The organism is Clostridium sp. AM49-4BH, assembly GCF_003478335.1.
Lineage (GTDB): Bacteria > Bacillota > Clostridia > Lachnospirales > Lachnospiraceae > Butyribacter.
Map to the genome: position 1 here is coordinate 1 of NZ_QUFB01000008.1, position 81,867 is coordinate 81,867.

Sequence of the window (81,867 nt, forward strand, 5' to 3'; positions counted from 1 at the left end):
TCCTGTTCTGCCTTAAGTCTGGCTGCTTCTTCTGCCGCCTTTCTTTCCTGTTCTGCCTTAAGTCTGGCTGCTTCTTCTGCCGCCTTTCTTTCCTGCTCTGCCTTAAGTCGAACAGCTTCTTCGTTTTCCTTTTTGGCTGCCTCAGCTCGCGCAAGCGCCTTCTGTCTCGCCTGTTCACGCTGCTTTTCCTGTATACGTTTGGCCTCTTCTTCTTTCTCCAGCAAACCGCCCATCGCTTTGGCCGACGTCTCTGGTTCCGGCGGGGCAATAAATGGTTTTACAGCATCAAAATCAACACTCACCGGATCCTGTTCTTGCAAAATATGATCCCATGAGTGTGACTGTGTTTCCATTTCCTCCGCCATAACAGATAACGACTTGTCCTGCGATTCATTTGCAGTGCCCTTATCTGTAGCAGATATATCCTCGTATTCTTTTATTTGACGACAAAACTCAAGACTATCCTCGATTTCGTTCTTATCGTACATACTGTTCCCCATTTCTGCTCGTTATTAAAGCCTAAGTGTTCTACTTTCCTAACATAGAAGAATTACTGAGGCATTTCCAAACTGATCGCCCCTAACTTTCCTGCTCGGAAATCGTCAATCAGGCATTTGGCAGCCTTATCCAGATCAAATTCTCCACCAGCCTTCAAACATCCTCTTTTCTCTGCTATCTGCTTCAATGTCTCTTCACTGGTCTTTTCCTCTGCTATTCCATAAAAGTTACTGACAGCATTCGGATAATTCTCCCGCAAATACTGAAGCAGTAAAACGCTTAATTCGTAAATATTATATAACTCATCCTTAATGGATCCAATATAGGCCAGGCGTAATCCAACTTCCTGATCTTCGAACTTAGGCCAAAGGATACCCGGCGTATCTAACAGCTCCTCCATCTTATTCAAACGAATCCACTGCTTTCCTTTTGTAACACCCGGTTTATTACCTGTTTTGGTACAAGCTTTACCGGCAAAGCTGTTAATAAAAGTTGATTTTCCAACGTTTGGTATTCCCACGATCATCGCGCGGATCGGACGATTCAAAATACCGCGTCTCCGATCTCTTTCTATTTTTTCTTTACACGCTGCCTGAATAACATTATGAACAGCTTTCACACCTTTTCCATTCTTGGAATTCACTTTCGCTACAAAATAACCCTTTTGCTCATAATACTGCACCCACTGGTCTGTCCGCACCGGATCTGCCAGATCATATTTATTCATCAACAGTATACGTGATTTTCCATTTGCCAACTGATCAATGTCTGGATTCTTGCTGCTATATGGCACTCTCGAATCTACCAACTCAATAATAACATCGATCAGTTTTATGTCTTCCTGCATTGCACGTTTCGCCTTAGTCATATGACCCGGATACCATTGAAACTGCATATTTATCCTCCATTTCAAACTACGTACTAATTTGCCGCAGCACTCGCTGTCGGACTTGCCGACGGATCTGCGTGTTTCTGTTCAAATCCATTGATCCTGTTTACCAACGTAAAATGATTGGTACGGATCCATGCCTTACCAACAATATTTTCCGACATAACATTACCGACATTTGCATTGCGGCTGTCTTCACACTCATTACGATTGTCACAAAGCATAAAGTACTCTCCTTCTGAAAGGGTAAACTCTTCCAGTGCAAGTCCACCATTTTCCATGGTCGGAAATCTATACTTCTCCTTTAACTTATCGCCATCAATATACACTTCCCCATCTTTGATCTGAACCTTTTCTCCAGGCAAACCGATCACACGCTCCACAGTATAATAATTATGCTGCGCTCCATTGTGTTTAACAACCACAACGTCATTTCGTCTAACCTTGTGCAGACGATAACACATCTTATTGATCAGGATCTCATCCCCATCTTTCAAGGTAGGACTCATATATTTCCCGGATACCGTCATTTTTTCCAGGCCAAAATGGGTAATTGCATATGCCACAAATAATACTACGCCTATTTCTAAAGCACACAGTAAAACACGAAGAAATATTTCTTTTCTCTTTTTGCTGTGATCTTCTAAATCAAAGTCATATTTCATATCCGTTCTCCATTTATAAACAGTATGCCTGCAGTGCTCTGATCGCATGCTTGCTGATCAAACATTTATAATGCTCTTTGCAATACTGCTCCATATAAGGACGTGGTGAGCAAATTGTTCCATAATCCGACAATCTGCGACATAAATACTGATACTCGTCCATCTTTAATTTTCCCTTTTTGATCAGCAGATAATATATTCCACTGTTCTGATCTCGAAACAACTTGCTATTAATATTCTTTTTGGTATAAAAATCTGCAGCAAACTGCTCCAATCCATCCAAATTGTCAAAGGAATACACCTTTGCCGAACTTATCAAGCTTTTCTCCTTATCCCGCCTTATCTTAGCAAGATCCTTCATATGCTTTTGATAATTCTCTTTATCGGCATCTACCGTGTTTTTCTTTTGAAATAAATCCATATTTTCGCTGGTATGTATCGCTGCCTGATCGTCCACATCAGGTATCTCGCCATTCTTGAGTCCTTCTACAATAGCTTCTGCGGTCTCATCATCAATAGATCCGGCAAGATGTCGGATTTGATTCAGCATATTATTCATTCCCTCCGGACTTTGATCAGAAAATGTAATGATCAGGGAATTATCAGGCATACGCATCAATTGCATGGAAACAACGCCGCCTTCAACTTCATAGCCGACTTCTTCCTCTGCTCGTTCTACCAACTGCTCCAAAAACTCACGTGCTTTGTCCTGATCCGTGAAGAAATCCTCGATCTTAAATCCATATTCCTCCATTTCCTCTTCGGACATACGACACTGCACTGTATTCTTATCAATTCTACGAAAATTCAAAACTATCCCTCATTTCTTTGCAAAAATACTATCAGTATAGTCCTCATTATCTTAATCCTAAATGAGCAATCTGTCAAATATGAGGTGTGTTTCTATTGTTTGGATTATGCACCAATGCCAAAATAAACCAAAACAAGAATTCCTAATACGATACGATACCACCCAAACGGCTTAAAATCATGCTTTCGAATATAATCCATTAAGAAACGAATAACGAGCACGGATACCAAAAATGCGGTAAACATTCCCAATAACAGCATCCCTAATTCATAACCGGAAAAATGTAGTCCAAAATGCATCACTTTCATCAAACTAGCACCAAACATGACCGGAATCGCCAAGAAGAATGTAAACTCCGCCGCTACGGTACGGGAAAGTCCGATCACTAAACCACCGATGATCGTTGCACCGGATCTGGATGTTCCCGGGAATAATGCCGCAATCAACTGAAACATACCGATCATAAATGCGGCGCGATACGTAATCTGTGCGATGGTTGTCACTTTGGCATCACGTTCCTTGTTCCAGCGTTCTACGATCAAAAACACGATACCAACCAATATCAACATTAATGCAACCACTTGATAATGATAAAAGGCTGCTTCTAATTGATCTCCCCACACCAGCTCAACTACTGCTGCCGGCACACAGGCAACAATAATCTTAAACCACATCGAAAATGTATCCTTTTTAATATAACCTTTTTCCTTGCTGCAAAATGGCCATAGCTGATTCCAAAACATTAATACAACAGCTAAGATCGCTCCCAACTGTATGACAACCAGATACATCTCCCAAAAATCGGAAGATACCTTCATCGGCATGATTTTCTCTAATAAGATCATATGTCCGGTACTACTGATTGGAAGCCATTCCGTAATGCCCTCCACAATACCATAAATAATTGTCTTGATCCACTCCATCTTTCATCCTCTTTTCTTTTTACATTTCACGTTTTGTGATTCCACTCAAACTTCTGAGCAGTCATTGGCGGTTGTTCTCAATTTCTATTTGAATATTCGAAGACTGTAATTTACCGTAAATCTCCTTGCTATTCACAACAGTATTTTCCTTTTAAACAAAAAATGAGACAGAACCTGATCCAAGTTCTGTCTCATTATATCCTATTTTATCATTAAATAGAACCGCTATTCCAAATAATTTAATAATTATTTAGGAATTATTTTACAACCTTTTTTAACTCTTCTGTGAGCTTAGGAACGATCTTATTCAAGTCGCCTACAATACCGTAATCAGCTACGTCAAAGATTGGAGCTGTCTCATCTTTGTTGATTGCAACAATAATGTCAGACTCTTCCATACCTGCTGTATGCTGAATTGCACCGGAAATACCGATTGCAAAATATACGTTAGGACGAACTGTCTTACCAGTCTGTCCAACCTGAAGCTCTTTTGGAAGCCATCCATTATCTACTACGGCACGGGAGCAGCTTACTGTACCACCGATCACATCAGCAAGATCCTGAAGGATCTTGAAGTTCTCAGCACTACCTACACCACGACCACCGGATACGAGGATCTTAGCATCCATAATATCTACGGTATCAGACAATTCTTTAACAACATCCAAGATCTCAACATATTTGTTGTTTGGTGTGAAACCAGGATTGTACTCAATAACCTCAGCCTTAGCACCGGCAATTGGATCAATCTTCTGCATAACACCAGGACGAACAGTTGCCATCTGAGGACGGTTGTCCGGGCAAGCGATTGTTGCGATTGTGTTACCACCAAATGCAGGACGTGTCATAAGAAGCTGGTTATGCTTCTGCTCCTGATTTGGAACTGGATTGATTGGAAAATCACCAATCTCAAGTACAGTACAGTCAGCAGTAAGACCTGTTGCAACACGTGCAGAAACACGAGGACCAAGATCACGACCAATTGCTGTTGCACCAACCAAAACGATTTCCGGCTTATACTCATTGATGACAGAAGCTAATGCATGCGCATATGGCTCTGTTCTATACTCTTTCAGCTCAGGATCATCTACAACGATAACCTTATCTGCGCCGTACTCTGCCAACTGATCTACAAGACCTTTTACACCAGAACCGATCAGAACTGCTGTAACATCTGTGCTCAAATCAGCTGCTAACTCTTTTGCTTTACCAAGCAATTCAAAAGCGATACCGCTTAATTCGTTGTCTACCTGCTGTGCAAAGACATAGACACCCTTATATTCTTCTAAACCCATTTTAGTCACCACTTTTCCTTATTATTGTTAGATTACATGCTTCTCTTTTAACTTGCTCATGATGTAAGATACTGCCTCATCCGGAGAATCTGGAGTAACTTTCTCACCAGCACCCTTTTTAACCTTATCGGATGCTTTCGCAATCTTAGTTGGTGAACCCTTCAAACCTAAGTTAGAGTCATCAACATCTTTCAAATCAGCTCTGCCCCAAACAGTGATCTCCTTATCAAATGCATCGAAGATTCCGCCAGGAGTCATGTAACGTGGCTCGTTCAACTCAGAAAGAGCTGTTACGAGACAAGGCATTTTAGCCTTTAATACATGATATCTATCATCGTACTGACGCTCAACAATAACGCTGTCACCTTCTACCTTAATATCCTTTGCATAGGAAATTACTGGAATATCCAAATGCTCAGAAATCTGTGGTCCTACCTGAGCGGTATCACCATCAATAGCCTGACGACCTGTGATGATCAAATCATAATCAATGTTTCTAAGAGCACCTGCGATCGTTGTAGAAGTAGCCCAAGTATCAGCACCACCAAGTACACGATCTGTTACCAAAATACCGTTATCTGCGCCCATAGCCATTGCTTCACGAAGAACTTCCTCAGCCTTTGGAAGACCCATGGTCAATACAGTAACCTCTGCTCCTGTTTCATCTTTAATTCTAAGTGCTGCTTCCAAACCTGCTTTATCATCAGGGTTCATGATGGCAAGCATTGCACCTCTGTCCAGTGTACCATCTGGATTAAACTTTACTCCGCCTTTGGTATCTGGAACCTGCTTTATACATACTACAATTTTCACGGCAATGTCACTCCTTGTCTTATATAATTTGCAATTATCAGTTCTTACTTCAAAAGAGCACCAGAGATTACCATACGCTGAACTTCAGAAGTTCCCTCGTAAATCTCTGTGATCTTAGCATCACGCATCATACGCTCTACATCGTACTCTCTGATATAACCATATCCACCGAACAACTGTACACACTTTGTAGTAACTTCCATTGCTACCTCTGCTGCGAACAATTTTGCCATAGCAGCCTCTACAGAGTAAGAAACTCTAGCGCCATCAGCAAACTGCTGTTTCTTAAGTGCAGCCTTGTATACAAGATTCTTAGCAGCCTCTACCTTTGTTGCCATATTAGCAAGCTGGAACTGTGTATTCTGCTGCTGAGCGATTGTACGGCCAAACTGTTTTCTTTCCTTTGTGTACTCGATTGTTCTCTCCAGTGCACCCTCTGCAAGACCAAGTGCCTGGGAAGCGATACCAATACGACCACCATCCAAAGTATGCATTGCAATTGGGAATCCTTTTCCTCTTACACCGAGCATAGAATCTGCAGGGATTCTGCAATCCTCGAAGATCAACTCATATGTGGATGAACCACGGATACCCATTTTCTTCTCTTTTGTACCGAAGGAGAATCCAGGTGTTCCCTTCTCTACGATAAATGCAGAGAATTTCTTAACTTTTCTGCCTCTCTTGTCTTCGATAACATCTGTATAAGCAATGATGATATAAACATCAGCAACTTTACCGTTTGTAATGAAGCACTTAGAACCATTTAAGATCCACTCACCAGTTGCTTCATCCTGAACAGCCTTTGTCTGAACACCCTGAGCATCTGTACCTGCGCCCGGCTCAGTAAGACCGAAAGCACCAAGTTTTTTGCCACTGCAGAGATCCGGAAGGAATTTCTGCTTCTGATCTTCTGTTCCATAAGTAAGGATCGGATCAACGCAAAGAGAAGTATGCGCGGATACAACAACACCTGTTGTACCACAAACCTTAGACAACTCCTCTACACACATAATGTATGTTAAAATGTCAGCGCCCTGTCCGCCGTACTCCTTAGGAACCGGAATTCCTAAGAATCCGCTCTTACCCATCTTATCAACCGTTAACTGTGGGAATGCTTCTGTCTCATCTGTTTCCTGAGCCAGAGGCTTAACTTCATTTTCAGCGAAATCTTTGAATAACTGTCTCGCCATCTCATGCTGTTTACTTAATGTAAAATCCATGATTTCTTTTACCACCTTTCATGTCATATTTATTGTGTGCTGTTTCAGACACATATTTTATTTTTAATGTTCTGCCAAAACAACTTGTTCTGACAGAACACTAAAAAATGTGAACTCATTTCAGAATTGATTACAGCGCATCAACCGGTGTCTTTGTACGGTCAGCATTGTATACATAGAATCCTTTACCACTCTTAACACCAAGGTTACCGCCACGTACCATCTTACGAAGAAGTGGGCATGCACGATACTTGCTGTCACCAGTCTCATTGTAAAGTACATCCATGATAGCTAAGCAGATATCAAGACCTACGAAATCACCTAACTCCAATGGTCCCATTGGATGATTTGCACCAAGCTTCATAGCTGCATCGATACCAGCGATGTCAGATACACCTTCCATCTTAATGAAAGCTGCTTCGTTGATCATTGGGATAAGGATACGGTTTACTACGAAACCAGCAGCCTCATTAACCTGTACAGGAGTCTTTCCAATGTTCTCAGAAATCTTCTTGATTGTCTCAACTGTCTCAGCTGGTGTATTAACACCTGCAATAACCTCGATCAGCTTCATGCGGTCTGCCGGGTTAAAGAAATGCATACCTACCATCGGACGAGTTAAACCATTACCAATCTCTGTAATAGAAAGACTGGATGTATTAGAAGCAAATACACACTCAGGCTTAGCAATCTTGTCAAGCTCAGCGAATGTTGTCTTCTTAACCTGCATATCTTCAAATGCAGCTTCTACGATAAGATCGCAGTCAGCACAAAGGTTTTCTTTCAAGCCCGGTGTGATTCTGCCAAGGATAGCATCTACAGCGTCCTGTGTCATCTTACCCTTCTGTACCAATCTGTCATAGCCTTTAGCGATCTTCTCTTTACCGCCATCAGCCCACTCCTGCTTAATGTCGCAGAGAGCTACCTCATATCCTTCATTCTGAGCAAATGCCTTAGCAATGCCCTGTCCCATAGTACCAGCACCAATAACGCCTACTTTCATGATATTACCTCCATATTTTAATTAATTTTTTGGGGAAACGGATGAAAATCCGCTTTGACTATAGTAAAGTGCCAAGGGATGATCACTCATCCCATGACACCCACCAATTCGATTTTAACAGTTTTTGAAAGGAACAACTTTAACTTTCTGATCCTTTGGAGCTAAGAAATTGCCCATTCCAGCTTTCTGATCTTCTGTCTCAAAGCAGTCACCAAATAACTTTTCTTCAATCTCAACAGCTTTGTCGATAGATACCTGAAGACCTTCGTTGATTGCTTTCTTGCAATTACGAACAGCGATCGGAGCCTGTTTTGCAATACCTGCAGCCATCTTCTGTGCTGCCGGGAGAAGCTCCTCTAATGGATATACCGCATTTACAAGACCAATGCGATATGCCTCGTCAGCCTTAATATTTCTTGCTGTATAGATCAACTGCTTAGCCATTCCAGGACTTACCAAACGAGCCAGTCTCTGTGTTCCACCAAATCCAGGTGTAATACCAAGACCAGCTTCAGGCTGTCCAAATACAGCATTCTCAGAGCAGATACGAATATCGCAGCTCATAGAGATCTCGCATCCGCCACCAAGTGCGAATCCGTTTACTGCAGCGATCACAGGGATTGGGAAATGCTCTAACTTAAGGAATACATCATTTCCCTTCTTACCAAACGCCTCACCCTCGGCCTTTGTGAGTGTACTCATCTCTCCGATGTCAGCACCTGCAACAAATGATTTCTCACCTGCTCCGGTAAGGATCAAGCAGCGAACTGTATCCAGATCAACTGCATCTAATGTAGCATTCAGCTCGTCCAACACCTGGCTGTTCAAAGCATTCAATGCCTTTGGACGATTGATTGTAATGGTTCCTACTGCACCATCTACTTCATATAAAATAAAATCCATGATTATGTCTCCTTTATGTGATTACTTTATCAACCGCGATCTGTGAATTACTCTTTCTCAACGATTGTTGAGCAACCCATTCCACCACCGATACAAAGTGTTGCAAGACCCTTCTGACCTTTCTCCATCTGATGCAGAAGTGTAACAAGGATACGGCAGCCTGATGCTCCAACCGGATGACCAAGTGCAATTGCTCCACCTTTCTTATTAACTTTAGACATATCGAACTTAAGATCCTTAGCAACTGCTACAGACTGTGCTGCAAATGCCTCATTTGCCTCGATAATATCCATATCATCAATTGTAAGACCTGTTTTCTTCAAAAGCTTGTTCGTAGATGCAACCGGTCCAACACCCATGATAGATGGATCAACACCGCCCAATGCACCGCCAATAAATGTTGCCATTGGAGTAACACCAAGTTCTTTTGCTTTCTCTTCGCTCATTACAACGATTGCTGCAGCACCATCATTGATACCGGAAGCGTTACCAGCTGTAACGACACCGCCCTCTTTACCGGAGCAGCATTTCAGCTTGCTAAGGCTCTCTGCTGTTGTTCCAGCACGAGGTCCCTCATCCTTAGAGAAGATGATTGGCTCTTTTGTCTTTCTATCTACACCTGTCTGAACAGGTACGATCTCTGCATCAAATCCGCCTGCAGCAATTGCAGCTTCACATTTCTGCTGACTGCTTGCAGCAAACTCATCTAACTCTTCACGAGTAAGATTCCACTGATCAGCAACATTCTCAGCTGTGATCATCATATGATACTGATTGAATGCATCCCAAAGTGCATCATTTACCATGGTATCTACTAACTTACCGTTGTTCATACGGTATCCGAAACGGCCCTGCATCATAGCATATGGTGCCATCGACATATTCTCCATACCACCAGCAACAACGATGTCAGCATCTCCTGCTTCGATCATCTGAGCTGCCATATTTACACAGTTCAAACCAGAACCACATACGACATTTACTGTAACTGCCGGTGTCTCAATAGGAAGACCTGCCTTAATAGATGCCTGGCGTGCTACGTTCTGTCCAAGACCTGCCTGGATTACACAACCCATATATACATGATCAACTTCTTCCTTTGGAACTCCTGCTCTCTTAAGAGCTTCTTCGATAACGATAGAACCTAACACTGGTGCCGGAGTCTTGCTCAATCCTCCACCCATTTTACCGATTGCAGTACGACATGCGCCTGCCAAAACAACTTTCTTTGCCATAACTAAATCCTCCTTATTTGATATGTGCAGAACAATCCATACAATATATAGCGTTCCATATGCACTCTTTGCCTCTATGATATATCAAATTGAAATAATTAGCAAGCATTTTTCTTTCATTGTTTGTGGAATTCCGACAAAATTTGTCAGCAAAGATTTCTCTGCGATTTGTTGCGAATAAAATGATTTCGTGCTATTTTATTAGATAAGAGTTTTACATAGGATCTGAAATTTTTTCTACACTTTCGGATCCCCAATTCAAAACAGATATGGAGGAGAAAGAATATGAACTTTCAAACAATGTACAACGAAAAGCTAACTTCCGCAGAAGATGCGGTCAAAGTCGTCAATTCCGGCGACTGGGTTGATTACGGATGGTGCACGGGTACGCCGGTAGCCTTGGATGCTGCTATGGCAAAACGTCTTCCGGAATTGACTGATGTAAACTTCAGAGGCGGTATTTTAATGCACGTTCCGGAGATTTTCAAAATTGACTCTCCTGCACAGCATATGACTTGGAATTCTTGGCATATGGGCGGCATCGAACGTAAAGCAATCGCACAAAATTTCTCATTTTATAATCCGATCCGTTACTCCGAGCTGCCGCGTTATTACCGCGACTCCGCTACCCCTTCCCGTGTAGCAATGTTTCAGGTAGCTCCAATGGACAAACACGGCTATTTCAATTTTGGACCAAACGCCTCTCATATGGCTGCTGTCTGTGAGCGCGCAGAGATTATTATCGTGGAAGTTAATGAAAATATGCCTCGCTGCTTAGGTGGATTTGAAGAGGGAATCCATATCAGTCAAGTGGCCATGATCGTAGAAGGCTCCAATCCGGCTATTGATGCAATGGGCGCTGCTGCTCCTGCTACAGAAGTAGATGAAGCTGTTGCAAAATATATCGTAGATGAAATTCCAGACGGTGCCTGCCTGCAGCTCGGTATCGGCGGCATGCCAAATGCAGTCGGTTCTCTCATTGCTAAGTCCGACCTTAAGGATCTTGGTGTACACACAGAAATGTATGTAGATGCCTTTGTGGATATTGCGAAAGCCGGCAAGATCACCGGCATGAACAAGAGCATTGATAAAGGCCGTCAGGTATATGCTTTCGGTGCCGGAACGCAAAAATTATATGACTACTTAGACGAAAACCCTCAGTGCATGAGTGCCCCGGTCAATTATACCAATGACATCCGTTCCATTTCCGCATTGGATAATTTCATTTCCATTAATAATGCAGTGGATATTGACTTGTACGGACAGATCAACGCTGAGAGCGCAGGAACCAAACAGATCAGCGGTGCAGGCGGACAGTTAGACTTTGTATTAGGCGCTTACCTTTCCAACGGTGGTAAATCCTTCATTTGCATGTCTTCTACTTTCACTGCTAAGGATGGCACCGTAAATTCCAGAATCCGTCCTACTTTGGCGAATGGTTCTATTGTAACAGATACACGTGCCAATGTTCATTACTTCGTAACCGAATATGGTATTGTTAATCTCAAAGGACTTTCCTCCTGGCAGAAAGCAGAAGCCATTATTTCCGTGGCTCATCCTGATTTCCGCGACCAGTTGATCGCAGAGGCAGAACAGATGAAGATTTGGAAACAGAGCAATAAACGCTAAGCGGAGCATTTATAAAAAAACAGCCGAAGATGGATAACGTCCCTACAAAAAACGGACGTTATCCATCTTATTTTTAAAAGTGAAATCAAAATACCTGAACAAAAAGGACCGCAAAATACTCTCCTAACAAAAAAACGCTTAAACCGTAATGTTTAAGCGTTTTTTATGGCTAAATCCTTAAGCTTCTTTTTTTGCTGTCAGAATTATTAAGCTTCTTTTTTGCTGTCAGTTTTTGCCTGAAATTTTTCATTAACGATCACAAAGCGCTCATGTACGCCTTCGCCGATCAGCCCTTTTGTATCATAAGCCTTTACTGTAAATACCAGTCTTCTTCCATCTACCTCTGTCAGTTCTGTCTCGCATGTGATCTCCATACCAACCGGTGAAGCGGAAACGTGTTTCACATTCATTAATGTTCCTACCGTTCCCATGCCATCCTCTAATTCTGCTGTAACACTTTTGTAAGCAGTCTCTTCCATCAATGCGATCATCGCAGGCGTTGCATAAACAGCAAGCTCACCGCTTCCCATCTCTTTTGCCGTAAGTTTCTCCGTCACTACCTGACGTCCGGTTCCCTTAATTCCTTTTTCTAACATTGTATCCTCTCTTTCTGTTTAATGTACTCTATCCTCACTATATTGTCGACTGCCCTGTGCCAAAATTTCATTTGTCAATGCATTACCATTTATCTTACACCGGACATTCCGACAGCACAGCAAAAACGCGTTTTGATGCTAGTTTTCAAATTCCACGACTACATAATAACCGCGGTCATTGTGGGTTACGTCCTTTACAATACCATCTCTGCTCTGTATCCTCTCATTTACCTTAAAACAGCCGGACATAGCAACAGCAGGCTCTATGATATAGGAATAATTCAGTGCTGTCTTTTTTTCACTGACATGCACTGCATCCCCTGCTTTCACCAGACCGGGACGTTCCATCTTAAACGTCATCTCCCGCATACCACTTCCTCCTTTTAACTCTTACGTATAAATTCTGTCCGACATTGCGGACACGTGATCGCAATCTTTCCTTTTCCTCTCGGCACACGAATCCGCTGCTTACAGGATGGGCATTTGTAAATACGATTCTCGCGCCGATCCTTGATGCGAGAACAAAACTTCTGCCAACGCTTACGGAATATACCCGCAAACATCAAATATTGTTCATTTTCGCGGTACCGCTTTGTGCAATTTCGTGACATTATACGGTAATCGACGTAGAACACTAAAAATAATGCAACACCCATCAACAGCGCACTAACTACCCGAATTGATATTATATTTCCGATAATATACATCGGAATAGCTACAATAAACAGAAACTCTGAATATTGATCCACTATCCCATAACGCCCTTGCATAAATCTTCTGATGCGTTCTTTTAATCTCATCTTGTATCCTCCATCTTCTATATCCAATAAATCCTGTCCTGCATACACAGCGCAGAAATTCATAGAATATTTGACGATAAGCCGTCCTGCGATTCTTAATTGCGAATCTTAAAACCACTTATAAGTCTAAAGGATCGTATAAATAATTCAATAGCTCTAATTATAAAATATTCTTAAAATTCTATAAAACTCCGTCACTTCGTTTCGAAGGAAAACTCCTGCAACAAATGAATTTCATTATCCATCGGCTGATACTTCACGTGCAGTACATCTCCGGCACTAATACGTATCAACGATTCATCTTCTTTGAACGCCTGTTTATATACCTGATGATTCGTATCTTTGATATATACCATAGTTCCATCATCCGAATCAATATACTCCACACTCTGCACAGTGATCGTATCCTCTTTCAGATCATTTTCCTCGGTTTCCAGCTTTCCATCGGAAGCTAGGAGCGTCTTATACTCTTCAAACACTTTTGTCTGAGATGTCGCTGTTGCAACAATATTGTACTGCTCCACATTAACCATCGCATACAATTTAACCAATCCACCGGCGTCCTTAAGAACCATAATATACGTTGGAGTACCCGACACATTGATCAGGCTTGGAAAAGATGCCTTATAGCCTTTTTCCTGCACCTCTCCCTCTGCAGCAGACATAGCAGAATGTTCTTCCGCACCGGACACCTGATAATATCTCGCCTCCGAGGTACGCTGATTCATCATCACAAATCCAATATTAGACTGATCCCCATTTGCCGATGTAACACCGGTATATACCCACACATCATCGCCAATGATCTTATATCCAAAATCATCCGTTGCCTGCTTACAGCCTTTCTGCCCGATAATACTGTTAATATATCCACCAGACAGCATACCATGCCAATTATACTTTTTCGTAAGCAGATGTCCATCATATACACTATCCACCCAAGATGGACAATCTCCAATCGCATAATATTGGCACTCACCATCGATTGGATCACAAATGATCACACCATTCACATCTATGCCGCCAAACAATCCAACTCTTGCTGTCATTGTCGGACAAATATAATATGGATTTCCAGCATCATCCACCTCAAATTTATATCCGCTAATGATCTTGGTTGGATAAGTAAGCTGCACATGACGCTGCAGATTATAATTAAAATATGCCGAGGGAACATATTTCATCGGCTTTGTCAATTTCACATACTTAGCCTCTGAATTCACCGGATTAACCTGTACATATCCCGGCACACCACTGTTTCGATTATTCCACCATTTGAAGAAACTCGCGTACTTCAATCCCGAAACTTTCATCGGCTGTCCTTTAATGCTGATCTGCGTATAATCCGCTTCGATCTCGTACTGGCTGACCACATCCGACAAAGAACCAATCTTACGATTGCCAAATATCCTTGCACTCTCCGTATCCATCAATGCAATGTCTGTAACTTGATCAGACTGCTCTATATCCTCCGTAAATTCCCGTTTATCTACCGGAAGCAGGTTTGCATAGGCACGTGAACGAAATAGCGTAGCGCCTAACGCCGAACCAACGATCAGCACACCAACACATACGATAACCAATACACTGCAAAGCTTCGCAAACCACGAAAATTCCTTGATCGACGGTTTCTTAGACAATCTTCCAACCATCTGAGAAATGGATGATTTTGCTCCCAGAATGATCGCCAACGACAAAAAAACAACGATCAATGTTGTCCAAAAAATCTCCAAATGTATATTGATCGCCGGGAAATAGGCATAATAAAACCCACCGATCACTGCTGCAAAAATAACAAACAAGGCAATTCTCACCTTTAATTTCATAATCATCCTCACTTTCTACAACTTATCAGCCTTCAAATCTGGCAGAAGACAATAATTCATTCTTCATTTTAAAATAAGATGGTGTCATATCAACATAATGTTTATGCGGGTTTTCAAAGCGCTGCTCTTCCTCCCAAATTTCTTCCGAAAGCTGACGTTCCACATATTTTGCGATCTCTTTTACACTTGGGGTCGTTCCTACAAAACGCCCGTCAATAAATACCGGCTGCTGCAACGGAACAAATGTACATCCGGTAAATACTCTGTGTTTCCAAGGCTTGTTCGGATCGACATACTCTACTTCCCCAGAAGTTTCAATCTCTTCGTCTCTTCCGGCTAACAGATCGGCAATCGCCTTATGATTTTCATCATACACACGATATATCTGTTTCCAACCCGGATTGGTAATTTTTTCCACATTCTCCGAAATCTTAATGCGAGGATCAAAGATACCATCCTCTTCTACTGCCGCAATTTTATAAACTGCGCCAAAAACCGGTTCCGATTTCGATGTAATAAGACGCTCTCCAACACCAAAACTGTCAATGCAGGCTCCTTGTCTGACAAGGGACTGAATAGTAAACTCATCCAAACTGTTAGATGCAACGATCCGGCAATCTTTCAATCCTGCATCATCTAACATTTTACGCGCCCTTTTGGATAAATATGCAAGATCACCACTATCCAAACGAATTCCCTTTAATCGTTTTCCCATAGCTCTAATACTTCTTTCGCCACACGGATCGCATTCGGTACGCCACTGTGAAGGACATCATACGTATCTACCAACAGAACCGTTGCATCCGGATATAATCTGGCATACTTTTCAAACGCCGTAAATTCATCCTTATAAAACATGACCCAACTATGTGCCATCGTTCCGCTGACCGGAATATCAAACATCTGACCTGCCAATACTGTAGCGGTCGACGTTGCTCCACCGATCACTGCCGCTCTGGCACCATAGACAGCTGCATCCATATTGTGGGCTCTTCTCGCACCAAAATCTGACACTGCTCTGCCTGCTGCCGCATTGCATATACGTCTCGTCTTCGTTGCGATCAATGATTGATGATTGACCTCCAGCAAAACAGCCGTTTCGATCAACTGAGCATCGATCAATGGAGCTACTACCGTAACGATCGGTTCTCCAGGGTACATCACGGTACCTTCCGGAAGTGCATACACATCACCTCGGAACGTAAAACGTGCAAGATAATCTAAAAAATCTTCTGCAAAAATCCCCTGCTCTCGCAAATACGAAATATCCTCTGCCGTAAACTGTAGATTACGAATATAATCTACAATCTGTTCTAATCCGGCAAAAATCGAATATCCGCCACCATCCGGATTAGCGCGGTAAAACACATCAAATACTACTCTTGTATCCAAATCCTGTCCGACAAAATAGCCATTGCTCATCGTCAATTCATAAAAATCCATTACCATGGACAGGTTTCTCGCATCTTGCTGCCTCATAACCATCACTCCCTTTATTTCTGCACGACCATCAACAGCCGCCAAAAAAATATTTAAATATAACAAAAAAGCACGAGACGGGATTCGAACCCGCGACCCTCGCCTTGGCAAGGCGATACTCCACCACTGAGCCACTCGTGCGTTCTTCTATTTAGAAGAATTACTCACTGTGCTTTTCGCAAGCACAATGAGTATTCTACATGATGTTGCATTAATTGTCAACACATTTTTTTAATTTTTTTAATTTTATTTGAAGTACTTCACACCAGACTCGAAAATATGCTGGTTCTGGTTACCATAAATGTTGATCGCAACACCTTCACCAATACGCTCAGAATGTGCCATCTTACCGAGTACACGTCCATCCGGGCTGGTGATTCCTTCGATTGCTGCATAAGAACCATTTGGATTGAAGTCTTCATCCATTGTTGGCTTGCCAGACAGATCAACATATCTGGTAGCAACCTGACCATTTGCAAACAATTCATCGATAACATGCTGCGGTGCCACGAAACGACCCTCGCCATGAGATGCCGGGATCGCATATACTCCACCTAACTCTGCCTCCATAAGCCATGGAGACTGGTTTGTAACAACTTTCGTATATACTGACTTAGAAATATGACGTCCAATGCTGTTCGTCGTCAAAGTTGGTGCATCTGCTGTCTGCGGCTTGATCTCACCATATGGTACAAGACCAAGTTTGATCAGTGCCTGGAATCCATTACAGATACCAAGCGCAAGTCCATCTCGCTTCTGCAGCAGTTCATGTACTGCATCCATGATCTTTGGATTACGGAAGATCGATGCGATAAACTTCGCAGAACCATCCGGCTCATCACCGGCACTAAATCCACCGGAGAACATTAAGATCTGGGATTCCTTAATGGCCTGCTCGAACGCATTTACCGACTCTACGATCTGGCTTTCTGTCATATTCTTAAAGACTACAGTCTTTACCTGTGCTCCAGCCTGCTCGAATGCCTTTGTTGTATCATACTCGCAGTTAGTTCCCGGGAATACCGGAATAAACACCTTCGGCTTAGCGATCTTATTCGCAGCCGTGTATACTTTACCGGCATCAAATACTTTATCTTCCAGTTCTTTTTGTTCCACATCAGAACGTGTTGCAAAAACACTCTCCAAAGTACCTGTCCAAGCCTCTAACGCTTCCTTCATCGCAATCTTCTCGCTGCCGATCACAAAGTTTGGCTGCTCCGTTACAAGCGCGATCTTCGTATATTCTGTCGTAATGTCTCCTAAACGGTCTGCAGGTACTTCTGCAATGATAGAACCATACTCTTTTGCAAAGAGATCATCAATCGTCAAACCGTCATCCATAACAGCACCCAGACCATTACCGAATGCCATCTTGCTGACAGCCTCACATATTCCACCAAATCCGATCGCATAAGCAGATTGGATCAGACCACTGTGGATCATCTCAGTGATCTTGTCATACATTGCCATTACCTGACCGTAATCCGGAAGATCGTATTCATCTTTCTTCATCGTGAACTTCACAAGTACGTTGCCCGCCTGTTTCAGTTCCGGTGAAACAACATTTGGAAGATGATCTACATCAACCGCGAAAGAACATAGCGTAGGTGGTACATCAATATCATTAAAGGTACCGGACATACTGTCCTTACCACCAATGGATGGAAGTCCAAGCTTCATCTGAACATCATAAGCACCTAACAGCGCTGCCATTGGTTCACCCCAACGTTTCGGATCTGTTCCCAGACGACGGAAATACTCCTGGAACGTAAGACGGATCTTGTGGAAATCACCACCCGCAGCCACGATCTTAGCAACAGAAGATACTACTGCATAAACCGAACCGTGATATGGGCTCCACGAAGATAAATATGGATCCATGCCATAACTCATCATCGTCACTGTATCGCACTTACCAGACAATACCGGAAGCTTTGCTACCATTGTCTGTGTTGGTGTCAGCTGATTCTTACCGCCATATGGCATATATACACTTGCTGCTCCAATTGAGCTGTCGAACATCTCAACCAGACCCTTTTGAGAACATACATTTAAATCTTTTAAGGTTTCCAGCCAAGAACGGCGAATGTCTTTCTTTGGCTCTGCCTTTGTAAAATAATTCTCCTCTTTCTTTGGCATCGTAACAACCGCATCTGCTTCCTGATGTGCTCCATTCGTATCTAAGAAAGCACGGGAAATATCTACGATAACTTTGCCTCTCCATGACAATACTAATCTAGGCTCCTTTGTTACCTCAGCAACAACTACAGCCTCTAGGTTTTCCTCTTCTGCAAAGCCAAGCATTTTATCAACGTCTTCCGGTGCTACGACAACTGCCATACGCTCCTGTGACTCTGAAATAGCAAGCTCTGTTCCATCTAAGCCGGCATATTTTTTCGGTACTTTATCCAGATCAACCTGCAGACCATCTGCAAGTTCACCGATTGCAACGGATACACCACCTGCACCAAAGTCATTACATTTCTTAATGATCTTGCTGACTTCCTCACGGCGGAATAATCTCTGAATCTTTCGTTCTGTTGGTGCATTACCTTTCTGCACCTCTGCTCCGCACACATCAATAGATTTCGTTGTATGTGCTTTGGAAGAACCTGTTGCGCCACCGATACCATCACGGCCGGTACGTCCACCAAGTAAAATAATGCGGTCACCCGGATCACTGTTCTCACGGATTACATTACGACGTGGAGCCGCACCCATAACAGCACCGATCTCCATTCGCTTAGCAACATAATTTGGATGATAGATCTCATTTACAAGACCCGTTGCAAGACCGATCTGGTTACCATAAGAGCTATATCCTTTGGCAGCTCCGGTCACGATCTTACGCTGTGGTAATTTACCGGGAAGCGTATCTTTCATAGATACGGTAGGGTCTGCTGCACCCGTCACGCGCATTGCCTGATAAACATAACCACGTCCGGACAGTGGATCGCGGATTGCTCCACCAAGACAAGTTGCAGCACCACCAAACGGCTCGATCTCTGTCGGATGGTTGTGTGTCTCATTCTTAAAGAATACAAGCCACTCTTCCTCTTTTCCGTCGATCTCAACCGGTACAACGATAGAGCAGGCATTGATCTCATCAGACTCTTCCATATCATCTAACTTGCCATCTGCTTTCAGCTTACGCATAGCCATCAAAGCAATGTCCATCAAAGAGACATACTTATCCGGACGATCTGCAAAGATCTCCTTGCGCACTTCCTGATATTCCTCATAACTTTTCTCAATCGGCTCACGATAATAACCATCTTCAAAAGTAACATTTTTCAACTCTGTTAAAAATGTCGTATGACGGCAATGATCCGACCAATAAGTGTCTAGTACACGAATTTCTGTTACCGAAGGATCACGCTTTTCCTCTCCGGCAAAATAATTCTGAATATGTTTGAAATCCTGGAATGTCATAGCCAGATTTAAGGATTCATACAATGTACGAAGATCCTCCTCAGACATACTTTGGAAACCGTCAAAGATTGCAACATCTGCCGGATCTTCAAACTGCTGTACCAAAGTCTCCGGCTTCTCTTCGTTCGTCTCGCGGGAATCCACCGGATTGATACAATATTCTTTTAATTTGGCAACTTCTTCGTCTGTAAATTTTCCCTCAAATACATATGTTGTAGCAGAACGGATCACCGGATCTTCTTTCTCGTTCAAAAGTTTCACACACTGCTCTGCCGAATCTGCTCTCTGATCAAACTGTCCCGGTAAATATTCTACAGAAAACACAAGTGCATCAGTATCAACCGCAAATGTCTCTTCGAAATATTCGTCAACCGGCGGCTCTGAAAATACAGTACCTAATGCCTGACGGTAAGTAGCATCACTCAGATTCTCCACATCATAACGGATCAATACACGTACATCCTGCAATGCCGTAATACCAAGATAGCGGACCACCTCTTCTTTTAACTCTTTGGCACGTACCGCATAAGCTGATTTTTTCTCAACATATACTCTCTTCACATTTCCCATTGTATGCCTCCATTTCTTTTGTAACAGGATGGGTTCCTGCTAATCATATGCCTCACTCTTATTTGGATTCGCTAGAGGAAGAATCCGCCTCTGCCATCTTGCTCAAATCATCTGCAGTTACAATACTTGTCGTAACCGTTCCAATCTTCACATCATTCCAAACACTATCATACTTCTTGATCTGGTGTTTCTTCTCAAGTTTAGCAAGCCATGCATTATAAGCAGTCTGCTTTGCTGATGTGATCGCTTCATCACATGCAGAATCATAGCTTTTGTTTGAATTGTTATTTACCATCTTGATCAACATGGTATATCCGGTAGAACTATCTGTGATCACACCAGAAATCTCACCATTTTTCATCTTTTTGATCTTCTTTAAGTTGGCATCGGACAGATAAGTGCTCCAGCCCTCTTTCTCTGTGAAATTACCACTATTATAAGTAACTCCACTCTCTTTCTCGCTGCCAAGAAGCTTAGTAAAATCTTTTGCGGTCTTTGCCTTTGCAGCAAGTTCATTCAATTTCTTAGTATACTCTTTGATCTGCTTATCTGTTAATTTTGTTTCTGTTCCTGTACTGGAATCCGTAGACTTCTTAGCAAAGGAATAATACTGTACATCATACTGACGCAGATCCTTCTTAGATACATTCTTGATCGCATCTTTCTCGTTTACGGTAGCATCTGTCGTTTTCTTCTGATCTGCCTTATAGCGATCTGCCAAAATACGTTTTTCAAAACGTTTTGACAACTTCTTCTCAGAAATATTAAGCTGTAATTTCTGTACGAAAGAAAGGCCCTTGACTGCTTTCTTAGCCTGTGATCTTGCATCTTTTTCTTCATCCTTTGTCAGCTTATATTTTGCCTTAACAGCCTCATTATACAATACAGCATATTCTGTTTCTGCATTGATGATCTCCTGCTTAAGTCCCTCTGCATTTGTAACATTGCTGTCAACTGTGCTGTCAGTTCCCATATATCCGGCATCCCAGATAGAAGTTCCTAAATAGCTTTCATAAATCTCGTTGGATGGCAGATATTTGCTCTCTCTCTCATAGATTGGGTACATCATATCATCCATCGTGATCTTCTCACCATCGATCTTTAACACTGTGCTTGGCTTAAACTGTTGAATTCCAACGCCAATACATAATATAAGGATAAGAGCGACACAAAATCCCCCTAAAACATAAGTTTTCATGCCGGGACCATCGCTGGCGCCGCCAAGCTTAACCTTTGAATTCGTCTTCGGTGCAGAAGACGTCGATATAGTTTCCTCCTTCTTCCCCTGATTCATAATTTTCTTTGATGCATTCATGGTAAATCCTCCAAATTGTAATTTCTCTTTTTCTGCCTTTTGTCCAAAACGCAGAAACGCTATCTTCTATTTTATCAAAAAACAACTATAAGTCAATTATTATATTGCAGTTCACAACCATTTCACACCTTGTTTTCTTTATGAATACTCATCTTCAAAAAATAAATGAACGAAAGTAAAAAAACAAATTGACAAATAGCGTATAACATGTTAGTATATTAGTCGTGCTTGCGGAAGTGCTGGAATTGGCAGACAGGCTAGATTCAGGTTCTAGTGTTGCTTAGCGACGTGAGGGTTCAAGTCCCTTCTTCCGCATACTAAAAGGTAAGTCATTATTGACTTACCTTTTTTCTTTAATTAATACAAAACTGCTGTTGCGTAGCGCGACTTCACCATGTCAAAAGGGGCATCATGCTGTTTGCATGATGCCCCTTCTATGACACATTCATAAAAAGTTCTTAGTACTTGCGCTTACGAGCTGCCTCAGACTTCTTCTTACGACGAACGCTTGGCTTCTCATAATGCTCTCTTTTACGAATTTCCTGCTGGATTCCTGCTTTCGCACAATTTCTTTTGAAACGACGTAAAGCGTTATCCAATGTCTCATTCTCTTTTACGATTACATTTGACATAGTCTCACACCTAACCTCCCCTCAGTTGTAGATTATGCTTCAATACACAACTGTATAGGGTAATATATTTTACCATGGAAATCGCATTTCCATACGCACGAAATATATTATAGCATAATTTGCCAAATAGTCAACAACTTTTTTCATTGTTTACCATCGTTTATAAGCTTTAGTATCTAGGAATTCTGTAGCTATATACACCTGAAGTCTTTAATGCTACCGTCTTCTTCCCGGATTTAACGTTTGGCACAATACGAATCCAATAGATCTTACCCTTTTTGAGTTTCTTCTTGCCATACTTCTTAATAACTACCTTTCTTTTAGAAGCCTTCACGGTCTTTACTTTCTTAAATCCCTTAGACTGCTTGGTTGAAATAGACACGGTATAGGATTTTGCACCGGTAACCTTAGACCACTTTACAGTAAGTTTCTTTGACTTTCTGTTATAGGATCCTGTAACCTTTGTTGCATATCCAATTGACTTAAATCCGGACCACTCACCGTAAATCTTCTTGGCACCACAGTCAATGTATGGACGTACACGGTACTGAATTGCCTTACCATTAATAAAATTAGCGATACGTAAAGAACTAGATGACTCCGTAACCGTCTTCTTTAATTTGCCATTTACAAAGAACTGCCACTGAAAACCATCAACGTTATAGTTATTGGAAACCGCCATATAGTATACATTAATATTGCTAAGTGCAGATGTAATTCCAAATGTACTTGTACTTACCTTCGGACGCATCGTCTTCATATAGTCATAGCTGTAGGAGCCTCTTGCAATATATCCAGAGCTGGAACGTCTGCATGGATATGCATATGTCCAATAACTTGTACCAGGTGTCAACTTTCTGGAAGTCTTAACTGTCGTTGATGTACTTGCTCCAAGCAGTACATCATTATAATAGATCTGATAATAGTTTGCACCAAACGATCCACTGAACGTACCGGTAAAGGATGTCTGGGTAGCACCTGTCTGTACGAACTTGCTTGCACCTGTCTCCGGAGCTGTAACTACATCAATAGATGCCGATACATTTGCCTTACCAACTGCCACAAGTCCTGCAGAGTAATTATAATCTGTACATGTACCTACGCGGGCATAGTATGTCGTTCCTGAAGTAAGAGAGCTTGCAGATAATGAAGATGGATTCGAAGATACATCCATAACAACCCAATTCCTGTTATCTGTACTAAGCTCTAAATAATAGTAGCCTGCGTCAAGAATTGCATTACACTGCAGCTTGACGCTGTTCTTGCTGTCATCAATCTGCTTTACACCGGTCACTGCAGCCTGCGTCTGCACTTTTGCTGTCGCGCCAATGATCAAACCCAAGGCAGCAACAACTAATAATCTTTTGATTTTTTTCATAATCATCCTCCTTCTTAATGATTAAATAAAATATAAAATAGCGAAGTGGAAATTTTCCACTCCGCTATTAGTATATAGGAATTTGTGTCTTTATCAAGGCAAATATTCATTTTTGTACTGATTTATACAAAATCCACTGTATAATTTTGGCAATTATCCATAAATACGCTTCCACTACGCAAGCTGACTTTCGACAACAGAAACGACTTTGGCCAATGCATCCGGGATTCCAGCAGGGTTCTTACCGCCCGCCTGAGCCATGTTTGGTCGACCGCCACCGCCGCCACCAACTAAGGATGCAATCTCCTTGATCAGATTACCGGCATGTGCTCCTTTTTGGATAGCTGCATCTGTTGCCATCGCAAGCAGAGTTACTTTACCGCCATTAGCAGATGCAAGCACAACCACGCCGTCTCCAATCTTTTCTTTCATCTGGTCACCCAAATTGCGAAGACCATTCATATCTACATCCGGAACATCCATCGCAAGTACCTTCATACCTTTAACTTCTTGGATCTTGCTGTCAACATCTCCCACTGCATCATTGGCTAACTTCGCCTTCAGTTTCTCGTTTTCACTCTGCAGAGCTTTCAGTTCTTCTTGCAACGATGTCACTTTCTGCAACAGCTTTGCCGGCTCTGCCTTAGCTGCCTTAGCAACTTCTTTCAGAAGCTCTTCTTGCATTGCGTAATGCTTCATCAAGCCATCACCGGTGAGTGCTTCAATACGGCGCACACCTGCCGCAACACCGCTTTCCGAAATGATCTTAAAATATGAGATCACACCGGTATTTGCTACATGCGTACCACCACAAAGCTCCACACTGAAAGCTTCCTCTCCGTCTGCCTTCATCTGTACTACACGAACTTTGTCTCCATATTTTTCACCAAACAACGCCATAGCACCTGTCTTCTTAGCATCCTCGACAGACATCTCTTCTGTGACAACCTGCAGATTTTTGGCAATCTGTTCATTAACGATTGCCTCTACTTTTGCAATCTCTTCGTCTGTCATCGCAGAGAAATGTGTAAAGTCAAAGCGAAGACGCTCTGCATCCACATAAGAACCTGCCTGCTCAACATGGCTTCCAAGCACTATACGAAGTGCTTTTTGCAGCAAATGTGTTGCACTGTGATTCTTACCGGTATTCTGTCGATTTGCAGCATCCACAGTCAAGGTAACAGTATCGCCAACCTTAAACATACCCTTGGTAACAACGCCAACATGTCCAATACGTCCACCCTGCAGATGGATCGTATCTTTCACTGCAAACTCATTATCACCTTCTGTAATCGTTCCCTTATCAGCAGTCTGACCACCCATTGTTGCATAAAATGGCGTCTCATCTACAATGATCGTTCCTGTCTGACCATCCGTAAGCGCAGATACTACCTCCTCTTCTGTTGTCAGAACAGAAATCTTGGAATCGTGTGTTAAACGGTCATATCCGACAAATTTACTGGTGATCGTTGGGTCGATATGCTGATAAACTGTCTCTTCTGCGCCCATATAATTGGTTGTCTTGCGAGCTCCTCTTGCCTTTTCTTTCTGTTCCTGCATGGCAGCCGCAAATCCTTTTTCATCGACCGTATATCCCTTTTCCTGCATGATCTCCAAAGTAAGATCCAACGGGAATCCATACGTATCATACAATTTAAATGCATCAGCACCTTTCAGTTCTTTGGCTCCGGACGCTTCCAGCTCTTCCTGCATCTGTGTCAGAATGGTGAGTCCCTGATCGATCGTTTTGTCAAACTTTCCTTCCTCCTGAGACAATACCTGCAAAATAAACTCTTTTTTATCCTCTAACTCCGGATAACCATCCTTAGACTCTGCAATAACTGTTTGGGCAAGTTCTGCCATAAACTGCTTGTCAATTCCAAGTTTACGTCCATGACGTACTGCACGGCGGATCAAACGACGAAGAACGTAGCCGCGTCCTTCATTACTAGGCATGATACCATCAGAGATCATAAATGTAGAGGAGCGAATATGATCTGTGATCAAACGAATGGAAACGTCTTTTGCTTCATCACTCTGATATGTTGTACCGGCCAACTCACAGATCTTATCACGGATTGCTTTCATCGTATCAATGTCGTATACGGAATCGACATCCTGTACAACAACTGCCAAACGCTCAAGTCCCATACCGGTATCAATATTCTTATTCTCTAATTCGGTATAGCCACCTTTGCCATCCCCATCAAACTGGGTAAATACATTATTCCAGATCTCCATAAAGCGGTCACACTCGCAGCCGACTTTACAATCCGGCTTTCCACAGCCGTATTTTTCACCGCGATCATAATAGATCTCAGAACATGGACCACAAGGACCTGCACCATGCTCCCAGAAGTTATCACACTCACCGTTCTCATCACGATAAAAGCGTGTGATCTTTTCACCCGGAACGCCAATCTCTTTTGTCCAGATATCGTAAGCTTCCTCATCCTCTCCATAGATTGATGGATATAATCTATCCGGATCCATTTTCAACACTTCCGTCAAAAACTCCCAAGACCAGGCAAGTGCTTCGTGCTTGAAATAATCTCCAAAGGAGAAGTTACCGAGCATCTCAAAGAACGTGAGATGTCTCGCTGTCTTTCCGACATTTTCAATATCGCCGGTACGTACACATTTCTGACATGTAGTCACGCGTCTTCTCGGCGGAATCTCCTGTCCGGTGAAATATGGCTTCAGAGGAGCCATACCGGCATTGATCAGCAGCAAGCTGTTGTCATTATGTGGCACCAAAGAGAAACTCTTCATTGCCAAATGACCTTTGCTTTCAAAAAAATTCAAATACTTTTTACGAAGTTCGTTTACACCATATTTTTCCATGGTTTTCGCCCCTTTTCTATATTGATTTCATACTTCTTCTAAAACGACCCGCTTAGCACAAACGTCTTATTTCGCACCTTCTGAAATTGTAGCAATATCGACGATAGATAACTTATCTTCCTCGTTTTCCAAACTGGTAAGCAGTGCATCTGCCGTATCCAAAGATGTTAAACAATTTACACCGGTCTCAATTGCTGTACGGCGGATCAGGAAGCCATCCTTTAACTTATCGCCGTGCGTTGGTGTATCGATAACCAGATCGATCTGATGCTCTAACAGCAGATCCATCAGTGTCGGTGACTCTTCATTGATACGGTTTACAGCCACAACCTGTACGCCATGCTCATTTAATACTCTGGCAGTATTTCTCGTTGCAAAGATCTCATATCCAAGAGCCTTGAAACGACGTGCAATATCGACAGCCTCTAACTTATCCGCATCCTTTACGCTGAGTATCATCTTTTTATGCTTTGGAAGATCAACGCCTGCGCCTAAGAACGCTTTATACAACGCCTCATTAAACGTCTTGGCAATACCCAGACACTCACCGGTAGATTTCATTTCCGGTCCCAAGCTGATCTCTGCGCCGCGAAGCTTTTCGAAGGAGAATACCGGCATCTTAATTGCCAAATATGCTGCCTTTGGTGCAAGCCCCGGCTCATAACCAAGATCTCTGATCTTCGCACCAAGGATCACACGAGAGGCCAGATCAACGATCGGGATACCCGTCACTTTACTGATATATGGAACGGTTCGGCTGGAACGAGGATTTACTTCGATCACATACACCTCATCCTGATATACGATAAACTGAATGTTGATCAATCCAATAACATGCAGTGAACGCGCTAATTTTCTTGTATAGTCAACAAGCACATTCTGAATCTTTTCAGAAATTGTCTGTGCCGGATAAACAGAGATACTATCTCCGGAATGAATACCTGCACGCTCAATGTGCTCCATGATTCCAGGGATCAAAATATCCTCGCCATCACATACCGCATCCACTTCGATCTCCTTGCCCATCAGATATTTATCAATGAGGATCGGATGCTCCTGATGATAACGGTTGATCACTGCCATAAATTCTACAATATCCTTATCATTCACGGCAATCTGCATGCCCTGTCCCCCCAATACATAGGAAGGACGGATAAGCACCGGATATCCAAGTTCATTAGCTACCTTAAGCGCTTCTTCTGTTGTAAAGACAGTGTCACCCTTTGCACGAGGAATGCAGCACTCCTCCAAAATATCATCAAAAAGTTCTCTATCCTCCGCAGCATCAACGTTCTTTGCGCTGGTTCCTAATATTTTAACGCCCATTTTCATCAAGGATTCTGTCAGGTTGATCGCTGTCTGTCCACCGAACTGCACAACTGCTCCATCCGGTTTTTCCAAACGAACGATATTCTCAACATCCTCTGGTGTCAACGGCTCAAAATACAATTTATCAGCGATATCAAAGTCTGTACTTACCGTCTCAGGGTTGTTATTTACAATGATCGTCTCATAACCTTCCTGCGACAACGCCCACACACTGTGTACAGAGCAATAGTCAAACTCAATTCCCTGTCCGATTCGGATCGGGCCGGAACCGAGTACCATGATCTTTTTGCGTTCGTGGTTATCTTCCACTTCGTTTTCGCCATCAAAACAGCTGTAATAATACGGCGTTTCAGAAGCAAATTCTGCTGCGCAGGTATCTACCATCTTAAACGCTGCGGTGATACCATACTCATAGCGAAGGTTCTTTATCTCCTCTTCTGTTTTTCCTGTCCAACGTGCGATCACGTTATCCGGGAATTCCATACGCTTTGCCTCTTTGAGAAGTTCTTTATCTAACTTGCCTCCACAAGCTTTGATCTTCTTTTCCATTTCCACTAAGATCGCGATCTTATCAATGAACCATTCATCGATCATTGTGACCTCGTGGATACGATCATAACTTGCAATACCACGGCGAAGAATCTCTGCGATCAAGTAAATGCGGCGGTCATCAATTACATGAAGCTGTTCTAATACTTCCTCATCAGACATATTATCATAATCACCGGTTTCTAAGCAGTCCACATGCTGTGCCAGAGAACGAAGTGCTTTCATCAAGCCACCCTCAAAGCTGGTACAGATACTCATAACCTCACCGGTTGCTTTCATCTGTGTTGTCAATGTACGTTTTGCCGTAATAAATTTATCAAAAGGAAGTCTTGGAATCTTGACAACCACATAATCAAGTGCCGGCTCAAAACTAGCATACGTCTTACCTGTTACCGCATTCGGGATCTCATCTAATGTGTATCCCAGCGCGATCTTCGCAGATACTTTGGCGATCGGATATCCGGTTGCCTTTGATGCTAATGCAGAAGAACGGCTCACACGAGGGTTTACCTCGATAACAATATATTCAAAAGAGGTCGGATGTAAGGCGAACTGTACGTTACATCCACCGGTAATACCAAGTTCATCAATAATACGGAGTGCAGAAGTACGAAGCATCTGATACTCTTTATCCGACAACGTCTGTGATGGCGCAACAACGATACTATCACCGGTATGTACACCAACCGGATCTAAGTTCTCCATATTACATACCGTAATACAGGTTCCGTTGCTGTCACGCATAACTTCATACTCTATCTCTTTCCAACCGGCGATGCAGCGCTCAACAAGCACCTGTCCTACACGAGAAAGACGAAGTCCATTTGATAAGATCTCCTCCAATTCTTCGCGGTTATGTGCAATACCACCGCCGGAACCACCCAAGGTGTACGCCGGACGAAGAACCACCGGATAACCGATCTTTTCAGCAAACGCAACACCGTCTTCAATATTTTCCACCAATTCAGATGGTGCACAAGGCTCACCGATGCGCTCCATCATATCCTTAAATTCCTGGCGTCCCTCTGCATTACGGATCGTCTCCGCTGTTGTTCCGAGAAGTTTCACGCCATGAGACTCTAAAAATCCGGACTCTGCTAATTCCATTCCTAAGTTCAGTCCGGCCTGCCCACCCATATTCGGCAAAAGACTGTCCGGCTTCTCAACCTCAATGATGTGTTCGAGCACTTCAACCGTAAGAGGCTCGATATATACTTTATCTGCAATATCTTTATCCGTCATGATCGTCGCCGGATTGGAGTTTACTAAAATAACCTCCATGCCCTCTTCTTTCAAAGAGCGGCACGCCTGCGTTCCGGCATAATCAAACTCAGCAGCCTGTCCGATAATGATCGGACCGGAACCTATTACTAATACTCGCTTAATTCCTTCTAACTTTGGCATACGAAAACCTCATTTCTTTTTGTATTTTATTGACTGTGTCTATTATTTACTCATCATTTTCATAAACTCATCAAAGAGCAGTTCGGAATCCTTTGGGCCCGCATTCGCCTCCGGATGAAACTGTACCGTTTTGATCGGTTCATTTAAGTATAAAAGACCCTCTACGGTTTTATCATTGACATTGATAAACCACGCTCTGCCACCGACTTGTCAATGGAGTCTGCATCAACCACATATCCATGGTTCTGTGATGAAATATATACCTTTCCTGTTTCCAGATTCTTTACCGGATGATTCGCACCACGGTGTCCATATTTCATTTTATAGGTTTTAGCATCATGTGCAAGTGCCATCAACTGATGTCCCAAACAAATCGCAAAGATCGGAATACCGGATCCTGCCAAAACACGGATCTGCTCGATCACTGCCGTACACTCGGAAGGATCTCCCGGTCCATTAGTGATCATAATGCCGTCCGGCTGCTCTGCGATAACATCCTGTGCCGCAAAATTCTGTGGATAAACAGTAACTTCGCATCCACGATTTAACAGACAGCGTATAATATTCTTCTTCGTTCCAACATCGATCACAACCACTTTTCGCTCTACCGGCACTTCCTCAGAGCCGATATCTCCCGGTTTGTATGTTTCTTTCTCTTTGCAGGATACTTTTTCTACTACACCAACCACTTTATAATCTTTGAGCTTTGGTAAAATTTCCTCAAGATCATAATTCTCATTTGTGGTGATCATTCCATTCATCGTTCCCTTTTCACGCAAGATCTTCGTTAAAGCACGGGTATCAATTCCGTAAATTCCCGGAATATCATTTTCTTCCAAGAAATGCTGTATCGAATCTTCCGAACGGAAATTGCTTGGCATACGGGATAACTCTCTTACGATAAAACCATCCGGCCAGCCTTTTTTCGACTCCATATCTGCATAACATACGCCATAATTACCAATCAAAGGATAAGTCATCGTTACTGCCTGCCCTGCATAACTAGGATCAGTCAGTACCTCCAAATAACCAGTCATCGATGTATTAAATACAATTTCACTGATCACTTCTTTCTGTGCTCCCATACTTTTACCTTCAAAGACAGTTCCGTCTTCTAAGATCAAAAACGCTTTTGTCATCATAGATCCCATTCCTTTCCGTTCAGTTCTAGTATCATTTCAGCAGTCTCAACCATGTTGGTACCACTGTCCATACTTATTTTTTGTATATAGTGATGTGCTTCCTCTTCTGTTATGTGGTTTCGATCCATTAACAGCTCTTTTGCCGTAACGATCTTTTTCTGATCCTGCTCAGAGCGTGCCTTTGGCTTTTTCTTTTGCTTCTTACGCCATCGATAATACTGTGATAGCATTATTTCCAAGGTGCTCATCAGATCCTGTACCTTAAAGGGCATCGGTAGTGCCATCAGACCGCGCACATCGCAGTCTGCCAGTTTTACCGGTGATGCCAGCAATAGCATCTGAAACCCCTTAGGGAGATATTCGTAAATCTCTGAATAGTGCATATCCGAGAAGCGATAACCACAAATAACAATTCCGCCATCAAGCGAATTTGCAGCACTTACAATCTGTGCACCACTGTCACACACAAGGGTGACATCATGACCATTTTTATTCAAAATCCGCCGAAGATTTTTAGCATCTTCAATCTTTGGAAAAGCGATAATAATATCTGCCATGCTGTCAGCAAACCTCCTATCGCGCTTTAAGAATGTTTATATCGTTCCCAGATATTTCTCTCTTTCCCAAAGTGTTACCTGCTTGCAGTACTCATTCCACTCTGCCTCTTTGGTGTGGATCATGTGATTCTTAATGTGGCTTTCTAACACACTACTTAACAGCTCATCCTGTTCAAACTGTTTAACAGCTTCATGCAGGGTTCGCGGAAGATTGCCCTGTGGATTGTTCTCTCCTTCACTTTCCTCCATTGACCGCGGTGGAACCAAGCCCTCTCGGATCCCTTGCAATCCTGCTGCCAGGCAGGCTGCAATCACGAGATATGGATTAGAAGCCCCATCCGGACTGCGCAACACGATACGCGCCCCGTCTCCACCAATCGACGTTAAACGAATCAGTGGACTATCATTGGTAAACGACCAGCCAACCGCAACCGGTGCTAAATATCCCGGTATCAAGCGCTTATAGGAGTTCACGATTGGATTTGTGATCAAACTCATCCCCTTCATATGACGAAGCATTCCCGCCATAAACTGATACCCATCCGCGCTAATGCCATGTTCATCACTGTCGCTGCAAAAGATGTTCTTGCCATTTTTGCTCAATGAAAACGTAAAATGTGCACCAGAACCTTTGACATGCTTACGAGGCTTCGGCATGAACGTTGCATGTACACCGTGTCGTTTTGCGACAGTTCGTACTACCAGACGAGTCGTCATGATATTATCCGCTACTGTCAGTGCATTATCGTGTGCCATCTCCAAAGCATGTTGCGCCGCCTCATCCGAATGATAGGAGCTTTCCACTTCAATGCCCATGTCTGCCAAATACAATACCATGTCACGTCTTGTATTCTCACCGCCATCAGAAGGCCCAATATCAAAATAGCCGCCCCGTTCGGATGACTGATTGGTCGGCTCTCCATTTTCATCCAGATCGAACAGGAAGAATTCATGCTTGATACCTACATCAAGTGTATATCCCATCTGCTCTGCCTCTGCGATGACCTTTTTTAGAATATAACGGCTGCTTCCCTTAAACGGAGTACCATCCGGCTTAACAATGTCACAAATAAAACGTGCCACTTTGCCGTTCTGTGGTCTCCACGGAAAAGTTACAAACGTATCCAAATCCGGAACCAAAAACAGTTCTTCATAGCCAACACCACGGAATCCGTCTACCGCTGCACAGTTAAATCGACACCGACCGCCTAGGATCTTGTCGATCTGATCAACTGTTGTTGCCATATTTTTCAGATTACCGGCAATATCGGTAAACTGAAGTCGTATAAACTTAACATCTTCTTCTTCAATCAAATCCAGTATATCCTGTCTGGTATACTTTGCCATCATGTCCTCCATTCTGCGCCTGTGTAAGGGGCTCATCATGCTAACTATGTCTTTCCATACGTTTCTTCTGTTATAGAACTGATATAAAACCGTATATTTTTTGACCCTATTATACCAATTTACACATTCATCCTATTATACCTATAAATGAGAAGAGCGTCAACACTTTTTGAAAGTGCGACGCCCTTCTTGTTGGATTTTGTTATAAAAGATCAAGGGACTAAAGTCCACATAATCTTATTAAAGCAAGGAAATGCTTTGCAGACTTCTTTCGAACTATTCCAGATTGGTATAGCCCATGAGCGCCTTATCTACCTCTTTGGCGACATGACGTCCCTCGTTAATACCCCATACGACTAATGACTGTCCACGGTGCATATCACCGGCCGTATATACTTTATCTACATTTGTCTTGTAGCTGCCCGGTTCCGTCTCTACATTAGTGCGGGCATTTAGTTTTACGCCAAACGCTTTTGCGATATAATCCTGTGTTCCCAAGAAACCGGCTGCGATCAACACGTAGTCTGCCGGGATCTCAAACTCACTGCCGGCGATCTCTGTCATATTCATTCGTCCGGTCTTAGGATCCTTTTTCGGCTCCAGTTTGACAAGCTTAACTTTCTTAAGCTTGCCGTTTTTATCGGCTATAAATTCCTTGACAGTTGCCTGATAAATACGTGGATCCTGTCCATATACAGCGATTGCCTCTTCCTGACCATAATCTGTCTTGCAGACTCTTGGCCACTCCGGCCATGGGTTATTCTGTGCTCTCTGATCCGGAAGTTTTGGCATCATCTCAATCTGTACGACACTCTTTGCACCCTGACGTACCGCCGTACCAACACAATCATTACCGGTATCTCCACCACCGATCACTACGACATTTTTTCCTTTAGTGTTGACCCAGTTTTTCTTTTCACCGGTTAATACGTTTTTGGTAGAACGCGTCAAAAAGTCAACTGCAAAATAAATGCCATCTGCCTCACGCCCCGGAGCCTTAATATCTCTCGGATTGGATGCACCGCAGCATAAGATCACACTGTCATACTGCTGCAACAGATCGGACGCTTTAATATCTTTGCCGACATTCGCATTGACAACAAATCTGATACCTTCCTTCTCCATGACTTTCTGCTTACGGTCGATCACCCATTTTTCCAATTTCATATTTGGAATGCCGTACATCAGTAAGCCTCCGATATGATCGTTTCTCTCATAAACCGTAACACTGTGACCACGTTTGTTTAACTGATCTGCTGCCGCAAGTCCGGAAGGGCCTGATCCAACGATCGCAATCTTCTTTCCGGTACGTACCTTTGGTGGATTTGCTTCCATCAAGCCATGTCGATATCCATACTCCACAATATAATTTTCGTTCGCCTTGCAAGTGACCGGTGTATCATGCAAACCGCAGGTACAAGCTGCTTCACATAAGGCAGGACACACTCTTGATGTAAATTCCGGAAAGTTATTCGTCTGACGCAGCATTTGAAGAGCTTTCTCATAGTTGCCACGGTAGATCAGATCATTCCACTCCGGAACCAGATTATTCAGAGGGCATCCGGAGGCCATTCCACCGATCATCATGCCCGACTGGCAAAACGGCACTCCACAGTTCATACAACGTGCTGCCTGCTCTTTACGGTCTTTTTCACGCATTGGTGCATGAAATTCATTAAAGTTTTTGATGCGCTCTAGCGGTTCTATTGCCGCATTGTCTTTTCGTTCATATTCCATAAATCCCGTAGGTTTTCCCATCGCTTTTTCCTCCATCTTTTAACTTATGCCTGTTTACCGGTTCTTGTGTGCGTAGAATGCTTCGATCTGTGCCTGCTCATAGCTTAAACCTCTCTCTTCCATCTGAGCGATCAATTGCAACATTCTACTATAGTCATAAGAGATAATCTTCTTAAATTTCGGAAGATACTCGCTAAAGTGATCTAACACCATCTGTCCCTTTTCGGAACCTGTTGCAGCAACATGTTCTTCGATCATTGCTTTCAGATCTAAGACATCATATTTATCCGTTACCGGTTCGCTGGATACCAGTTCCTTGTTTAACTTCAGATAAAGGTCACTGTTTTCATCCAAAACATAAGCAACACCGCCGCTCATTCCGGCTGCAAAGTTCTTGCCCGTCGGTCCCAGTACGACGACACGTCCACCGGTCATGTACTCACATCCGTGATCACCGACACCCTCTACAACAGCCGTTGCACCAGAATTTCTGACACAAAAACGTTCTCCGGCGATACCATTAATAAATGCTTTACCGCTGGTTGCCCCATACAGTGCAACGTTACCGATAATGATATTATCCTCTGCCTTAAAATTAGATCCTTTCTCAGGATAGACAACGATTGTTCCACCGGATAATCCTTTTCCCATATAATCGTTGGAATCACCAATCAACTCCAATTTAAGTCCTTTTGGAATAAATGCTCCAAAACTCTGTCCACCGCTGCCATGGCATTCTACAGTGATCGTATCTGCTTCCAATCCTTCATGGAACCTCTTGGTGATCTCAGAGCCGAGAATCGTTCCCAGGGAGCGGTTTAAGTTCGTAACATTCACGGAAATCTTAGCTTTTTCACCAGTCTCCAATGCTGTTTTCAACTTAGGAAGGAACACCTTTTCGTCCATTGTCTTCTCAAGTTCGAAATCAAATTTATTTTTTGGATTAAATTTATTTTCTTTGCGCTCACCCGCAAAACTTGCATCCAGTATCGCACTAAGATCAATGTGTTTTGCCTTCTCTTCTTCACCATCCTTGATCTTCAGCAGATCAGTACGTCCGATCAGATCATTGACCTTGCGAATTCCAAGTGCTGCCATATATCGCGAAGTTCCTGCGCAATAAAACGCATAAAGTCTCAACGTATTCCGGTTTGCCCATAAAACGCTTACGAAGTTCCGGATTCTGTGTTGCAACACCTACAGGACAAGTATCAAGATTGCAGACACGCATCATGACACAACCCATAGTAACTAACGGAGCTGTTGCAAAACCATACTCCTCTGCGCCGAGCAATGCTGCCACGAGAACATCACGACCGGTCATTAATTTACCATCTGTCTCGATCATAACACGGGATCGAAGGCCATTCATGATCAATGTCTGGTGAGTCTCTGCAAGTCCCAGTTCCCAAGGAAGTCCGGCATTGTAAATCGAACTTCTCGGTGCTGCTCCGGTACCTCCATCATATCCTGAGATCAAGATAACTGCAGCTCCGGCTTTGGCAACACCGGCTGCGACAGTCCCGACACCTGCTTCAGAAACCAGTTTAACAGAAATTCTGGCATCTTTATTACTGTTTTTCAGATCGTAGATCAACTGTGCCAGATCTTCGATCGAATAAATATCATGATGCGGTGGTGGGGAGATCAAGCTGACACCAGGTGTTGAATGTCTTGTCTTGGCGATCCATGGATACACTTTACCACCCGGCAAATGACCACCTTCACCCGGCTTAGCGCCCTGTGCCATCTTAATCTGAATCTCCTTAGCACTTACCAAATAACGGGAAGTGACACCAAATCGTCCTGATGCCACCTGCTTGATCGCAGAGCATCTGCTGTCCGGGGCACCGGCTGTCTCAAGACGTTCCAGACTCTCACCGCCCTCGCCACTATTGGACTTACCATGCAAACGATTCATAGCGATTGCCAACGTCTCGTGTGCTTCTTGAGAAATAGATCCATAAGACATTGCTCCGGTCTTAAAACGCTTCACAATCTCGTCCACACTCTCAACTTCATCGATTGGAATGCCTTTCTTCGGGAACTTGAAGTCAAGCATACTGCGCAGGGTCATCTTGTTTTCTTTTTCATCAACAGTCTTGGTATACTGCTTAAACAGATCATAACTTCCTGTCCACGTTGATTGCTGCAGCAAATGGATTGTTTCCGGATTATAAAGATGGGCTTCTTTACCGCCTCTTGCCTTATGCTGTCCTCTGCTCTCCAAATTCAAGTCTACGCGAAGTCCTAACGGATCAAATGCGGAAGAATGAAGTTCATCTACCTGATTTTGGATATCTTCCAAAGTAATTCCACCCACACAGCTAACTGTATTCGTAAAATATTTTTCAATGACATCCTGATCAATACCAATCGCCTCAAAGATCTTTGATCCCTGATAAGATTGAATTGTTGAAATACCCATTTTAGAGGCAATTTTTACAATGCCATGTAAGACAGCTGCATCGTAATCATCTACTGCTGCATAATAATCTTTGTCCAGCATTCCATTGTCGATCAATTCCTTGATCGTGCTATGTGCAAGATACGGATTAATAGCACTTGCACCATAACCCAATAAAGTTGCAAAATGATGCACTTCTCTTGGTTCTGCTGTCTCAAGTATCATATCAACGCTTGTTCTTTTCTTGGTTGTTACCAAGTGATGCTGCATCGTTGCCGTAGCCAGCAGAGACGGGATCGCAACGTGATTTTCATCTACACCACGATCTGTCAGGATCAAAATATTTGCGCCCTCTTTATACGCACGGTCTGCCTCTAAGCAAAGACGATCCAACGCTTTTTTTAACGATGTATTTTTATAATACGTGATCGGAATCTCTTCCACCTTAAATCCATCTTTATTCAGTGTCTTGATCTTAAGAAGATCCGTATCTGTAAGGATTGGATTTTTGATCTTGAGCATTTTGCAGTTTTCTGCCTTTTCCTCTAACAGATTACCATCCTGTCCAATATAAACACTCGTAGAAGTTACAATCTCCTCACGGATCGCATCGATCGGCGGATTTGTTACCTGTGCAAATAACTGCTTAAAATAGTTAAATAATGGCTGCGGTTTATCAGAAAGCATCGGCAACGGCGTATCTGTACCCATCGCTCCGATCGGCTCTGCTCCATTTTGTGCCATCGGCAGGATAGATGTCTTATATTCCTCAAAAGTATATCCGAATGCTTTTTGCAGACGAACTCTTTCCTCGTCACTCATCTGCTCTACTTTTTGATTTGGGATATGGATTTCCTGAAGAGTGATCAAATTGTTATATAACCATTCGCCATATGGCTGACGAGACGCATACTGCTCTTTTAATACATCATCGTCAATCAATTCACCCTTGACTGTATCAACCAAAAGCATACGTCCCGGACGAAGGCGGTCTTTCTTCACGATTTTTTCTGGTGGAATTTCAAATACACCAACTTCAGAAGATAAGATCAACTGATCATCTGTCGTAATGTAATATCTAGATGGGCGGAGTCCGTTTCTGTCGAGTACGGCACCCATATAATCACCATCGGAAAACAAGATAGAAGCCGGTCCATCCCATGGCTCCATCATCGTTGCATAGTACTGATAAAAGTCTCTCTTTTTCTGACTTACACTCATATCATTTTCCCATGGTTCCGGTATTGTGATCATGACAGCAAGTGGAAGTTCCATACCACTCATTACCAAAAACTCCAATGTGTTATCAAGTCTGGCGGAATCAGATCCGTTCGGATTAACGACCGGAAGCACCTTGCTAAACTCATTAGCGAGATAATGACTTTCCATTGTCTCTTCACGCGCTAACATTTTATCAGCATTACCGACAATCGTGTTAATCTCACCATTATGAACGATAAAACGATTCGGATGTGCTCTCATCCAACTTGGGTTTGTGTTCGTACTAAAACGGGAATGAACAATTGCAATCGCAGATTGATATTCCGGGCTTTGCAGATCTTCAAAAAACAAACGAAGCTGTCCCACCAAAAACATTCCTTTATATACGATCGTTCTACTGGAAAACGATACGACATAGGTATCATCGTTACTCTGTTCGAATACACGTCTCGCTACATATAACATTCTATCAAAGTCTAAGCCTCGTTCCACATCTTCCGGACGCTTTACAAATGCCTGCATGATGCATGGCATGCACTCTAACGCCTTATGTCCTAACACCTTTGGCGATACCGGAACTTCACGCCATCCTAAAAATTCCAGTCCCTCTTTTTCGACGATGACCTCAAACATCTTCTTTGCCTGATTTTTCTTCAATTCATCCTGTGGGAAGAAAAACATACCAATACCATAATCCCGCTCTTCTCCAAGCTCAATTCCTAATGGAGCAACCGCTTTCTTAAAGAAATTGTGGGAGATCTGTAATAAAATACCAACACCATCACCGGTTTTTCCTTCTGCATCTTTGCCGGCACGATGTTCCAGTTTCTCTACAATGTCCAATGCTCCCGAAACGGTATCATGCGTCTTATTACCTTTAATATTGACGATTGCACCGATACCACAGTTATCATGTTCAAAACGAGGATCATAAAGTCCTCTTTTTTCATGATCGACCACCTGCATTGCCTTTGCAATTTCAGATTGCGCATTGTTTCTCGCTTTTTCCTTAGCCATGTTATTCCTCCTATCCAACAAAAAAGGAGTCCAGCAACAGAGACCACACGCAAGCTCTTTCCACTTCAGGAAAAGCCCATGAATTCTCTCATTGCTGAACCCCTTTGTTCATCAACTTGTTGATATTATACGGTTTTTTTCTCAAAAAAGCAATATTATTTTGTGAATTTATATGTTTTATTTGTTTTCTAAAGCAAATAATCGTTTTACTTATTTTTCTTTTGTGTCCATTCATAAAGTTCCTCCATTTCAATTGATCAATTTATTTCAATAAGAAAACAAAGCATTGTTTTATGATGATCAAGGACCTTTGACGCCTTAATCCCATAATGCAAAAGATCGATGTTACACTCTTAAAGCGTAACACCGATCTATAAAATTTCATAACATGAAACGGAGAGTGAGGGATTCGAACCCTCGGTCAGTTCTCACCGACACATCATTTCGAGTGATGCACCTTCGACCTCTCGGACAACTCTCCATATATATAGCCCTTAAAGCTCAGTAAGACTCATTATCCTGAATCATTGTACACGATTCACTGCATATAATGAAGTTTCAAAGAAGCTCGTAAAATGAGCACACTTCTAGTATTATATCATAAGTATTTTCATCTGTCAAAATTACTGCTTCGTAAATTGTACTAACAATAATTCTACACCTATTTGATCCTCAATCCGTCCACGCTTAAACAGATATTCAGTCTCTACACACTGTTCCAGCATTTCCTTAAGCTTCGCTGTCGAAAAATGACGACTCTGACTTTGGTATCTCCCCACAGAAAAGGGCGGAATTCCAACTTTTCGTGCAATTTCTCCCTTTGGGACTCCACTCCCTAAATCATTTATCTGCAGTAATATATTAAAGTGTCTCGATAACAAGTACAAAATGGACATTGCACTCTCTCGAAGTTCCAAGAGATCCCGATACAATTTCATCGCCCGCTTCTGATCACCGGAAGCGACTGCATCCATCATCTGAAAAATCTGTCCATTCACTTGTACACACGCAATTTCATCGACATCCTCTTTCGTGATCTCCTCGCGATCGCCGACAAAACCGATCAATTTATCCAGTTCATTTTTCACATGATACATATCATTATCGATCAATCCCAAAAAATACTCTGCTGTATTCTCCCTCATCTGCTTTCCTGCCTGCTTGAGGATCCCTACAGTCCACAGCTTGATCTCCCGATCGTTCATCGGCTTCATTTCAACCGCATATCCGCATTTGTTGACATACTTATACAGGCGGTTACGTTTATCAATCTCACTCTCCACAAAAAGTAAGATTGTAGAGTCCGGCATATTTGGCAGATAATCTGCAAGATCATTTGCCGACTTAAACAGACCGGAATTTTCCACAATGATCAATCGATAATCACTAAAAAAGGGCAGTGTATCAGCAAGATCTTTGATCTGCACCACATCTGTTTCTTTACCTTGGAACCGCGTGCAGTTCATATCATCTCCGCCATTTAAAACAGCAGCCTTTAAGCTGTCTCTATAAAGACGTTTGAGATAATCTTCCTCTCCATAAAACAGATAGCAGTTCTTAAACTGTCTATTCTTAATATCCGCCTTTAGTTTTTGCAACTTACTGTCCGCCTTTCTCTCCTACTTATTTATAGAGTATAGAGCTCCGGTAAAGAAATTTCTTGGTGTCATATCTGCTGCTAACGATATGTTCTATATAATCCGGCAAGCTTACCTAAAATCTCAACCCGATCGACAATGATCGGATCCATTGTATCGTTTTCAGGCTGCAAACGATAATGCCCATCCTCTTTATAAAAAGTCTTGATCGTAGCAGAGTCATCCACTAAAGCAACCACAATCTCACCATTTCTCGCAGTGTTCTGCTTCTTTACCAATATCTTGTCACCATCATAGATTCCGACATTGATCATACTCTCTCCACGCACTTTCAACATGAATGATTCTCCTGTCGGTACATCCTCTGGAAGTAACGGAAAATATCCCTCGATATTCTGCTCTGCAAAAATAGGTTCTCCTGCTGCAATCTCTCCAATCACCGGAACATTTACGATCTCACGTCGTGCCAGATTAAATTCATCATCAATGATCTCAATCGCACGAGGTTTCGTTGGATCACGACGAATATAACCATTCTTCTCCAGCGTCTCAAGATGAGAGTGTACGGAAGAAGTTGATTTCAAATGTACCGCATCACAGATTTCACGTACAGCCGGCGGATATCCGCGCTGTAATGTCTGTGCTTTAATATACTCTAATATTTCTTCCTGCTTTGCAGATATTTTACCTTTAGCCATAAATATGCCTCCAATTCCTGTATTCGTTCTATCAAATAATCTACTGCGCATGTCCTGCATAATACAATGCATCTGCTCATCTAACAAACAATGTGTGTTATATATACTGCTGCACACGATATGGGCAGTCTCATCATTAACAGAGTAACACATATGTTCTATAGTGTCAAACAAATGTTCCGAACAAATTTTCTATTTGAAGGCTGTTAAACTATAGCGAGTCTGCCTGCAGCACCTTACCGTCTGCCCAAATACGCTCCAGATCATAAAACAGGCGATCCTCTTTATCAAAAATGTGCACGATCACATCGCCAAAGTCCATCAATACCCAAGTACTGTTTTTATTACCTTCGACACGTTTTACGGCATATCCGTTTTTGTGCATATGCTCCTCAACATTATTGATCATCGCTTGGATCTGCGTGGTACTGTCCCCACTTGCGATTACAAAATAATCTGCGATCATTGTAATCTCAGAAATGTCGATCAATTTAATATCATAACCTTTCTTTTCGTCTAATGCCTCATATACGATCTTTGCCATTTTTTTCTGTTCTGTCATAATTATTATATCCTTTCTACGATTGTTTATTGATATTGTTTATAATACTCATATGCCTGTTTGGTATTCGGATCAAAACATTTCATCCCGCGGCTGCTTCCTTTTAGATACGAAACTGTATTTTCTAACGTCATGCACACTGCCTTATCAATATCACAAAATGCTATCTGACGTATCTGTGTAAGTCCCGGTATCAATTTGCGGTTGGGCTCAATATAGTCTGCCAAAAATACTATTTTCTCCAACAAGGTCATCTCCGGTCTTCCTGTCGTATGCCAGCGAATTGCTGCCAATATCTGCTCATCATCAATTTCGTAACGATGTTTCGCATAATAGACTCCAAGTTTTGCATGAAGCAGCGACGGATTCTTCTGTTCCACCTCTGAAATCTCAATATTGTATTTACGGCACTTTTGAAGCATCTGCTCGCCACTGCAATATTTTGCACAATCGTGCAATACCGCTGCATACGCCGCCTTATCTAAATCTTCTCCGTAGCGCATTGCCAGCGCTTCTGCCGTATAAAGCACTCCTATCGTATGCGTAAATCGTTTTTCCGATAATTTCTTACTCAACTTACTTTGAATTTCTTGTATCTGTTGCTGCATCTCTAGTTTCCTTTCCTGCCCTGCACCGGATCCAGGTACAATCGCTGCTCGTGAATGTAAGCTGCAACCGCCTGCGGAAGCATCTCATCCACAGAATGCCCCCGCGCGATCATTTCGCGAATCTCATGAGAACTGATCTCGATCTGCTGCATATCGATCAATTGTATACGCGCATGATACTTTTGACATAAATATTCCTTGTGCTTACGCATCTGCTCTGCCGGAACATCATCCCGTCCCGCAGCCAGTATAATAGCATTGGCAAATATTCTTTCCGGGTGATACCACTGTTCTAATTGAAAAAAAGAATCTGCTCCCAAAATGAAGTACCACTCACACTCGGGATGCTCTCTTGTGAGTATCTGCAGAGTATCTGCAGTATATGTCGTCCCTGTGCGTCGTAACTCCAAATCCGAAAACATAAAATCATTATTTCCTGCCACAGCCAGTCGAACCATCTGAGACCGAACAGACTCCGATGTTATTTTAGTACTTTCTTTATGTGGAGGTATCTTGGTAGGCATAAATAGCACACATTCCAAAGAGGCCTGAAGTGCTGCCTGCCTCGCCATCGTCATATGCCCATTATGGATCGGATCAAACGTCCCACCCATAATGCCAACTTTTCTTTTGGCTGTGACTCCACTATCCTTCACTAACATTTACTTATCGCCCCAAAGATATTTTGCAGTGCCTTGATCTGTCTTAGACTTCTTCCCCTTAGCTACAGATCTCTTGTCCGGCTTAGAAAAACTTTTCTGTACTTTATCTGATTTTTTCATGTTTTTTGCACCATGACGGTTCTGCTTTTCACGTTTCAAAGCACGTTTACGCTTCTCCTCCAATTCAAAGTTTTTCTTATACAAAACAATCTTCTTGCCGATCACCTGCACGACCTCTGAACCGGTTCTCTCTGCCAATACCTGTGCAATCTCATGCGGATCATCCAAACAGTTTTTGAGTACAGATACTTTAACCAATTCTCTTGCATGCAAGGCATCCTTTACTGCATTAACCATCGCAGGCGTTAAACTAGCCTTTCCAATCTGAAATATGCTGTCTAATTTCATTGCCTGTGTTTTCAATTCTGCTCTTTCTTTACTTGTCATATTTATCCTCACTTTTATCATTTTTTCAGTCTGCTTCGCAGCCGCTTGTTTTTCTCTGCGGCCACTGTTCATACATCAAATTGCCTTTTTTCAAACTCGCAAATCCGCTCTTTCAGAGCTTATTCGCTTGTTTCACAAGCTTATTTGCTCGTTAATGAGCCCAGAAAAACAAATGTCTGCTTCGCAGCCGCTTGTTTTTCTCTGCGGCTCATTATATCACAAAATACCGGCAGAAAAAAGCAATATCTTTTTTTCTAATTTTCAATTTGATAAAATACACATATTCTCTCTTTTTGTCGCATATGTTGCTATAATTATATTTCATATCGTACTGATATTACTGCACTAACCTATTTGGTACAGAAAGGATTCTCACAATGCAATTATTTCGTTCCATCCTGTCAAGACGAATGCTTGCTCTTATATTATGTGCCGTACTTATTTATGTCAACGCCTTCACATCTGTCAAGGTTTTTGCGAAAGTATGCACAAATCAGCCAGCTTTTCGGTGCACAGCAAATAAACAAGCTGAGGCAGACCAAGCACATAATAATGATCTAGCAATCACTGCGAAAGCTGCCGTTCTGATCGACAATGCTTCCGGACGCATCTTATATGCCAAAAACAAAGATAAAAAATTAATACCGGCAAGTATCACCAAGATCATGACCCTCCTTCTGATCTTTGAATCTATCGAACAAGGGAAATGCAAACTTGAAGATAAGGTAACAGTAAGTGAATATGCCGCATCTATGGGCGGTTCACAGGTGTTTTTGGAACCGGGAGAGACGCAGGACGTCAATACAATGATCAAATGCATCAGCATAGCCAGCGCAAACGATGCCGCTGTGGCCATGGCAGAACATCTTGCCGGATCAGAGCAATCCTTTGTAAAACGTATGAACAAAAAAGCAAAAGCTCTCGGTATGAAACATACTCATTTCAAAAACTGTAACGGTCTGGATGACTCCATAGAGAGTGGACATTACAGCAGTGCATACGATGTAGCCTTAATGTCACAATCGCTTGTGTCCAAGTATCCGGACATTTCCAAGTATTCTACTGTATGGATGGATGCTATTACACATATCACCAAAAAGGGGAAGAAAAAATTTGGGCTAACGAATACCAATAAACTAATCCGTACTTATCAGGGGATTACCGGGCTAAAAACCGGATCCACATCGAAAGCAAAATATTGTCTCAGTGCTACTGCACAACGAGATGGAATCAGCCTTACCGCCGTCATTATGGCTGCTCCAGACCCAAAAATCCGGTTTGTGCAGGCGGCAGCCTGTTGGATTATGGTTTTGCAAACTGTACCGCCTTTCAGGAAAATCCGGACGATATCACTCTCCCCCCGCAAAAGATCTCCGGTGGTATCACGCCGGAAATAATCCCGCGCGTCGAAAAACCATTCCAATACGTACTTTGTGGAGATGAACAATCCTATAAGCCTAAGCGCAAGATTTTCTATCGCAAACATTTACAGGCTCCGATCAAAGAGGGGACAATCATCGGTTCTGTTCAATATACATTAAACGATCAGGAGATCGGTTCCCTTCCCATTGTAGCAGCGCAAAGTATCAAAAAAGCCTGCTATAGCGATATTTTTCTAAAACTACTGCAGGCCATTATTGGTAAATAACTCAGACAATTCTTCGGGCATGTATTCATCAGTGCCCTAGCAAAATAAGAAATCCACTCAAGAAAAACAGGAACAAAGCCGCAAACCCTGCTTTGTTCCTGTTACCGTTCTTATTTATAACCGATCATTCCATGAAAATTAGGAATCGCTACGGGAATACTTAAACTCCTCTTTGCCATCATAATCAAATACAAATTGATTCAACGCCTCCGCATTAGCACTGGTATCCCAGGCAGTTCCACCAGAAGTCATAACAATACATGACCCGCAAGAATACTCACCATTATATCCACTGCGAAAATATCCCTGTACCGGAATCTGCATCTGATTAATCGTGGTCGTTCCTAAGGAAACTGCATCTTTAAGATATTCGGTTATCTGCTCATTTGTCAGGTCTGTTGTTACTTTTTTGAGCACTACATTGGCAATGTCCAGCCAATCCGTCATCGGAAGCTTCTTAATCTTGTTAAAGACTGCGTTGATCGTCGTGCGCTGTCTCCAAGTACGTCCATAATCATCGCGAAGTCCATTGATCGTTGTAACACCACCCTTACGGATTCGACAGTAACCTAATGCCTGTGCACCATTCAAGGTCTGCTTTCCAACCTTTACATTACGGCTCTTTTTATTTCGAATATAGTTCGTTGAATTCAAATAACTTGCTTCTGACTCAGTAAGTTCCAACTCTATACCCCCCACTTTATCAATAATCTTGGTAAATGCGGCAAATCCAACCTCCACATATCCATCCAATTCAATATTGAAGTTCGTAGCAATCGTCTTATATAACAATTCTATGCCACCAAAAGAATTGGCAGAATTCAACTTATTCTTGCCATGTCCCGGTATTTCAACAACAAGGTCACGCATCAATGACGCTGTTTTGAGTGTCCCATGCTTCATATCCATCGTTGCAATGATCATTGTATCTGTAAGACCACTAGCTCCATATCCTCTTTCCTCTCGGTAATCGTTACCGATCACGAGAATATTCACAATCTGATCATCTGAATTCACATGAATTCCGCTTAGATCAACGTTAGCAAGTGCCGTATCATAATCTCGATTGATCTGATTCAAGCTGTTGTTATACAGCACCTGCGCCTTTGCCACAAAAAAACCTGCCGTAGCACTAAGAACTAATAAAATTCCCATTAATACTTTTTTCCACATTTGGTATTCCTCCATGTCGTATGCAACGTATCCAGGCTTTGCGGGGCTGCATATCATTATTCATCGTAATCTTTGCCGGTACTGCTCACCGTGCTTGTATCTTTTGGTTTATATTTAAATTCATCTTTACCATCATATTTAAAGATAAACTGACGTAACGCTTCCGAATTGGCTGTCCTGTCATAATCCGTTGTAATACCATTAGTCGGAACCAGACTCCATCCCTGTGCATCCGGAAATTCATTATTTTTGTCATTTCTATAATATCCGTTGACCGGAATCTGCATTTGATGAATCTGTGTTGTTCCCATCATCACAGCATCTTTCATATATTTTAGGATCGTATCATTATCCAGATCTGTTCTGACATTTTCTAACACTTTGTCTGCTACTTCCATCCATTTAGAAAGCGGCTGTGACTTCATCTTGTCAAAAAGAGCTGTGATCACTGTACGCTGTCTCCAAGTACGTCCATAATCATCTGCCAGACCGGTTACCGTTTTCACCGGTTTTCCAATAACGTCCATTCCTTTACGGATTCGACACCACCCTAGTGCCTGTGCACCATTTAAATGTTGTTTACCAACCTTAAACTTGCGATTTTTCTTTTTCCAGACATAATTGGTTCTATTCAGGTATTCAACCTCCGTATCCGAAAGCTCTACTTCAACACCGCCAACGGCATTTACAGCCTGCTCAAATCCCTTAAAGCCAACTTCTGCATACCCATCTACTTTAACATTAAAATTCTCTGCCAATGTCTTGTAAAGATTCTTCAAACCGCCAAACTCTTTCTTGCCGGCAGCATTAACTTTCATTTTCTTATTCTGACCGTATACATCAACGAGCGTATCGCGCATGATGGATGTCAATTTCAATGTATTATGCTTCATGTCCAGTGTACCGATCATGATGACATCATTCAATCCCGGAGATGTACTGCCGTCGTAAGTTCTATAATCATCTCCTAATAACAGGATGTTGATCACTTTACTATCCGTCTCCACATGAATATTACTCAGATCTACTGAACTCAAATCCGTGTCATAATCACGGTTCACCTTATTGAGACGCCCCTCGATCGTTACCTGCGCTTTCGCTGCGAAAAATCCTGTTGCAACACTAATGACAAGCAAAATGCTTAATACCACCTTTTTCCACATGTTAGTATTCCCCCTAAAACTCTTCTGTGTTTACGTACTAATCTGTACAATTATAGCAAAAATAATACGGTATGACAATGCTATTACCAAAAAAATGACAAATTCTTCATAGAAATGACAGATTTCGGCCTTGTAAAACTGCACTTGACGAACAAGTGTACTATCCTCTATAATTTATTTCTAAGTATATGTTATAAGAATGGAGGGTTACACATGGCACGTGGTGCTGGAAAAAATAATTGGGCACTTTTTCTCTTAGTATTGGCAGGTATCGTGATCGGAAGTTTTATCGCACAGGCTACTGCAGGTATCTCTGCTCTTTCCTGGTTAAACTACGGCAAAAACTTTGGGTTTACAACTCCTTTTGTCCTAGATCTGGGAATTTTGGTATTAACGTTCGGACTCAAGATCAAAATTACCATCGGAAGTATTCTTGGTATTTTGATCGCAACGATCATTTATCATTTTATCTAAACGTCATAATAACGATGCAAAATTCATAAATGACAAAATCATTGCTAACGAAAAGAATATCAAAAAAAGCTGCAGGCATTACAAGGTACACCGTAATGCTTGCAGCTTTTTCAATTAAAAATCATACTACTATATATTATTTGTGTGCTCTGTAGTAATTAATGAGGCAGCCCTTTGTAATGATATCACGCTCATCATCTGTCAGTGCTCCTAAGCTCAAAGTAAATTCTTTCATATCTTTACCGACTACATAAGCCTTGATCTCATCCTGCTTCTCTTCTACCGCTTTCTTAATATCTTTGACGAAGATATAATCACCATTCTCAAATGGGATCTCATCCGGATACAAGAATGGAAGCATACCCCAGTTGATCAGATTAGAACGATATCTCTTAGTTGCATACTCCTTTGCAATATTTGCAAGACCGCCTAATACTTTCTGACAGGAAGCTGCCTGCTCACGTGCAGATCCATCACCCGGCTTCACCGCATATACCATGCTTCCGATCTGTGTCTTAGCAGGATCAACATCGAATTTCTCATTGATCTTATCAAAAACTTCTTTTGCTTCCGGCAATGCTGCGAAAATATCCTCGCCGGCAACACGTGCTTTCTCACCAAGCTGAACAGCCTTTGCCTTGCCTACATACTCCGGATCTTTACGGGAAAGTGTAAACTCTGCCAGTCCCAAAGGATTTGAACGGAAGGAAGATGTCTCACCGGATGGGATCAACTCATCAGTTGTCGTAACCGGATCGTGAATTTCAGATACAACCTTGATCAAGATGTCATCTGTCAATGCAGACATCTCCGGCCAATCCTTAATGTTTGGTCCAAACTTCACTTCTTCATTATAATCAGGTTTTCCTACACCATCGTAAACACGGTTTGCATAAATATTTTTATCAAAGAAATACTTTGGTGTATTGATCGTTGCATCAACGTCCGTGGCAGCTGTCAAATAGCCCTTATTTGCTGCTGTTGCTGCAATAGAACGTGCATCCATCAATGCTACCGAAGAGATCTGACCGTTCTGGATCTTAGATCCCTCACGGTTCGGGAAGTTACGCGTTGAATGGCGAATACTAAAGGCATTGTTTGCAGGGGTATCACCTGCACCAAAGCACGGACCACAAAATGCTGTTTTCACGATTGCTCCGGTCTCCATAAGATCTGCTAACTTACCATTCTTAGCAAGCTCCATATAAATTGGGGTAGAGGCCGGATACACACTCAATGTAAACTCATCTGCTCCAATGCTTGCGCCTTTCAAAATATCAGCTGCAGCACAGATATTTTCAAAACCACCACCTGCACATCCTGCAATAATACCTTGATCTACATAAAGTTTGCCATTACGCACTTTATTCTTAAGCTTAAAATCAACTTGACCATCCAAAGATACCAATGCTTTCTTCTCGCAGTCATCCAAAATATCCATCAGATTATCCTGTAACTCATGGATCGTATATACATTGCTTGGATGGAATGGCATTGCGATCATTGGCTGGATCTTAGAAAGATCTACATATACCATACCGTCATAATAAGTAACTGCTGCCGGATTCAACTCTTTATATGCGCCGGCACGTCCATGGATTTCATAGAACTCTTTGATCTTGTCATCTGTTCTCCAAATAGAAGACAGGCACGTAGTCTCCGTTGTCATTACATCAATACCAATACGATAATCTGCAGACAATTTAGAAACACCAGGACCTACAAATTCCATCACTTTATTCTTAACATAACCGTTATTGAATACTGCACCGATAATAGCAAGTGCTACGTCCTGAGGGCCGACGCCAGGCATTGGCTCGCCATCCAGATAAATACCGATCACACCAGGCATTGGAATATCGTACGTACGCTCTAACAACTGCTTTACTAACTCCGGGCCACCTTCACCCATTGCCATAGTACCAAGGGCACCATATCTTGTATGAGAATCAGAACCGAGGATCATTTTACCACCCTCTGCCAACATTTCTCTTGCAAACTGATGAATAACCGCCTGATGTGGTGGCACATACATTCCACCATATCTCTTAGCACAAGAAAGACCAAACATATGATCGTCCTCATTGATCGTTCCACCAACCGCACATAAACTATTGTGACAGTTTGTCAAAACATAAGGAACAGGGAATTTATCCAATCCTGATGCTCTTGCAGTCTGGATAATGCCAACAAATGTAATATCATGAGACGTTAACTTGTCAAATTTAATCTGAAGATTATCCATACCACCAGAAGTATTATGTGCTTTCAAAATAGAATATGCAATCGTTCCCTCGGAGGCCTGCTCCTTTGATGGCACCTCTCCACATTTTGCCTGAATCTGTGCTTCTGCCTGGCCGTTATCTTCTACGATATCTGTCCCATTCAGCAAATACACACCATTATCATACAACTTAATCATACTGTTACCATACCTTTCTCTTAAGCCAGTGGTTTTAAGCTTTCATATTATGCTCTTGGCTCAAGTAATCATATGCCATGTGGTAAACACAACATACTGTTCTATTCTAATAGAATTAAATGTACTTTTCAAGTGCTACAGCGCTCTCCTGCAATTCATCCATCAAAGAGCCAACTTTGGCAGCCTGTTCGCTTGTCTGATATCCCATCTCCGCCGCCTGAGATGTATTAGCGGAAACTTCCTCGCTGACCGCTGATATCTGTGAAATACTTTCCACAATGGAGTCATTCGCAGTCATGATCTGGCTGATCTCCTCGGAAACATTTACTACATCCTCATTCAAATGATCCATCTGAGAACGGATCTGGGTGAAATCTTTATCCGTTACCTGGATCAAATTTTTCTCCTGTTCAGATGCTTCCAACACACCATTGATTCTTTCCTGTGTCTCTTCTGCATTTTCCTGTAATTTGGCAGTGATCTGAGAAATTCCTTCCGTCAACTGTCTGGTCTGCTCTGCAAGTACTCGGATCTGCTCTGCAACAACCGCAAAGCCGCGACCTGCTTCGCCCGCTCTTGCACTCTCGATCGATGCATTCAAAGCAAGCATATTTGTCTGACTGGAAATATCAAAAATATTTTGCGTAATCTCAGCCACTTCCTTGGTATTCTCTGTCAAAGCCCCCCATTAAAGTATGTACCTTTGCATTCTCAGCTGCAATAGCATCTGCCTGCTCAAGTAATTTCTGCATAGAGTCACGGCCTTTATCGATCGACTCCATACTCATCTCGGCAACCTGCTTCATTCCCTGAGATCGATTGCTGGTCTTCGTGATCATTTCCTGAATCTGTGAAGTCATCACCGTCTGCTGCTCAATGCTCTCTGCATTGGAACTGTTACCGGTCGATATCTCGTCCAATGCATTTGCTGTACTAACTGTAGACTGCTGCAACTCTTCCATCAAAGATGCAGCTGTTGAAGAATTTTCTTTAACCTGCTTGGAAATATGAAGAATTTCCTCCAGCAAAGTTTCTGATTTTTGCTGATTAGTAAGTGCACGACTTACTTTCTCGCTGTTAAGCTGTGCAGCAAGCTTAGTAATTGCGCAGACAACAACCATTGTAAGAACGACCGTTGCAAGCTGAAGGATCAGCGTACTCGTTGTAATATCAATTCCTGAATTCATCTTGCCATTGACTACACAGCGTACTACGTATGCCACATTGATAACGATCAAACCAATGCTGCTTCGCAGGATGAAAGCAAAGTCGAAATACAAAATGAAAATGCTTGCCATTGGAAAGGCAGCAATAAATACAAGGTCACTATTGGCGCCATACATGATCACTGCATATAACACACCATATCCAACCATAACCGCATGACGCAGTGCCACACTTCCATGATTACGAATATATAAAACCGCATTGATCAATAACCCTACTGCAACAACTGCAACTACAACGATCGCATATGTCCAGCTAATGTTTCCTACCGATGCATCCTGCAGATATCCTACTACAAAAAATGCATCCATCAAGGTCGCAAAAATGAATACTAAGAGATTAATCCTCTCATTTTCGCTTTTTGTTCTCTTTGAAATTTCTCTCATACTATAAATTCTCCCTTCTGTTAATATCCCACCTCTACGTCAGTACCTATATAGTACCATAAACTGCCTTTCTTCTTCAATACTAACTTGTCATTTCTTTTTCTTAAGTTAGCATTGTATGTCCCGAAATGTTGTGGTAATATATTGTAAAAATACAACGGAGGTACTTTTCATGAAACATCTAATCAGTCCCCTTGATTTATCAGTGGATGAACTGGACCACATATTGGCCTTAGGTCAGTCGATCATGCATGATCCGCAAGCATATGCACATGTATGTGACGGCAAAAAATTAGCAACTTTATTTTATGAACCAAGCACTCGTACACGTCTCAGTTTTGAGGCAGCCATGTTAAATCTTGGCGGTAGCGTGCTTGGTTTTTCTTCCGCTGATTCCAGCTCAGCGTCCAAAGGAGAAAGCGTCGCTGACACGATCCGCGTAATCTCTTCTTATGCAGATATCTGTGCAATGCGCCACCCAAAAGAAGGAGCTCCTACCGTAGCTGCAATGCATTCACGGATACCGGTGATCAATGCCGGTGATGGCGGACATAATCACCCGACGCAGACATTAACGGATCTCTTAACGATCAAAACACTGACCGGGCGTCTGGATAATATGACCATCGGTATGTGCGGTGATCTGAAATTCGGCCGTACCGTACACTCTCTGATCAATGCCATGGTACGTTATCCGAATATACATTTTATATTGATCTCTCCGGATGAACTTCGTATTCCGGATTATCTTCGCCAAGAAGTCCTGGTGGACGGCAACATTGATTTCATCGAAACCAATGAATTGGAAAAATATATGCCAAAACTTGATATTTTATATATGACACGCGTGCAGAGAGAACGCTTTTTCAATGAGGAAGATTATATCCGCTTAAAAGACAGTTTCATCTTAGATGCAGCTAAGATGCGTTATGCCAAAGAAAATATGTATGTACTGCATCCGCTTCCGCGCGTCAACGAAATTGCAACTGAAGTCGATGATGATCCTCGTGCTGTATATTTTAAGCAGGCGCAATTCGGTGTTTATGTACGAATGGCTCTGATCATGACTTTGCTTGGACTTGCAAAATAAAGGAGGTAACTATGTCACAGAAAGAAATTCCGGAAACCGGCAGATTAAATATCGGTGGATTAAACGAGGGTGTTGTCATCGATCATATTCAGGCCGGAGGTGCCATGAAAATATATGAATATCTTAACTTAGAAAAATTAGACTGCTCTGTTGCCATTATCAAAAATGCACGCAGCAACAAAATGGGCAAAAAAGACATTATCAAAATCGAGGGACCTTTGGATATTGATCTGAATGTTCTCGGTGTATTAGATCCAAACTTAACGATCAATATCATAAAGGATAACAATATCGTTGCCAAACATAAACTGGAACTTCCGGAAACCGTTACCGGAATTATCCGCTGCAAAAATCCGCGTTGTATCACTTCGATCGAGCAGGAGTTACCACACTCTTTCAAATTGACAGACCGCAACAGACGGATTTATCGCTGCATTTATTGTGAATCTAAATTCAAAGGAAGCTTGGTCAACTAACAGATCACTTTTCTTCCGATCTGTAAAACAATGTGTTGTTGCTCTACTTAAGTGAACAAAGAGTCGCTTGCGACTCTTTCGCGCTCGAGCGGTGCTGTTTGCAGCTAACTTCTTCTCCGCGAGATGCGCATCCTCGCGGAGCGTTTTTTGCTTTATAGGAAACGAGAAGTTTCCTATAAAGAAACAAAAAATGCACAGGAAGCATTCTGCTTTAGCATCCTGTGCGTTTTTTTTAATTCTATTACGACATTCCGATATCATATCGTGTTATGCCGTCTATTCTAACGTTTATTATCGTTTTTTTTGCTCTTTGTATCATCTGTTTTAGAATTTTCATGATCATTTGTCTTGTCTTTTTCATTGCCTGTCAGATCATCAACTGCATCTTCTGTACCATCTACAGCGTCATCTACAGCATCTTCTACACCATCCGTGGCATCTTTCACAGCATTTCCCGCACCATCTACAGCATCATCCACGGCATTTCCCGCATCATCTGCAGCATTATTGGTACTCTCTGGAAGTTCTGTCTCATTTGGCATATCCGTTGCACCATTACCGGAAGAAGGTGATGTAGCAGAATTATTTTTGGATTTATTACCGCATCCAACCATCAATGCTGCCGCCAAGACTGTAACCACCGCAAAACCTAACATTTTCTTTTTCAAAGCATTCACCATACCTTTCTGAAATTTCGTATGACACGAAATAGAATCTATTGCATTCCTTAGTATGGAATATGCTTTGTATTTTTATTCGCTATATGCATCGACTTTTTCAAATTCTGCAACAATTTCAGCACTCGGTGCTTTTGTTGCAAGACTAACGATCACATTAACAAAAAGGCTCAAAATAAATCCAATTAACAGAGAATAAATACCAGTCGTCACTGCAAGCGTCTTGCCACCCATCAATGGGATATAGTCCCAGATAAGAACCGTCAATCCACCGGTAATAATTCCGACAACCGTTCCCGGCATATTAGCGCGTTTCCAAAATAATGCCAACACGATCGCCGGTCCAAAAGCCGATCCAAGACCAGCCCATGCATCGGATACCAGACCCATAATACTACTCTCCGGATCCCAAGCAATTACGATTGCGATCAATGCAACAACGATGACTGTGATTCGAGTCACTTTCATGATGCGTTTATCGTCTGCATCTTTACGGATAAAACTTTTGTAAATATCTTTTGATACCGAAGATGCACAAACCAACAGCTGTGAATCTGCCGTTGACATGATCGCCGCCAAAATGCCACATAAGAACAATCCACCAACAAATGGAATTCCTATATTTTTGGTGAATACGCGTTCAATCATTGTGATAAAGACACTCTCTGTCTGTCCGCCTGTCAGTACATTATCGACCAGATAAGCTCTTCCGACAATACCAATAAAGCAGGCAGCTACCAAAGATAAAAAGCACCATGAAATTGCGATCACGCTGGATTTTTTCAACTCTTTCTCATCTTTTACCGCCATGAAACGTATCAGGATATGAGGCATTCCGCAATATCCTAATCCCCATGCAAGCTGCGATAAGATTTCCACAAATTTATATGGTCTGCCACCGTTCATGAACAGATTCATATATGCATCATAACCACCAGCTACCTGTGTGTGGTCAATGTTAGCTGCAAACTTGCCACTGACTAATGCAAAAGCAATGATTGGCACGGTCAGCAATCCGACTAACATCAACATTCCCTGTACAAAATCTGTCGTACATACGGCCAAAAATCCACCCATAAACGTATAAGTTAAAATAACTGCTGCACCGATGATCAGCGCAATATGATAGTCAATACCAAAGATCGTATGGAATAATTTACCACCCGAGGCAAGGGCTGACGCTGTATATACTAAGAAGAAAATAATGATCACGACAGATGAGATGGAAAGCAGCACTTTCTTTTTGTCATGAAAACGATTCTCCAAAAATTCCGGCAGTGTCATGGAATTACCTGCTACGATCGTATAGCGACGAAGTCTTTTGGAAATCAGCAGCCAGTTACAAACGGTTCCTAAAAATAACCCTATGGCGATCCAAGCCTGGCCGGTACCTAACGCATAAATCGAACCCGGCAGACCCATTAGCAGCCATCCGCTCATGTCAGACGCCTGCGCTGAGAGTGCTGCGACCCATGCATTTAAGCCTCTGCCTCCGAGGAAATAATCCTCTGAACTATTGGTGCGGCGCATACAGATTGCACCGATCACGATCATGAATAACAAATAGGCAGCAAACGCCACTAATATTGCAGCAATGCTGGAACTTGATACTGTTGTCATACAATTACCATACCTTTCTTATCTTTTTCCTGTATCCCTATAGAGATTACTTCTCTGTTGTCCCACGGTCTTTGGCATCAACAAACGGTCTGTGATGTCCAACATATTTGTATGCCGGACGAATGATCTTACCTCGATTTACAAGTTCTTCCAGACGATGCGCACTCCATCCTGCAATACGAGAAATTGCAAAGATCGGTGTAAATAACTCCTCCGGAATACCAAGCATTGTATAAATAAAGCCTGAATAGAAGTCCACATTTGCACAGATCGGTTTGACCACATGATTTCTATGAGATAGCAACTGCGTTCCAATGCGTTCTACTCTATCATAAAGACTGTACTCTTTGAGCATTCCTTTACTTTCGGCTAATTTCTGTGCATAATCCTTCAGGATCACCTCTCGCGGATCGGACAACGTGTAAACTGCATGCCCCATACCATAGATCAGACCGGAATGATCAAAAGCATCTCCACGAAGTACTGCCTGCAAATATTCCTGAATCTGATCGTCATCTTCCAGATCCGTAACATGCTCATGAAGATCTGCAAACATCTGCTGCACTTTCAAATTAGCTCCACCATGACGCGGTCCTTTCAAAGATGCAATGGATGCTGCGACTGCCGAATAGGTATCTGTACCCGAAGACGTTACTACGTGATTGGTAAATGTCGAGTTATTACCACCACCATGCTCTGCATGAAGCACAAGAGCTGCATCGAGTACACGTGCTTCTAATGGAGTATACTTTCCATTTGGGCGTAACATCTGCAAAATGTTTTCTGCCGTCGAAAGCTCCGGTTTAGCAGGCTTGATCACCAAACTGTCAAAGAAGTGAAAATGTCTGTATGCATGGTAATTGTAAACCGCGATCAATGGCAGTTTCGCAATTAACTGCAATGACTGACGAAGTACGTTGGATACTGTAATATCATCCGGATTAGCATCGTAAGAGTACAAAGTCAAGACACTTTTCTGCAATCCATTCATCAGATTTGCACTTGGCGCCTTCATAATAACATCACGCACAAATTGTCCGGACAGCTCTTGCAAGCTCGCAATGATTCCATGGAAAACTTCCAATTGCTCTTTATTAGGCAGATAACCGAACAGCAGCAAATATGTTGTTTCCTCAAAGGCAAATCGTTTCTCAATGCCATCTCCAACTAAATTTTTGACATCATACCCCTGATAGTACAGCATACCATCAGCCGGCTCCTTGACCCCATCTACAACACGGTATCCTGTTACATCTGAAATTTCAGTCAATCCGGTCAATACACCTTTGCCATTGCTGTCACGCAATCCCCGCTTTACATCATATTCCTGATATAAGTTTAGGTCGATTGCTCCTGATTTCATACAACTTACAACAAGTTCATTAAATTTTGCATCTAATGCATCATCTATCGACATCATTGAATTTGTTTTCATTTTCTAGTACCTCCTTCTATAGTTCCCCTCCGAGCACTCAGCTATCCTATGTATATCCAACAAAACAGAGGGGCGTGTCATCGTACCCGTGCATACGTGTATACACAAAAAAGTAATAGAGTCATCTATTAACGACAACTCTATTACTATACCTTATTTTACGCTATTCCGTCAAGTTTGTACCTATTATACTGCCATTTCCTGCCGCATAACACGCTCAGCAGGATTTACAGATCGTGTGTCTATCACATTCAGATCGATCAACAAGCCTCACGCATACGATACTCTAAACGCAGTTTATCCGTCAAAAGTGCCATAAATTCTGAGTTGGTCGGTTTGCCGCGATTTGCAGAGATCGTATTTCCAAACACGTGCTCTAATGTCTCCATATTCCCTCTGCGCCATGCAACTTCTATCGCATGACGGATCGTCCGTTCTACACTACTGGAAGAAGTATGATATTTTTTTGCAATGGTTGGATACAAAAATTTTGTAATATAGTGCAACATATTTTGATCTGCAAAAGACATCATAATGCCTTCACGAATATATTGGTAACCCTTGATATGTGCCGGCATTCCGATCTCCAGCAATATATTCGTAATGTCAATCTCCAGATTGCCGGTGTATTTATCCGACGGATCTTTGATCAAATGTTCTGTAGGTTTCACAACCTGTCTTATCGTTTTCTTTGAATCTTCCTTCACAGTTTCTGTATACTCCGGCACGGATACAAGCTGCTTTTCTTCGCTGTTATGTACTGCAGCTTGTCCCTCTTCCCCTTCGCCTACACTGGCTGCGATCTGTCTGATCCGTTTGATCAACATCGTTGCTGATAACGGTTTCATCATATAATAGTTTGCTCCCTGTGCTAATGCCTGTTCGATCAATCCCTCGCGTCGAAGTGCCGTGGCAATGATAAACAAAGGCTTGTACTCTGTAAATTCTCTGCATTCTTCTAATATTTCCAAACCGTCTACTCCCGGTAAGATCATATCCATGACTACAACATCCGGCTTTAACTTTTTAATGTTTTCCAGCGCTTTTTTTCCGTCTCCTGTTTCGTACACTACTTGGATTCCCTGTTCATTTAATAATCGTTTTTTGCTTTCTCTGTCCTGTACGTTGTTGTCTGCCAGTATAACACGGATATCATCTTTCATTTTGTCCTCCTAGTCCCTATCAATTGTTTAGAATCGACATTCCATTGCTTTTTTTCAGTTTCCATGTCTAATTATAGAACCTGAATTAGCATTACTATGGATTTCAAATGGAATTGAAATGGAATTAGAGGGTTTTTTTGAAAAAAAATGTATATTTAACGCAAACTTCCCATACCGGAAGTTATTCCAAAACCACATATTGCTTATTATGTCGATGGTTTAATTATATTTTGCAGCTGATATATAGTGGGTCCTGCCATCAAAAAAACTATAGAAATCGGCTTAATGACGCCATTCGATCTTCTGCCCAGCTATATTCCAGCATATAATCTCCCGCAAATGCGTCCTGCGCATCCTTTTCACGCTGTAATAGACGGTACAGATCGCATTCCAGCAGATCCGTATTAAGACGTTTGATGCCTCTTCCTGACACGATAATATCCTCTACACCATACTTTTTTAATTCATTGATCAATGTTTTACCGATCTTGCTGCATAAGCTCTGCGTTGCTTCATCGTTCGGACGGTTCTCCCACAATGTTCCAATGATCTGATCTGTCGTCACAGTACCTCCTTCTCGATCCACCAAAAGAGCCAACAGCTCTTTTGCTTTCGCACTGCGAAACATAACCGGACTCCCATCAATATACAGATCAAAATGTCCAAACGTTCTTGCAAAGATTCTTTTATTTCTCTGTAAAGCAAGTTCATTCGCCTTCTTGACGACAAAGGTGAGTTCTGCCGCATTTAATGGCTTCATCAAATAAAAGTCCGCTTCTACATCAATTGCATTGTCAACGTACTGCGCATTACCTGTTGTATAGATCAACACGATCTGAGGATTGAGCTCCTTTAACTTTTTACCCAATTCAACACCATCCATACAACCATGTATACATATATCTAAGAATGCCGCCTCGACGGCACGCTCCCGAACACACTGCAGTGCCTCCCCTGCATCAAGACACTCTCCGACAATCTCTACACGCTTGTCACGCTCTAAATAGTTACGCACTAATTTGATCGCCATGATCTCATCATCGACAATGATCGTTTTCATACCATCCCTACATTCCTTCCATCAAATTTTAATCAAGATCCATCGATCCGAGATGTTTAGGTATTCTGACCTTCCGCCTCTATCGGTAATGCAAATGTAACAACCATTTCATCACCTTCGATCTCCCAGCTAATATCTCCTTCTACCGAAAAGCTCCACCATATTCTCAATTTTTGACGTATCAGCTCACCTTCGTCCGCTTCCTTTTTGGATAACTCCTCATACGAGTTGCGAATGGTAAGAATATACTTATTTTGACAAACCCCACCAAGAATTTTAATTTGACGTCTTCTGGTCGACATACACTCATTGACAGCACGCGACGCATATAATGCAATCCCCATCGGCGGCACTTTCAGATCGCAGTCACCAACATCCCACAATACCGTCATCCCTTGAAACCGATAGTTTTCCATAGACAAATACGTTCGCATGAACTTTCTTTCCTCACGAAAAGATACTGTTTTATTGACGCGAAAACATTGAAACTGATAACGCAGGCAGTCCGCAAAACCATCCAGCAGCTCCGGCAGCAATACCTTCTCTAATATCGCAGCCCCTTTGATCGCATTTAACGTATTAAATAGAAAATGCTCCTGCAGTACGACAATTTGCTGCTTCAGATCTTCCTCATCCACCTCTGCCATTCCTTTGACATCAATAATCACACGTAAGGGTCCAGTTTTTCTCACTTTTTATTTGTCCTCCAAATCCTCAATATTCCTTGATATCGTAAGCAATATATGATCCGACAGCATCTTTGGATGTGCGAAGTGTGAGTAAATTTATACGCCCAACACGCTATGGATCATCTCTAACAACGCTGCATAATTTACCGGTTTGTCAACATATCCATTCATCTCACATTCAGTTGCTTTCATTTTCGCTGAGGGAAGTAAATTAGCGGTAACAGCATATATTGGAATCTCTTTACTATCTTGCCTGTCTGCATTACGAATGAATTTTGCTATATCATAACCATCCATACCGTATAGATTCAGATCGATCAATATAAACTGATATGAAAACGGTTCACTATTCTGATAGCTTTCTAATGCTTTCTGTCCACTCACAAACGCATCTGTATGCAATCCAAAATCATTAAATATTGTCTGCATGACTTCCAGATTAATTTCATTGTCATCAATGATCATAACTCTTTCTCCATGGAACGAATCAATGTCAGCAAGACCATCCCAAGTCAATATATTCATGATCCTATTCCTCCTGATATCATCTATTTTACTCCTTCTCAAAAAATCCGTCAATCATGCCCTTTGTATGCTTTAAGCTGTTCTCCTCAAATCATCCACAATAGATACGATACTTAACGCGACTCTGAAATCATACAAAACAAGAACCATTTTCCTCTTTATGATACTGCAGATAATACCCTTTTCCATATTTGGACACAATAAAAAGCCTTGTTCCATATAAACGTTTGCGCACCCGCTGCACAACACCATCCAATCTTCTCCGGCTGTGCACAGATACTTCGCTCCATAAATTCTCCACCAATTCATCCCGATATACCACAGCTCCCTCTGCCTGCAGCAACCGCTTCAACAATATACATTCCTCTCTCGACATATGAATAGGATACCCGTCTATCTGAACTTGTCCACCCTCGCTATCCACTATAACACGTTCCCATTCCGTCATCGGGACATCTGATACGACATTTTTCGACACCGCCCGTACTATACGACAGGCTGCCAGATCGGTCGACTGCTCCGGGCAGACACATTCTGCCGCTCCGGCTCGCAAAAGCTGTTCTTCCAACCGATCATCTCTTTGCTGTAAAATCACGATAATTGGCACCTTCTGCCATTCCGCAAATTCTCGAAAAGCCTGCAGGCACATACTGTCACCTGCATCTTTCGTTCTCCATCGATACGCCTCCGTCAACTCTTCTTCCTGTATCATAATGGCCGAGCACGGAGCCTGCACCTCCCATAACGTCTCTGCATGATCGATCATCTGAGTCTGCCATTCTTCCTGGCTCAATTGCTCCAACAATCTTGCGATCCACTCTTCCTCTAATGCGCAAACAATCATCTTTCTCTTTCTCATATTTTTCTCTCACCCACGATCTGTTTCTTATATTTTCGATAATTGACATTAGATGTTTCCATCTTCGTTCTTCACACGCTGCTGTCTTCTACCTTACTTTTGGGAATTACATGATGGCCTTTTGGACGACTTCATAACCTTTTTCCCGTATCTGCTGTTCGAAAGACTTGATCGTCTCCTGCTGACGATGAATAGTGTGCTCATCATAAACGGCGTATGCACCACGCAATGCCTCGTCAACAATATCAACAACAACAGCGTTAGCCCCCGCCTGCAGTGCCTTCTTCCGTCCATCGTGCATCGCCTGTTCCAAACTCGGATCTGCAATAAGAATACTTCCCCGAAACATCAATCTTGCAATTGCCATCAAGTATAATACCATATCCGCATTACCACCGCGTTCCCGTTCAAATGGCGTATGTTTTGCTGCCAAAAATGGTGCGATCTGTATCATCTGTGGCATAAACTGCTTCATAAACAGCAGATCTTTAGATACATTCTCTATCGTCTGATAAGGTGTTCCGACCAAAAATCCTGTTCCTGTATGATATCCCATCTCCTGCAGTTCCCACATTCCCTGCTTGCGCCGCAATAATGACATATTAGCAGAGTGCAGCCTCTTGAATTGTAATTCATTCGAGGCATCATGGCTAAGCATAGCTGCTCCGGCACCTAAATGCATCCAATGTAAATATGCCGCTTTGGTATGATCCCCCACATTCAATATGATCGTACAGTCCGGGAAATGCTTATGTACCGCATCCACAATTTCTGCAAAATTTGCTTCCGAAAAATAAAAATCTGTCCCACTTTCCAGCAAAAAATTGCGAATCCCCTGCCTGTAACCCTCGTGACAATACTGTAATATTTCTTTCATATTCATACGATACCGCTTCACAAAACGATTACTGCGTCTTAACCCACAGTAGTTGCAATCATTTTTGCAGTAATTAGAAAAAGGAAGTCTACCCCACAGATAGACTTCCTTATCAAATTGCTGTTTTCGAACCTCTTCTGCCTTTTGAAACAGATACTCGGTTGTCTCCGCATTACGATATCGCAACAGTTCTGTAAATTCGTCTGCTGATAACGTTCCAAGCATCATCAGACGATCTACATGCTCCTGCATTATCTCGCCCATTATTTTCTCCATTTCCAGCGCCTCGCCAAATACAATACCACTTTATTCTAAGGAGCCACTACTCCTGTTCCGTATCCGCGATCTCAAATTGGCTGATAATGCCACAGATCGCCGTATTTAACTCCGGCTTTAACTCTTCCAGGGTGACCGGTTGCTTCTGTAGAATAACATTATAACAGGTTGCATTTACCAATTCAACAATCATAAAGATCATTAAATTCTGCTGTCGAAATTTGCGCCCGGACTGCTCTAGCAGCTCCTCGAAGATATCCATGCAGTTCCGATTGGACATACCGGCAATACGAATATTTGAAAAAACACCCCAGCTTAAGTTTTTAGAAATAAATCGTAATAATACAGGGCTCTCATTGAGCTGATCAACAATATGTGTTGCAAGTGCTACAATACACTCCTCTAAGCTGACCCAATTGGACTCATCATTCAATTTGAGTTCTTCATTAGCTCGGTCAAACAATGCACTCGCCTGTCTTGCGATCAACTGATCGCGAATGTCAAATTTATCTTTGAAATAAAGATAAAAAGTACCTTTCGCCATCTTTGCCCGTTTTACAATTTCAGAGATGGACGTATTTTGAATTCCTTTTTCTGTGAACAATTCAAATGCAGAGAGCAGAAGTGCTTCTTTCTTCTCTCGCTTTTTTTGATCGATCTTACTCATGCGTCCACCCCCCTTAATATATTACTCATCTTTCTTAACTTCCTGTGTTGACAATACAAACTTTACACTTCCGTTCATGTCGTTGTCAATTCCGGAGAAACTCTGGTAATCCTCAGAAGCTTTCTGAATACCTTTTATACGGTCAATTGTTCCGTCCAGTCCATCTGTTACATCCGTGATCGTTGTTGCCAACTTATCAATGGCATCTTTCTTGAAGGTATTCATTCCGTCATTCAATTTATCAGAACCTTTATACAGCTTGGAAATACCACTTGATACCGTTCCTGTAGCCTTGTCAAGCTGCTTTGTGCCTGCAAACAAGGATTTGGTTCCTGCTGCCAATTGTTTGACACCCTTGCGCAATACAGAACTGTTCTTCGTTAATTTCTTGCTGTTCGTCGTGATCGTTGATGAATTCTTTACGATCGCAGCTGCACCACTCTTTAACTTCTTGTTGTTCGCTGTAAGTGTCTTGCCACCCTTTGAAAGCTTTGTAATATTGGTGCTGATCTGAGTAATTGCGTCACGGACAGTTTTCTCACCATCCAAAAGCTGTGTTGCACTTCCTCTAAGCTGTGCAGCATATCCGGACATCGTCTGTGCTGTTGTATCTAATGCTGCTGCACCGTTGTATAGGTTCTGCTCCTTGGATTTTGTGTCTGTAGCAGCCTTGATACTTGCAAGACCGGCTGCAAGATCTGCTTTGCCATCTTTATCATATTCGCCATCTGCTTTACCATTTGTGACGATATCTACGCTGCTCAATGCTGTGAGTGCTTCTTTGACCGCTGCTTTCTGCTCTGCTGTCAGGCTGTCATTAGCAAGAAGTGCTTTCAGCTCATTTTGCTGCTGCAATGCATTCTCTACCAGTCCATTCACCTGTTTCATGCCCGCCTGTAACTGCCCTACACCATCATCCACAGATTTCACACCGGCTTTTAATGCTGCAGTTCCATCGGTAAGCTGCTTCATGTTTTCCTCGGTCATCAGCTTGCTTACTGCACCAACGAAGGTCTGTACGCCATCACCGAATGTCTTGTACTGTTTCGGAAATGTCTTGGTTGATTTGTCCAGTGTATTTAATCCATCGGCAATCTGTTTTGCACCGTCGGCATAGGAATTTACACCCTGACCAAGTGACTTGGCACCTTTCACATAAGAGTTGACCCCCTTTAACAACTGATCGGTTCCTTTTGTATATGCATTGGTTCCTTTCTTCAAAGATTTAGCACCTTTGTTCAATGCCTTTGCTCCCTTATTGGCAGACTTAATCCCCTTCGCATACGTTGCAAAGTTCTTATTCAATGTATTTAATCCGTCTTTCAAAGACTTAGTGCCATCTACCAGCTGCTCGCCGGCATCTTTCATGTCATCGATCTTGTCATCCAATTTATCAAGATCGTCCACACGGTCAATATCGATATCCTTAAATAAGTCTGCCGTTGCTACCGTATAAGTCTGGCTCATAGAGAAATCTTTGACATCGGCTGTGATCTTAACAGAGTCCGTAATCTTGTCGTTTAACTCATCGGTATCGACATCCACATCATCTCCAAGATCAACATTTTTCAAGTCCAAGCTCTCAGACAGACCCGGCATACCATATGCGATCACGATGTTGTTTTCTCCCTCAGATAATACCTTACCATTGTCAATATCAATATTGTCGAATTTATCGACCGGAAGGATCATACCGGTTGCCATCAAAAATGGTGTGTAAATATCTTTCTTCTCACCTGCTACCGTAACCTGTTTCTTAGAGGTGTTAGAATACTTGATCGTCATCTCTAACTTACCGCTCTTGCCAACGATATCTTTTGGAGATACTTCCTCACCATCCAGTTTGTACGTGATCTGCATACCAACCGGAAGCTCGCTTTTTTCTGCTGTTCCCTGATAATAAATGTCGCTTTTTGAAGTGTCCCATGTAAGGCTGTCACCACTCTGTGTAAACTTCTCATTACCCTTTGTATTTGTAATATCCTTCAATGTAGAACTATCTTTGACGCTATCTACCTGTCCGGAATTTTTGAGCCAGTCGGATACAATGACATCCGTCACACCACCGTTTGCATCCAAGGTTGCGTATACGGTTTCCTCTTTGCTAACGGTACTCTTTTTCTTCGATGAAGCAAAACTTGCTGTCTGCTCTACTACTTTATTGTTAGCAGCCATTGCCTGCACTTTGCTGTCGTATCGATACGTATGTGTCGCATATTCTATATTTCCGACAACCAGCCCGGCAACCAATAAACTACTGATTCCTGTCATTACTACACGTTTCTTTCCACTCATTTGTCGCATAATGCTCCTCCTTATTTGCTGTTTGCATTTTCCTGCATCTCGATATCATTCATTCCAAAATGTCTGATATCTGTTTCCATCATTTCTTCTCTGCATCTCTCTTTGCTACATTTGCCTTGATCATGTTCCAAGATGTGCGTTTGATCACACCATCAAAGATCCAAAGCATTGCCGGCAGAACACAGATAACAACGATCATACTGATGATTGCACCACGTGAAAGCAGTGTACAGATCGATCCGATCATATCTACCTGCGAATATACCGACACGCCAAAGGTTGCGGCAAAGAAGCACAATCCACTGGTAAGGATCGACTTGATCGATGTCTCATGCGCAATGCGGATTGCATCCTTCTTACTCTGTCCACGTTCTGTTCGCTCTTTATGATATCGACTTGTCATCAAAATCGCATAATCTACGGTCGCTCCAAGCTGAATCGTACCGATAACGATACTCGCCACAAACGGAAGCGACGTATTCGTATAAAACGGTACTGCCATATTACATGCAATCGCAAATTCGATGACCGAGATCAAGATCACCGGAATGGAAATCGACTTAAACGTGATCAAGATGATAACAAAGATCGCCAAGATGGAAATATTATTTACTGTCTTGAGATCGACATCCGTTACATCCTGCAAATCTTTCATCATTGGCGCCTCGCCGATCACCATACCATCATTTTGGTATTTTTTGACAATCTTGTCAATCTTTGCTAATTGAGAATTTACCTCATCAGTAGCAGAACTGTAATCAGAGCTTACAAATTCCAGTTCATAATTGTCTGTCTTGAGCATCTTCTTGATATCGTTCGGTATCATAGACTCCGGTACATTGGAACCTACTAACGAGTTCAAACCGATCACCCATTTCACACCGTCTACCTTTTCAATTTCCTTGCTCATCGCACTCTTTTCTTTAGCAGAAAGACCATCTTTCAGAAGGATCATATGCATGTTACTCATATTAAACTCCTTCTTTAATTTCTCATTCGCCTCATTACTTGGAATGTTCTTCGGCAAAGACTGATCAATATTATAGTAAATCTTGTAATTATTATTACCGTGTATTGCCGGTACTAACACGATCAGGAACAACAGCAATGCTACATAACGTCCCTTGACAATGCCATGTGATAGTTTATCCAAGGATGGGATCAGTGATCTGTGCGTCGTCTTCTCGATCGCTTTATCACAGGTAAGGATCATTGCCGGAAGTACCGTTACACAAGTAAGCACACCAATAACAACACCCTTAGACATTACAATACCGATATTAGTGCCAAGCTTAAACGTCATAAAACAAAGTGCTACGAATCCTGCAACCGTTGTGATCGAACTTGCCGTGATCGATGTAAACGTATTGCTGATCGCATGTGCCATGGCGCGTTTCTTGTCGCCTTCATATCGTTCCTTGTTCGCTTCGTAACTCTCTAACAGGAAGATGGAATAATCCATCGTCACCGCCAACTGAAGCACCGCAGCTAACGCCTGCGTGATATAGGATATTTCTCCTAAGAAAACATTACTTCCTAAGTTAAATACGATTGCCATTCCTATATTCAACAAGAAGATCAATGGTGTCACAAAGGAAGTCATTGTCAAGAACAAGACTACCAGTGACAGCAAACCTGCAATCACGACGTAGATCGGCATTTCCTGCAATGCCAGGTTCTTAATATCAGTAACTACACCGGACATTCCGCTTGCATAAACATTCTTGCCTACGACTTTACGTATCTGCGTGATCGCATCCATCGTATCATCTGCTGATGTCGTATCGTCAAACAACGCGATCATCATCGTCGCTTTTCCGTTAAAGAATGCTTTTCGCAGATCTTCCGGAATCATTTCGGTCGGCACCGAAATATCCACTGCATCGTCATACCATAAGACATCTTTGACATGATCGATACTTTCTAATTGTTTCTCTAACTTTGCTGCATCTTTCATCGGCATATCTTCCACGACTACCATGGAAAACGCTCCCATACCGAACTCATCCACCAGAATATCCTGTCCCTTGATCGTCTCCAAGCGCTCCGGCAGATAACTAAGTACATCATAATTCACACGTGTACTGACATATCCGATCCCAGCCGGAATCAGCAGGATAAACGCAATAACAAGAATGATATTCTTGTGTTTTGTGATCCACTTGCCAATGTTAATCATCCAATCCCTCCTAAATCTTAATGAACCAAGCTGTCAAAAGCATCTGGATACCATGACAATCCGGTCTTTATTGAGAATAAATATCAAAAATGACTGACAGTCATTTTTAACTCTTGCTGTATACTACTACAAAAATGACCAGTAGTCAATCTTTTTATTTTAAATTTATAAATATTTTAGATTTTAGAAGTAAGGTGGCAAAGCATCCTCGCGGAGCGTTTTTTACTTTATAGGAAACGAGAAGTTTCCTATAAAGTAAAAAAGGGACAACGCATACACGCCATCCCCATTGTTACTACATTCTTCTATTAGTTGCCGACCAACATCATGGTCCCTTTTATTTAGCAAGCAGCATCATGATCTCGTTGCTGCGTGCTACAAATTCTGTCATTTCATCTGCTGCAAGCGGCTTATGCGCTAACATCGCCAGATCATACAACTGTTTGCAGAACATATCCACATTCTCACCATCTTTGTGCTCCAAAATATACTGCACTAAAGCATTCGATGAATTGAGCACTAATGTCTCTCCTCCTCCGAGGCCACCCATGCCCATGTCCATGCCGCCCATACTGTACATTTTCATCATATCCTGCATACGACGCATTTCTTCTGACAATGTGATCATTGAGGAGATCTTTTCATTCTTGAGTTTTTGTACTTTTACTTCAAGCTGATCCTTACCCAATGCTCTTTTGAAGATTTCAGACAACGCATCCGTCTGCGCTTTTAATGTATCCTCGTCTTCCTCATCTTTCATCGTATCCGTCAGATCTGCATCAATACGCTGGAATTTCACCTTCAGATCTCCCTGTTCTAACTGTGAAATAAACGGCTGATCGATCGTATGTGTTAATACGACCGCATTCAATCCCTGCTCCTTGAACAGATTGACATACTGGCTCTGCTGCTGCAGATCTGTTGCGTAGTATACCGTTGTCGGTTCTTCTTCCTTGTCTGCATTATCAGCATCCGCACCATTCTCGGCATCTGCTGTTTCATCGCTCTTTGCTTCTGTACTCTCTGTCTCTTCTTTTGCAGGCTCGTTTTTCTTAGCCTCTTCGATATAATCCGGCAAGGTGATGTACTTACCGTCCAAATCCTTAAATATCAGATAATCCGTCATTTTTTCGCGGAATTTCTGATCTTTTAAGCAGCCATACTTGATAAATGAGCTGATATCATCCCAATATTTCTCATAATTCTCACGGTCTACTTTGAACATACCGGACAACTTATCGGCTACTTTCTTCGTAATATAATCCGAAATCTTCTTTACAAATCCGTCATTCTGCAATGCACTTCTGGATACATTAAGCGGCAGATCCGGACAATCGATCACACCTTTGAGAAGCATCAAAAACTCCGGGATCACTTCCTTAATATTATCTGCAATAAATACCTGATTGTTGTAAAGCTTGATAACACCCTCTAAATTATCATATTCTGTATTAACCTCGGGAAGTACAAAATACCTTTGAGGTTAAATGGATAATCCATATTTAAATGAATCCAGAACAACGGCTCCTTGTAATCGTTAAATACCTTGCGGTAAAAGTCCTTGTACTCGTCATCGGTGCACTCATTTGGGTGTTTCATCCAAAGTGGGTTCGTATCGCTAATAGAAACCGGACGTTTATTGATCTTTGCCTTTTCTTTACGAGGGCTGACCTCGACCATCTCTTTCTCGCCATTTTCATTTTCGCGTTCTTCCGTCTTCGCTTCCTCTACAATCGTCTCTACAACAACATCATCTTCACGAACATCGGCTGCATCGATCGTTTCATATTCCTGCTCTGCATTTGCTTTAGAAAGGAAGATCTCAACCGGCATAAAGGAACAATATTTGTCCAAAATCTCTCTGACACGATACTCATTCGCAAACTCTAAGCTGTCCTCGGAAAGGTACAGGGTGATCGTTGTACCAACAGTATCTTTTGTGCCGTCTGACATTTCAAAATTGATACCGCCTTCCGATTCCCAGCGAACCGGTGTAGCATCCTTCTGCCAAGACAACGTGTCGATCGTAACTTTGTCAGATACCATAAACGCAGAATAAAATCCCAGTCCAAAGTGACCTATGATCTGCTCTTCGTTCGTTTTGTCCTTGTATTTCTCTAAGAAATCCGTTGCACCGGAAAAAGCAACCTGATTGATGTACTCGTCCACTTCATCTGCCGTCATACCAAGACCGGTATCTGTCAGAGAAATTGTCTTAGCATCCGGATCAACAACGACCTGTATTTGTGCCTTGTAATCCTCCGGCATATCATATTCGCCCATAATTTCTAACTTCTTCAACTTAGTAATGGCGTCGCAGCCATTGGAGACTAACTCACGAAGAAAAATGTCATGGTCAGAATACAACCATTTCTTAATGATTGGAAACATATTTTCAGATTCAATTGATAAGCTACCTGTTCTGCTCTGCATAATAATCCTCGTTTCTGCACACTTTCCTATAAAAAACGAACCCTGTGTCAAGTGCGCCGAGACACTGATCCGCCGCATCACCGCCAGATGCGTCCGTCCTTGTTAGCACTCTACCCTTATGACTGCTAACAACATCTAAAAAATATATTAGTATCATTCTGCCAAAATGTCAAGAGCAAACATAACATTTTACGAATCTCACCCCCAAACTTCGCATACCCACTGTTATGTTCTAACCACATATTGCTTATTATGTCAAAAGCTGCTATACATTTTGCAGTTCCCAGAGACTGAATTCTGCCATAAGGGATCTATAGAAATTGCCTTGCCGCATTTACGTTTTTAGTGATTTCTAGATTTTGTTGTCTCTGATGTATGATTTACATGCCTTACGGACAACTCGAGGTCCCGGAAGCAAGGTATTCATCATTTTTGAAAGGGACTTTGCGCTCGTCGTTACTTATGTCTCGTACTTCAGAGACATTATGTAACGTGACGTAGCGCATCGTAGCGAAAGCGTCCCGTCCAAAAATGGATGATACCTTGCTAAACCGGGACTTCTCAGACAATCCTTCAGGCATGTATTCATCAGAGACTTAACAAAATAAGAAATCACATAAAAACTCTGCGTTCTGCGGCAATTTTCTTAGATCTCTTATGGCAGAACAATTAAGTTTATCGACTGCAAAACTGCTAATTTGCTGCTGACATAATAAGCAATATGTGGGTGAAAGACTGTTGAGGGTATGCGAAGTTTGCGTCATATACTAAAATTGGGGAGATCGCCCGGAACCGGTTTGGTCATCCATTCTTTTGCTGAGTATCCGCTACATAGCAGAAGCCACAGTTTCATATACATTGCTACCGGCGATGCCATCGGCAATACGATCATTCCGTATTTTTCATAGACGTATGTGCTTTCGTAAACCATGTCCGCATCCATGCCGCATAAAAAAATGGGGATTTTCCGGTTTGCCACCTCATAAAAGAATTTATCCGCTTCTGGTGTTTCACTGCAGATCGTGCCGGCATGATACGTATGATGCAAAATTGCCTGTATTCCGTCAAAGTTCATCGGATAACGCATCCCCGGATGTGGGTAGATCAACCCGATCGGTGCATCCCAGTGATCCGGTGCCTGCAGGGAAGGTCTATCGGTAAGCCTCTCTGTATTGTTCCATGCATAGTACACTTTTCCGGCGACAAAACACTTGGTGCCTTTTTCATAATGACCGTATTCCATACCACCAACACTATACACTTCATCACTGTAAGGCTGATGTCCAATGATCGCTGTTCCTAAGTGAATCCTTGGGATCCCATCCCCATTCTGATACGAAACATACACACCTTTTTGCTTGCAGTCAAATGCTAAGAACTGCACAGCATATTGAAAATTATAAGCACCATTTGCTCTTGGATCTGTCAATACATAGTTGCTGGACACAAAAACCATCGGAATGTCACAATCGCCAAACAGATATCCCATCGCAGCCGCTGAATATGCCAGCGTATCTGTGCCATGCATAATGATCACTCCATCCAGTCCCGTAAATACGGATGTTCCATCTTCTGCTTCCCCTTTGTTCCCTAGCGCCACCTTTGCACTGCCTGTATACTTCGCCTCACTAACCACTTCTCGGATGCTCTGAGCCAACTGTGCGATCGTTAATCCGGTACTATTTTCACTGAGAAGTGTATACGGATGATATACCTGATAGGTAATTTCTTCCACATGACCATCTCGTTCTACACAAGGCAACGTGTCTAACAGACCATCCGCTGCTCCGGTTTTCGTACCGATCACATCTCCGGCTAACGTACTCCCGATCGTCCCTCCGGTAAATAATACAGCGATATTCATAACGCTCCTCCTTCCAAACATGAAAAGCCCATTTCCAAGGCAAAACATTAACCACCGTTCCGCCAAGGAAATGGACTATTAACATCATAAAATACTATTTCGCAACGATCGTTTCATTGCTGCATGTTATTTTGCTACAATATTAACGATACGCCCCGGCACATAAATCTCTTTGATAATGTTACCACTCAATTTATCACCCAAAGCTTCTTTTGCCTTAGCAAGCACATCGTCTTTCGGATCTTCTTTGCCAATAGAAATTGTTGCTTTGGTCTTACCGTTGATCTGAACAGCGATCTCCACAGTAGACTCTACGGTCTTCTCTTCGACATACTCCGGCCAAGACTGCTGGTACAATCTGCCCTGTCCCCCAACGATTTCCCAAAGTTCTTCGGTAATATGCGGTGCAACCGGATTGAGCAATGTAATAAGTGTCTTATATTCTGCCTTATTGATCGAATTCTTCTTATAGAAGTCATTGATCAACGACATCATTGCCGCGATCGCTGTGTTAAACTTCAGATTCTCGAAATCACCGCTGACTTTCTTGATCGTCTGATGCATCTTGATCTCCATATCTGCGGAATACTCATCACCTTCTGTCAAGAGTGTCTGCAGCTTCCAAACTCTCTCTAAGAAACGGCGGCATCCTTTCACACCATCTTCAGACCAGGAAGCGCTCAAGTCAAACGCACCGATAAACATCTCATACGTACGCAGTGTATCTGCACCGTAATCACGTACAATATCATCCGGATTTACAACGTTTCCTCTGGACTTACTCATCTTCTCACCGTTTTCACCAAGGATCATGCCGTGAGACGTACGCTTCTGATATGGTTCCGGTGTCGGTACAACTTTCTGATCATACAGGAATTTGTGCCAGAAACGGGAATACAGCAAATGCAGGGTCGTATGCTCCATACCACCATTGTACCAGTCAACCGGCAGCCAATATTTCAATGCTTCCGGACTGGCAAGTGCTTCTGTATTGTGTGGATCCGTATAACGCAGGAAATACCAGGATGATCCTGCCCACTGCGGCATCGTGTCTGTTTCACGCTTTGCCGGTCCACCACAGCATGGGCATGTTGTATTTACCCAATCCGTCATTGCCGCAAGTGGCGACTCACCGTTGTCCGTTGGCATATAACTGTCTACCTCCGGAAGCAGCAGTGGAAGCTCACTCTCATCAAGTGGAACGTACCCACATTTCTCGCAGTGTACGATTGGAATAGGCTCTCCCCAATATCTCTGGCGGGAGAATACCCAGTCACGCAATTTATAGTTTACTTTACGGTTACCGATCTTATTCTCTGTCAGGAAATCTTTTACCTTTTCCTTCGCTTCTTCTACGCTTAATCCGGTCAGAAATCCTGAATTTACCATCTGTCCGGTTGCTACATCCGTAAATGCTGCTTCATTGATATCAACAGGACCTTCTTTGCCCTCTACTACCTGAATCATTGGAAGTCCGAACTTCTTCGCAAACTCCCAGTCACGGTCATCGTGTGCAGGCACTGCCATGATCGCACCGGTACCATAAGTCATCAATACATAATCAGAAATCCAGATTGGGATCTCTGTATTGTTGATCGGATTAATTGCCTTGAAACCACCTAACACAACACCGGTCTTATCCTTAGCAAGCTCTGTACGCTCAAAGTCAGACTTCTTGGCTGCCATCTCGCGATACGTGGCAATGTCATCCCAGTTTGTGATCTCATCCTTGTATTTATCAATGATCGGATGCTCTGGAGATACTACCATATAAGTAGCACCAAATAACGTATCCGGTCTGGTCGTATAAACACGGAGTTTATCTTCTTTGCCGGCAATACTAAAGTCAACCTCTGCACCTTCGGAACGTCCGATCCAGTTTCTCTGGGAAGTCTTAACGCGGTCAATGTAGTCCACGTGATTCAGTCCCTCTAATAACTTATCAGCGTAATTTGTGATCTTAAGCATCCACTCACTCTTTACTTTGCGGACAACTTCAGAACCACAGCGCTCACATACGCCATTTACTACCTCTTCGTTAGCAAGACCAACCTTACAGGATGTACACCAGTTGATCGGCATTTCCTTCTTATAAGCAAGACCCTCTTTGAATAACTTTAAGAAGATCCACTGTGTCCATTTATAATATTCCGGATCTGTCGTATTGATCTCACGATCCCAATCGAAAGAATATCCCAAAGAGTGTAACTGCTCCTTAAAACGAGCTACATTATTCTTCGTTACGATCTTAGGGTGAATCTTATTTTTGATCGCATAGTTCTCTGTTGGAAGACCAAAAGCATCCCATCCCATTGGGTAAAGTACATTGTAGCCCTGCATACGACGTTTTCTTGCGACGATATCCAATGCCGTATATGGTCTTGGATGTCCTACGTGGAGTCCCTGTCCGGATGGATATGGGAACTCTACCAACGCATAAAACTTTGGTTTCGTATAATCGTTTGGTGTATGGAACGCTTTCTCATCATCCCATACCTTCTGCCATTTCTTTTCCACTGTGTGATGGTTGTACATTTCTGCCATAACTTCCTCCGTTCCTGTGCGTACTTTCTGCAAAGACTGTTCACAAACTGATCACTGCCGGCTTATGCCTAAAGTCTCACTGACAACCAAATCACTGCTGTCCGTACGCCCGACATATCTAATAATTCATAAAGGTACTGTGCAAAATTGCCACAGTACCTTTCATTGTACTATATTGCGTAAATTTGTCAATAATTAACCCGGTGACTTCGGCAATTTATGAACCCGGCAACTCCGGCAATCCTGTAATCAACTCAGCGACTTTGGTAATTCTATTCGTATCTGTGTACCAACCTGCGGTTCACTCTTGAGAGACAAAGTACCATGAAGCTGCACAACAATATGTTTTACGATCGCCAAGCCTAAACCCGTACCGCCTGTTGACTTTGATCGGCTCTTATCCACTCGGTAAAAACGTTCAAACACGCGAGTCTGATGCTCTTTTGGAATACCTATACCGGTATCTTTCACTTCCAAATATGCGGTATACTCATCTGCCATTCCAACGTTCAGGCACACCGATCCATCCTTTTTGTTGTATCGGATCGCATTGTCCACCAAATTGTACATCAATTCATCGATCATCTGCAGGTTTGTTCGGATCACACAGCTTTCCGTCTGCGTCGTCAATTGCACCTGATGCTTCTGTGCACTCATCTGCAGCAGCTCCACACAACGCCCTGCTGCCGTCTGCAGATCAACGTCTTCTAACAGAAGTTCCGGTCCGGTCGAGTCAAGCTCCGACAAACGGATAATATCATTAATTAACGACAACAGCCGATTTGCATTTTTATGGATCTTAGCAGCAAAAGCGAGTACATCATCTCCCTGCACCATCCCATGACTGATCAACTCCGCATAACCGGAAATTGCAGTAAGTGGCGTTTTCAACTCATGCGAGACATTTGCCGTAAATTCCTGTCTGATCTCTGCTGTCTGCAATATCTCTTTGTGCTGCTTTTGTATTTTTCGCACAAACGGTCGAAGTTCCTTATACACACTCGTCACGTCCGAATCGTTAATATGCTGTGCAAGTTCATCGATCGGTGACACAATACTTTTCGTGAGAAAATGCGCCACGAAAATACATACAATGATAACGATACATATAAACGATAACATGATCGGCAGTGCTGACATTAAAATTCCTATAATACTACTGCTATTCTTAGCCAGACGAAGTATATTACCATTGTCCAAACGCACCGCATAATAAATCGTATTGTCTCCGATCGTCTCTGAATGACGTATCGTATTTCCCTCGCCATATTTGAGAGCTTCCTTGATCTCCTCGCGGTTTTTATGATTCCCCATCGATGCTTCATCTGCCTCAGAATCATACAATACCGCTCCGTCTGTATCTACCAGAGTAATACGAAGAGGCGTTGCGATCTTAACCTGACCGTTTTCCGCTTTTTGATCTGCGTACACCGTCTTTTTTAAGGTCTGTGCATAAATACGCAGATCATCGATCACTTCCTGTTTCAGTACTGTATAATTGACAATAGTGGCAAGCAAAGTCGTTACTATGATTGCCACTATCGTCAACAATACGAAAAGCCAATTAATTCGTTTTCGCATGGTTCATTATCTCCTATCACTCTTCCAATTGATATCCTACGTTACGCACCGTTCGGATCTTTTTACCTGCATCCCCCAGTTTGTGGCGCAGTGTTTTGATATGCATATCTAAGGTGCGGGATTCTCCCTCGTAATCCATGCCCCAAATACGCACCATAATGTCCTCTCTCTGCAGTACGATCCCTGTATTGCTCATTAACATTTTTAATAGTTCATATTCCTTATAAGTCAGCGTGATCGGCTCTCCCGACACTTTAACCTGACGTTTCTCATCGTTAAGTTCGATCTCGCCAACCTTCATCTGCTTGATCTCATGATTTTGCATGCTTCGACGTAATAATGCCTTTACGCGGGAGATCAACTCCATCACGCCAAACGGTTTTGTAAGATAATCATCTGCACCACGATCCAGCCCCTTGACACGATCTAATTCTGTTGTTTTGGCCGTCACCATAATGATGGGAACATAACGGGATTCTGCCCATTGACGCAGCTTTTTGACAATAGATAATCCGTCCTCATCCGGCAACATCACGTCTAACACGATCAGATCCGGTACCTTTTCATAAATGCGGCTCCAAAACTCCTTGGCAGAACCAAATTCCTCTACGGTATATCCGGAATTTTTGAGGGAAAACGCCTCGATCTCCCGAATATTCACATCATCTTCTACAATATAAATATGTGCCATTGTCTTTCACCAAACCTTTCCTTTGTGCACTATGATGGCAACCGATATTCTTTGCAGTACTCTTCAAACATCTGTCCAAAGAACGGATCTTCATCCTCTTTCAATTTATCCAAATACTCATGCATTTCATAACCGTCTGCCTGCGTCTGTATCAAACATACCGCAATGTTGGAGCAATGGTCTGCCACACGTTCAAAATTAGTCGTAAGATCCGATAATACAAAACCAAGTTCGATCGTGCATTTGCCTTTACGCAGACGTTTTATATGCTTTTTCTTGATCTCATCATTCAAGCGATCGATCACTTCTTCTAACGGTTCTACCCGACTCGCCTTGATAATATCTGACCGATCATACGCATCAAAAGTTATATCTACAATATCTTTTACTGCGGCTTCATAAACACGCAGCTCCTTTTTTGCCTTATCGGAAAACTTTTTCTTCATATTATGGAACTGCTCTGCCGATTCCATAATATTATAGGCATGATCGGAAATACGCTCGAAATCACCGATACAGTGCAATATAAGCGATACCGACTGTGAATCCTCATCCGACAGCTCCGCATTTCCGATCTTCATCAAATAGGTTCCGATCTCGTCCTCGTAATGATCCACGGTCGACTCAAGCTCTGCCACTTTTTTTGCCTGTTCTTCATCATACTGTTCAAACAGGTCGATCGCATATCTGATTGAATTTCTGGCATCCTCTGCCATCTGCAATGCCGCTGTTTTGGCCTGTGCAACTGCAAAAGACGGTTTTTCTAAGAAACGCTCATCCAACACATGTAACGTTGTCTCCATCTGCTTCTCTTCGGCACTTTCCGGGATCGTCCAAGTTGCCAGGCGCACCAGAATACTCCGAAATGGAAGCAGCAATGAAGTTGCTAATACGTTAAAGCACGTATGCACGATGGCAATACCCATGACACCTGCTGCCTGACCCATAAAGGAAAATCCGATGAACGCATTTAACAGATAAAACAACACCATAAACAAAATCGTACCAATTAAATTAAAGTAAAAATGTACTAACGCTGCTCGCTTTGCATTTCTGTTGGCTCCTACCGCAGAAAGCAATGCAGTAATACAAGTTCCAATGTTCTGACCCATGATGATCGGAATGGCCGAGGAATAGCTGACCGCTCCCGTCAGACACAATGCCTGTAAAATACCTACCGATGCGGAAGAACTTTGGATCACAGCCGTTAATATCGTTCCGGCGATCACTCCTAAGATCGGATTCTCAAATACCGTAAACAGTCTTGTAAACTCTGGCACATCTGCAAGTGGTTTCACTGCTTCACTCATCGTGTCCATACCAAACATCAATACCGAAAAACCGATCATGATCGTTCCAATATCTTTCGGTCTGCTCGACTTGGCAAATAAGATCATGCTAACACCAACAATTGCTAAAATCGGCGTAAACGAACTTGGTTTGAGCAATTCTACGAATAAATTGTCACCTTGAATACCGGTAAGACTAAGCAGCCATGATGTCACCGTGGTACCGATATTGGCTCCCATAATAATGCCAACCGCCTGATTGAGTTTCATGATCCCGGAGTTGACAAATCCAACCACCATAACGGTTGTTGCCGATGACGACTGGATCACCGCCGTCACACCGGCACCCAAAAGCACCGCTCTCATCGGTGAACTGGTAAATTTTTCCAAAATCTGTTCCAGTTTACCACCGGAAGTCTTGGCAAGCCCATCTCCCATCACATGCATTCCATACAAAAACAAAGCAAGCCCGCCTATCATTGTCAATACGCCAAATATATCCATGCTTATCCTCATTTCCACGCACACAAGTTATCTGGTTCTGGTGCGTTATTTTTACATACATTTTACATAGTAGTTGCAAAGTCCAAATAAATCTTATGTAAAATCTATGTAAAGTTTTTTTACATTCACAATTTTTGGCTGTATTGTATACCCTACTCAAACTTCGCACATCAAAAATGATGAATACCTTGCTTCCGGGACTTCGAGTTTCCGAAGGGCATGTAAATCAATCATCAGAGACAACAAAATCTAGAAATCACCTAAAACGTAATTGCGGCAAGGCAATTACTATAGTTCTCTGCTGGCAGAAATCGCTATGTTGTGGCTGCAAAATACTTAGTATTCTGACATAATAAGCAATCTGTGACCTGGCAGTAGCTTTGGATGTGCGAAGTTTGAGTACCTTACATGATCTGTAAGATCAGACAATCCCTAATGCCTGTTTTGCCAGCATATCTGCCATATCGTTATAGTGATCCCCTGAGTGCCCCTTTACTTTCTGAAAAGTCACATGTACCTGGGACTTGATACTATCATAAAATGCTTTATAAGCCTGTGTCCCTTCTTTGCCAGCTTTCCATTCGCCCAGACACCATTTTGCGATCCCCTCATAGTCGTGCACGATCGTGATCTCTGACAGCCCCTCGGCAACTGCGTATCGCATCGCACATTCTGCACCCTTGATCTCCCCTGCGACATTATGCATTGCAGCAAGCGACGGATCATTTAACTTCTCCTGAAAACAGAGTTCTTTCCCATCCCGTAAGATCACAACGCCATAAGAAAATTCCCCGGTCCCGCTGTGATAACTGCCATCTACATAGGCAACCACGCCGGATCTTTCGACCTGTTTCGTCTCTCCTGTCACAAAGGCAAGCGCCTCTGCCGCCGTCGGAAAGCTTTTATAAACGGCACCGGAATAGCCATCCACTTGTGCTTTACAATCAGCCCACGTTCCATAAACTCCTGGTGTTCGTCCTGTCTTTACCGCATAAAACTTTTTTGCCATGCAAAATCCCCTTTCTGACACATATATCTTTACACATTTTCATTTACTGTAGCATACTATCTAAACGGATGCAATTTTGATTCATCTTTTCAAATGAGCAATAATATCGTAAAATAGAAAGTGCACTTACTTTGTGCAACAAAAAGAAAGGTGATGTATAAATATATGACTACACAAAATAATCGATTGACACCCGTTTTATCGAATAATCTGGTACAATCCGATGGAGTCACGAAAACGCAAAAGCAAACCATCTTTGAAAATATGAGCGACGGCATCATTACCGTAACCGCAGACGGTTTGATCAATTATGTCAATTCTGCCGCAACACAGATCTTTGATCTGTCGGAAGAGTCACTGGTAGGGCAATCCTTTGCAGAAACACTGCTCTCTTCCCGCAAAAACAAGGCATTTAACCGACTGTTCAAAAAATGTTCCAAAAAGAACTGCCCTTCCTCCAAAGAAACGGTAACATACACAACCCCAGAAGGCCAAAAGCATCTGCGCATTACTATCAGTCTGGTCAAACAATCAACAGGTGCAGATTCTGAATATGGTATGCTTATACTTGTTGAAGATATTTCCGATGCCGAAAATCTTAAGCAGCACGAGCGCGACTGTGCACTACTGTTTGCCGGTATCGTGATATGCATTACACTGTATCTTTCCGCTTGGAGCCTCATCCGCTTCACCTTACATATTCCACTAAAAGCCTCCTTTTATACACTAATGATCGAGGCAATGACATTGATCTTGTTTTTGGAGATCATCTTTTTTACGAGTTTTTCTCTAAAAGATGTCGGTCTGATACCGCGAAGAAAAAATATTCTTTCCAATATAAAGCAAACGGCAACGATCTGTCTTTTTGCAATAGCCGTACTGCTTGTGGCTAAATTATTTTTACGTGTTCTTGGTGCTCCGGTCAAACAAAACTTTATGGGTGGCTCTGTGCATGGTGCCGTCACGTATTTATTCACTGCACTGCTACAGGAGTTTTTAGCACGTGGTGTCATTCAAACCAGTGTCAAAAACTTAATGCGTGTCAAACACCAGATCCCGGTCAGCATCTTTTTGACGTCGATGCTCTTTACGTTAATGCATCTTCCTTATGGTTTTATTTTCATGATGGGTGCTTTTTTGCTAAGCATTGCGCTCGGAATCCTCTTCGAACAGCAAAAAACAATCTGGGGCTGCTTCTTCCTACACTGGAGCATCGGTTACCTAGCCATGTGCCTATTCTTTTAAGATCAAGGCATTCAAGCTTCCCATACCCCACTATCTCACACGGCCACATATTGCTTATTATGTCAATAATATAATAGCTATTTTGCAGCCAACAAAGTAAATTATCCTGCCATCAAAAAAACTAAAGCAATTGCTGAAGAACGCAGAGTTTTCATGTGATTTCTTATTTTGTTAAGTCTCTGATGAATACATGCCTGAAGGATTGTCTGAGATGTCCCGGTTTAGCAAGGTATCATCCATTTTTGGACGGGACGCTTTCGCTACGATGCGCTACGT

General features: G+C 42.4%; 59 protein-coding genes, 3 tRNA genes and 5 pseudogenes. 7 read left to right on the forward strand and 60 right to left on the reverse strand.

All coding sequences use genetic code 11. From position 1 onward, the window contains the following. The 11 genes from DW981_RS03690 to DW981_RS03740 all read right to left on the reverse strand — a co-directional run. Nucleotides 1–488: hypothetical protein (locus tag DW981_RS03690; RefSeq protein WP_347474500.1), on the reverse strand; the 488-nt coding region annotated here is incomplete at its 3' end. Between the two features lie 62 nt (nt 489–550). Further along, on the reverse strand, nt 551–1,393 hold the full coding sequence (gene ylqF / locus DW981_RS03695; RefSeq protein WP_022025320.1) for a ribosome biogenesis GTPase YlqF: 843 nt from the start codon (nt 1,391–1,393) through the stop codon (nt 551–553). A gap of 26 nt (nt 1,394–1,419) precedes the next feature. Continuing rightward, the gene (gene lepB, locus DW981_RS03700; protein WP_182434119.1) at nt 1,420–2,052 is read right to left on the reverse strand and encodes a signal peptidase I; all 633 of its coding nucleotides are present in this window, start codon (nt 2,050–2,052) and stop codon (nt 1,420–1,422) included. Nucleotides 2,053–2,065: 13 nt separating this feature from the next. Then, nucleotides 2,066–2,863, reverse strand: a complete 798-nt coding sequence (locus tag DW981_RS03705) for an adaptor protein MecA (protein WP_118506823.1) — start codon at nt 2,861–2,863, stop codon at nt 2,066–2,068. 104 nt (nt 2,864–2,967) lie between these two features. After that, the gene (locus tag DW981_RS03710) at nt 2,968–3,786 is read right to left on the reverse strand and encodes an undecaprenyl-diphosphate phosphatase (RefSeq protein WP_118506824.1); all 819 of its coding nucleotides are present in this window, start codon (nt 3,784–3,786) and stop codon (nt 2,968–2,970) included. A 257-nt stretch (nt 3,787–4,043) separates the two neighbouring features. Further along, on the reverse strand, nt 4,044–5,081 hold the full coding sequence (locus DW981_RS03715) for an electron transfer flavoprotein subunit alpha/FixB family protein (protein ID WP_022025324.1): 1,038 nt from the start codon (nt 5,079–5,081) through the stop codon (nt 4,044–4,046). 27 nt (nt 5,082–5,108) lie between these two features. Then, nucleotides 5,109–5,894, reverse strand: a complete 786-nt coding sequence (locus tag DW981_RS03720; protein ID WP_022025325.1) for an electron transfer flavoprotein subunit beta/FixA family protein — start codon at nt 5,892–5,894, stop codon at nt 5,109–5,111. A gap of 44 nt (nt 5,895–5,938) precedes the next feature. Continuing rightward, the gene (locus DW981_RS03725; protein ID WP_118506825.1) at nt 5,939–7,114 is read right to left on the reverse strand and encodes an acyl-CoA dehydrogenase; all 1,176 of its coding nucleotides are present in this window, start codon (nt 7,112–7,114) and stop codon (nt 5,939–5,941) included. 130 nt (nt 7,115–7,244) lie between these two features. Next, complete coding sequence (locus DW981_RS03730; RefSeq protein ID WP_118506826.1) at nt 7,245–8,117, reverse strand: 3-hydroxyacyl-CoA dehydrogenase NAD-binding domain-containing protein; 873 nt, start codon at nt 8,115–8,117, stop codon at nt 7,245–7,247. Nucleotides 8,118–8,231: 114 nt separating this feature from the next. Further along, the gene (locus DW981_RS03735) at nt 8,232–9,020 is read right to left on the reverse strand and encodes an enoyl-CoA hydratase-related protein (protein ID WP_022025328.1); all 789 of its coding nucleotides are present in this window, start codon (nt 9,018–9,020) and stop codon (nt 8,232–8,234) included. A gap of 47 nt (nt 9,021–9,067) precedes the next feature. Beyond that, a complete protein-coding gene (locus tag DW981_RS03740; protein WP_118506827.1) occupies nt 9,068–10,255 on the reverse strand; it encodes an acetyl-CoA C-acetyltransferase in 1,188 nt (395 codons plus the stop codon). Nucleotides 10,256–10,540: 285 nt separating this feature from the next. Here DW981_RS03740 and DW981_RS03745 point away from each other — a divergent pair, with 285 nt between their 5' ends. Continuing rightward, on the forward strand, nt 10,541–11,884 hold the full coding sequence (locus DW981_RS03745; protein ID WP_118506828.1) for a butyryl-CoA:acetate CoA-transferase: 1,344 nt from the start codon (nt 10,541–10,543) through the stop codon (nt 11,882–11,884). A gap of 206 nt (nt 11,885–12,090) precedes the next feature. On the opposite strand, the gene DW981_RS03750 is transcribed toward DW981_RS03745, so the two are convergent. From DW981_RS03750 to DW981_RS03785, 8 genes and pseudogenes are all read right to left on the reverse strand, one after another. Beyond that, complete coding sequence (locus tag DW981_RS03750; protein ID WP_118506829.1) at nt 12,091–12,480, reverse strand: thioesterase family protein; 390 nt, start codon at nt 12,478–12,480, stop codon at nt 12,091–12,093. Between the two features lie 138 nt (nt 12,481–12,618). Further along, entirely contained in the window at nt 12,619–12,849 is a 231-nt protein-coding gene (locus tag DW981_RS03755) for a hypothetical protein (RefSeq protein WP_022025333.1), read from the reverse strand. A gap of 14 nt (nt 12,850–12,863) precedes the next feature. Then, nucleotides 12,864–13,280: a hypothetical protein gene (locus DW981_RS03760; RefSeq protein WP_022025334.1), complete on the reverse strand. Its 417-nt coding sequence runs from the start codon at nt 13,278–13,280 to the stop codon at nt 12,864–12,866. A 194-nt stretch (nt 13,281–13,474) separates the two neighbouring features. Continuing rightward, nucleotides 13,475–15,106 carry a hypothetical protein gene (locus DW981_RS03765; protein WP_118506830.1) on the reverse strand — a complete coding sequence of 544 codons (1,632 nt, stop codon included), beginning with the start codon at nt 15,104–15,106 and terminating at the stop codon, nt 13,475–13,477. Between the two features lie 25 nt (nt 15,107–15,131). Beyond that, nucleotides 15,132–16,591, reverse strand: a pseudogene (locus DW981_RS03770) (nicotinate phosphoribosyltransferase). Between the two features lie 63 nt (nt 16,592–16,654). Then, nucleotides 16,655–16,726: transfer RNA gene (locus tag DW981_RS03775), tRNA-Gly, on the reverse strand. 105 nt (nt 16,727–16,831) lie between these two features. Beyond that, entirely contained in the window at nt 16,832–20,587 is a 3,756-nt protein-coding gene (locus tag DW981_RS03780; RefSeq protein WP_118506831.1) for a phosphoribosylformylglycinamidine synthase, read from the reverse strand. 58 nt (nt 20,588–20,645) lie between these two features. After that, nucleotides 20,646–21,902, reverse strand: coding sequence for a peptidyl-prolyl cis-trans isomerase (locus tag DW981_RS03785; RefSeq protein WP_118506832.1), 1,257 nt, complete (start codon nt 21,900–21,902; stop codon nt 20,646–20,648). A 230-nt stretch (nt 21,903–22,132) separates the two neighbouring features. Between DW981_RS03785 and DW981_RS03790 the strand changes: the two genes are divergently transcribed. After that, a tRNA-Leu gene (locus DW981_RS03790) sits at nt 22,133–22,217 on the forward strand. A gap of 143 nt (nt 22,218–22,360) precedes the next feature. Here DW981_RS03790 and rpsU read toward each other — a convergent pair. The 17 genes and pseudogenes from rpsU to DW981_RS15565 all read right to left on the reverse strand — a co-directional run. Continuing rightward, complete coding sequence (rpsU, locus tag DW981_RS03795; protein WP_022013401.1) at nt 22,361–22,534, reverse strand: 30S ribosomal protein S21; 174 nt, start codon at nt 22,532–22,534, stop codon at nt 22,361–22,363. 169 nt (nt 22,535–22,703) lie between these two features. Next, nucleotides 22,704–23,912: a hypothetical protein gene (locus DW981_RS03800; RefSeq protein ID WP_118506833.1), complete on the reverse strand. Its 1,209-nt coding sequence runs from the start codon at nt 23,910–23,912 to the stop codon at nt 22,704–22,706. A 174-nt stretch (nt 23,913–24,086) separates the two neighbouring features. Then, on the reverse strand, nt 24,087–26,756 hold the full coding sequence (gene alaS / locus DW981_RS03805; protein ID WP_118506834.1) for an alanine--tRNA ligase: 2,670 nt from the start codon (nt 26,754–26,756) through the stop codon (nt 24,087–24,089). 66 nt (nt 26,757–26,822) lie between these two features. Next, the gene (gene carB / locus DW981_RS03810; protein ID WP_022025780.1) at nt 26,823–30,038 is read right to left on the reverse strand and encodes a carbamoyl-phosphate synthase large subunit; all 3,216 of its coding nucleotides are present in this window, start codon (nt 30,036–30,038) and stop codon (nt 26,823–26,825) included. Between the two features lie 42 nt (nt 30,039–30,080). After that, nucleotides 30,081–31,177, reverse strand: a pseudogene (locus tag DW981_RS03815) (carbamoyl phosphate synthase small subunit). After that, the gene (locus DW981_RS03820) at nt 31,177–31,737 is read right to left on the reverse strand and encodes an ANTAR domain-containing protein (RefSeq protein WP_022025782.1); all 561 of its coding nucleotides are present in this window, start codon (nt 31,735–31,737) and stop codon (nt 31,177–31,179) included. Before DW981_RS03820 ends, DW981_RS03815 begins: the two are co-directional and overlap by 1 nt. Nucleotides 31,738–31,773: 36 nt before the next feature. Beyond that, complete coding sequence (locus tag DW981_RS03825; RefSeq protein WP_022025783.1) at nt 31,774–33,084, reverse strand: glutamine synthetase family protein; 1,311 nt, start codon at nt 33,082–33,084, stop codon at nt 31,774–31,776. Nucleotides 33,085–33,360: 276 nt separating this feature from the next. Continuing rightward, entirely contained in the window at nt 33,361–34,842 is a 1,482-nt protein-coding gene (locus DW981_RS03830) for a glutamate synthase subunit beta (protein ID WP_022025784.1), read from the reverse strand. Nucleotides 34,843–34,875: 33 nt separating this feature from the next. Then, a pseudogene (gene gltB, locus DW981_RS03835) lies at nt 34,876–39,415 on the reverse strand (glutamate synthase large subunit). 139 nt (nt 39,416–39,554) lie between these two features. Further along, on the reverse strand, nt 39,555–39,701 hold the full coding sequence (locus DW981_RS15010) for a hypothetical protein (protein WP_182434120.1): 147 nt from the start codon (nt 39,699–39,701) through the stop codon (nt 39,555–39,557). Between the two features lie 159 nt (nt 39,702–39,860). Further along, nucleotides 39,861–39,947 (reverse strand) — tRNA-Ser (locus DW981_RS03840). A 142-nt stretch (nt 39,948–40,089) separates the two neighbouring features. Then, a complete protein-coding gene (gene holA / locus DW981_RS03845; RefSeq protein ID WP_118506835.1) occupies nt 40,090–41,064 on the reverse strand; it encodes a DNA polymerase III subunit delta in 975 nt (324 codons plus the stop codon). Nucleotides 41,065–41,144: 80 nt separating this feature from the next. Continuing rightward, nucleotides 41,145–41,762 carry a transcriptional repressor LexA gene (gene lexA / locus DW981_RS03850; RefSeq protein ID WP_118506852.1) on the reverse strand — a complete coding sequence of 206 codons (618 nt, stop codon included), beginning with the start codon at nt 41,760–41,762 and terminating at the stop codon, nt 41,145–41,147. A gap of 211 nt (nt 41,763–41,973) precedes the next feature. Then, nucleotides 41,974–42,324, reverse strand: coding sequence for a ribosome silencing factor (gene rsfS, locus DW981_RS03855; RefSeq protein WP_022025790.1), 351 nt, complete (start codon nt 42,322–42,324; stop codon nt 41,974–41,976). A 26-nt stretch (nt 42,325–42,350) separates the two neighbouring features. Further along, a complete protein-coding gene (gene yqeK, locus DW981_RS03860; RefSeq protein WP_118506836.1) occupies nt 42,351–42,932 on the reverse strand; it encodes a bis(5'-nucleosyl)-tetraphosphatase (symmetrical) YqeK in 582 nt (193 codons plus the stop codon). A 2-nt stretch (nt 42,933–42,934) separates the two neighbouring features. Then, the gene (gene nadD / locus DW981_RS03865; protein WP_118506837.1) at nt 42,935–43,594 is read right to left on the reverse strand and encodes a nicotinate-nucleotide adenylyltransferase; all 660 of its coding nucleotides are present in this window, start codon (nt 43,592–43,594) and stop codon (nt 42,935–42,937) included. Between the two features lie 165 nt (nt 43,595–43,759). Then, nucleotides 43,760–44,041: pseudogene (locus DW981_RS15565) on the reverse strand (YhbY family RNA-binding protein); the annotation flags it as partial. A 377-nt stretch (nt 44,042–44,418) separates the two neighbouring features. Here DW981_RS15565 and DW981_RS03875 point away from each other — a divergent pair. Continuing rightward, nucleotides 44,419–45,438, forward strand: a complete 1,020-nt coding sequence (locus DW981_RS03875) for a D-alanyl-D-alanine carboxypeptidase family protein (RefSeq protein ID WP_118506838.1) — start codon at nt 44,419–44,421, stop codon at nt 45,436–45,438. A gap of 389 nt (nt 45,439–45,827) precedes the next feature. Here DW981_RS03875 and DW981_RS03885 read toward each other — a convergent pair whose 3' ends face one another. Next, nucleotides 45,828–46,862: an LCP family protein gene (locus DW981_RS03885; protein WP_182434122.1), complete on the reverse strand. Its 1,035-nt coding sequence runs from the start codon at nt 46,860–46,862 to the stop codon at nt 45,828–45,830. 56 nt (nt 46,863–46,918) lie between these two features. Then, the gene (locus tag DW981_RS03890; RefSeq protein WP_022025796.1) at nt 46,919–48,025 is read right to left on the reverse strand and encodes an LCP family protein; all 1,107 of its coding nucleotides are present in this window, start codon (nt 48,023–48,025) and stop codon (nt 46,919–46,921) included. Nucleotides 48,026–48,238: 213 nt separating this feature from the next. Between DW981_RS03890 and DW981_RS03895 the strand changes: the two genes are divergently transcribed. After that, the gene (locus DW981_RS03895; protein ID WP_022025797.1) at nt 48,239–48,499 is read left to right on the forward strand and encodes a DUF4321 domain-containing protein; all 261 of its coding nucleotides are present in this window, start codon (nt 48,239–48,241) and stop codon (nt 48,497–48,499) included. A gap of 136 nt (nt 48,500–48,635) precedes the next feature. On the opposite strand, the gene DW981_RS03900 is transcribed toward DW981_RS03895, so the two are convergent. From DW981_RS03900 to DW981_RS03910, 3 genes are all read right to left on the reverse strand, one after another. Further along, on the reverse strand, nt 48,636–50,921 hold the full coding sequence (locus tag DW981_RS03900) for a hydratase (RefSeq protein WP_118506841.1): 2,286 nt from the start codon (nt 50,919–50,921) through the stop codon (nt 48,636–48,638). A gap of 115 nt (nt 50,922–51,036) precedes the next feature. Next, on the reverse strand, nt 51,037–51,600 hold the full coding sequence (locus DW981_RS03905) for a methyl-accepting chemotaxis protein (protein WP_118506842.1): 564 nt from the start codon (nt 51,598–51,600) through the stop codon (nt 51,037–51,039). After that, nucleotides 51,572–52,534 (reverse strand): hypothetical protein, encoded by a 963-nt coding sequence (locus DW981_RS03910; RefSeq protein ID WP_118506843.1) that lies wholly within the window; start codon nt 52,532–52,534, stop codon nt 51,572–51,574. The genes DW981_RS03905 and DW981_RS03910 overlap by 29 nt, the downstream gene beginning before the upstream one ends. Before the next feature lie 172 nt (nt 52,535–52,706). Here DW981_RS03910 and pyrB point away from each other — a divergent pair, with 172 nt between their 5' ends. Both pyrB and DW981_RS03920 read left to right on the forward strand, forming a co-directional pair. Beyond that, complete coding sequence (pyrB, locus tag DW981_RS03915; RefSeq protein WP_022025801.1) at nt 52,707–53,624, forward strand: aspartate carbamoyltransferase; 918 nt, start codon at nt 52,707–52,709, stop codon at nt 53,622–53,624. 11 nt (nt 53,625–53,635) lie between these two features. Continuing rightward, the gene (locus DW981_RS03920; protein ID WP_022025802.1) at nt 53,636–54,100 is read left to right on the forward strand and encodes an aspartate carbamoyltransferase regulatory subunit; all 465 of its coding nucleotides are present in this window, start codon (nt 53,636–53,638) and stop codon (nt 54,098–54,100) included. Nucleotides 54,101–54,381: 281 nt separating this feature from the next. Here DW981_RS03920 and DW981_RS03925 read toward each other — a convergent pair whose 3' ends face one another. From DW981_RS03925 to DW981_RS04015, 19 genes and pseudogenes are all read right to left on the reverse strand, one after another. Continuing rightward, nucleotides 54,382–54,768 (reverse strand): hypothetical protein, encoded by a 387-nt coding sequence (locus DW981_RS03925; protein WP_147352600.1) that lies wholly within the window; start codon nt 54,766–54,768, stop codon nt 54,382–54,384. An 84-nt stretch (nt 54,769–54,852) separates the two neighbouring features. Further along, the gene (gene putP, locus DW981_RS03930) at nt 54,853–56,397 is read right to left on the reverse strand and encodes a sodium/proline symporter PutP (protein WP_022026192.1); all 1,545 of its coding nucleotides are present in this window, start codon (nt 56,395–56,397) and stop codon (nt 54,853–54,855) included. A gap of 46 nt (nt 56,398–56,443) precedes the next feature. Then, nucleotides 56,444–57,832, reverse strand: a complete 1,389-nt coding sequence (locus tag DW981_RS03935) for a citrate/2-methylcitrate synthase (RefSeq protein WP_118506845.1) — start codon at nt 57,830–57,832, stop codon at nt 56,444–56,446. A gap of 260 nt (nt 57,833–58,092) precedes the next feature. Next, complete coding sequence (locus DW981_RS03940) at nt 58,093–58,995, reverse strand: sporulation initiation factor Spo0A C-terminal domain-containing protein (protein ID WP_022026194.1); 903 nt, start codon at nt 58,993–58,995, stop codon at nt 58,093–58,095. A gap of 268 nt (nt 58,996–59,263) precedes the next feature. Beyond that, nucleotides 59,264–60,055, reverse strand: coding sequence for a response regulator (locus DW981_RS03945; protein WP_022026195.1), 792 nt, complete (start codon nt 60,053–60,055; stop codon nt 59,264–59,266). Between the two features lie 56 nt (nt 60,056–60,111). Next, a complete protein-coding gene (locus tag DW981_RS03950; protein ID WP_022026196.1) occupies nt 60,112–60,747 on the reverse strand; it encodes a sensor histidine kinase in 636 nt (211 codons plus the stop codon). A gap of 93 nt (nt 60,748–60,840) precedes the next feature. After that, nucleotides 60,841–61,269 carry a response regulator gene (locus tag DW981_RS03955; RefSeq protein WP_022026197.1) on the reverse strand — a complete coding sequence of 143 codons (429 nt, stop codon included), beginning with the start codon at nt 61,267–61,269 and terminating at the stop codon, nt 60,841–60,843. Nucleotides 61,270–61,399: 130 nt separating this feature from the next. After that, nucleotides 61,400–62,128: a winged helix family transcriptional regulator gene (locus DW981_RS03960; RefSeq protein ID WP_118506846.1), complete on the reverse strand. Its 729-nt coding sequence runs from the start codon at nt 62,126–62,128 to the stop codon at nt 61,400–61,402. A gap of 106 nt (nt 62,129–62,234) precedes the next feature. Next, nucleotides 62,235–63,269 carry a [FeFe] hydrogenase H-cluster radical SAM maturase HydE gene (gene hydE, locus DW981_RS03965; RefSeq protein WP_182434123.1) on the reverse strand — a complete coding sequence of 345 codons (1,035 nt, stop codon included), beginning with the start codon at nt 63,267–63,269 and terminating at the stop codon, nt 62,235–62,237. A gap of 58 nt (nt 63,270–63,327) precedes the next feature. Then, entirely contained in the window at nt 63,328–63,948 is a 621-nt protein-coding gene (locus DW981_RS03970) for a TetR/AcrR family transcriptional regulator (RefSeq protein ID WP_022026201.1), read from the reverse strand. Between the two features lie 21 nt (nt 63,949–63,969). After that, complete coding sequence (locus DW981_RS03975) at nt 63,970–66,252, reverse strand: hypothetical protein (RefSeq protein WP_022026202.1); 2,283 nt, start codon at nt 66,250–66,252, stop codon at nt 63,970–63,972. Nucleotides 66,253–66,331: 79 nt separating this feature from the next. Next, the gene (locus DW981_RS03980) at nt 66,332–68,431 is read right to left on the reverse strand and encodes an efflux RND transporter permease subunit (RefSeq protein WP_022026203.1); all 2,100 of its coding nucleotides are present in this window, start codon (nt 68,429–68,431) and stop codon (nt 66,332–66,334) included. Nucleotides 68,432–68,768: 337 nt separating this feature from the next. Next, a pseudogene (gene htpG / locus DW981_RS03985) lies at nt 68,769–70,864 on the reverse strand (molecular chaperone HtpG). 760 nt (nt 70,865–71,624) lie between these two features. Next, complete coding sequence (locus tag DW981_RS03990; protein ID WP_182434124.1) at nt 71,625–72,728, reverse strand: asparaginase domain-containing protein; 1,104 nt, start codon at nt 72,726–72,728, stop codon at nt 71,625–71,627. Nucleotides 72,729–72,854: 126 nt separating this feature from the next. Beyond that, on the reverse strand, nt 72,855–75,272 hold the full coding sequence (leuS, locus tag DW981_RS03995) for a leucine--tRNA ligase (protein WP_022024258.1): 2,418 nt from the start codon (nt 75,270–75,272) through the stop codon (nt 72,855–72,857). Between the two features lie 249 nt (nt 75,273–75,521). Then, nucleotides 75,522–76,853 (reverse strand): ATP-binding protein, encoded by a 1,332-nt coding sequence (locus DW981_RS04000; RefSeq protein WP_118506849.1) that lies wholly within the window; start codon nt 76,851–76,853, stop codon nt 75,522–75,524. Nucleotides 76,854–76,869: 16 nt separating this feature from the next. Next, complete coding sequence (locus tag DW981_RS04005; RefSeq protein WP_022024256.1) at nt 76,870–77,544, reverse strand: response regulator transcription factor; 675 nt, start codon at nt 77,542–77,544, stop codon at nt 76,870–76,872. A gap of 29 nt (nt 77,545–77,573) precedes the next feature. After that, nucleotides 77,574–79,337, reverse strand: a complete 1,764-nt coding sequence (locus DW981_RS04010) for a Na/Pi cotransporter family protein (protein ID WP_118506850.1) — start codon at nt 79,335–79,337, stop codon at nt 77,574–77,576. A gap of 421 nt (nt 79,338–79,758) precedes the next feature. Continuing rightward, a complete protein-coding gene (locus DW981_RS04015) occupies nt 79,759–80,346 on the reverse strand; it encodes a ribonuclease H family protein (protein ID WP_022025701.1) in 588 nt (195 codons plus the stop codon). 165 nt (nt 80,347–80,511) lie between these two features. Between DW981_RS04015 and DW981_RS04020 the strand changes: the two genes are divergently transcribed. Continuing rightward, nucleotides 80,512–81,591 carry a type II CAAX endopeptidase family protein gene (locus DW981_RS04020; protein ID WP_022025702.1) on the forward strand — a complete coding sequence of 360 codons (1,080 nt, stop codon included), beginning with the start codon at nt 80,512–80,514 and terminating at the stop codon, nt 81,589–81,591. Nucleotides 81,592–81,867 lie beyond the last annotated feature (276 nt).

Bases quoted from the DNA above. Each gene is read 5' to 3' on its own strand.
- DW981_RS03890 (WP_022025796.1), bottom strand. From the start codon at position 48,025: ATGTGGAAAAAGGTGGTATTAAGCATTTTGCTTGTCATTAGTGTTGCA.
- DW981_RS03935 (WP_118506845.1), bottom strand. From the start codon at position 57,832: ATGAAAACAAATTCAATGATGTCGATAGATGATGCATTAGATGCAAAA.
- DW981_RS04000 (WP_118506849.1), bottom strand. From the start codon at position 76,853: ATGCGAAAACGAATTAATTGGCTTTTCGTATTGTTGACGATAGTGGCA.
- DW981_RS03990 (WP_182434124.1), bottom strand. From the start codon at position 72,728: ATGAATATCGCTGTATTATTTACCGGAGGGACGATCGGGAGTACGTTA.
- DW981_RS03945 (WP_022026195.1), bottom strand. From the start codon at position 60,055: ATGAAAACGATCATTGTCGATGATGAGATCATGGCGATCAAATTAGTG.
- putP (WP_022026192.1), bottom strand. From the start codon at position 56,397: ATGACAACAGTATCAAGTTCCAGCATTGCTGCAATATTAGTGGCGTTT.
- alaS (WP_118506834.1), bottom strand. From the start codon at position 26,756: ATGGAAAAATATGGTGTAAACGAACTTCGTAAAAAGTATTTGAATTTT.
- DW981_RS03800 (WP_118506833.1), bottom strand. From the start codon at position 23,912: ATGAAAAAAATCAAAAGATTATTAGTTGTTGCTGCCTTGGGTTTGATC.
- carB (WP_022025780.1), bottom strand. From the start codon at position 30,038: ATGCCAAAGTTAGAAGGAATTAAGCGAGTATTAGTAATAGGTTCCGGT.
- DW981_RS04015 (WP_022025701.1), bottom strand. From the start codon at position 80,346: ATGGCAAAAAAGTTTTATGCGGTAAAGACAGGACGAACACCAGGAGTT.
- DW981_RS03980 (WP_022026203.1), bottom strand. From the start codon at position 68,431: ATGATTAACATTGGCAAGTGGATCACAAAACACAAGAATATCATTCTT.
- DW981_RS03735 (WP_022025328.1), bottom strand. From the start codon at position 9,020: ATGGATTTTATTTTATATGAAGTAGATGGTGCAGTAGGAACCATTACA.
- DW981_RS03825 (WP_022025783.1), bottom strand. From the start codon at position 33,084: ATGGCAAAGTATACCAGACAGGATATACTGGATTTGATTGAAGAAGAA.
- DW981_RS03920 (WP_022025802.1), top strand. From the start codon at position 53,636: ATGTCACAGAAAGAAATTCCGGAAACCGGCAGATTAAATATCGGTGGA.
- DW981_RS03780 (WP_118506831.1), bottom strand. From the start codon at position 20,587: ATGGGAAATGTGAAGAGAGTATATGTTGAGAAAAAATCAGCTTATGCG.
- leuS (WP_022024258.1), bottom strand. From the start codon at position 75,272: ATGGCAGAAATGTACAACCATCACACAGTGGAAAAGAAATGGCAGAAG.
- ylqF (WP_022025320.1), bottom strand. From the start codon at position 1,393: ATGCAGTTTCAATGGTATCCGGGTCATATGACTAAGGCGAAACGTGCA.
- DW981_RS03960 (WP_118506846.1), bottom strand. From the start codon at position 62,128: ATGAGAAAGAGAAAGATGATTGTTTGCGCATTAGAGGAAGAGTGGATC.
- DW981_RS03910 (WP_118506843.1), bottom strand. From the start codon at position 52,534: ATGAGAGAAATTTCAAAGAGAACAAAAAGCGAAAATGAGAGGATTAAT.
- rpsU (WP_022013401.1), bottom strand. From the start codon at position 22,534: ATGTCAAATGTAATCGTAAAAGAGAATGAGACATTGGATAACGCTTTA.
- lepB (WP_182434119.1), bottom strand. From the start codon at position 2,052: ATGAAATATGACTTTGATTTAGAAGATCACAGCAAAAAGAGAAAAGAA.
- DW981_RS03740 (WP_118506827.1), bottom strand. From the start codon at position 10,255: ATGGCAAAGAAAGTTGTTTTGGCAGGCGCATGTCGTACTGCAATCGGT.
- DW981_RS04020 (WP_022025702.1), top strand. From the start codon at position 80,512: ATGACTACACAAAATAATCGATTGACACCCGTTTTATCGAATAATCTG.
- DW981_RS03725 (WP_118506825.1), bottom strand. From the start codon at position 7,114: ATGGATTTTACATTAAGTAAACAGCATGAGATGGCGAGACAGTTATTC.
- DW981_RS03765 (WP_118506830.1), bottom strand. From the start codon at position 15,106: ATGAAATTAAAGGTGAGAATTGCCTTGTTTGTTATTTTTGCAGCAGTG.
- DW981_RS03755 (WP_022025333.1), bottom strand. From the start codon at position 12,849: ATGCGGGAGATGACGTTTAAGATGGAACGTCCCGGTCTGGTGAAAGCA.
- yqeK (WP_118506836.1), bottom strand. From the start codon at position 42,932: ATGCAGCAACAGATACAAGAAATTCAAAGTAAGTTGAGTAAGAAATTA.
- hydE (WP_182434123.1), bottom strand. From the start codon at position 63,269: ATGGGCGAGATAATGCAGGAGCATGTAGATCGTCTGATGATGCTTGGA.
- DW981_RS03710 (WP_118506824.1), bottom strand. From the start codon at position 3,786: ATGGAGTGGATCAAGACAATTATTTATGGTATTGTGGAGGGCATTACG.
- DW981_RS03975 (WP_022026202.1), bottom strand. From the start codon at position 66,252: ATGCGACAAATGAGTGGAAAGAAACGTGTAGTAATGACAGGAATCAGT.
- nadD (WP_118506837.1), bottom strand. From the start codon at position 43,594: ATGTTAGTGAAGGATAGTGGAGTCACAGCCAAAAGAAAAGTTGGCATT.
- DW981_RS03785 (WP_118506832.1), bottom strand. From the start codon at position 21,902: ATGAATGCATCAAAGAAAATTATGAATCAGGGGAAGAAGGAGGAAACT.
- lexA (WP_118506852.1), bottom strand. From the start codon at position 41,762: ATGGCTAAAGGTAAAATATCTGCAAAGCAGGAAGAAATATTAGAGTAT.
- DW981_RS03955 (WP_022026197.1), bottom strand. From the start codon at position 61,269: ATGAATATATTGACTTGGGATGGTCTTGCTGACATTGATTCGTTCCAT.
- DW981_RS03940 (WP_022026194.1), bottom strand. From the start codon at position 58,995: ATGAAAGATGATATCCGTGTTATACTGGCAGACAACAACGTACAGGAC.
- DW981_RS03820 (WP_022025782.1), bottom strand. From the start codon at position 31,737: ATGGCAGATATTATTATCGCTTTTCCAAAGATTGAAGATGCTAAAAAT.
- DW981_RS03885 (WP_182434122.1), bottom strand. From the start codon at position 46,862: ATGTGGAAAAAAGTATTAATGGGAATTTTATTAGTTCTTAGTGCTACG.
- DW981_RS03900 (WP_118506841.1), bottom strand. From the start codon at position 50,921: ATGATTAAGTTGTATGATAATGGTGTGTATTTGCTGAATGGGACAGAT.
- rsfS (WP_022025790.1), bottom strand. From the start codon at position 42,324: ATGACAGAACAGAAAAAAATGGCAAAGATCGTATATGAGGCATTAGAC.
- DW981_RS03875 (WP_118506838.1), top strand. From the start codon at position 44,419: ATGCAATTATTTCGTTCCATCCTGTCAAGACGAATGCTTGCTCTTATA.
- DW981_RS15010 (WP_182434120.1), bottom strand. From the start codon at position 39,701: ATGAATGGACACAAAAGAAAAATAAGTAAAACGATTATTTGCTTTAGA.
- DW981_RS03715 (WP_022025324.1), bottom strand. From the start codon at position 5,081: ATGGGTTTAGAAGAATATAAGGGTGTCTATGTCTTTGCACAGCAGGTA.
- DW981_RS03760 (WP_022025334.1), bottom strand. From the start codon at position 13,280: ATGAGATTAAAAGAACGCATCAGAAGATTTATGCAAGGGCGTTATGGG.
- DW981_RS04010 (WP_118506850.1), bottom strand. From the start codon at position 79,337: ATGGATATATTTGGCGTATTGACAATGATAGGCGGGCTTGCTTTGTTT.
- DW981_RS04005 (WP_022024256.1), bottom strand. From the start codon at position 77,544: ATGGCACATATTTATATTGTAGAAGATGATGTGAATATTCGGGAGATC.
- DW981_RS03745 (WP_118506828.1), top strand. From the start codon at position 10,541: ATGAACTTTCAAACAATGTACAACGAAAAGCTAACTTCCGCAGAAGAT.
- DW981_RS03970 (WP_022026201.1), bottom strand. From the start codon at position 63,948: ATGAGTAAGATCGATCAAAAAAAGCGAGAGAAGAAAGAAGCACTTCTG.
- pyrB (WP_022025801.1), top strand. From the start codon at position 52,707: ATGAAACATCTAATCAGTCCCCTTGATTTATCAGTGGATGAACTGGAC.
- DW981_RS03830 (WP_022025784.1), bottom strand. From the start codon at position 34,842: ATGGGAAAACCTACGGGATTTATGGAATATGAACGAAAAGACAATGCG.
- DW981_RS03750 (WP_118506829.1), bottom strand. From the start codon at position 12,480: ATGTTAGAAAAAGGAATTAAGGGAACCGGACGTCAGGTAGTGACGGAG.
- DW981_RS03895 (WP_022025797.1), top strand. From the start codon at position 48,239: ATGGCACGTGGTGCTGGAAAAAATAATTGGGCACTTTTTCTCTTAGTA.
- DW981_RS03730 (WP_118506826.1), bottom strand. From the start codon at position 8,117: ATGAAAGTAGGCGTTATTGGTGCTGGTACTATGGGACAGGGCATTGCT.